The following is an 85085-nucleotide window of genomic DNA, read 5'->3' on the forward strand; positions in this document are numbered from 1 at the left end:
TTAAAGGAAGCTTTTCGCAGGCAGGGGATCGGGAAAGCGGCGATTAAAAAAGATTGAAGCCCTTTACAGGAACAAAGGAAAAACAGATGTGATCGCCGGAACATCCAACTCCAGCATTGAAAACCTCTTGTTTTATCAGAAAGCCGGCTTCCGCTTTCATTCTATAAAAAAAGACTTCTTCCTGTCCTATCCGGAACCGTTCTATGAAAACGGCATCCGCGGGATCGACATGGTCGTCTTTCATAAGAAGCTTTGACAAATCAAAGAACTCCCGGAGACCCGTTCACAAAGAGAGGAGAACAAGCTTCGTCCATCAAAAAACTGCCGGGAACCTTCCCGGCAGTCTTAAGGATCTGTTTATATATATCCGTCTGCTACAGCCACCCGGACTTTCCAATGAGAAGACATGCTTCAAATCCGAATTTCACTCCATAATAAAGGAGAACAAGACCGGCCGTTCTCTGAATCCATTTCAGGAGGGTAAAGGTCATGATGGATCTGCTGAAATGGACAATAAAAGCGAGATTCATGTTCCATAATCCGATTCCAATAAAGACCATGGAGCTGATCAAAAAAGAGTGAAGGACGTCCTCTTTCTGCAGCGCACCGCTTAGCACAGATCCATAAATGCTTACCCAGAAAAGAATATTCATGGGATTGGTGCCGGCGATCAGCACGCCGCGGGCATAGGAAACCAAAGAGGCACCCCTGCTTCTCCTGTTTCCTTCCGCTGCGTCCCATTCCGATACGACAGGTTTACGGAAGCTTGTCCAGCCGGCATGCGTTAAAACCAAACATCCAAGAAGCATTAAAGTAATCTGCACCCAAGACCATGACAGCACAATGCCTGCTCCTAAAAACATCACAAACATCAGCAGTAAGTCGGAAGACATCCCCCCCAGCCCTACACAAAGCGCCGGCCAGAAACCAAAGGTCAGCCCTCTCCGGATAATTTCTATGTTAATGGGTCCGACAGGCGCTGCTATGGACAATCCCAGGACAATGGAACCTGCAAGAAGAGTAACCATCCATTCTCCTCCCTGCAGATTTAATCAACGACAATGTAGGCAATCATAGGTCCGTCGGTATCAATCCCTGCGTGCGTTGTGCAGATCAGCCGGTAGATGCCTTCCTTATCAAATTTCAAATCCACCACCGTTTCCTTGCCCTGCTCCACCATTCCTTTGATGTCTGTACCTTCAATATAGAAAGGATGCTCTTTCCCATTCACTCCATAAATGGATAATTGAACATCCTCTCCCTTTTCAATAAAAATCGTTCCAGGGTCCCATCGGTAGGCTTCAATTTCTGTGCCATCCGCTTTTTCCGCCTTGAATTCCCCTGTTACAAGCTGGACAACCCGTGGTTCTTCACCTGCCGGGGCTGTCGTTGTCGAGACGGCGCCTTTCCAAAAAAATGAACCGATAAAATAAGCGGCCAGTGCAATAACAAGGGCTCCCCCGATCAGACCGATTTTCTTTGCCGACCATATCCACGCTTCCATGTTTATCCCTCCTGTAGATGTTCCTTACATATATATGCAGGTCCACCGGGGGAACTTGTCTCTTTTTTCCCATACAAAAAGAACAGCCGCCCGGCTGTTCTCTCTCATCCGTATTAGAAAAAGAGCTTTGGATCAATCCATTCCGTATAGGACGAAGATTCATCGTCTTCGCTGAGAAGCAGGGACCGGCACCGCTGATCATAATCAAATGGTATAGCCTGCGTATAATCCGCAGGGTACACGTCCGCATTTCTATACTGGGTGAAAGGTCGATCGAGCGGGACACCCCGGACTTGATCCTTCTTCAATTCTTCAACAACGATGCCGCCGATCTGGCGCCCCAGCCGAAGGCCCTGATCGTTGTCGACAGGATAGTGAACACCAGCGAGCAGCCGTGACCGGGCATTTTCCTCCGCGAGCTCCCTGATTTTTTTCCTTTCTGCCGGAAAGAAGTAGCTTAATATGGCTTCTGCGGCTCCGGATATGGTTGCGTGGCCGGACGGATACGAAGGATGGTCCGGTGTGCAGATGACGGTGGCCAGAGATGGATCAAGCTGGTTCGGACGCGGCACAAGCCACTTATACTTCAAAGACCAGCAGACAACGAACGCATCATTCATCCCGCTGAACAAGGCTCCTAACATGCGGGCAGCCCGTGGAGCTTCCACCCCGTAAGTGTCGATCAAACGATCAGCAATCGGAAGCCACTGCTTGGAAGCCGGTCCCTCCCCCCAATATTTTGCTACACGGATGTCATGGTCTGTCAAACCAGCTAGTACGTTCTTCACTTTCTTTAACTCTTCCTGCCAGTGAATCGTTTCCGGGTCCTGGATCATTAAACGGATTGGATGTCCATCGAGCCGTTTGAACCCATGTCGGCGGCTGTGGTGAATAAAATAAGTTTTCCATTCGCCTGCCTCCACTTCAACACCGGAATCGAGCGTCGGAGGATGATCTTCTCCTGCGTAAGGCAGTTCCGTCCAAAGTGGATAGTTGTGATTACGGGACATACGCTTCCCCTCCCTTATGTCATACCATATGACACAGGGACCCGGGTGGTGTATTTTTCACCGAGCTGATGAACGCTGAGTCCCGGACTGAGCATGAATCAATCCCGCATATCTGCCGCCCTGTTTCATTAAGGACGTATGGGTCCCCTGCTCTACAATGGCCCCTTTCTCCATAACAAGAATCACATCCGCCGATCGAATTGTATGCAGACGGTGGGCGATGACAAAACTTGTCCTGTCTCTCATCAATTCCGTCAGTCCCGCATTGATTTTCATTTCCGTCACTGTATCAATACTGCTTGTCGCTTCATCAAGGATCAATAGTGCGGGGTCAGCGATCATGGCCCGAGCGATAGAAAGGAGCTGGCGCTGCCCGTGACTGACCCCTTTCCCATCCGAATCGAGTTTCGTATCATAGCCGTCCGGAAGCCGGACAATAAAATCATGAGCATGCGCAGAAATGGCGGCTTGTTCCACCTCTTCATCCGAAGCACGAAGACGTCCGTACCGGATGTTTTCCCGAATCGTCGTGTTAAACATGACAGCGTCCTGGAGAACGACTCCCATCTGACTGCGCAGACTGTCCCGGCGGATATCGCTCAAAGCTGTACCATCCAGCAGGATGCTTCCTCGATCAGGTTCAAAATAGCGGGATAACAAGGAGATCACAGTGGTCTTTCCTGCCCCCGTCGGTCCTACAAGGGCCACCGTCTGCCCTTGTTTCACCTTAAAGCTGATGTCCTTCAATGTATCCTGACCTTCCTTGTAGGCGAACGAGACATTCTGGAACTCCACTTCCCCTTGCAGGGGAATCGATACAGCCCCGGATTCATCCTCCGTTTCCACCCGTTCGTCCATCACTTGAAAAACCCTTTCCGCTCCTGCAGCAGCCGACAGGATCATATTGAATTGGTTGGCAAGATCATTAAGGGGACGGGTGAACTGACGGGAATAAGTTGTGAAAGTCACAATAATTCCGATGGAGATGAATCCGTTGACCGCCAGAAGACCGCCTGCTCCTACAATAATGGCAAAGCTGACGTTATTCAGCATGTTCATCAGTTTGGGGATAAACCCGGTATACACCTGTGCGTAATAGCCGGACTCTCTCAATGCCTTATTTTTTTCAGCAAAGTCCTCAATGACGTGTTGTTCTCTTGAAAACATTTTTACGATGAACTGACCAGTGAACATTTCCTCCACATACCCATTCACATCACCGAGATTTCGCTGCTGTTTCTTGAAAAAAGGACCTGTCCGATTCGTAATCCATTTCATACCCGCATACATGACCGGAACGATCGTCAATGTCAAAAGAGTCAGCACCGGGCTCAGCCAAAGCATCATTCCGATTGTACCCACAATGGTCAACACGCTCGTAACGAATTGAACAACCGCTGTGTTCAGCGTCCGACTTACATTTTCAATATCGTTGGTCAGACGGCTCATCAACTCCCCCTGCGGCATCGTTTGAAAATAGAGGACAGGCAGCTGCTGGACATGGGCAAATAACTGGTCCCGCATTCCCTGGACGGCCTCCTGGGCAATCCCGATCATCCAGTAATTTTGGAGCCATAAAAAGACAGAGTGCAGCAGATACACACCAAACAGGAGCCCAAGCATGATGAGCAGCTGTCCTCTACCCGGACTCTCAATGACGGTATCTACTGTTCTTCCGAGCAGGTATGGTCCAAGAAGAGAAAGGCCCGCACTTAGTACAATGGCTGTTATAACGAGGAAAAAAGCCCATTTGTGTCCACTCATATAGCTCCAAATCCGTCGTAAAGTCGAACCAAATTGATCCGCCTTCTGTCCTGACATTCCGATCGAGTGATGGCCTCCTCCTGCTTCCCGGCGCTTCATGACATCACCCCTTCCTTTTGTGACTCAAACACCCGCCTGTAGTAGGCATTTGTTTCAAGCAGTTCCTCATGCGTCCCTTTCGCAGCCATCCTCCCCTGATCAAGCAGCAGAATCAGATCCGCCTGCTGGATGGAACTGATCTTCTGCGCTGTAATGAAGACCGTACAGGACTGATCATCCAGACTTTTCAACAGCTGCTTTTCGGTATGGGCATCGAGGGCGCTGGTGCTGTCATCCAGCAGCAGAACAGACGGATTCCGCACTAAGGCCCGGGCAATAGACAACCGTTGTTTCTGCCCGCCGGAAAAAACGACGCCCTTCTGCCCGATTTGTGTATCATAACCACCAGGAAGTGATTCAATGAATTCGGCTATCTGCGCTTGAGCGGCCGCCTCCCTGATTTCTGCTTCGTCCGCCCCCGGTCTGCCCCAGCTGATATTTTCACGAACCGTTCCTGAGAAAAGCTGGACCTCCTGAGGAACAAGACTGACGGACTGCCTTAACACCTTCAGGGAGTAATCCTCCATATCTTTTCCATCCAAAAGAATTTGACCGGATTCTTTTTCGTATAATCGGGGTATTAAATGAAGGAGAGACGTTTTACCTGAGCCTGTTTCTCCTATAATTCCCACGGTGCTTCCGTTCTCAGCTTCAAAGGAAATGTTGTTTAAAATACGATGACCGCCCCGACGGAAAGAAACATCTGAGAAATATATTCCACCTTCGACATGTTCAATAGCAGAAGAACCGGCAGCACGGTCGGTCTCCACAGATGACAAAAGAACCTCTTCCACCCTCGCGGCAGAAGCCTGGCCGCGGGAAACCATCATAATGAGGAAGGTGAACACAGAGAATGTGAAAAGAATTCTAGTCGCATAATTGATAATGGCGACGAGTTCTCCCGGCTGCAGATTTCCGAAGGCCAGGAAACCGGAGCCCGTCCATAACAGAACGAGAATGACCGCGTTCATGCCGAGCATGACCATCGGCATAGCGGTTTCCATCAACCAGAGCGCCTTTTTATTCTCAGCGACGAGCCCCGCATTTGCCGTGCGGAACTGCTCTTCCTCGTAATCTTTGCGATTGAATCCCTTCACAAGGCGGACGGCAGATAAATTCTGTCTGATTACATTATTCAAAGCATCGAGCTTTTCCTGCACTTTTTTAAAGTACCGGACCCCTTTCATTAAAATGAAAAATAAGAATACGAGAAATACGGGAACACCCCCGATTAATATCATTGAAAGCCGGACATCAATGGTCAGCGCCATAATAAGGGCAGAAATAATGAAAAGAGGGGCGCGAAGCCCGATTCTCACAAGCATGAAAAGCAGGGACTGCAGCTGTATGACATCGTTTGTAATTCTTGTGACGAGACTCGGTGTCGAGATCCTTTGAAATTGATCACCTGTAAAATACTGGACCATTTCAAACAAGTCACGACGCAGGTCATGCCCCACCCCTTGACTGAAATCGGCGGCATAAAAGGAATTTGTTATCCCGGCAGCAAAGGCGGTGAACGATAACCCGAGCAGAACAAGTCCCCATATCGTGACCGTCGATAAATCACCCGTGACAATTCCATCATCGATAATCTTCGCCATAAGGATGGGCTGAGTCAGTTCGACGATCAACTCAACCACCATTAGCAGTAAAGCGATAACTACAGATTTCTTATATGGAGTGGCATAAGAAAATATTCGTTTCATATTTCTTCCTTTCCGGCTGTGCCCACTGTACAAGATGTTCCGTATACAGCCCCTATGTTATGTATGGTTCGACGCATGCACTTATACAAAAATCCTGAAATTTATTATATAAGTATAACTTTTGTATAACCTGTACAACCCTTTCCAATAGGCTGTACAAACCAAAAACACGGACTTAGTTGTTGCTTAACCAACTATTTTTAGTTCATAATGGTCTATGTTGAAACTAACCTTTTTGTAACTACTTGTGATGTAAATGAAAAGGAAATAGAATTATAGTAATAGCGTTTTCCGATTTATCAGGAAGGTGATCCATTTGGACAATATAAAGCCTATTTTTCCGGTTACGGAAGAATTGCTCGAACTTGTGGACTTGTTGAATCAAATATCTCCATCAGAGGAAGAAAAAATCATTCCTCAAACAATGACGGTATTAAATAGAGTATATGCCCAGGGCGTCATGGAAGGCTATGAAAAAGCCATGCAGAAGCAGGGGCAGAAAAAATAAATGGAAAAGAGGCGGGACTGATGGGAGGCAGAGTCGGCATTAGTGTCACACTGGAGGTCGTCTGTGGGAAATGGAAGGGGTTGATTCTCTGGAAGCTTCTTAAGGATGAATCAATGCGGTTTAATGCGCTGCGCCGTTCTCTTGATGGTAATATTTCTTCGCGGATTCTGGCACGTGAGCTGAAACAGCTGATGAATGACGGACTTGTGGAAAGAATTGACCATCAGACCGTCCCGCCTCATGTTGAATACCGCTTATCCCCTTACGGCCGCTCAACAGCTTCCTTCCTCCATGCTATGAACCAGTGGGGAATCAAGCATCAGGAGGAATTGGAAGCTGCACAGCCCTATCCTGACCGGGCAGGTGACGAATCCACATCTTAAGAAAAAAGAGGCACGTTCATACACGTGCCTCTTTTTTCTTAATCTCATTCATCAGCGGGATATAGGAGACCGATCTGTCTGCGGGCTTCCTCCATAATCCGGGCAGTGATCAACGTATGCTCGAAGGAGTTTACGGAAGACTGATTCGTGCCCCGTCGAATGACGTCGATAAACTCGGCCACTTCATAATACATAGGAGGAAAATCACTAACGGCGGTCAGTTCTTCCCGTGTTCCGTCCCGGTAAAGGATGTGGATGTTCTCCGGTTCAGAAATGTTCGGAATAATCATGGTCCCTCTTTCCCCCTGAATTTCTGAAGGAGAATGGGAGTCGATAATCTTGGAGTGCATAACGACTCCTTCCATATCACCATAGTCCGCTGTAACCGATCCTTGGCCGTCGACTCCGGATTCCAGAAACAGGCCGCTTGCCTTAATGGAGCGTGGAGCCCCGAATAAAGCCGCCATCGGATAGATGCCGTAAATCCCTAAGTCCATCAATGAGCCATTGGATAATTCAGGCTTGAAGGCGTTCAGGATCTCTCCCTGCTTATACGCGTCATAGCGGGAGCTGTACTTACAAAAGTTCCCTACATACCGGCGGACAGGACCCAGCTTATGCAGATGCTGCTTCACTGCTGAAAATCCAGGCATCAGCGTGGACTTCATCGCTTCCATCAGGACGACCCCCTGATTTTTGGCTGTATTAATCATCCCGGCAATTTCCTGCTGGTTTGACGCCATGGGTTTCTCACAGAGTACATGTTTTCCATGCTTCATAAGAGTGACCGCATGTTCGGCGTGGAGAGCATTTGGACTGGCTATGTAGACGGCCTCGATTTCTTCACTGAGGGCCAGATCTGTCATTTTTGTGAAACGGAGTGGAGCTCCGTACTGATCAGCGAACGCATCGGCCCGCTCCTGGTTTCTTGAATAAACCCCTGTCAATTCAAATTCCGGATGGCTGCGCCCGGCTTCAATCAGCTTTTCGGTAATGGTATTTGTTCCTATGATGGCAAATTTCAAAACGATACACCTCCCCTTCTTTATGGTCATTATACATGAAACCATTGGATACCCCTATATTTACCGCTTGTTTTTCAGTTGATTCCAGCCCAGCTCAGCCAGTTTCTCCTGTCCCTTTTTGTTCGGGTGAACATCCCGTTCAATGATATATTCCGGATGTCCTGCAAAAGCTCCGTACGCATCAATCAGCGTAACAGAGGCAAAATGACGGACCAGTTGGACGAGCGATTGATACTGTTGATTAATGTAGGAGAGGGGTGCACTCAACTGATCAGAGGCTGCCGGATAAGGGTTATATAGATTATAGACAAGGATTTCTCCGTCTGACAGAGCGTCGATTTCCAGGATTGTCGAATACACATTATAAATAAGATCTCTGATGACAGGGGCCGCTTTCTCCAGATCCACCCCTTGAAGGTTATCGTTTTTCTTAAGGAAATTCAGCAGGTCATTCCCTCCAATATAAAGAAGGATATAATCCGAATCAGCGACCGCATCACGGACAACCTTATTTGTTTTCAACTCCTGAAGCAGTTCTCCTGATGTAAGCCCCGGGACACTGAGATTATTGACGACCATGTTCCCTTTTTCCCCAATCAAATATGGAAAAGCATAAGGTGATGGCTGTTTATTAACGGGGGTAAGGTGATACCCGTATGGGATGGAATCACCAAGCGCTGTGATCTGCTTTTCAGAGAAGCTGTAGACATGGACAGATCCCGTCATCCATATGAGCAGAAACAGTAGAAGTCCTGTCTTCTTCATGTGTATCGTCCTTTGCTGGTTTATGTAGAAAGGCGCCGGCAGAGCCGGCCGCTTTCCTTTACTTCGCTATGAACATTTGTACCCAATAGTTCCCATCCTTGGCATAGCCTACACCAATGTGGGTGACACTATTGTTCATGATGTTTTTCCTGTGTCCGGAACTGTTCAGCCATCCATCCACAACGGATTTTGGAGACTGCTGGCCTGCCGCTATGTTTTCAGCCGCTGTAGAATAGTCGACGTCAAAGTCCTTCAGCATATCGAACGGACTGCCGTAGGTTGGAGACGTGTGGGAAAAATAATCATTCTCCGCCATATCCTCTGATTTCACCTGGGCGACCTCTTCCACTTCTGCACTATTCTTCAGTGGCTCCAACCCATTCTTTTTACGGGCTTCATTTGTTAACTCGATGACTTTTTTCTGAAAATCACCGGATGCTGCCTGGCTTTCGCCTGGGCTGGAGTCTTTTTCAGCTTGGTTATTGTTTCGCTCAGCAGACTCCGGCTGTCCTTGGTTATCCCCGGATGGTGCAGCCTGACGTTGGTCATAACGGCCTTCCTGATCGAAAAAGTACGGGCCTTCCATTCTTCCATTTGGACCATTAGGATTGATGCCCTCAAAATAGACGTTGGCATCAAAGCGGCTCTGTTCATTGGAACGGGGATCCACGGCATATCTTTGTTCCTGCTGCATGTTCTCATCTTCCGGATCGAAGGTAACCTGGTTCAAATTGTTGCGCTGACTTTCCCGCGCACGTTCTTCTGTTGTATTACAAGCAGCCAGCAAGCCGAGCAGCATGATGACTGATAAGATCACAAGGGTTTTCTTGCTCATATTCATCCTCCTTAAGGAATAGGTTCATCTATACTATCTGCTCTTTCCGTAACCTTATCCCTGAAAAGAAGTACCAGCATAACCCCTTGCTTTTCCGCATAAAAAAAGGCTGCGGAACCCCGCAGCCTACGTATTTATCAACGATGATTCAATCGGAAACAGACGACCTTCTGCTCGGTCATCGCTTCCATGCTGAAGCGGACACCTTCGCGGCCGATCCCCGATCCCTTGGTTCCACCAAACGGCATCTCATCAATCCGGTAATCGCTGCTGTCGTTGATCATCAGTCCTCCAACATCCATATACTGAATGGCTTCAAACGCTTTTTGGATATTATTTGTAAAAATGCCCGCCTGCAGCCCGTAGTTCACAGAATTTGACAAATCAATCGCTTCATCCAGATTTCTCACCGGGTGTACGAGCACAACAGGTCCGAAAATTTCCTCCTTAGCCACTTTTGCATCGTGCGGAACGCCGGTCAGAATGGTCGGATAGTAGAAGGTTCCGTCTCTTCTTCCACCAAGGACGATTTCCGCCCCTTCGCTGACCGCTTCCTCCACCCAGTTTTCCACCCTGAGCGCCTCTTTTTCCTGAATCATCGGCCCGACATCCGTTCTTTCCTCCATTTTATCACCAACATGGAGAGCAGCTGACGCGGCTGCGAACTCATCAAGAAAAGCTCCATACTGCTGCTCTTCCACATAAATCCGCTGCACACCGATGCAATTCTGCCCGGCCGCTGAAAAAGCCCCTGAAACGCAGGCTTTTACAGCTTCCTCCCGGTCTGCATCGTTCAAGACGATGACAGGGGAATTGGATCCGAGCTCCATACTCAATTTCTTTGTCCCTGCTTTTTTCGTAATGGCATCACCTGCTTCAGGACCACCGGTAAAAGAGATCATCTGAACGGCCGGATGAGTAATTAATGTGTCACCAATATCTTTTCCTGAGCCTGTAATGACGGACAAATACCCTTCTGGAAGCCCTGCGGCTGTAAAAGCCTCAGCAAGCTTCAAAGCACTTAAGGGAGTGACAGAGGCCGGTTTCAGGACAATCGCATTACCCGCAGCGATCGCAGGGCCGATCTTATGCGCCACTAAGTTGAGGGGATCATTAAACGGCGTAATGGCTCCGATGACACCGATCGGGAAGCGCTGATAATAGCCGACTCGGTTTTCTCCGCCTTCATTCTGGTCAAAATTGATGGTTTCCCCTTTCAACCGCCGCGCTTCCTCGGCACTGATTTCAATCGTCTGAACCGCCCGCTTCACTTCCCCCCTGGCTTCGGTAATCGTTTTGCTTCCTTCCAGGGCGATCACTTCAGCAAAGGACTCTTGATTCTCCCGCACGTAAGCGGCGGCTTTTTTCAACACAGTCATTCGTTCATGCGTCGGCCAAGGGCGCCGGGATGTAAAAGCACGATGGGCCCCTTCCACCGCCTCTTCCATATCTGATTTAGAGGCGGAAGGTACTTCGGCAAGTAAACGCCCGTCCTGAGGATTGTAGACCGGGAAGGTGGAATCGGCTTCCACCCACCGCCCCGCGCACAGCATTTTTTCAACAACAGGATTCGTTTTCATGGCTCTGCTCCTTTCCTACACATTTATTTTGGATTGCTGTTTATGGTAATGGATCAAATCAATCAACAAGGCATACCCGGTTTCCTTCAGCCCCGCTCCTGCTCCTGTCATAAAAATGGGGCCGGACATGTCACAGTCATATAAAATGGCGTTCAAGGCTCCTGATACTCCTGCAAGAGGCTCGTGGGCGGAGATGCGTTCCGGCTTGACGATCCCTGTAACGCGGTCACCGTCCAAGGTTAATGTACCGATCAACCGCCATTTCTCTCCCGCCTTTTCCGCTTCCTGTATATCCGATGCGGTCACTCCTGTAATCCCTGTACAAGGAATATCTTCCGGGGACAACGCCACACCAAAGACATGACTGGACAGGATGGCAAGCTTATAGCGGACATCATACCCTTCCACATCACTGGTGGGATCAGCTTCTGCATATCCGAGGCCCTGCGCCTGCTTCAAAGCCTCTCCATACTCCAGTCCTCGTTCCATTTCCGTCAAAATATAATTGGTCGTACCATTAAGGATTCCCTTGATTTTATGGATGGTATTTCCTGCAAGTGTCTGCTCTGGAAGACGCAGCGCCGGTGTTCCGCTCATGACCGTGCCTTCAAAACCGAAAAATGCACCTTTCTCCTCCGCCTTCCGGGTCAACTCATCATAGGCATGGGCGACAGGTCCCTTATTCGTCGTAAGGACACTTTTCCCTTGATCCAGAGCCCGGCGGCAGTGGGTCAATGCCGGTTCACCTGTTTCTACATTCGTATAAGTGACTTCCACGATGACGTCTGCATGAGAGTGATCGATCATCTCCATACTATCCCAGCCTATAACAACACCCGCTTGTTCCGGATAGGCTTCCACAGTCCCATGGTCTTTAAGCCCTTTCAGTAGAACGGGAATATCAAGCCCATCCGGATGATACACCGCCCCTTTCATGACATCACTGACTCCGACAACGACAGCATCCAAGCCATAATCCTCCCTAAGGCGGAATCTTTTCTCTTCAATGATTTCCGCAAGTGCGCGCCCGACTCCTCCAAAACCGATAAACGCGATTTTAACAGGCATTGTCATCCCCCTCGCTCTAATAGTTCATAAGCACTCCCTAAAAGGACTTGAACACCATGGGGCAGTGCTTGTTCGTCCAAATCAAAATCGGATTGATGCAGACTTTTCTCTTTGGTGAGGCCACAGCCTAAGAAAAACATCGCACCGGGAATGGTTTTCGTGTAAAAACTGAAATCCTCACTCCCCATGCCAAAAGGTTCTTCGATAAGCTTCAAAGAACCTGCGGCTGTTTTGATGGCTGTGTTGATATCGCGGTCGTTCACAAGGGCTGGTTCTCCCCTTTGGACAGTAAGATCATAATTTCCGCCAAGGGCTGTCACGATGGTAAGGGTCTGCTTCAATTCTTCCAGCAGCTGTTCTCGGACGGATTCCTTATATGAACGGATGGTACCCTCAAGATAAAGCCGGTCCGGGATAATGTTTCCCGCTTCACCAGCCTGAACCCGGCCGATGCTGAGTGTCCCGACTTCCAATGGGTCCATCCGGCGCCCATTCAGGCTGTATAAAGCTCCCAGCAGCGACGAGGCCATCCAGATTGGATCTTTCACATGCTGGGGATAACCGGCATGGCCGCCGGAGCCATGAATGATAATGGAAAATTCATCGTTGTTTGCCATACTCGGCCCGTCATGCCACTGCACCTCCCCTGGTTTACGCCACGGACACATATGAAGCCCCACCATTTTTTGAATATCATCCAATCTCCCTGTCTGCAGCATTTTCACAGCTCCGGTTTCTCCTTTAGAGTCACAGCATTCTTCGGCCGGTTGAAAGATCAACTTTACTGTGCCATTGAAACGCCCCCGTTCAGCATCTTCATGCAGCAGCTGAGCGGTACCCAGCAGTACAGCCATATGGGCATCATGGCCACAGGCGTGCATCACCCCTGGATTCCTGGATGAAAACGAATGGGTGGTCGTTTCTTGAATCGGGAGGGCATCCATATCCGCCCGCAGCCCGACCACCGGACCTTCTCCATGACGGATGGAAGCAACCACGCCATGGCCGCCTACTTTTTCTTCCACCTTAAAGAGTGGAAGCTTCGTAAGTTCCGCAGCAATCGTTTCACTCGTCCGCTTTTCCTGAAAACTGAGTTCAGGGTGACGGTGGAAATCCCTTCTCCAGCTGACCAGCTGCTCAAACAACTGACGGGATCTCAAGGCCAAGTCCGGGTTTCTGGTTTCCACACCGCTCCCCCCTTAAGGATTCACATAGGTTTTCATCGATTGGAATGCCTGAGCTAAGTCCGCCTTCAAGTCTTCAATGTCTTCGATTCCCGCCGAATAGCGGATCAAGCCTTCAGGAATTCCCATAGCCGCTCGTTCTTCTGGTGTACATTCCACATGACTCGTCGTTCTCGAAGGGCCGACGACGGTTTCTACAGACCCTAAGTTGGCGGCTCTATTGGCGTAATTCAATTTAGGCAGTAATTCACGGACACCTGCCACTCCGCCTTTCACAGAAAAGCTGAGCATGCCACCGAATCCTCTCATCTGCTCTTTCGCTGTCTGGTGATGCGGATGCTCCGGAAGGCCCGGATAGAAGACGGCCTCGACTTCGTCAAAGGACTTCAAGTATTCAGCGATGGCTGCAGCATTTTTGTTTTGTTGATCGACGCGCAGCTTCAACGTCTTCATTCCGCGCAGAAGCAGGTAGGCAGCCATCGGATCAAGGGTGGCTCCGTTGATTTCACGGTAGTGGTATATCGGCTCAATCAATTCTTTTCGGCCACAGACCGCTCCACCAAGAGCATCGGCATGACCACCGAGGAACTTGGTGGCACTGTGGATGACAAGGTCTGCCCCAAGCTCCAGTGGGTTTTGGTTGACCGGTGTCGCAAAAGTATTATCGACGATAACAAGTGCACCGGCAGTCTTTCCGGCCTCAGCCATCCGCTTGATATCCGTAATCTTTACGGTTGGATTGGTCGGACTTTCCAAGTACAAAACCTTGCACCCTTTCGCGATTTCCTCTTCAATCAACTCGTGATCTCCGGTCTCACAAAGGACGACCTCGACCTGCTGCTTGGGAAGGAATTCAGTAAAGATTTTATTCGTTCCGCCGTACGTATCTTTAATGGACACCACCCTGTCGCCCGGGAACAGGTACGTACTGAGCGTATTGCTGATGGCCGCCATGCCGGTGGAAAAGCTTGTGGCCGCCTCCGCTCCTTCTAATATACGGATTTTATCCTCAAAGGCCTGCACCGTCGGATTGGTGTTTCTGCCATAAATATGACCAGGCTTTGCGCCTACCGCAACGTCATACCATTCATCCATGTCGTCATAACCAAAGGATACGCTGTGGACGACAGGTACCTGTGTCGCTCCGAAAGCCAGCTGCTCCTTTTCACCAGCCCAGATGGATTTTGTGCTCATTTTAGCTTCTTTCACGAAGATCATCTCCTTTATTTTTCAAAGCTTTCCAAGCAAACCTTGCTATAGCTGTGTCCTGCACCCCTGTGCCTGTTAAGTCACAGATCGTAATATCCTCATCAGAAGTTCGGGCCTGTTTACGACCGCTGGTGAGTTCTCCGAGTTTAAGAGCTCGTTTTTCCAGATCCGGTACCCCTCTCAGTTCCCCGAGACGTCTGGACTGATGAATAACATCACAGGTGATGCTGTCCGCTTTTTCCAACACCCCGTGATCAAGCTCCTGCTTATGTTCCGCATCCGATCCCATCGCTGTGATGTGAAGGCCGGGTTTTAACCATTCTGCATAAATGAGCGGCTCACGGGATGGTGTGGTCGTTACAACGATGTCGCTTTCATCGACGACCTGCTTCACGCTTGAGCAGATCGTTACCGGCAGTCCCAGTTCGTTTTCCACCTCTTTTTTATACATGGCTGCCTGATCCTTTCTCCTTCCGTACACATACACGTGATCGATAGGACGGACAAGCGTCAGAGCCTTCAATTGAAGCCTTGCCTGGGCACCTGTCCCGATGATACCGGCCTTACCAGCCACTTTCCTGCTGCAGAATGCTGCTGCTACGGCCCCGGCGGCAGCGGTGCGCAGATCTGTTAAAAGACCATCATCAGCCAGCACGGCAAGCGGCTGTCCGGTACGGCTGTCAAGCAGAATCATCATCCCCCCGGATGTCGGAAGTCCTACGGAAGGGTTGTTAAAGAAGCCGGAGGATAATTTAACAGCAAAACTGTCTTCGCCCTCAATATAGGCCGACTTGATGTCAACTTCTCCGTTATGCTCCGGCACATCCATACGCATGATCGGCGGCATCGTCACCTTTTTTGTGACTAATGCCGTAAAGGCTTGTTCGATGACTTTGATTAATGGAGGATCGAGACGTATGAGGCGCTCGATCTCCTCCCTGGTATACAATTGAATCACGGCCACTTCCTTTCAGCTGATTTGTCCGCTCAAATCCAAATGGTCACGAATGACTAATTCCTGAGGATAAGTGGTGAAACGTTCACTGCCTGAGTCCGTCACCCGGAACGTTTCCGATATTTCAATCCCATCTGTATCAAACCAGAGTGCCGGGATGAGGTGAAAGGTCATATTAGGCTGCAGGACAGTCGGGTCCCCTTTTCTAATACTGGCTGTATGCTCGCCCCAGTCCGGAGGGTAATTCATGCCGACAGAATACCCGAGACGGGCTTCTTTTTCGTATCCGTATTTTTTGATCGTGTGTCGCCATACTTCCTCAAGCTCTCCACAGGTGACTCCGGGCTTCGCAAAATCAAGTACCGCCTGAATACCTTCGAGAACCACAGGAGCGACCTGTTTCATCTTCTCATTCGGCTGTCCGATGGCTACGGTTCTTGCAAGTGGAACGTGGTACCGCTTATAACACCCCGCCAGTTCTATAATGACGGCGCTTCCTTCCACAAACGGCCGGTCTGTCCACGTTAAATGAGGGATCGATGTATGATCTCCGGTCGGCAGCAGCGGCACGATGGATGGATAATCCCCTCCGTATTCCGGCGTCCCTTTTACGAGATGGTAATAAATCTCCGCTGCCGTATCACATTCCCTGACACCAGGCCGGACACTTTCCACCCCTTGAGTCATGGCGAGATCCGCAATCCGGGCTGCCCGCCTCATGTATTCAATTTCCTGGTCTGACTTGACCATTCTCACTTGGTTGACCAAAAGTGAACCATCCGCAAAAGAAGCGTCCGGAAGTCCCTGCTTCAGCCGCTCCAGGGCCATACCCGTGAAATAGTAATGATCCATCTCCACACCGATGCGCCGTTTCCCCTGACCGATCTGCCTGATAATTTCCGCTGCAAAATCCATCGGATGGTACACGGATGAGTGGACATAGTAATCCGGATAGGCGATGACATTTTCATCGTAAATCCATGTCGTCACTTTGGCACCCCCGGCATCCTGGTACCGCCCAATCCAGAGCGGCTGAGGTTCATCAATCAAGATCACGAGCATTTGATGGACATAAAAGGACCACGCATCATAACCGGAGAGATAATTCATATTGGCAGGATCCGTTATCAGAAGCACATCAATCCCTCTGTCCGCCATATTTTCTTTGACGGCCTGCAGACGCTTCTGGTACTCCAAAATGTCAAACGGAAGAACCATTCCATCCCCTCCATCCAAGTAGTCGGAATTTTAAATCTTTATTACGTCCATTGTATTCAACAGAAATTTTTTATGTAATGTAAAAATTGTATGAATTTTCAAGGCTGTCCTTGCTACACAATGGACACAGATGTCCCCTTTGATGTTATGCTCTTTATAAATGCTTGTAGGAGGATGATCCATGACGTACAGTTACATCTCTCACCTTTACTGCCCGAAATGCTCGAAAACCTACAACACCTCAGAACCTCACCACTTATGTACATGCGGCTCACCACTGCTTGTAAACTATGATTTGGAAGCGCTGTCTTCATTCTGGTCAAAAGACAGCCTCAGGGACCGTAATCCCGATCTCTGGCGCTATCATGAACTTCTTCCACTACAGAACCCATCTTACCGGGTCTCCCTGGGAGAAGGGATGACACCGCTTCTTTCTCTGCCCGCGCTCGGAAAAGACATGAACATCCCCCATCTGGATATGAAGGATGAAGGCGTCATTCCAACGGGCTCTTTTAAAGCCCGCGGAGCTGCCGTCGGGGTATCCAAAGCCCGTGAACTCGGCGTAAAGGAACTGGCAATGCCGACAAATGGCAATGCAGGAGCGGCATGGTCCCTCTATGCCGCCAGGGCGTCCATCATCCCTACAATTGTTATGCCGGTCGATGCCCCGAAAATCACACGGAACGAGTGCGCGGTCTCGGGAGCACGCCTCTTCCTAGTCAACGGCTTGATCAGCGATGCCGGCCAAATCATTTCCCGGGCCGCGCAGGACCCGGACATCTATGATGTATCCACATTGAAAGAGCCTTATAGAATCGAAGGAAAGAAAACAATGGGGCTTGAAATCGCAGAACAGACCGAATGGAAGCTGCCGGATGTCATTTTGTATCCGACGGGAGGCGGAGTCGGTTTAATCGGTATTTATAAAGCGATTCGGGAGCTCCAGCGACTGGGATGGGTAGAGAACGGGCGGATGCCGCGACTTGTCGCTGTCCAGTCAGAGGGCTGTGCCCCTATTGTGAAGGCCTGGGAAGAGGGACGGACAGAGTCCGATTTCTGGGAGGGTGCAGAAACGATGGCGTTTGGAATCAACGTTCCTAAAGCCATCGGTGATTTCCTTGTATTGGAGGCGATCTATGAGTCCAATGGCTGTGCGGCTGCTGTATCTGAATCATCGATTCAGGAAGAACAGCAGCGGGCGGCACAAATGGAAGGAACATTCGTCTGCCCTGAAGGAGCGGCTGCTTTTTCTGCTGCCCGTCAGCTGCTGCAGAAAAACTGGATCAAGGAAGAAGAGCACGTCGTCGTATTGAATACCGGAGCCGGCATCAAATACCCGGACACCGTAGATCTGGATATTCCAGTCCTTCAACCTGGTGACGCTCTGAAAAGAAAGGTATGATGAAAGTATTCTTAAAGAAAGTTGGGATAGAATGGAACGCATACAAATAGCAGAAGACCTCTCTTATTCACGCATTGTACACGGATTATGGCGTTTAGCCGACTGGAACCAATCGAAGGAAGAGACACTGGACTTGATTGAACATAATCTCGATCAAGGCATAACGACATTTGACCATGCCGATATTTACGGAAGCTATACTTGTGAGAAGCTTTTCGGAGAGGCACTCAGCCTGAAACCATCTCTCAGGGATCAGATGGAGATTGTTACGAAGAGCGGCATCGTACTTCCTTCAGAAAACCGCCCTGAGCATGGGTCTCATCATTACAATACGACGAAAGAACATATCATCAAGTCAGTTGAACAGTCGCTTACCGATCTTCAGACAGAGTATGTAGACACTTTGTTGATCCATCGTCCCGACCCGTTCATGGACCCTGCATCCACAGCTGAGGCCTTCATTCAGCTGCAGAAAGAAGGAAAAGTACGTACCTTTGGTGTGTCCAATTTCAAGGATCATCAATGGCAGATGCTTGAATCCTATCTGCCGTTTTCTCTCGTAACCAACCAGCTGGAGCTTTCCGCCTATCAACTGGAAAACTTTGAAGACGGTACGTTAAACCTTTGTCAGCAGAAGCGCGTCGCACCTATGGCCTGGTCCCCTCTGGCCGGCGGAGAAGTCTTTACATCCAACGATGACAAAGCCGTGCGGCTGCGAGGCACACTCACGAAGATCCAGGAGGAAATCGGTGCCGAGGGCATAGATGAAGTCATGTATGCCTGGCTGTTGAACCATCCGTCCCGGATTATGCCGATCGTCGGATCCGGTAAAAAGAACCGGATTGCCGGGTCCGTAAGAAGCCTGGATTACACCCTCAATCATGATCAATGGTTTGAAATTCTCCAGAGCTCCATGGGCCATGATGTACCGTAATTCATTTACAAGCATTTGATTCTAAAAAAAGGACCGGAACGACGCTTGTCATCGCGTCATTCCGGTCCTTTTCAACATTTATAATTCTCCAACTGCCTTCCGGATATCCTCCGCTTTCGTAATGGCGGATATGACAGCTGTGCCGGAAGCTCCGGCTTCCATAACTCTGTGTGCATTTTCCGTCGTGATGCCGCCGATGCCGACCACAGGCATGTCCGGCTGTCTTTCTTTTAATTCTTTGATCCATTCCGTACCGGAAACCGGGTTGGCATCCTTTTTACTTGTTGTAGGATAGACCGGTCCTGCTCCCAGGTAATCAACGAGATCAACAGGGCTGTTTTCCCATTCATGCAGGTCGGAGACGGACAGGCCGATCACCGCATCAGGATGTGCCTCCCGAATCCCCTTCACATGTTCATCCGACTGACCGACATGAATGCCTTCCGCGTTCAATCGGCGGAAAAGGTCCACATCATCATTTACGATGAACAAAATACCGGCGGTTTTACAGCGCTGCTGCAATGCAGCTGCCAGCTGATATTTTTCATCTCCCTGCAGCGATCCTTCTCCTTTTTCCCGGAATTGGAAAGCCGTAATACCTCCTTCAATCGCTTCGTCCAGGATGGATAATGGGTCTCTGTCACAGTCCTGACTGCCCATGATCAAGTATTTTCTGAGCTGCTGTTCCAATTTCACCGGCCCGCCTCCTCTTCTGCTCCAAGAGCATCGATAAACGCAGGAACAAATGTCCCGGATCCTGACACATGAGGATGAGAAGCGGCCTGTTCTGCTGCTTTGCCAAAATGATAGAGACCGGCCCGGACGTTTCCTACGCGGTCTCCTTCAATGGCAAGAAACGCAGTGAGAACGGCACCAAGCAGACATCCGGATCCTGTGACTTTTGAAAGCCATTGATGTCCTGTATCGTTATTGAAGACTTCTCCTTGATACCCGATCACATCGGTTTTTCCTGTGCAGACGGCCATCGTCTCATAGAGTTCAGAAACTTTGAGAGCAATCTCATCGGTGTTGGAGGCTTCTCCAGAGTCCACCCCTTTTGTTTCGACTTTCTCTCCAGCAAGGAAAGCCAGTTCTCCCGCATTGCCTTTGATCACATCGACATTAACCGTCGACAATATTTTCCGGCAGGCCTCTGCTCTGTAGGAGGTGGCAGCCACTCCCACAGGATCCAGAACGACAGGTACGCCGGCCTCATTCGCCGCTTTTCCTGCCTCCAGCATCGCTTCCACCTGATGCTCGTTCAACGTGCCGATATTCAACAGAAGGCCGTCTGCTAAACGAGCGACATCCCCGGCTTCCTGAACGGCATTCGACATAATCGGAGAAGCGCCGAGAGCAAGCAGGCCGTTGGCTGTATAATTCATGACGACCGCATTGGTAATGTTATGAATCAAAGGGCGTTCACTCCGCAGCTGCTGGATCAACGTTTGTGTCATGGATGAAAAACCTCCCTGCGTACGGCAAAATGATTGGTCGGGCCATCCCCTTTACCAAGATTGAAAGAATGGCGAATGGCCTCTGTAACAAAATGCTTGCCCTTCTCTACCGCCTGCGTGAGCGGATATCCCTGGCTCATATAAGCGGCTATAGCAGCCGAGTACGTGCAGCCTGTGCCATGGGTATTCGCTGAATCAATCCGTTCTTCTTCGAAGGTGTGCAGCTGATATCCGTCATATAAAAAGTCGACCGCTTTCCCTTTTAAATGACCGCCTTTTACAAGCGCAGCACCGGCTCCCAGCTGTTCTACAATTTCCACAGCCGCTTCCTTCATATCTTCTTCATGATCGATCCTGCGATTGAGAAGGGTTTCTGTTTCCGGAATATTAGGGGTCACAAGCGTCGACTCTGGTACAAGATGCCTTTTTAAATAGATCTGTTCTTCCTGCTCGACAAGCGGATCTCCACTTTGAGCAATCATGACAGGATCCATAATGTACGGAGCATCGATGGTCTGCATCCAGTCTTTAATGACCTGCATCATTTCCTTATTGGCAATCATCCCTGTTTTCACAGCATGTACCGGCATATCTTCACTTACCGCAAACAGCTGCTCACGGATGAAGGAGTCAGGGAGGTGATGTACATCTTTAACTCCTGTCGTATTTTGGGCGACAACCGAAGTCACCACACTCATACCATAGCTTTTCAATTCCTGGAATGTTTTCAAATCGGCCTGGATACCAGCTCCACCACTTGGATCCGTACCGGCAATTGTTAATACACATGCGGGGTTCATTGAACCACTTCCTTTCCTATAAATCATCCTTTTCAATTGGATTCCATCAGGACTGCGGGAGCGGGCTTTCCACCTTCACTCTTGATAAAAGGAACACAGCAATGAACGCTCCTGACAGACTACTCACTAGAAACGACGGAAGAAACGCAAAGACCGCTGCTGAGCTTCCCATGAACCAGTTGGCGGCGGGAGCGGCGGCCAGAGCACCAATCACACCTGTGCCCAGCACTTCTCCGACTGCTGCAGAAAGCTTCCGTGCATATACCTTATAAAATACACCGGCAAAAAACGCCCCGAACATACCTCCGGGAAAAGCCAGAATCGTCCCGAGTCCCAGCAGAAAACGCAGCAGGCCGATGACAAAAGCGACAGCCACCGCTGGAATCGGACCGAGCATAACGGCTGCCATGACATTGACAGCGTGCTGGACAGGATAGGCTTTTGCTACTCCAGCGGGAAACCATAAAAACTGCGAGCCAAGTGTCCCTACTGCCACAAGGACGGCCATGAATGTAAGGATTCTGGTTTTATTCATCGGTCAGCTCCTTCCTGTGAATAAAATAAAAAAACCAGGTCCTCCGGGGACCTGGTTTTGATAGAAGAAGTCGATCAATGACAATCATGTGACTACTTCCCTCCGCTGGTATTAACCAGATCAGGTACGTAAGAGTCAGAAAGCGTCCATGCTTTCCTCTCAGCCTCTTCAGGCTCCCCTAGTAGTTTTGAAATCTATTCATTTGCATCAATCATATCAAAACTGGTTGAATCTGTCATCCTCTCCTGCTCCATACAGCCGGCAGAGAGACCTCCAAGCAAAAAGATTTCCGTTCACTGCGGCCCGGACTTTTCTACTTTTTTCAGGAGCCACAGCCTCACACTCAGCTCCAGTAAAAATAAATCATCCGCGTTCAACAGGGACAACCCCGTCAGCTGTTCAATATTCCTAAGCCGGTGCAGAAGGGACTGCCGGTGCAGATTCAGAGCTCTCGATGTCTGGCTGACATTGCTGTTGTACTTGTTATACACCATAAATGTATGGAGAAGCTCCGCCTGCCTTTTCTGATCGTAATCAATAAGCGGCTGGAGAGTATCCTGAACAATTTCCTCGATTTCTTTTTTATGGGATAAGGCCATCAAAAGCCTGTTCATTCTTGTCTCCTTAAAGAATGTCCGTCCCCCTGCCTCGTTCTGCTGCTCTCCCATCTGCAGGGCTGTCCGCGCTTCCTCATAGCTGTGATGGAATACTTGATACCCGTCTTTATGACACGAAATCCCCCATTGGATCGTGACACCGGCCAGCAGCTCGAACAAACGCCTTTCGACAAGGTCCAGAAATTGATTCGCTGCTTCCTCACTGCCTTCTTTGTCCGCCTCCAAAAAGATGATGACTCTCTCTTCATCAAAGGTCGTCATCACCTGCCGCCCCACCATGTGCCCGGCATAAGCAGCCTCCTTTTGGATGTAATAATTGCGGCTCTGTAGAGAAGAAGAAGAGGGAAGCTGTCCGTCGTTTCCTACCGACCGGCTTGCCGGCTGATGGAACAGAACCTCTCCGACAAAACAGACGTAAGGTTTCTCAAGATCATAGCCGAGAAGCCCGGCTTTCGACAACAGCTGCTTGTCCATGCGCTGCTCCTGCTTCGCCAGATCCAAAAGAAAGTTATCCTTGAGACGGATTTCTGTCATTTCGATGGCATTTTCCTTCACGAAATAAAGGGCACAGGCGGTCAGCGTGTGCTCCAGAATTGTCATCATCTCTGTTGTTACCTCTTGATCCTTTTCCGGCTGAAACAACAGATATCCCTGCTTCTTATAGTTGGATAGAATCGTAAGCTGATAACAGCATTCCTCACCGATTTGATAAGCTTCTATAAAATGTGTAAGCGGGTGCTCCAGACGGAAAGGGTGCTCAATTAAGGAAACAACCGCTTCTTTACGTCCGTTCAACGCATCAATCAGGGAAGAATCAAAATGCTGATTGGCCCGGATGTGCTTCAAATGGTCGCTGATGGCATTGGGCAGCCCTGTATATTGATAGAGGATGGTCGTGATTTCCTGAAGTCCCTTCCCATTCAGGACACAATTGATCAATTCCTGACGGATCCCTTCGACATGCCTGTGAACCTTCTGTTTCTCTTCATTGATTAACTGCAGCACGCCTTGAAGAATATCCGCAAACCGTACCTCCCAGGGGATTTCCACAAGCACGAGCTCATGTTGTTCAGCTAGAGCAATGATACGATCAGGGATTTTAAACAAATGACGGCCGGTGGCAAAAGCCAGAATGGAAGCATCTGACCGGATGACATCCTTCACGTAGGCCTCCAGAGCCGGGATATTCTCCCCGCATCCCACCCCGGTGCTGAGAACGAATTCATTGTTTCTCACAAAATTTTCGACAGGCGTCTCTATGACAGAGATCCACTCCACATCACGGTCATAAACAGGTGTCTGCACGTTCGCTTTCTCTAACATCGGCAGCTTCAATACCTCTTCAACAGGTACACCCATCCCCACTCCCCCTTTTTCAGCTGTCCATCCACGTTTTAACCGTATTTGTATCTACATTGTTTCCCGTAATGATCAAGACCACAGGTCCTTCCGAAACCGGCTGATCAAGAAGATAGCCGGCTCCAACAGCAGCTGCACCCTCTACGATGATTTTATGATGATCTAGGAGACTGTATAATCCTTCTTTAATGCGGTTTTCCTGTAAAAGCACCCCTTTATCCATCAACGACATGGTCATAGAAAATGTATAACGATTATCCTCACCAATGCCCCCGAGCAGACTGTCTGCGAGGGTGTATTCTTCTTCCAGCTTAACGACCGCCCCTTTTTTCAGGCTTGCCTGCATGACAGCACTTCGTTCCATCGTCACCCCGGTCACAGAAACAGTGGGATCCATCTTTTTCAAAACGAAACCGATCCCGGATAAAAGGCCGCCCCCGGACAGCGGGATCACCACTTCTTTCAGTTCAGGAAGCTGTTCCATCAATTCAAGACCGATGGTTCCCTGTCCTGCAATCACCTCGGGGTCATCAAAGGGCTGGATGATCGTCATTCCATATTTAGATGCCAGCTCCCTGCAGCGAACAGCAGCTTCATCCTGACTGACCCCCGTTTGTTCGATATCCGCCCCCAGACGTTTCAGACGGCTAAGCTTCGCTTCTGGCACACGGCGGGAAATACAAACCGTACAAGAGATACCCATCTGCCGTGCCGCATAGGCGGTGGCGATCCCATGATTTCCTGTTGAAAATGTTGTCACACCACGCTTTTTTTCTTCTTCTGTTAAAGATAGCAGCTTGTTTGCCGCCCCCCTTATTTTAAAAGACCCTGCTGGGTGGGACTGTTCCATTTTCAAATAAACCGGCTGCCCTGAGCGTTCGGAGAAAAACTCCGAATACACAAGCGGCGTCGGTTTCACGATGCTCTCGATACGTTTTCTCGCTAACCACACATCTCTCAACACCATCTCTCCCAAAGAACTCCTCCCCTTGTAAATAGATAAAAAATTCTGATTATTACTCATTATAGGGGATGGAACGATAGTCGGAAAAGGGGCAGAGTATGGAATCTTTTCAAAATCCTCTACAAAAGAAGCCCTCCCGTGACGGGGAGGGCTTGATGTATTCAAGATGATTTCTTTTTTCCGGACGTCGTTGTTTTCGTTCGTGCTTTTGTCTTGCGCTTTTTCGTGGGTCCTTTTGTCTTTTCAAGGGATTTTTCCAAGGCATCCATCAGACTTGTAACGTTATCCGGAGCCGGTTTATCCTTCGCTGTTGTAATTTCTTCATTATTCTTCTTCGCTTCAATCAGTTCCATCAACGCTGTCCGGTAGTCATCTTTATATTTCCCAGCATCAAATTCGGTGGTCAGCTGGTCAATCAATGTAACGGCTGTACTCAGTTCCTTTTTGCTTAAATCGGATTCTTCAGGGACGTTTGGGACATCCTGGACACTGCGCACTTCGTCAGGATAATGAATGGTCTCCATGACTAAGGTGTTCTCATACACCCTTAAAACAGCCAGCTGCTCCTTCGAGCGGATGATGATTTTGGCAATTCCGATTTTACCGGTATCCCCCAGAGCCTGGCGCAGAAGGCTGTAGGCTTTGGCCCCGCCTTCGTTTGGAGAGATGAAATAGCTCCGTTCAAAGTATATCGGATCGATCTCCTCCAGTTTTACAAAATCGAGGATTTCCACCGCTTTATCGTCTTGTTCCTTTTTCAGCTGCTCTAAATCCTCGTTGTCCAGAACAACAAACTTATTTTTCGCATACTCGTAGGCCTTAACAATTTCTTCCCTCTCGATCTCCCTGTCACAGACAGGACAGCGCTTTTCATATTCCACCGGCGAATGACACTCTTCATGCAGCTGCCTCAGCTTAATGTCCTTATTTTCTGTAGCAGCATGCAGTTTCACAGGAATGTTGACCAGACCGAAACTGATGGTTCCTTTCCACATGGTGTGCATAGTGATGGCTCCTTTTTTCTTAGCTTTTGCGTTCAAAGTGAAAATATGTTCCATCGTGAAAGGACAACCTAAGGGAAAAAGGAGGAAACGTATGAAACGTCCGATGCTGCTCACCCCGTCCGACGATCTACCCGAAGGCGAGGAGTGGATGTATGAACCAAAATATGATGGCTTCCGGGCACTCCTCGAATGTACATCTGAAGGCATCCGCCTGATCAGCCGGAACGGGAAGGATTTAACAGATAAATTCCCTGAAATCAGCGAAGCCGCCCCTCCTCCGGATACAACTCCCTTCGTCTTGGACGGGGAAATTGTCATTTTAAATACAGCTTTCCAAGCCAATTTCGACCTTCTCCAAAAGCGGGGACGTTTAAGAAATACGGAGAACATTCGAAAAGCAGCGGCGGAGCGGCCTGCCTTATTTGCAGCTTTTGATTTCGTTCAGGAACAAATTCCATTAGAAAAAAGAAAACAACGGCTGGCCGAACTCCTTGCCAAGTGGGAACACCCAGGAATTAAAATGGTGGCCGTTTATCAACATGTGGATAAACTGAAAGACATTATCCATCTGCACTTTGGTGAAGGGATCATTGCCAAACGGAGCACCAGCACCTACCAATTCGGAGAAAGGACCCGGCACTGGGTGAAGTGGAAGCAGTGGAAAACAGCTTCTGTATTCCTCACCCACTTCGACCCGGATAATGGATATGTGGATACAGCTGTGTATAACGAGGGGCAGATCCGAAAAGCCGGCCGCTTTAAGCATGGTCTTCCACGTGAAGAAGCTGGCACTCTTCGTCAATTTTTTAAGGAGAAAGGAAAAAAAGAGAAGAACAAGTGGACACTCCCGCCGAGCGTCTGTGCCGACATCCACTGCTTAGAAGCAGAAAACGGAGAGTTCCGAGAGCCGATGTTTCACCGTTTCCGCTTCGATCATACACCAGAACAATGTACATCCAGGAAGATAACGTGGGATTTAAGTTTATTCCCCGACCGTTTTGAGCCGACCAGCCTTGAAAAGGAGCTGTTCCCAGGTGTGACCAAGCGGGATTACCTTCTGTACACCCGTCATATCGCCCCTTATATGCTGCCTTACATGAAAGAAAAGAAATTGACCGTGATCCGCTTTCCTGACGGCATCCATAACGAATCCTTCTTCCAGAAACACCGGCCGGATTATGCGCCGGATGCACTGAAACTGTGGATGGAAAAAGGAGAGCCTTATATGATCTGCGAAGAACTCCAGGGTCTTCTCTGGCTGGCGAATCAGGGAGCCGTAGAATTTCATCTTCCTTTTGAAAAAGCAGGCGGTGGTCACCCGGATGAAATCATTCTTGATCTGGATCCTCCAGAAAAAGATGCTTTCCCTCTCTGCCTCACAGCCGCTCTTCTCTGCCGGAAATGGCTGGATGAGCTGGGCATGATCAGCTTCATTAAACTATCGGGAAGCAAAGGGATGCAGCTTCATCTCCCGTTCCAAGAGGGAGATCTTACTTATGAAGAAACGCGGGTCATCACAGAGACATTAGCCCGGCTCCTCGTTGAGACAAAACCGGATCTTTTCACAGTGGAACGATTCAAAAGCAAGCGGAAAGACAGACTGTACATCGATTACGTCCAGCACGGGGAAGGGAAGACAATCATCGCTCCCTATTCTGTACGGGCGAAGGACGGCGCTCCGATTGCCGCCCCTCTGTACTGGGAGGAAGTACAGGATGAGCTGAACCCTCGGTCATACACGGTGGAGAACATGATGGAAAGGCTCAAAAAAAGAGGGGATCCTTTTCAGGACTATGAAAAAGCCAGAGCCCTACAGCCTATGGATCAGATTCAAGCACTGCTCGACTATTGATGTCGGATATTGCCCGGGAAATAGGAGAAGACGCAATTCCTTCTCCCATGCAGACGGATTTCGAGGTTCAATTTTTTATGTAAAGGTGTTGGAAAAAGGAGCGGCCCAGCGGTCGACCCTCCTTTTTTCCAACCTTCCCGGGCCTCAGCTGCCTCCTATGACTTATGATTCAAGCCTTTAACACCTGTTTCCGGGTTATGACAGCAAGCAGAACAGCGACGAGCATTTCCGCAAGAGGAAGAGACAGCCATACACCCGCAGCTCCAAACCAATTTGGAAGCAGCCATAAAAGCGGAAGGATGAATACAAAGCTCCGCAGAACAATAATCGTTGTCGAAGGGCGGATCTGGCCTACGGACTGGAAATAGGTCATATAAACGAAGTTAAAGCCTAAAAACAAGTACCCGGTAAAGAACAGACGGATGCCGTTCACCGCAAGATCCGTGACATCTTCGGACTCCACTCCAAACAAGGAAACAAGAGGACGGGCAGCTAAAACTCCTATGATAAGCAGCACGATGCCGAGACCTGCAGCTGTCCGTTCACCTATCCTCACTGAATCCTTGATGGCAGCCCTGCTTCCTGCTCCATGGTAATAACTGATCATCGGCTGGAGGGCCGACTCAATGCCGAAAAAGGATAAGAACATAAAGCCGTGCAGGTAATTCACTACTGAAAAAGCGGCGACACCTTCGGTTCCAAGCAATGCACCAATGGCTATATTATAGCCAGCGACAAATACAAGCGTCCCCGCCTCTGCAAGAAAGCTCGGAAAACCGATGGTCATAATTTCCCCGAGAAGCTTCCATGACCATAGAAAAACCGGCTTTCGCAGATGGGTATTTTCCTTGAAAAAGTGAAGCAGCAGCACAACCAGACCTGCCACACTGGCAAGCACGGTCGCCAGTGCCGCTCCAAACACCCCTTTTTCCAATATGAAAATCATGTAATAGTTCAATCCAATATTCACGATGGCGGTTACCCCAAGCGCCACCATCGAGAGGGTCGGACTTCCATCGTTCCGGACGAAGATACTGAGGAGCTGCTGAAGGGCAATCAACCACCCCAGCAGAAATAAAACCGTTAAATAGTCCACGGTAGGAGCGAACGTATCCGCATTGGCCCCGAGCCAATAAGCGATTGGCTCAACGAAGAAGTATCCGGCTGTTCCAATTACAGCCAGTATAACGAGAGATGCCGCAGTGGAAAGTGAAAAGACACTCCGCGCCTTGTCAGGCTCTCCACGGCCGATATGCATGGAATAAATCGTCCCTCCTCCGATTCCGATCCAGAGGGAAATGGAGAAGATCAATGAGAAAACCGGCATAGCAAGATTGACACCAGCCAGCCCTTCTTCACCTACACCGCGGCCTACGAATATGCCATCGATCAGGATGTTGATCGACATCAGCATCATCCCGAACAACGCCGGGAAGAAATATTGAAAGAATACCTGTTTTACAGGTTTGGTTCTCAACGTCTCATGTGTTCCACTCATCTTTATGACCTCCTGCATCTGTTTGCAAGAGAAAGTATAAACCTTAAAGTAACTTTAAGGTCAATCGTTTTTTGTTACAGGAATTTGAATCCAAGTGACATAGGCAGATGAATCGTTCGTTACCGATTCATCAAGAACAGACACTTCCAGAGGTGTCCCTGATATCTGCCTTCCGTCCTCCTTCAAATGATCCAGCATCACGGCATAACTCTCTTTAATCGTCTCATAAGGCCCCCGGTGGGGATAGCAGGCATATGTCCCCTCAGGAAGGCTGGGACTCGCCGCTGTTTCCTTGTCTTTTGAAATAAATATGAACACAGCGAAATATTTAGCAGGCCCTTCTCCATGAAGGCTGTCCATATCGACCATCGTTCCCATATCCCCCGTGAAAAATCCGTCATAACCTCCACCAGCAGAAGCGAGTTCTTCCAGATCCTTCAGAAAAATGGCGTCTGATGCTACAAAAAGATCCACGGGTTGGTCATTATACAAATACGTAATCGGACGTTCTGGAAAATAACGATAGACGAAAGAAGGTGACTGGCGGAGCGTAAGTCCCTCATCAATGGTCTCAATCTTACTTTGAATCATAGCAGAAACCTTCTTCAGCCTTGCCATTTCGTTTTCGATTTCCCTTTGTTTGCTCTCCAGCAGCTCTTTTGTATTTTCAGCTGTCCGGTTTGCCAGCTGGTGGTGGATATCATCGATGGAAAAACCGTTCTTCTTTAGAAATATAATCGTATCCAATACGACAAACTGTTCAAAGTTGTAATAGCGGTATTGTGTTTCCGAATCCACATACCCCGGACGAAACAGCCCGATTTGATCGTAATACCTTAACGTAGAAGCAGAAATCTGAAACAACCGGGCCATTTCCCCGATGCGGAAGCGCCGCTTCATAAGCATCTCTCCTCTCTTCCATCTCTCCCCCTATCCTATATCATATCCTAAACCGATCGCACAGATTTCTGCGTTGGATTTTTCCATTAGAAAAGGGTGCCTTGATCAGGGGCACCCTTTTCTTTCTGCTATTCTGTTACCTTTTCCACGGATTCCCTCAGTTTGAATTTTTGAAGCTTCCCGCTGGCATTCCGCGGCAGTTCGTCCACAAATTCATAGCGTCTCGGCCTCTTATAGCGGGCCAGCTGTCCACTTGAAATACAGAATTCATCGAGCTCCTTCTCCGATAATCCGGGATCTTTTCTGACGATATAAGCGGCCACCCGCTCTCCCCAAAGCTGATCCGGCTCACCGATAACAGCGGCATCCAGGACGCCCGGATGTGCGAATAAGCAGTCCTCCACTTCCCGCGAGTAGATGTTCTCTCCACCGGATAGAATCATATCCTTCACCCGGTCACTCACCCACAAATAGCCGTCTGCATCAAAGGAGCCGATATCCCCGGTGTGGTACCAGCCTTTATACAACGCTTCCTTCGTTGCTTCCGGGTTGTTGTAGTATTCCTTCATCATACTCGGCCCCCTCACGATAATTTCCCCGAGTTCCTGAGGCTTACAAATTTCATTGGGCTCTGCAGGACCGTGTTCATTCGTCCGTACGACCCGTATGTCATGATGGAAAATCGGCCTTCCCGCCGATCCGGCTTTCTCGATCTGCTCGTGGTCGAACAACGCCGTAATCGCCGGTCCCATTTCAGTCATCCCGTACGCCTGGACCAGTTCCACTCCGAGCACTTCATGCAGTCTTAAAGTAAGCGCTGGAGCCATTGGTGCGCCGCCATACAGCCCTTGACGCAGTGTTGAAAAGTCCTCATGGGAGAAGTCTTCCTGCAGCAGCATATTCCACATCGTCGGGGCAGCGAAGAACGTTGTAATCTGTTCCTCTCTTACGGTCTCGATCACTGCCGGGGCATCAAAATGATGGAGAAGAACATTGGATGCGCCGATCATAACTCTTGGGAAAAAGGCACAGTGCAGTTCCGCGCAGTGGAAGATAGGTGCCGCGGTCAGCCCTCTGTCTTCTTCCTGCAGCCGCATGGAAGCCGCTATAATGAGCGCCTGGTCCACCATATCCCTGTGGGTATGAATGACTCCCTTCGGCAGACCGGTCGTTCCTGATGTATACATGATCGCGTAAGGGTCATCCTCCTGGACTTCACAAACAGGCGGACGTTCCAGGACTTGTTCCATACGATCATAATAATGAGAGGCAAAAGAAAAGGCTTCATCGATCGACCAGAATTCCACTTCCGGCATCCCCCCAGCCACTTTCTCCACTTGAGGAGCCGTCGCTTTTTCAAACAGGACAACTTTCGGGCCGGCGTCCTGCAAAATAAAGCGGATCTCTTTTTCTGTGAGTCGGAAGTTGATCGGGTTGAATACAGCACCAATTTTCATACAGGCAAACAAAACCGTGGCAAATTCTGCTGTGTTGTACAGCACGGTTGATACTTTATCCCCCTTCTCCACACCGGAAGCAGAAAGCGCTGCTGCTGTCCTGTCCACTTCATCCTCCCACTGCTTGAACGTCCACCGCACTCCAAGCCGAACATCTACAAGGCCCTCTTTATCCGGATATTTTGCAGCAGTCTGCTCAAACATGCTCTTTAATGTTGGTCCCATTTTCATCGACTCCTTTTCGTTTTTACCCGTGGCTTTTCTGCCGGTTCAACAAGGAAATCAAGGACACGGAAGAATCATTTCGGCTGCATCCGTATGGCTCCGTCCAGGCGGATCACCTCCCCATTCAACATAGAATTTTCTATGATGCTTACAACCAGATTGGCAAATTCATAAGGTTTTCCCAGCCGCTTCGGAAATGGTGTCATTTGACCGAGAGCTTCTCTAGCTTGTTCCGGAAGACGGTCGAACATCGGCGTTTCAAAAAGTCCGGGTGCAATGGCCATCACACGGATACCCCAGCGTGCCAGCTCTCTGGAAACAGGAAGCGTCATCCCGGCAACGCCTCCTTTTGAGGCACTGTAGGCCGCCTGACCGATCTGGCCTTCAAAAGCAGCGACAGAAGAAGTATTGATGATGACGCCCCGTTCACCGTCTTCAACAGCTTCATTTTTCTGCATAACTTCAGCAGACAGGCGGATGACGTTAAAGGTGCCTATCAAATTGACTTGGATGACCCTCTGGAACGAATCCAGAGAGTGGGCCCCCTCTCTGCCTGTTACTTTTTCAGCCGTGACAATACCGGCACAGTTGACCACCGCTTGAATGCCCCCAAACACATCCACCCCGTTCTCCAAAGCCTGTTGGACTTCTGTCTCAGATGTTACATCCGTCTGCATAAAAAGCGACCGGCTTCCAAGTTCACGCGCAAGTGCCTTTCCTTTCTCTTCATTCTGATCAACAATCACTACACAGCCGCCCTGCCGGATGATTTTCCGGGCAACAGCCTCTCCAAGTCCAGAAGCTCCGCCTGTGATGAATGCTGTCATACCTGATACATTCATGACCGCCTCCCCACCCTTTCCACCACTGTGGCATTAGCCATGCCATGTCCTTCACACACAGCGAGCAATCCGTAACGCTTATCCGTTCGTTCTAATTCGTGAACCAAGCTCGTCATCAACTTGGCTCCAGTAGCCCCGAGCGGATGTCCTAAAGCGATCGCTCCACCGTTGACATTCAATTTCTGATGAGATACTCCGGTCTCTTTCATCCAGAACATCGGGACGGGCGCAAAGGCTTCATTCACCTCAAACACATCCACATCCTCTATTCTCAATCCGGCTTTTTTCAACACCTTCCAGGTTGCTGGAACCGGCCCTGTTAACATGAGCGTTGGATCTGATCCCACCACTGCACGGGCAAGGACTTTTGCTTTCGGGGTCAGTCCGAACTGTTCCGCTTTATCTTTCGACATCAGCAGGATAGCTGCCGCGCCGTCACTAATTTGGCTGGCATTCCCTGCTGTAATGCAGCCGCCTTCCTGAAAGGCCGCCGTCAGGGTGGATAAAGTTTCCACAGATGTCCCTTGTCTGGGCCCCTCATCCACTTCAACCCGTCCGGCCTCTGTTTCCACAGCCATGATCTCCTTATGAAAATGCCCTGCCTGGATGGCTGCCAAAGCCCGGTGGTGGCTTTCTGCTGCATAAGCATCCAGCTCTTCCCTCGTAAGCTTCCATTGTTCGGCGATTCTTTCCGCTGATACCCCTTGGTTAATCATGTCAAAGCGCTCCGTCAGCATCTCGTTGAAGGAGATCCCTTTCATGTTTGAAAACATCGGGACACGGGACATGCTTTCAACACCACAGGCAATAACGACATCCATGTCGCCGCATGCAATCGCCTGTGCGCCGAAATGAACAGCCTGCTGGCTGGATCCGCACTGACGGTCAAGGGTTACCCCAGGAACTTCAATAGGAAATCCGGCCGTCAAGGCTGCAATTCTGGCAATGTCACCGGCCTGCTCCCCCACCTGGGACACACAACCCGCAATCACATCCTCCACGGCTCCCTTTGGAATACCGGCTCTTTCTACGACCTCATTTAAAACGCCGGCCAAAAGCATATCCGGGCGGATAGAACTTAACACGCCATTCCTTTTCCCTACAGGCGTTCGAACCGCTTCAACAATTACGACTTCATTCATGCTTTGATCCTCCCAATCCCATCTTCTTCGCAATAATGGTTTTCATGATTTCATTGGACCCTGCATAGACAGCCGTTACAGGGGCATCACGAAACCTCCTGGCAATCTCATACTCTTCCATATATCCATAGCCGCCGTGGAGCTGCATGCACTCCATGGCTGTCTTTTTCACGAGTTCTGTCGTCCACCATTTGGACATCGATACTTCCTTTACAATGTCTTCTCCCTGCATATGAGCTTCAATCGTCCGGTTCAGAAAAGTGCGGCCGATTTCAATTTCTGTATGAAGCTCAGCCAGTTTGAACTGAGTATTTTGAAAAGAAGCGATGGACCTTCCGAAAGCTTGACGCTGAGTGACGTAATCCACGGTTATTTCCAACATCCGTTCGCAGGCCGCAACAGCCCCGATGCCTACAATCAGCCGCTCCTGCTGCAGCTGATTCATCAAATAATAAAATCCCTCTCCCTCTTTTCCCAGCAGCTGGGAGGAAGGGACGATGGCATCCTCAAAAACTAATTCCGCGGTATCCTGACTGTGCAGTCCGACTTTTTCAAGTTTCCTTCCCCTTGAAAAACCGTGCGTCCCCCGTTCGACAACGAACAGGCTGATCCCTTTGTGCGGCGGGGAAGCCTGAGGATCTGTTTTACAGACGACGACAATTAAATCAGCATGAATCCCATTTGTAATAAATGTCTTTTCTCCATTCATGACATACGTATCATTCTTCTTTACTGCTGTTGTACGAATGCCAGCAAGGTCGGATCCCGCTCCCGGTTCCGTCATGGCAACAGCTGTGATCACCTCTCCTGTCACACATTTCGGCAGCCACCTTGTCTTCTGCTCTTCCGTTCCATAGGCTTCCAGATAAGGAACGACAATATCATTGTGAAGGCCGACTCCAATTAAACCGGTTCCTACTTTTTCAAGCTCCTCGTTAATAATGACAGAATAACCGAAATCTGCCTCCATCCCGCCATAGGTTTCACTAAGCCATGGACACAAATAGCCCTGCTCCCCGAGTTTTCTCCAAAAGGCCCGGGGCACTTCCCCCTTTTTCTCCCATTCCTCATAGTATGGGAGTGCCTCCCTTTTCAAAAATTTCCTGAAGGAAGCTCGGAGCATTTCATGTTCTTCTGTTATGTATCCTGCTTTCATGTCCACCCTCCCCGCCTGTACTAAGCACCTATTTCTCCTCTCTCCCTCGTTTTTCCTGCCCTTGTCGGAAAACGCTTACAAAAAATTGTTTTTCTGCTTCGAATGACAAAAAAAACCAGCCCTTGCCGGACTGGTTTTGTTCGTTATTCTATAACTTTTTTAATTGCTGCGGCTACGCCGTCCTCGCTGTTTGATGTCGTTACAAAAGATGCTTCATCTTTGACAATCTGCTGAGCATTGCCCATCGCTACACCCAGACCCGCTTCCCGGATCATGGCTATATCATTCATGCTGTCGCCGACAGCCATGACATTCTTCATATCAAGATCGAGCCACTGGCACACTTTCAACAAGGCCGCTGCCTTGTTGACGCCTACGGGATTCACCTCAATATTGGTAGGACTTGAATTCGTCACTTCCAACGCATCATTGGCCTGAAGCTCATCCAGGATCACTTGACGGACCTCATCATCTTCGATATCGAAACCGAATTTGAGCCAGTCGTAGTCTTCAATTTCATTGTCAAAAGGATTCTGCGTATTATACAGCCCCTGGACCGTTGATGACCAGAAATAAAGGCCATGTTCCTTTTTCAATTCCCACAAACGATTCACATGGCTGTGATCGAGCTTCGTCTGATCCACCAATTCGTAATCATGATTATAAATCTCTCCACCATTAATGGTGACAATGTACGACGAGCGTCCAAGCGCTTCAGAAATATTCCGGCACCGGGAAAGGGAGCGTCCTGTGCTCAGGACCACATGGATCCCCTTCTCCTTCGCCTCTTTCACAGCAGCAGCGTTGGCTTCTGACACCTCTCCTGCGTGATTCACCAACGTACCATCAAGGTCAAGGGCTATTAATTTGATATCTTCTGCCATTCCAGTCACGTCCTCTCTATATCTACACTCCATTTTAATATAAGGCCGGCCTTCTTACAATTCACACCTTTCCGATCGCCCATGATTAACAACATACCGCAATGGGTATGGTAAAGGAGAATTCATAAGGAGGGAGAACATGTTTCATTATACGGTTGAAACAGAAAAAAGCGTAGATCAGGCAGTCGAAAGCCTGGAAGCGAATTTGAAAGAGGAACAGTTCGGTGTCCTTTGGAATTTCGACCTGAAGGGAAAGTTGAACGAGAAAGGCTTGGATTTTGAGGACGATTTCAGGGTTCTTGAAGTGTGCAATCCAAAAGAAGCCCAGCGTGTCCTGGAGCAGAACAAAATGGCTGGATACTTCCTTCCTTGTAAAATGGTTGTTTATAAAGAGCAGCAGCAAACAAGGATCGGGATGCCCAAACCATCCTCTCTTACACAAATGGTGAATGACGACCAAATTCTTGCCATGGCTGAAGATATTGAATCACGTTTGATCCGCTGTATGGACAAATCGATATAAGGGTAAAAAGAACTGCCTCGTGGCAGCTCTCAGCTTGTAGAGAAACCTCTGTTTCTTTACAAGCTTTTTTCTTTCTTCCCGCCAGGAGCGAAATCCCCTTGCCTTTCCGCGGAAGAGCGCCCGAGCTTCCTCGCAAAACCCACGCTCGGCGATCTCGGACCACTCGTTCTTCCGCAGGAGTGGAAGGGGCACCGCTCCCTGGGAGTTCTTTAACATCGCAAAAGACTCTCCTTCACCCCGCTCACCCTTGCTGGATGTCGGATAATCTTTTTCATAGTCCGGCAGGCAGCCGTATCAACGCCTGTTCTTTCCCTTTTTATTCTCCACGCAACCGGCAACAGCGCAGCCCATGCCGTTCTTTTGAATCTGTGAAGCTGCTTCGTGCACAATTTCTCTCCTCTATATTCTAACGTCGACACGAGGAGCATTCATCCACCGATAAGCGGAACTTGACCAGCCACAAATGACAACCCCAGTTCCACTAGAAGAAAAGTACTATTTCTATAATCTGAAGAGCTGCCTTGTGGCAGCTCTTATTTAATGATTCAGCGGAGGAAGGTTGTCTGGAGGACTTCCTTTTAACGAGTAATGAAATTCTCCTTCACTTGTTAAAGCTCCGAAGAAAACATCTGCTACCTGATGATCTCCCAGCGCTGATTCCAGCCACCGACGGTCACGCCCCATTCTCTGGAGGATATCAAGCTGGAGGGTTCCATCAAGAATGATGGGGATATCATACCCCCCTCCCCTTAAAGGCATCTGGAAATCCTCACGTGTGGGCGGTTCTTTTTCAGGCACTAATTTCACGGATAACTGCCCGTTGGCCTCCACGATACCAAGCTCCACCTGAGTGAGATCGAAGACCTGCTGTTCGCGAAGCATCTGAGTAATGTTATCAATAGAATAACGGATCTGCTGGAGGTTTTTCTCCACCATTTTTCCTTCATAAACGACAATGGTCGGTTCAAATGTCAGCAGTCTGCCCAGCTTCCTGTTTTTCAGCTTGACCGTAACAATAAATTTCTGGAGCAGGGCTATTACAATAATGGCAGCAACCGTATGTATATGGTCGATATCCGGATCCGCGATATCTGCGCCAACAACAGAACCTAAAACAAGCACGACGAGAAAATCAAAGACCGGCAGTTCCCCGATCGACCGTTTCCCCATAAAAATCCCAACCCCGAGCATCAGCGGGAGAATCGTAACAATCCGAAGCACGACAATGACCAGGTCTTTCCATAAATCCATGGACCCTCACCTCCTTTCCTAGCTTCACCCTTCCTTCTCGTCCTATCCATTGATTCAGACGAAGGTGTTGACATTATACCTATAGGGGTATATGATGTGTCATGTACTGTTCAACAGCAAACATCTTCACAAGGAGGGAAAAACATGGAGTATAATGACGCCATGAAGAACAGAGTCAAGCGTCTCGAAGGCCAGCTGCGGGGTGTATTGAAGATGATGGAAGAAGATAAAGACTGTAAAGATGTCATTACGCAGCTTTCTGCTTCACGGAGTGCCATTGACCGGACGATTGGGCTTGTTGTAAGTTCCAACCTTGTGGAGTGCATCCAGGAAGCCGATCAACAGGAAGATAAAGAAGCCTCTATCAATGAGGCTGTTCAACTGCTCGTCAAAAGCAGATAATTTTTTAGCATTTCATATACCCTATGGTGTATATAGTATAAGGAGGATATAACATTGTCCGAGACAAAGAAGACGAATATCATTTTATTTAGCGGGGATTATGATAAAGCAATGGCCGCCTACATCATTGCCAACGGGGCTGCGGCCTACGATCATGAAGTCACCATTTTCCACACATTCTGGGGATTGAATGCGTTACGGAAAGACGAACCCATCCAATTAAAGAAAAATTTCCTGGAGAAAATGTTCGGCCGGATGATGCCTAGAGGGGTAAATAAAATGGGGATTTCCAAAATGAATTTTGCCGGATTCGGCCCCAAGATGATCAAGGACGTCATGAAAAAGCATAACGTTATGCCGCTGCCGGATTTGATCGACATGGCCCAGGAACAAGATGTAAACCTTGTGGCCTGCACGATGACCATGGACCTTTTAGGACTGCAGAAAGAAGAACTGATGGATGACATTCAATATGCCGGCGTAGCTGCCTATCTCGCTGATGCTGAAGACGGCGCTGTTAACCTGTTTATATAATCAAGGAGGAATAAAGAATGAAGACATTGACCGCAAAAGAAGTAGAACAAAAGCTGAATGAAGGTAAAACTTTAAACATTGTAGATGTTCGTGAAGACGAAGAAGTCGCAGAAGGTATGATCCCTGGTGCCACGCACATTCCGCTGGGTTCCATTGCAGACCGTGCAGACGAACTTGATCAAGAAAAACCTTATATCATGGTGTGCCGTTCAGGTGGACGCAGCGGCCGTGCCAGCCAGATCCTTGAAGAAAAAGGGTTTGATATAACAAACATGGAAGGCGGCATGATGAGCTGGGAAGGGCCGACAAAATAAAAACACCACCCTTAAGGGTAGAGGAGGAATTGACATGGATATGAAAACAAATGCAACACTGGATGCCAAAGGATTAGCCTGCCCGATGCCGATTGTGAAAACAAAAAAATCGATGAAAGATATGGAACCGGGACAGGTGCTTGAAGTCCAAGCCACAGATAAAGGGTCCACAGCCGACCTGCAGGCTTGGACGAAAAGTGCCGGTCATCAGTACCTGGGAACCATTGAAGAAGACGGAATCCTCAAGCACTACGTGCGTAAATCAAGTGATGAGGAAGCTGTAGAGACGACGCATCCGGATGTCGTAAACAACGAAGAACTGGAAGCTGCCCGCTCAAATCCCGACTCCGTCATTGTGGATGTGCGCGAATCGGCAGAATATGCCTTCCATCATATTCCTGAGGCTGTCTCCATTCCTTTGGGTGAACTTGATGATCGTGCCGATGAACTGGATAAGAATAAGACGCTTTATACGGTCTGCCGGACTGGGAGCAGGAGTGACCTGGCTGCCCAAAACCTCACCTCTAAAGGATTCGGCGCAGTCTATAACGTAGTTCCTGGTATGAGCGGCTGGAACGGAGAAACCAAATCACTGAATCAATAATTTTTTGACAAAATTAATACCCAAGGGGGTAAAAATATGACAGTAAAAAATATGACGATACAAGACATTGCTCATAAAGTCCTGGATAACGAAGAACTGTTCCTTTTGGATGTCCGCACTAAAGATGCCTACCAGGATTGGAAAATTGAAAGCGGGAATTTTTCCTATTTGAATGTTCCCTATTTCGATTTGCTTGATGGTGTCGAAGAGATCATGGAACAACTTCCGAAGAATCAGCCGATTGCTGTCATCTGCGCCAAAGGCGGCTCTTCACAAATGGTTGCGGAGATGTTGGTTGAGGAAGGGCTGACTGACGTTTATTCCGTAGAGGGCGGCATGAAAGCCTGGAGTGAACATTTAGAACCAAGGAAAGTCAGTGACCTTAAAGATGGTGGTGAACTGTATCAGTTTGTCCGCCTTGGGAAAGGGTGCCTTTCCTATATGGTCACATCCGGAGGCGAAGCAGCCATCATTGATGCGGTAAGGATGACCGAAGCCTACACAGAGTTTGCTGAAAAGCTCGGGGTAACGATTACGAATGTTTTCGATACCCATCTCCATGCGGACCATATTTCCGGGGGGCGCCGCCTTGCAGAGACGACGGGAGCAGTTTACTGGCTGCCACCGGAGGATGCCGGCGAAGTTGTCTTCAACTATCAGCCGCTCCGGGATGCGGATCATGTGCAGATCGGTCAGTCCCATATTGATATTCATGCCCTGTATTCACCAGGACACACGATCGGGTCCACATCTTTTGTTGTAGATGATAAATTTCTGATGACAGGAGATATTCTATTCATCGACTCCATCGGACGCCCAGATCTGGCTGGAAAGGCTGAAGACTGGGTAGGCGACCTGAGGGAAACACTATATACCCGTTATAAGGAGCTCTCTGATGAACTCATCGTCCTTCCTGCCCACTTCATGATCATGGATGAATTGAACGAGGACGGCACGGTAGCGGAAAGGCTGGGAACTTTGTTTTCCCGCAACCACGGCTTGAATATAACGAATGAAGAGGAATTCCGCCGTATGGTTACAGAAAACCTTCCTCCACAGCCGAATGCCTATCAACAAATCCGCGAAACGAATATGGGGAAAATCAGCCCCGACCATGAAGAACAGCGGGAAATGGAAATTGGACCAAACCGCTGTGCTGTAAGGTAAACCATTCCACATGCGTCCGTCCACTACGGGCGCATGCAACCAACTACAAATGAGGAGGAAACAATATGAACGCAGCAAAAGTACTTGATGCAAAAGGTCTGGCATGCCCAATGCCAATTGTAAAAACAAAGAAAGCGATGAAAGACGTTGAAGCCGGTGAAGTTCTTGAAATTCACGCTACGGATAAAGGTGCGAAAAGCGATTTGACAGCATGGGCAAAGTCCGGCGGTCATGAACTGCTGAAACATGAAGAAGAAGACGGCTTATTCAAGTTCTGGATTCAAAAAGGCGAGTAAGCACACAGATTCACGTATAAAAAATGCAGAGGGAACCGGTAGAGGTTCCCTTTTTTAAGGAGGTCACCTTCATGGAATTTGGATTTATCCTTACAATTTTCCTTATCGGTTTTGTCGGTTCCTATGTATCAGGCATGCTCGGAATTGGCGGATCGATCATAAAATATCCGATGCTGCTTTATATTCCACCCCTTGTCGGTTTTACAGCCTTCACCTCTCATGAAGTTTCCGGAATCAGTGCCGTCCAGGTGTTCTTTGCCACCATCGGCGGTGTGTGGGCATACCGGAAAGGCGGTTACTTAAATAAGCCGCTGATTATTTATATGGGAATCAGCATTCTGATCGGGAGCTTTATCGGAGGGTACGGGTCGCGCTTCATGCCGGAAGCAGGCATCAACCTTGTCTACGGAATCCTCGCCCTTATTGCTACCGTTATGATGTTTATTCCGAAAAATGGACTGGATGACCAGGAGATGGACGACGTGACATTTAACCGACCGCTGGCCGCCGGGCTTGCGCTGATTGTTGGGATTGGAGCTGGGATCGTCGGTGCGGCCGGAGCTTTCCTGCTTGTACCGATTATGCTTGTCGTATTAAAGATCCCAACAAGAATGACGATTGCTTCTTCTCTGGCGATTACGTTCATTTCTTCCATTGGTGCTACGATTGGGAAGGTTACAACCGGGCAGGTGGAGTACGCGCCTGCTGCTATTATGATTGTGGCTAGTTTGATTGCAGCCCCTCTCGGAGCATCTGCTGGTAAAAAAGTGAATACAAAGATTCTCCAGACGGTCCTTGCTGTCCTGATCCTGGCATCGACGGTTAAGATCTGGATGGACATCTTTTAAAAAGGACCCTCTCCGTTCTTTTCGAACGATCGATAAATGATTTCTTATCCATTGTACTTTTCACATGAACTGGTGACGGTCATGTTCCGCTTATCGGTGGATGCTTGCCGCGGGCACGGCCTCAGCTGATTTGGACAGGAAGATTACCTGCCCAAATGGAACTTCGGCGCATGTTTTCCCCGCAGGTGTCACCACCGATAAGCTCCTCATAACCGAACCAATTATAAGCCTGAAAAAAGGGAGATTTTCTTTTTACAGAAAATCTCCCTTTTTTTGCGTTTTGAAGTCATAGAAGCAGCATAGTATACTTCCTTACAACAACTGGAGAACAAACCAGATACCTCATGACAGCGAAGCCAAAAGGTTTGTATACACATATACCAGCGGCATCTTCTTACTGGTATAGGAAACATGTAACTTGTACCCGGTCAGGAGGAGTGGCCACCTCATTTACCGGTACCTTACCTCCATTTTAAAGACGTTTGTGTAGTGAAAGGGTATAACCCCACCCATATGAAAGTTCTTCGAAGTCATCGCCCTTGATCTATGAGGTGAACATGCCCATCTACTTTAGGAAACCTTTTCTATTGAGTGCAGGGCATAAAAAAATCCCTCTGCTTTCAAGCAGAGGGATTTGGTTTATTCTTCGTTCGATTGAGACTGTTCATCTTCTGTGACCAATTCCGTTTCGTCCAGATAGCGAAGCAGGTCGCCGTATACGATGGAGTCGGACATCTCCAATTCTTCCTGTGCGGCCGTGAAGCCATCTTCACAGGCAGCTCCATCTTCGACTTCTTCTCCTGTTTCACGATCATAGCATGTCCCTTGAATACCAACGTATTCTTCGTTGGCAAAGTTTCCGTCTCGTGTAATCATCAGCTGACGGCGGTCTTCATCCAGCAGGTCATGACCGAATTGGACAGGGTTTTCATCTTCAATCCCTAAAAGGTTCATGAGGGTTGGACGCAGGTCAACTTGTCCACCAACCGTATGATTCTCTTCAGGTTCGATGTCTTTCCCGTAGATAAGGAAAGGAACACGTTGAAGCTGGAACTGTTCATATTCATTTATTTCTTTTCCTAGATACTCACCCATCGCTTCCTGGTGATTCTCGGAAATGCCGAAGTGATCTCCATAAATGACGAGAATTGTATTGTCATACAGCTCTGAATTCTTGAAGTCCTCGACGAATTTTTTCAACGCTTCATCCTGATAACGGATGGTTTGGAAGTAACGGTTCAACGTACCACTGCTCGTTTCGCCTTCTTCAATGAGTTTCAACTCTTCAGGAAGTGTGAACGGGTAGTGGTTGGTCAGCGTAATCATTTTAGAATAGAAAGGCTGATCCAGCTCCTGCATTTTGTTCAAGGAATCTTCAAAGAAGTATTCATCAAGATATCCCCAGCCGTGGGACTTTTCTGTCGTTACCTCATAATCTTCCTTGGAGAAGAATTCATCATACCCCAGCGAATCATACATCACGTTTCTGTTCCAGAACGTCTTATCATTGGCGTGCATGGAATTTGTAAAGTAGCCATTTTCACCAAGTACGCTCGGCATCGCTTTATATTCGTTACCGGAGTGCGTAAAGAACACGGCGCCACGGTTTAGAGGATAAAGGGAGTTTGCCAGTAGAAATTCGGAATCAGACGTCCGCCCTTGTTTAACCTGGTGATAGAAGTTATCAAAGTAGATCCCTTCTTCTTTCAGGTCGTTGAAGTAAGGGGTCAGCTCCTCCCCGTGCAGGGTGTTATCCACCACAAAGGTCTGTGTACTCTCCAGTGAAACAGCAATGACGTTCTTCCCTTCAGCTGCACCTTCCAGCCTGTCACTGTCTTCTGTCTGATTTTCATTCAAATAGTTAATAACCGGAACAAGCTCATTGCTGTCCGCCAGCGTTTTCTTCATTTCGGTCTTCCCTTGAAGAACAATATCATACACATGATAGTTCAATACACCAATGTATTTGACAAGCATGTTGCGGTCAAATGTTCGTTCAAGCAGGTCCGTACGTTCTGTCTCCGCCCATTGAAGGTTTACAATGAACAGGGGAATAGCAACGATGGCCAGAACGATTCCCTCCGGCCGCTTCGGTGTGAACGCTTGGAAACGGGAAGGTTTAAGATAAAACAACAGAAAGCCTGCAGCAATCACATCAACGAACAACCATAAGTCAGCAGGACTCATAATCGTCGTGATACTTCCCCCGAGGTCAGCCAGGTTAGCTACCTGATTTAACATCGGAATAGTGATGAAATCATTGTATTCACGATAAAACAACACATTCACATAAAGCAGGATGGATCCTAGAATGTAGGCACCAAACATCCCTCGCCGGCGTCCAAGCAGAATTCCAACTCCGAACAATAGGAATATACTGCTGAGCGGGTTGAAGGCCAGAATATTCGCCTCATTCGCATTCTCCACACCCAATGTGAAAATGTTTGTTTGAATATAATACATTTTCAACCAGAATAGACCGATCACAAATGCATAGACTAGTAGTTTCAGTCCTGTTTTTTTGTTTATATATTTATTTCCTGTAAACATTGTAAAACCTCCGTTAATTTTACATTACCCTATTTTAACTCATCTTATTTCATTTTTGTACCATTAAGGCGATAGTTTTAAAACTCTGACACATTTACCCTTGTTTTATTACAGGTTTGTCATGGAAAAATGAACCTCTTGGCCTATGACACTTAAAAGTTACTATCTATACATAATTTTTTCATAGTTCGTCATTTTCTCTCCTTTTTATGTTAACCTATTATAAAATAAGTTTACAAAAGGAGGTTGATGTATGTCCTACGAAAGCAGAAAGCTTCGATTTTTGTTAAATAGTGCGATTTTTGCCGCAATAACGGCCATTATGGCTCAAGTTGAAATCCCTCTTCCCGTTGTACCAATCAGCGGCCAGACACTTGCGGTCGGTTTAACCGCCACGATTCTCGGTAGCCGACAGGGCGCAGCAGCTATGGTTGGATATATGGCTTTGGGTGCGGTAGGAATGCCTGTATTTGCAGGGTTCAGCGGAGGACCCCAGGTTCTTGCCGGACCGACGGGAGGATACATTTTTGGATTCATACTCAGTGCATTTATAACTGGATATATCCTCGAAAAAACGTCATTCAACTTAGGATGGGCGTTGGCGGCGAATACGGCCGGGATGGTCATCACTCTTCTATGTGGAATCCTGCAGTTGAAATTCGTCCTGGATATAAGCTGGACCGCAGCACTTGCCACCGGTGCCTATCCTTTTATAGCGGTCGGATTGATCAAGGCTTTTCTTGCCTCCTGGCTGGGCATTACGGTCAGAAAAAGACTGGTGGCCGGGCAGTTCATTAAACAATCCGCACCTAAGGAAGCCTCCTAGTTCTATTGCCCGGGAAATAAGGCGCACTCATAATTACCGGCCTTTCGGGAAGCCTATTCCTGGAGGTGATTGATCTGAAACCTTATTTATGTCCGGGATGCAAAACAAACCGTTCGCGCTTTAACGTCATTGAACAGCAGGCAATGCCGGTCAAGATGGACCCGCAGACTGGAGAGAAACACCCATCTTATACTGCAGAGACCATGGATGCCTTTCATCTCGCTTATCAAGGACCCGCCATTAAGGTCCAGTGCGGGGCCTGTGGTCTGATTGAAGATGAAGCCTCTTTCATAGCATTTGCTGGACACCAGCGTATGAATGGAACCCCCTGAATAGAATCAGAGGGTTCTTTTTCGTCGTATATTCAAACGGAACCCTCCCCGGGTGAGAAAGAAGACTATAAGAAGGAGAACTGAAGGTGGATACACCATAACGGCGGCTGTGAATACATATCCCGCCAATCGATTCCACGAAGCGGGATAAAAGGATTCTTCATTCACTTTCTTCATCTCTTCCAACACGCTCCCTTTCAAGTCATAACCCGTCCAACAAGCAATGGCCAATGCCTGGATACACGAAGAAACCAAAGAAAAACCGAGCATCCCCTGAATAACCATCACCGCACATCCATAAATAACAAGCAGGGGGTTCATCCATTTCACATAAGTAAGGGCGAGCTGTTCATCCTCAACTGGGATAAATCGAAATACCGTCGGCTGTTTAAAAAAGTTGTGAAAGATACTGGTCGACACTTCAACAAAGATAAAAGCAGCCAGCGGCACCGTTAAAAATATCATCCAGTCCACCTGAAGTGGAACTACGACTATAATAAGGACGCCCGCTGTTAGGGAAGAAATCAGATAGTTGTAGGATTCTTTTCCATGGGACAGCCAGATCCGATCATACAAACGCTTAGGATAAAACCAACTGCTTCTCCTTCTCTGAACAGCAGCCGTAAAACGCCTGGGTGGTTTCACAGCGACATTCGTCACTTGATTGACCAGCCACAGGTTCCAAACCTTTGCATCGTTCCGTTCCGCAATCCTGCCCCAGGAAGGTTCATAATAATAAAAGCAGGCACTGGAAGCTGCGGCAGCCCATACCAGTGTTCCAATAACCAGCCCAAGGAAGGATCCTGCAGTATAGCCGGCCGTTATAACCATTCCCCCTGCAGCGGCAAGCACCAGTTTGATATACCACGGTGTGCTGTATAACCTCCATTGAATCCACACCTCAAACAAAAGACTGACTCCATACACGATAAGAAATAAAAGGATAAAGGCTGACGATAGTGGAGTTAAACATCCGGCTGACGATAGCAAAACGGCTGCCAGAAGGAGGGTCTTCCCTGCCTTCTCCCTGTATAAATAAAAAAGAATGTCCCGTCTGGAATGAGGAAGAAGGCTGAGGTGAAGTTCTGATGAAGTAAAAGGCAGCGAGGAGTCCTTGAAAGCTGCCATACAAGCTCTCACCCACACAGCAAGGGGAAGAAAAGGGAGATACATCAAGGCTCGTTTTTCCAATGTTTGAAAAAACGGGGTGAAATCTTTCAACCAGTCAAGACTGATGAAGAATAATATAACAGCCATGACCCCGGCATAAAGAAATACAACAGGATCATACAACGTATGAAACGACTTTCGATACAAAAGCATTTTTTTCTGCCGACGACTTCGTTTCAATACCCGAAAAACCTGCCAGCTCTCCGACCTGTTCATTTGTGCTCCCTCCTTTCCAGTCTCTCAAAAGATTCGACAGGGCCGGAGGAAGACACAGAACCATTTTTCAACATGACGTATGTATCTGCCAGAGCTTTCACTTTGTCCAGCTGGTGAGTGGTCAGAATAATCGTCATGCCCTGTTCTTTTCTGCGAATCAACTCTTCTTCTAAATATTGACCAGCGTATACATCCAGGCCCATAAAAGGTTCGTCAATAAACAAAACAGGAACATCAGGGAGGAGGGCACAAATCGTCTGAACCTTCTGCCTCATCCCTTTAGATAACGCTTCTGGATAGTCATCCTTCTTGTCTGTGATTTCAAAGGCGTCCATATACCTATCAACTCTGGCTGCAAAGATATCTTCATCAATGGAGTAGCTCCGCCTGTATAGATCAAAATGCTGCCGGGTCGTTAGTTCACTGAACAGCAGCGGCTCTTCCGGGATATAACTGAATAAACGCTTATAGTTCTTCAAATGGTCATCCATGCTTTCCTGCTGAATCTTAATCAACCCCGATAGCTTTCCTCTCATACCAATCATCGTTTTCATCAACGTCGATTTGCCTGCTCCATTATGACCGACCAAGGCAAGGATTTCTCCAGGCCAAGCCTGAAGATTCACGTGTTGTAAGATCGGATTTCCGCCAATTTCCACTGAACAGTTCTCTACACGAAGTACCAAGTATATCCCTCCTCGTACAATGGTTTACGTAATTTTCCAATAAAAAGTTTCAAAAAAATAAGCCCTCTCCTGTGTAAAGAGCGGGCTTACGATTATTGATTCATCCTAGAAAGAAAATCTCCGAGCAGGTCATCATCCTCTTCCTCGGTCTCCTCCGACGATTCCGCATCACGGAGGTCGTCCTGGAAATGGCCAAGGTCCAGTCCATCCAAATCATCGTCTCCGGTTGTATCCAACACCGGCTCCTGCACCTCTTCTCCTGCTTCCTCTCCGTCAGGAATAACGGGAACTTGAGGTTCATCAGATGCAGCGATTTCTTCCTGAAGATACAGGGCTTCATCTATATCATAAGCGCGGCTGTTCAGGGAAGCCAGTAGTGTTGTGGCACGAACCGGATCCATGATGAGTTGATGGAGGATACTGCCGATCAACGCTTCGGAATGTTCATGCTTCATCCAGTTTCTCTGCTCTTTCGACAAGGCTTTCGGAAGGGGAACTGTAATCGTTTCTTTATCCTTGGAAAGAGATTCATTCACTCCGTCCATAACGAACTGAGCAATACGGCTGGAAAAATTGCGCCGTTCCGTCTCTTTCAAATGCGACAATTGTTTCAATAAATGATCCGGAGTGTCCGAGGGGACACGAAATGTAATCGACTGCCCCCGTTCGACACTTTTTCTAGATGAACTCATGAATGATCACCTTACTTGGAAGATCCGGCCTGTTGTTCCACTTTTTTATTCGCCGGTTCGGCTGGTTTTTTGTTCGTCTTACGGATAAAGTCGGAAATCAGCTTGTAATAAGCGTTTGCCATCATCCAGATGCTCTCTTCCTCATCCTCGAAGAATTCAATATTAAATCCGTCCAGTTTATTGTTCAACATCTTGATATATTCCTTAAGAACGGCAGAACCTCCACCAACAAAATAGCAGATTTCTGTCTGGGAATTTTTCTGCCACACATTGCGCAGGTAGCGGTATTGTTTCTTAGCCAGTTCAAGGAGAATACGATCAGTTATGTCGTGAACACTTGTACGGCTACCGCGAACCATAATGTGATGACGGTCGTTCTTCCTCGTAATAATATCTACTACGTCCCGGCGGCTGTCGAGTTCCACTCCATGCTTCGTCAAAATTTCATCACGAATCATTTCCAGTGATTCAGATACACCGAGGTTGAAGCCCTGTGCTTTATCATCATCCACATTACGGTTGCGGATAACCGCGATATCTGTGGATAATCCACCAATATCCTGTATAAGAATCTGCTTGTCCACAAGCTCCTTGTTAATAATGTTCAAATCATTATCCATAACAAGATTGACATAGGCGGCGAACCCTTCCGGATAAACTTTCACTTCGTCAAACTTAAGGTTGACTTTCATCCCTTGATATTTAGGGGTTACTAAAAACTCAACCTGGTGGACAGATCCGAGGAGCTGGGAACGGTATCCTACGTCCTTCCCTTCTTTGACTTCACGAAGGGGAAGACCAGTACCGAGAGTATAGTTGGCTTCTACTACATTATTTTTAGCTTGCTGAGATCCTTTGCCAGAAACCGCATCAAGGGCAAGGGATGCAAACAGCATAATCAAAGTCTGATCTTCTTCCGATTTATAGCTGCCTGGATCAAGCTCGGTGGAGTTTGTTGTTTTCGTCGCTAGATTCCCTACGCGGTAAATCGCATTATTTTCCCTAAGGGCAGGGGAATGCACCCGAATATGTAGATTATCGAGTGGATTTTTATCATCAAGATCCTCAATTCCGATAACCGGACGGTCTTCCAAATCTCTCGCTACCACGTTAGGAATATAAAGGGAAGATTCCAGTTTCCCGAAATTTGCTTTCAAAGCATCATTACCGACATCGATCGCTGCAATTCTTGAATGTGTCATAAACAGCTCTCCTTTTTATAAGTTATTAAAATGACCTCTCCTTAGTTAGAATCTATAAAACTATCAGAGAATAGTCAATCCTCCTTTTTTCGTGTTCATTTATGCACACAAGTAATCAAAAACGTATACTTGTAAACAAAATTGCACACATGCCTATATGACAGCTTGTACACGCTTTTGTGTACATGAAAACATAAACGCAAACACTTTGTATTCTTTTTGTATACTTGCAAACAAAATTGTATACATAAGAGCATTTTCATATTTTTTACATTTTTCAACACAAAATCACGGACTGAGTTATATTCGCCGTTTCTATAGAGTGGACTAAGATAAGTAAAAAAAGACGATGCAGAAAGCATCGTCTTTTTTTACTGCTTCATATAAGTGCTGAACAAATCCTCCAATTTCTTCGTTAAAGCTAAAGTCATCAACCCATTGCCTTCAGCTGTTTTTGAGTATCCAAGAGGAGTCGTACGTTTGATAAGCTGGGAGAATATTTCTGATTCCGTCATCGATCGATTGAATTGCTTCTCAACTAATGGAATAAGGAGAGCGAGTCCCCCGGAGACGTGAGGAGTGGCCATTGATGTACCTGAGAGCCTTGCATATTTTCCTTCTAAATAGGTGGAAAGGACATCAACTCCGGGAGCCACAAGGTCAAGCTGGGTGTTCGTATTTGTAAAATCAGCCAGTTCCCGCCGTTCATCTACGGCTCCTACTTGAATGACTTCATTATATGCTCCAGGATATCCGTACTCCATAGTGTCTTCCCTGCCATCTCCCTCGTTGCCAGCAGCACAGACGACGGATACATCATGGCTGACAGCGTTTTTAACAGCTTCTCTTAAGGGTTTTGTATCTTGAGGACCTCCAAGTGACATCGATATCACTCTCACCCGTTCCTGATTAGGGCCTCTCCAGTTAACGGCGTAATGGATGGCATCAATAATCCATTCATACTCCCCTCCCCCATCCTCTGATAGGACCTTTAAGATGAGAAGTTTTGACTTAGGTGCCGTTCCTATGACACCTTCCCCATTCTCTACTGCAGCAATGGTCCCTGCTACATGTGTCCCATGGCCATTGTTGTCTGAGTAATTATCAGGGTCCCCTCCATAATCATCAGTAAAGTTATGTCCATCCACAATGTTCTCTTCGAGATCAGGATGATCAAGCTGACACCCTGTATCAATGATCGCTACAACGCTTCCAGCTCCTTGATCCGAATCTTCCCATAGGCTTTCAGCTTCCACCATCTGTATTCCCTTCGGACGCTCGTTTGTTGTTTCTAAAATTGCTTCCGTTCGGTAAGGAATCAATTTCATCCGACTCATGGACATCCTCCTCCATTATGGTAAAGGGTGTTGATGTACATTCATGGAGTAATTCTTCCTTTCATTATAACATCCAAATATACCCACTTCGGAGGGTTTTTGAAATAAGGACCTTAGAATCATAAATGATATAAAGAACAATTGTATTTTATATTGAATTCCAAGCAGAATTCAGTATAATAAAAGAAAAAAGTTCTTTATAAAGAACAAATCATTAAGGAGTGACCTGCCTTATGTACAGGAAGCTTTGCCATCACTGCCACAGGGCATCCTACAGCTGCCAGAACGACCATTGGACCTGTCCCTTATGCGGCCAAGATTTAAGCCGTCAGGCACACTTACCCGCTCATTTACACACCACAGACCATCGAGGCATTAAACAATATGAAAAGCAGGCAGCGTTGACAGGGACATCAACGTTTTGAAAGTATAAAAAAAAAGCTGCACCGATTCATATCGATGCAGCTCCTTTCCCTTTATGGGAGATATTTTCTAGGGTTTACAGAGTTTGAACGGCTTCCATTCCAGGAACCTTCGTGAATTTCGAAGTGAAGGTGCTGCCCTGTAGAATCACCGGTACTTCCCATATTACCTAGGAATTGGCCTTGAGAGACCGTTTGACCGGCAGATACAGCCGGTGTACTTCTCAAGTGTGCATAAACGGTTGTGAACGTCTGACCGTTCATATAGTGGGAAATCATAACCACGTTTCCATAACTGGATGAATAGTTAGCCCGGATAACTGTACCTGATGCGGACGCATGTATCGGAATCGTGCCTCCGGCAGCTAAATCAATCCCTGAGTGAAGACGAGGTGTCCCATAAATCGGGTGGATTCGGTTGCGGTCATATTCAGATACGGCAGGTGCGTTAGCAGGCCAGATAAATCCTGAACTGTTGCTGCTGGATGATGAACTGGACGTGCTCTCAGACTCGCTTGAATCAGATGAGCTGGATTTATTTGAAGATGAAGAATTGGAGGAGGCACTGCTTACAGTCTCCTCTGCTTTTTCTTCCTCAGCCGCTTTTTCAGCTGCGGCTTTTTCTGCAGCGGCTTTTTCAGCTGCTGCCTTCTTTCTGGCTTCTTCTTCAGCTTTACGCTTCCGTTCAAGTTCCAGCTGGCGCTGGCGCTCGATTTCCTTCTCAATAGCGGCTTCCTGTGCAGCAAGTGTTTCCTGTTCTTCTTCCACGCTGACCATGTGGTTATGAGCATCTTCTTCTTCCTGCTCAAGCGTGGACATCAAGGCTTCTTTTTCTTCTTTCTTACTTTCAAGCTCCTGCTTTAATGTTTCAAGCTCGGACAATTTACTTTCAAGGGAAGACAATTCCTCTTCCACTTGGGCTTTCTTTTCTTCCACAGCCTGCTTATCAGCAAGATGCTCTTCCAGAATTTCCTTATCCTGTGTAGCAATCGTGTTCAGGCTCATGACACGCTCCAGAAAGTTTCCGAAGCTTTCAGCGCCCATGAGAACATCAAGGTAATCCACGCTTCCACCGTTTTGATGCATGGATTTCACACGTTCTTTAAGAAGTTCATCACGCTCTTCAATGCGCTTTTCAAGCTCGGCAATTTCTTCTTTCAGCTGATCAATGTTCTCTCTTGTCTGTGCGATTTCATTTTCTTTCGTCTGGATTTTATCCAGTGTATCCATCGTCTGCTCGTCCAGACGTGCAATCTCAGCATCTACTTCATCCTGATCTTCCTGCAGTTCAGCGATTGTATCTTCTTTTTCCTGAATTTCCTGCTCATTTTCAGACTGCTGTTGTCTATTCTCTTCCAGTTTTTCCTGATTTGTTTCAGCATTAACCGTTGTTGAAACAGGTAAACCGGATAGAATCAGACCGGCAGTAAGAGCGGCTGTAATGATTTTTGATTTCACTCTTCTTCCTCCCCCGATTCCTCACCTGTGTGTATGATTCATCTATTTTTCTAAACCTTCAAATACTTACGGATGGACGTAAAGCTTCCCCAAAGTCCAATGGTGACCCCCATCAGGACAAGCAGGGCAGATACTTCAAAAACAAACGGGTAAACCGGCAGTAAGTCTATAAATAAAGTAGGGTATCTGGTCGTAATCTCATCGTAGAGAGCATCATAACCAAAGATCACAAGGGCGATAGGTAAAATCGACCCAAGAATTCCAATTAGGATACCTTCGAATAAGAAAGGCCAACGTATGAACCAATTGGTCGCCCCTACCATTTTCATAATCTCGATTTCACGTCCCCTGGCTACGATAGTGATCCTGATTGTATTCGCAATCAAAAACATCGCTGTAAATAAAAGCCCTGCGATAATCGCCAGCCCGACGTTTCTGGCTACATCCATAACGCTGAACAAACGTTCTACGGTCTCTTTGGCATACTCGACTTTGTCCACATTATCAAAACTTTCAATCGTTTCAGCTACCTGAATCGTATCCTGTGGATCTGCCGTTTTCACCACGTATACGTCGTTCAATGGATTTTCATCTTTGAGAGATTCAAAGGCTTCCCCTTCATCTCCCATGCTATTGATCAGGTTATCCAGACCTTCATCCTTCGACTGGAAATTCACACTGGAAACACCCGATACGTCTTCCAATTGACCCTGCAGGTTCTCACGGCTTTCCTCATCTGCGGTACGCTCGATGAAAACACGGACTTCGACGTCTTCCTCAATCTGTTCTCCCATATCATTCAAGTTCAGGAGAAGTGTCGCGAAAACTCCGACAAGCAGAAGGGTTACGGTTACCGCTGAGATGGAGGCTACCGACATCCACTTGTTTCTCGTTATGTTTTTGACGCCTTCTTTTCCGTGCCGGCCGAACGTTTTAAATTTCATAATTCCTGTCACCCCGGCACTTCTGATTTATAACGGTTTGAAAGTCCCTCATTCTGCCTGCGTCTTCGGTTATACGGTGATGCGTTTCAAACAATTTCTATCACTTCCTACCAATCTTTCATATTTGTTGATCTATGTTGTAAAAAATTATGTAGTCTCGGTCGTCTCGTTCAATTACCCTACTAATTATATCAAATATATTCGCTAAATAAAGACAAATTATTATTACATTTGTGTTTCATAAGTTTACAGAACCCTGTAATATCAGGGTTTCTTTTCGACATCATCCGTCATATCCAGGAGTCGTTACAGGTAAATATAATCAGGCCTTCAGACCCTGTCTATGCATAAAAAAATAAGCTGTCCTGGTAGAAAGACAGCTTATTTTTTCAGGTGATGGTTCTTTAATTTTTCAATTTCCCTCTTGAGCTGGAGGTTTTCCCATACAACGCAATCGTACGACTTCCTCGTCCGGGCGTCCGGATCCAGGTTTACTTCGTACCATGATTTTCGGAGCACGGCATCCACCGGGCTCGTCTGTTTAATCTCAGCGGAAGGGTAGAGTTTCTTGAGACGGGTCACCTCTTTTTCAGACAAGCGGAGTTCCCTGAAGAAGATACCTTCTTGAAATGACTCGACCAAGAAGCGCTCAAACGCTTTTTTTGCCAATGCCTTTCCCCCTCGAGTAAATCGTCTTAGTTATATATAAGACGAAACGGGAAAGTTCATGACTTCTGGAATACAGATTCTTTTACTACGGCATGGGCTACGACTTCCATAGGATCAAGCAGCGGCACTGGAAGATGGTATGGTTTTAGAACCAGACCGATTTCTGTGCATCCGGAAATGATCACTTCTGCGCCCTGATCGAGCAGTTCCTCAGCAGCAGCTTTTAAAAGGGAAAGCGGTTCTGCATCCGTGTTGCCGCTTTTAATGCCATTGCTTCCATAGATGGATTCCATCACTTTCTCGGTCTGTGTCACCGGGCGGGGTTCAATAACATCAAGGTGACCAAGGTGTTTTTTGAACAATCCGGTCTGCAGTGTGCCGGACGTTGCAAGCACACCGATTTTCCGAACGCCGGGATAATGATCCTCGATATATTTTTTCAACTCTTCAAAAGCGTTCATAAGTGGAAAGGATACGGCTTTTTGAACGTCGTCGATGAAATAATGGGCTGTCATGCATGGAATACAAGCCACATCCACATTCACTTTTTCCAGGTTCTTAGCGGCATCGATCATTTGCGGGACAGGGTTTTCCCCGCGGCCGGAAATGGCCGCAGTACGGTCCGGGATTTTGGCGTTGCTGTCAATAATCACACGGTAATGATCCTGATCCTTTTCGGCCTGTGTAGCGCGGATAATCTTCATATAATATTCAGCCGTTGCCTCAGGTCCCATACCCCCGAGTATGCCGATAATTTTGTCGTTCATCGTCTGCCTCCTTACAAAAGACCCGATACGTGGCTGAGAAGCCATTTACAGAACACCGGCCACCCGGTTTTTCAACGGTTTGAACAGCTGATCTTCGTCGATGTCTGGTCTTTTTGTACTTAACTGTTCTAAAGCAATCTTCGCGCCTGGGTCCATGCCCTGACATCCCGCCAGCAGCAGCACATCATTTTCCTGCACTTCAGATAAAGCATGGTTCACAGCGTCATCAAGCTCTCTATAAAGATGGACTTTAATGCCGGCTTCATCCATCGCTTCTTGGAATACACGGACCTCTTCGTCCGTCACAACATCTTTTTCAGTCACATGAGAATGACTCACCGTAGCAATAATTTCTGTCAAGCCAAGACGCGGAGCCCATTCAGCAATAGCTTTCGCGTTTTCTTTGTTCACTGTGACCCCGCGACTGCCGCGGATAGCATAAACAAGTTTCAAGTCTGAGTAGTCCATCTGCTGCAGCGTACTCAGTGTTACGTTAATATTTCCATAGTTGGCGAAGTGATCATCAAGCATTTTGAAGTCATCTTCAAAGACCATTTCAAAACGGCGCTCCACACCGCCAAAGCCTTTGATACCGGACTGGATGGTCGGAATCGGTACCTCATTCAGAAGCGCCGCTGCGATGGCCACCATAGAATTGTAAACAGAATGATAGCCCGGCGTGGACAATTCTATATCGAATTCCTGTGGAGCGTAATCGGTATTCCCGGCAGAAAACGGCCGGCGGATTTCCACCGTGAACTTAGCTCGTCCCGTGGACAAGTCAAGATTCTTACAAACGAGATCCCCATCGGCAGTTTCCACACTAAATGTAAGGACATTGGCTTTCGTTTCCTCAACTAAGGATGCCGAATAGGAATCATCCAGGTTCAGGACTGCCCAGTTCCCTTCAGAAGCGTTCCGGATCAAGCTGGCTTTACTGTTAAAGTATTCCTCAAAAGATCCGTGAAGATCAATATGTTCTCTACTGATGTTGTTCAATGAGACGATATCAAAATCGACACTGCCCACCCGGCTTAAATCAAGGGCGGAGGATGAAACCTCCATCGTTACGTGGGAAACATCCTGGTTTCTCATTTCTGCAAAGTATCTGTGCAGGTCCAGTGATTCAGGTGTCGTCAGCTTGGTCGGTTCGGAATAGTCGCCGTATTTCACGACCACGGTCCCGATCAATCCTGTTTTCAAGCCGTGCTCTTCCAAAATGGCATCAGTCATAAAGGAAGTGGACGTCTTACCATTCGTAGCTGTAATCCCGATGGTCTTCATAGACTGGGAAGGGTGGTTGTAGTAGGCATCGCTTAACGCAGCCAGAGCCTGACGGCTGTCCGCGACGCGGTATTGAGGAAGGTCTCCCCATCCGTCCTGGTAATCTTCTACAACTATTGCGGCTGCACCACTCTGCACCGCATCTTTCACGTACCGGTGCCCATCCGTCTTAAAGCCTTTAATGCAGACGAAGACGTCTCCTTCGTTTACGTTTTTAGAATTGTAGGCAAGTCCCTGGACATGTATGTCTTTATCATTCCAGGCTTCCAACACTTCAATCGATGATAATAACTGATTAAGCATAGCCATTGTTATCTACCTTCCCTGCTCATTTTTGACTGGTTTCCATTTCGATTATGATCCGTTTATATGCTTCGTACACCGCAGAACTTTTCCCGCTGTCCTCCGGTATCTATTTCCTGTTGTTCTACGCTTTTTTTGTTACACGTCCAGCGACGAGGCGGGCCAGCTTCTTTCCAAAAGCAAAGGCCGGCTTCGGGTCTTTCGGGTCCCAGATCGCATGGGCTTTCGGTCTGAAATAGGATTTCATCACACTTTTCGGGGAAAGCTGACCCGTTTTGATATATTCCCTTACGGCAAGAAGATCCTCATAGGCATACCAGAATACGATGTTTTTATCCTCACGTACAGCTTTCGGCTCAAGTGGACGGCCTGTAAGCTCCCGGTAGGTGATATAAGGAATATTGATTCCTGTCTTCTGCAGCAGGTGGTTTAAGTTTGTAATTCTCACATTGATTTCAATCAAATAATACTGCCCTGTTTCGGCATCTTTTTTAAACTCGATTTCGGCAAATCCTTTGTACTGGATCCCTTCGAGGAATTTCGTTCCAAGCTCGTACAATTCCGGGACATATTTCTGCTGTGTGTAGACAGAAGCCCCATAGTTCACAGGAAACTGCCGAAGCTTCTGGCAGGTCACCCAGTGCGTCACTTTCGAATCCTGATCCAGATAAGCATCAAATGTGTACATATGGTCGTCAAAACCAGGAATGATGCGCTGTACAATCACTTCGATATCTGCCGCTTTCGCCTCGTTGACTTTCTCAAGCAGTTCTTCCTGATTGTGTACGGTGAAGAGCTTTCTTCGGAACTTGGCCACAAATGCCGGTGAATCCACCGGTTTGACAAGGCACGGATACTGAATGTCCTTTTCCACCCGCTCTACGAAATTCTCTTCATCGACATTGACAGTTTCAGGAACCGCCACCCCATGTTCAGAAGCCAGGGTATGAAGCGTTCCTTTGTCCATTATCTTAGTATATAACCCCTGTTCCTTTTGAGGAATAAGGAAATGTTCCCCTAATTCCGGCAGATGTTCATCGACGAACTCCACGTACGGATCGGCTGTCGGAATGAGAACAGGAGGACTGTCCTGTTTCTTAGCATAATCCACGAGAAAAGCAGCAAGTCCAGCCGGATCTTCTTTATAGTGAGGTCCGATCAGAGCTTCCGAACAATATTTAGATTCCAGCCCGTAAGCCCCTTCCCACGCATAATCCACAGCAGCAACATGGACACCATGAATACCCAGACACCGGATTGTACTCAGTCCAATATAATAATTCGCACCTAAAACGACCGCTTTATTCGTCATGAGATATCCCCTTTTACCTTTTTATTAACTATACACGACCCGTTACCTAAGGCGTGAATCTTCCGATATGTAAACATATATATTTTACCACAATCCACAGGGGAACAAAACGCAAACCGGTTCCCGGCATAGAAAAGGCGGCCCGGACACGGGACGCCTTCACTCTTTCTATCTATTTGGCAGATGGCGGCTGAACATCCAATGGATTGGATGGAGCGGCGGCTGTTTCCTGTCCGCTTTTGCGGAAACGGCGCACCCATGTATCAGCTGCATACATCACTAAGAACAGAAGCAGGACGGTCAGTGACAACATCGCGAATGACGTAACCATCGTTTTTCCCCTTTTTTCGTTAAATTTCCTCAAATCACTACAAATCCTTATATATAATACCAAATATACGGCTGTTGTAAATATTTATTTCTATTTTCTCCATTATTCTATGGATTCTTCAAAAAATCCGCCTTCCCTGTAAAGGAAAGGCGGTCCTCTCTGCACGGTTTTCCGGCTGCAGTTTCGGTAAAAGAATTGCCGCCACACCTTCTGTCAATTCCTATTAACCTCCTGCATTCACTTCTGGATAGCGGGGAACTTAAGTCTGGATAAACTCCCCAACCTCTTTTGAAGAACGCTTCCGCTACACGGCAGATAAAGAGCCGTTCATTCAGCACATCCTCCATCTCGCTGCAAAACAAAGCTGACACCCGCGTGGGTGCCAGCTTTGTTTCATGACAACTTCTGAAGATATTGGGCAGCCGTTTCAATCCCTTTTGTGAAATTATCCAAATGGAAGTGTTCATTAGGGGCGTGGAGATTCTCTGTCGGAAGACCAAAACCCATCAATACGACAGGAGCCTCAAGAACACGGCCAAAAACTTCCACGATGGGAATGGACCCGCCTTCTTTCGGAAACAGCGGACGCACCTTGTAGACATCCTCATAAGCTTCTGCCGCAGCCTGGATAAAGGAGTTTTGAGAATCCATGGCGACAGGGTCCGCTTGAATGAATTTCTCCAGACTGACTTTGGCCCCGGCAGGCTTATGCTGCTTCACATGGCGTTCTATTGATTCATAAACCGCCTGCGGATTTTGATCACCGACGAGACGACAGCTGATTTTGGCGGACGCTTCCTTTGGAACAATTGTTTTCAGTCCCTCGCCCTGGAAACCACCTGTAATGCCATTGATCTCGAGCGTCGGGCGGATTCCTGTTCTTTCTTTAAATGAAAACCCGGCTTCTCCGTAAAGATCGTCTATTTCGAGTCCGCGCTTCGTTTCTTCTTCGTCAAAAGGAACGGCAGCGACTTCCCGGCGGAGTTCTTCGGTCGGTTCCGGAACGCCTTGATAAAAGCCCTCTACAGAAACTCTCCCCTGTGAATCATGAAGGGAATCCAACAGGGAAACGAGCGAATGGACCGCATTCGGGACTCCGCCGCCATATGTACCAGAGTGAAGATCGGAGTTCGCCGTCTGGACCGTCATTTCCATTGCGAGCGCCCCTCGCAGGGAGGTGCAGATCGCCGGCTGGTCTTCTGCACTGAAGGAGGTATCACTTATCACGACAGAATCACAGGATAAACGCTCCTGATTCTCTTCAATGAACGGACCTAGATGAGGACTGGCGACTTCTTCCTCCCCTTCGATGATAAACTTCACGTTCACAGGCAGCGCTCCATGCTCTTTCATCAGAAGTTCGGCTGCCTTGATATGAATGAACAGCTGTCCTTTGTCGTCGGTCGCTCCACGGGCATATATCTTGTCGTCTTTGATGACCGGCTCAAAAGGCGGTGTATCCCATAGGTCTACAGGATCTTCCGGCTGGACGTCATAGTGGCCGTACACCAGCACTGTCGGCTTATCCGGGGCATGAAGCCAGTCACCATAAACAAGTGGATGACCATTCGTTTCGATGACTTCCACATGCTCCATCCCGGCTTTTTCCAAAGCTTCGGCGGTCCATTCCGCTGCCCGGCGAACCTCTCCTTTATATTCCGAAAGCGACGAGATACTCGGTATACGCAGATACTGCTTGAGTTCTTCGATAAATTGTTCCTTATGTTGTTCCACAGCTTCTCTCACTTTACTACCTCCCTTTTTCAAACCATATCTTCATTATACATGATGCAGACAGCTGTCCCTCTATCTCCCTTTGTCATCCAGTCAGAAGAAAACGGACGGTGCATGTCGACATGCACCGTCCGGACGTACTTCCTATATAAGAGAGATAATAAAGCTGATTACTACTATTAAGCCGATAATCATCAGGATCGTGCGAATCATGCGATCACCTCATTGTGTTTGGATTTTCTTTTACTATTCCCTTAATCCTGTATTTTTGAAACAACGAAGAAAAAAAAGCTGCCGGAAAAATTCCCCGGCAGCCTGAGAACGGACAGGTCCATCCTCCATTTTATTCCCTTACATGACTTCGCGATCCCAGAAGCGGTGGGCGGCAACAGCTTCACCAAACTGTTTGGCGAACTGCTCTGCATTGTCTCCTGTAATGACGCCGCTTTGCTTGTCCATATCGTTCTGCTGCACATATTCCACACCTTCGTGAGTGGCTCCGATCGGTTTGAAGTGCATGAACGCTTCAGATAGGAAGTTACCGGACTGCTTGGCGAACGTTTGATCCGCTTCAGCTCCTCCGACAGCATAAATCGCATCATAAAGAACGGAATCCACCGTAAGGAACGTATGGTCCACTTTCAGTTCTGAATTGTCATCACCTTTCAGCATCCCTTGGCGGTTACTGATAATGTCTGTCATGATCCCTTGTGATTCCAGCTGCTCCAATGTCTGTCTCACATCCTGACCATTAAAACCGTCAGCAAGAATGACACCGACCGTTCTCGTTGCCGGAGAGTGAACCGTATTAGCCTGGCTGAGCGCCGGGGAAGATTTCGTCACGTTCGATCCACCGGATTCCGGAGGGGTTACACCGATGTTTTTCGCAAAGGACTGGGCGAGCTCAAGACTTACGTTGGAGAACATCTCGACAATTTTCTCACGCACATCCTCACTCTGTACTTTTCCAAGTTCAAAGCTGAATGCATTGATGATGTGATTCTTTTCATGATCACTCATGCTGTTCCAGAACAGGGTCGCCTGGGAGAAGTGATCCTTAAAGCTTTCACTGCGTGCACGGACTTTATGGCCGTCCACTTTTTCCTGATAATGCTCAAAGCCGCCTTCTTCTTTGCTTGCGGGTGCCGGCGTGTTACCAGCCAGACCATTTTTGTGATAAGCCACAGGTCCTTTATTGATCGTCTGACGTCCATAGCCGTCACGCTGATTGTTAAAGAACGGACAAACCGGACGGTTGATCGGCAGTTCGTGGAAGTTCGGCCCGCCGAGACGAATCAGCTGCGTATCCGTATAGGAGTGAAGACGCCCCTGTAGCAGCGGGTCATTCGTAAAGTCGATGCCTGGTACAAGATGGCCAGGGTGGAAGGCCACCTGTTCGTTTTCAGCAAAGACGTTATCGACGTTGCGGTTCATCGTCATTTTACCGACGATTTCGACAGGTACGTCTTCTTCCGGCCAAAGCTTCGTCGGATCAAGAAGGTCGAAGTCAAACTTATATTCATCTTCTTCCGCAATCACCTGGATGCCGAGTTCATATTCCGGATAATCCCCGTTTTCAATAGAGGTCCAAAGGTCACCACGGTGGAAATCCGGGTCTTTCCCATTGATTTTCTGAGCCTCGTCCCAAACGAGGGAATGCGTTCCTAGAACAGGTTTCCAATGGAACTTCACAAAGTGTGCAACGCCTTCTTTGTTCACAAGGCGGAAGGTATGTACACCGAAACCTTCCATCATACGCAGACTGCGTGGAATGGCACGATCGGACATTGTCCACATCACCATATGAGCGGATTCCTGGTTATGGGCAACAAAATCCCAGAACGTATCGTGGGCGGAAGCTCCCTGCGGCATACCATTATGTGGTTCCGGTTTAACCGCGTGAATCAAATCGGGAAATTTGATTGCGTCCTGGATGAAGAAAACAGGAATGTTGTTTCCAACAAGATCAAAGTTCCCTTCCTGTGTATAGAATTTTGTAGCAAAACCTCTGGCGTCACGAACGGTTTCAGCAGAGCCCTTGGACCCCTGCACGGTAGAAAAACGTGTAAATGTCGGGGTTGTCTTCGATGTATCTGTCAAAAATTCAGCACTCGTATATTTTTCAAGTGATTTATATAATTGAAATTCTCCATGAGCAGAAAAGCCTCTGGCGTGCACAATACGCTCAGGGATACGTTCATGGTCAAAGTGAGTCATTTTTTCGCGAAAGTGAAAGTCCTCCATAAGAGTAGGACCGCGTTCACCAGCTTTGAGGGAGAATTCATCCTCGGATACTTTCACTCCCTGGTTGGTGGTCATATGTTTACCAGAATCATCTACTCTGTACTGATCCAGCTGCTCATCCTTTTTTGTACGCTTGTCGCTCATTGTGCTCCTCCTCTGATTATGTTTAGAATGGTGAGTAAAAAATAACCATTACAATCTAAAAGTACCCGAGGGTTCGACAAGTTAAACGACATTATTATTATTTTTAGAAAACAAAAACAATGAATCAGGCATGCCATAAAAAAGAGGGCGGACATTGTTGTCCACCCTCTGGTTATCGTTAAGGCAGCTGTGTCGTACCCATCAAGTAACGATCACATTCACGGGCTGCTTCACGACCTTCATTGATTGCCCACACAATCAAGCTCTGTCCGCGTCGCATGTCGCCCGCAGCAAACACGCCATCTACATTGGTCGTGTATTTGCCATATTGTGCAGCTACATTGGAACGGACGGTCGTTTCTATGCCCAGCTTCTCAATGAGATCCTGCTCCGGCCCACTGAATCCAATCGCAAGCAGGACAAGGTCCGCTTTCCACACTTTTTCCGTTCCTGGAATTTCTGTACGAACTTTGTTCCCTTTTTCATCATAGGAAAGTGCGACATCAATGGTATGCACTTCCTTGATGCGGTTATTCTCATCACCAACGAATTTCTTCGTCATGACCGCATAGGCCTTCGGATCTTTCCCGAATTCAGCTTCCGCTTCTTTCTGCCCATATTCAATACGGTGGATAATTGGATACTGCGGCCACGGGTTTGTTTCATTATCGCGGACGCTGCTCTTCTTATCGTAGATATCAAATTGGGTCAGACTCTTACATTCGTGGCGCATGGATGTGGCCATACAGTCTGTCCCTGTATCTCCCCCGCCGATCACGATGACATTCTTATCCTTGGCACTAATATAGTTGCCGTCTTCATGGTCCGAATCCAAGAGACTCTTCGTATTGGAGTGAAGGAAATCCATGGCATAGTGAACGCCTTTCAGGCTTCTTCCACTTACGTCGATGTTCCTCGGTGTCGTTGCACCGCCGCATAGAATGACAGAATCATATTCTTCATTCAAGCGGGAAACAGGATAGTTACGCCCCACCTCTGTGTTGGTAAGGAATTGAATGCCTTCCTGCTTCAGAATGTTCACACGGCGCTCCACGACGGAGTACGGAAGCTTCATTTCCGGAATGCCGTAGGTCAGCAGTCCGCCGACACGGTCGTTCCGCTCATATACCGTCACCCAGTGCCCGGCTTTGTTCAACTGCGCAGCTGCAGCAAGACCGGCCGGTCCGGAACCGACAACCGCCACTTTTTTACCTGTACGGTAGGCCGGCGGCTGAGGAGTCACCCAGCCTTCCGAAAAACCTTTTTCAATGATCGAGCGCTCTACACTACGGATTGCAACAGGCGGCTCATTTATGCCAAGCACACAGGCGCCTTCACATGGAGCCGGGCAGGCAAATCCGGTAAACTCCGGGAAATTGTTCATTTCATGCTCTTTCTCAAGGGCTTCCTTCCATTTCCCTCGATAGACGAGATCATTCCACTCGGGAATCAAGTGATAGACCGGGCATCCAGTCGTAATGCCATTGATCTCCATACCGGAATGACAGGTCGGAACGCCGCAGTCCATGCAGCGCGCCCCCTGCTTTTGTACTTCTTCATCTGAAAGGGGAAGCGTGTAATCTTCCCAGTCTTTCGTTCGAACTTCAGGATCACGCTCAGGTATGGCCTGGCGTGTATATTCCATAAATCCAGTTGGCTTTCCCATCAGGTCTCCCCCTCCGCTGTTATTTGACGGTTTCTACCGGTTTGTTTCTCTCTTCAAAAGCTGTCATTTCTGCGTCAAATTTGTCCAGTCCGCTCTCTTTCAGGCGCTGGATGCGATCCTGCATGTGCAGGTAATCTCTTGGAATCACTTTGACAAATCTGCTCACGTACTGCGGCCACTCTGCAAGGATCTTCTGACCCAGCGGGCTGTTTGTATACGATACATGACGGTCGATCATGTCATAAAGCTCCTGGATTTCCTGTGAATCCTGCAATTGCTGCAGGAGCACAAGCTCCTTGTTGCACTTCGTTTCAAAACGGTGGGCTGTTTCATCAAGAACGTAGGCGACGCCTCCTGACATACCGGCAGCAAAGTTACGGCCGGTACCACCAAGGACGACGACCCTTCCACCCGTCATATATTCACAGGCGTGGTCCCCGACACCTTCGACGACGACATCCGCCCCGCTGTTCCGCACACAGAAGCGTTCCCCGGCAAGACCGTTGATATAAGCTTCTCCGGCAGACGCTCCATAGAAGGACACGTTTCCGATAATCGTGTTTTCTTCTGGTCGGAACGAAGACTTGGATGAAGGGTGGACGATGATCTTCCCTCCGGACAGTCCTTTACCAACATAGTCATTGGAATCTCCGATCAGGCGCAGTGTCATCCCTTTAGGAATGAAAGCTCCGAAACTCTGACCTGCTGAACCTTTGAATGTCAGGTTGATCGTATCTTCAGGCAGACCTTCTGCGCCGTAACGGCGGGTGATCTCACTGCCTAAAATCGTCCCTGTCACCCGGTGGATGTTCCGGATCGACCCGGTATATTTCATCGGTTTACCCGTTTCAATTGCGTCTTTACATAATGGAAGCAGTTCTTCCATATCGAGGGTTTTATCCAAACCATGATCCTGCTTACGCACAGCAAATAAACCATAGTTGTCCGGTACATTCGGCTGGTAAAGAAGCGCAGACAAGTCCACACCCTTCGCTTTCCAATGATCGATTGCTTCATTTGTTTGAAGCACATCCGTACGTCCGATCATTTCATTGATCGTACGGAAACCGAGTTCTGCCATGATCTCCCTCGCTTCCTGTGCAATGAAGCGCATAAAGTTTTCAAGGTGATCGGCTTCGCCCGTGAATTTCTTCCGAAGTTCAGGATCCTGGGTGGCGACACCAACAGGACATGTGTTCAAATGGCAGACACGCATCATGACACAGCCAAGGACAACAAGAGGGGCTGTGGAAAATCCATACTCCTCCGCTCCAAGAAGAGAAGCGACAACGACATCACGGCCGGTCATCATCTTACCGTCTGTTTCAACGACAATGCGGTCACGAAGCCGGTCGAGCACAAGCGTCTGGTGGGTTTCAGCCAGACCGATTTCCCACGGAAGACCGGTATGCTTAATGCTTGTACGCGGCGCAGCCCCAGTACCACCGTCATACCCACTGATCAGAACGAGATCGGCACGGCCTTTTGCTACACCGGCAGCAATGGTTCCGACACCGACAGCCGATACAAGCTTCACGCTGACACGAGCCTTTGGATTGGCATTTTTCAAGTTGTAGATCAGCTCAGCCAGATCCTCGATGGAATAAATATCATGGTGCGGAGGCGGTGAAATCAATTCAACGCCTGGGGTGGAGCCGCGGACTTCGGCTACCCACGGGTACACTTTCTTACCAGGCAGGTGTCCGCCTTCCCCGGGCTTCGCCCCCTGCGCGACCTTGATCTGGATTTCATCGGCATTCACTAAATAGTGACTGTTTACGCCGAAACGGCCGGAAGCTACCTGTTTAATAGCGCTTCGCTTCAGATCACCATTTTCATCCGGCTCAAAACGGGACGGGTCTTCTCCACCCTCTCCGGAGTTGCTCCGGCCGCCGATCCGGTTCATCGCCACAGCGAGAGCCTCGTGGGCTTCTTTACTGATGGACCCGAAGGACATGGCGCCTGTTTTGAATCGTCGGGTAATGTCCTCCACGGACTCCACTTCATCCAATGGAATGGACGGACGCTGTTTAAAGGATAAAAGTCCACGAAGAGACTGCAGGTTATGCTTTTCATCCGTCAGCATCTTCGAGTACTGCTTGAACAAATCATAATCATTGGCACGGCAGGCGTGCTGCAGTGTCGCGATCGTCTGCGGATTGTACTGATGATCCTCACCATTTCTGCGGTATTGATAATCATCACCCGCATCAAGCGTACGGTTTCCGCCACGGCCTTCACTGAAGGCTGTTTCATGACGCATCAATACTTCTTTTTCAATGATGTCCAGACCGATTCCGCCGAGACGGGAAGCCGTCCGGGTAAAGTATTGATCGATCACATCCATATGAATACCGACCGCTTCAAAAATCTGAGCCCCCCGGTAACTTTGGATAGTTGAAATCCCCATTTTGGAGAGGACTTTAATAATGCCGTCTGTCGCCGCTTTAATGTACGTCTGTACAGCTTCGTTATGGGATACGTCTTCAATCTGACCATTTTCAAGAAGGTCACGCAGAGATTCATAGGCAAGGTAAGGGTTGATCCCTTCTGCCCCGTAGCCTAGAAGTGTTGCAAAATGATGAACTTCACGCGCTTCCCCTGATTCCACAAGCAGACTGACTTTTGTTCTCGTCCCTTCGCGGATCAGATGGTGGTGGAGACCTGAAACAGCAAGCAGCGTCGGTATCGCAGCGTACTCATCATTCACACCGCGGTCAGAAAGGATGATCAGTGTCGCTCCGTTTTCCACGGCATGATCGGCTTCTTCAAATAAACGGTCGAGCGAAGCTTTCATTTCATTTTCTTCCGCTTTAAATAACATCGACAGTGTGACCGGTTTGAATCCTTCCACCGTCTGCTGGCGAAGCTGTTCAAGTTCTGTATTCGTCAGTATCGGTGTTTTCAGACGGATCTGACGGCAGCTGTCCGGTTTTGGATCCACCAGGTTCCCCTCAGCACCAATGGTCGTTTCCACCATCGTAATAAGCTTTTCACGAATCGCATCGATCGGCGGGTTGGTCACCTGGGCAAACAGCTGTTTGAAATAGCTGTAAAGCAGCTGAGGTTTCTTGGAAAGGACAGCCAGCGGGGAATCATACCCCATCGAACCGACTGGATCTTTTTTATCTGTCACCATCGGCATGAGAATCTTATTCAATTCCTCAGTCGTGTATCCGAAAGCGAGCTGCTGATCGATCAAATTGCCGATAGGGCGGTGTTCTGTGGCTGGCTCAGGCAGGTCTTCCAAATCGAATTTATGATCATCAATCCATTCCTGGTACGGATGCTCACGGGCAATCTGAAGCTTGATCTCTTCATCCGGAATGATTTTTCCTTCTTCGAGATCGACAAGCAGCATTTTGCCAGGGTGCAGACGATCTTTGTACAAAATATCATCAGCGAAAATATCAAGCGCACCAACTTCAGACCCAAGCACGATCATACCGTCCTTCGTTACATAGTAACGGGCAGGGCGCAGACCATTACGGTCCAGACAGGCACCAATCTGCTTCCCGTTCGTATAGGCAAGGGCTGCCGGACCGTCCCATGGCTCCATCAGCGTGCTGTGATATTCATAAAAACTCTTCTTATCTTCCTGAATCGTCTCATCATTGGACCACGGCTCAGGGACCATCATCATAGCGGTGTGCGCCAGAGAACGACCGGATAAGTAAAGGAACTCAAACGCATTATCAAACATGGATGAATCACTTCCGTTGGCATCAATGACCGGCAGAAGCTTATCCAGATCTTCTTTGCTGAAGTATTCAGACTCGCAAAGCTCCTGCCTCGCTCTCATCCAGTTCACATTTCCGCGGAGGGTATTAAACTCTCCGTTATGGATGGTATAGCGGTTTGGATGTGATCGTTTCCAACTCGGGAAGGTGTTCGTACTGAATCGAGAGTGCACTAAAGCGAGGGCGGTCTTAAAGTCAGGGTGGTTCAAATCAATATAGAAGGAGTCCAGCTGTTCCGGAATCAGCATACCTTTATAGACAATCGTATTGGAAGACAGGCTGCTGATATAAAAGTCATCATACTGGTCCATGGAAGCAATTTCGCTTTCCGCACGTTTGCGGATAATGTATAAACGACGTTCCAGATCCATCTGTGTCTGGATATTTTCAGAAGGAGCTACAAAAGCCTGACGAATGAATGGTTTCGTCTTTTTCGCATCTTTCCCTACGAAGGAGTCGTTGACGGGTACAGTACGCCAGCCAAGGAACTGCTGTCCCTCTTCCTCAACGATACGTTGAAAACGCTGCATGCAGTCGACTCTTAACGCATGGTCTTCCGGGAAGAACACCATACCGATCCCGTATTTCCCAGCCTCCGGAAGGTATATATCTTCTTTCTCACATTGTTTTTCAAAGAATTTATGAGGAATCTGGGTTAAAATACCGGCACCATCCCCTGTACTGACATCCGCGGACTGACCGCCCCGGTGCTCCAGATTACATAAGATCGTGATGGCATTTTCTACAATACTATGACTCTTTGTCCCATCGATGTTGGCAATAACTCCGATACCACAAGCTTCATGCTCATTTTCCGGATGATACAGCCCCTGCGGAACAGGATATCCGTGTTTTTGCATTATCTTTCCCCCTAGCGGACTTATTCTTGAAGGTTGCAGGCAATAATAGAAAAATTCTGTCTTTTCAGTTTCTTACTAGTATAGCATGAACATATGGAAGAATCACGCCTTCATCAGGCATGACAGCTGAATTTTCATGCAAATACGACAATGACAATCCTTTACAAATCCACTTATAAAAACGATGTAAGCGCAACCAAATATTTTTTGAGATTTTTCAAAAGAAAATTTATTTTATTCACTTTTCCATACAAAAACCCTTTATTCACGAGCGTTTGAACGTATATTAAAACCGATGGATGTATTTTCATACATAAAAAGGAATTCCAGCCCTGCATTTAGAAAGTATTGAGAAGACAGGGAGGGACTATGGATGGGAACAAAAACAAGAACATACGGAATTACAATTGGAGAAATGGAGACGGGGAGACGAAATCAAATCACCGATGTACCCGGTGTCAAAGTCGGTCATCAAACACTGACAGATGGAGATACACACACAGGGGTAACGGTCATCCTTCCGCATGAGGGGAATCTTTTCAAACAAAAGCTGCTGGCCGCCTCCCATGTCATCAATGGCTTCGGGAAAACCACCGGATTAATCCAGGTCGAAGAAATGGGGACGTTGGAAACCCCTGTCGCCTTAACCAATACGTTTGCAGTCGGCCGTGTTTACGATGCCCTCGTTGATTACAGCTTGGAGCGGAACCCTGAAATCGGACGGACGACAGGGACGGTCAACCCCCTCGTCGGCGAGTGCAATGATATGCATTTGAATGATATCCGAAACCGCAGCGTAGCGAAGGAGGATGTATGGCATGCGCTGCGAAGGGCGGAAAATGATTTTGAAGAAGGAAGTGTGGGAGCGGGGACAGGCATGGTATGTTACTCCATGAAGGGCGGCATCGGGTCAGCTTCACGTAAAATCGACCTCGCCTACGGATCGTATACCCTCGGTGTTCTGACATTGACCAACTTCGGGACGCTGAGTGACCTGCGGATCGATGGAAGATCGGTTGGGAAAGAGCTGAGTGAAGCACATCAAACACAGGAGAAGGACCGCGGTTCGGTGATGGTCATCTGCGCGACGGATCTCCCTGTTACAGAGCGGCAGTTGAAGCGGATACTCAAACGGGCAGCAGCCGGATTGTCCAGGACCGGGTCTATTATCGGTAATGGCAGTGGTGAAGTTGTCATCGGTTTTACAACGGCTGGAACCATTCCGCATGACAAACCGGACCACCCCTTGTCTTTAGAAATGCTTCATGAAGAGGATATCGATGCGGCATTCCGAGCTGTACGCGAGTCCTGCGAAGAGGCTGTATTGGAATCACTGCTTCATGCAGAGCCTGGGAAAGGAAGGAACGGACATTACCGACCGACGCTGCCTGAACTTCTTGAGAAATTCAACTTCTCCCTCCAATAAAAAAGGAGGTCTCCTCATAGGACGGGAGACCTCCTTCACATTTACGCCGCTTTTGATTTTCTGCCTCCGTGGCGTCGGTGATAGACGACATTGATTTCCGCACCGACCATTAAGATGATACCGGTCAGGAAAAACCAAAGCATAAGGATGATGACACCACCGAGACTTCCATACGTCGCAGAATAGTTTCCAAAGTTCGTTACGTAAAACGAGAAAGCCAGGGAAATGACCTGCCAGAGAAGCGCAGTAATCACTGCCCCAGGAAGAATATGCTTGAATGGAATGTTCTTATTTGGTGCGAAATGATAAAGGGCCATCAATACGAGGCCGATGACAGATATACTGATCACCCAGCGCAGCACCTGCATAAGTATTTCCGTCTGAGCTGGAAGATTGATGAAGTCAATCAAGACCTGTCCGAACACCGGAAGCGCAAGAGCAACGACAATCGCTACAATCATGCCTGCCGTCAACGCGATCGCCAGCAGTCTCACTTTGATGAACGACCTCGTTTCTTCCACTTCATAAGCTTCATTAGCCGATTGTATGAATGCATTGATCCCACTGGAAGCGGACCAGAGCGTACCCAGAATACCAACTGTAAGGAGCCCCCCGTTCGGCTGTTCCACTACCGCAACGATATTTTCACGGAATACATCAACGGTGCCGCTCGGAAGAACGTTGCCCATGGCCTGGATTGCCGTCTCAGAATCAATATTCAAATAGGGGAGTATAGATAATAGCAGAATCAGCATCGGAACAATGGATAGTAAGTAATAATAAGCCTGGGCGGCCCCAAGCAGAGGGACATTATCTTTTTGGAATTCCTTGATGACCGCTTTCGTATAATCAATGATCTTCTTCAACGTTTCTCTCCTCCTTCACTCCACTTTAATAGTCTATCCCCCATTTAGGAGAATATTAACCTAGGAATGTAGGAGGTGAAGCTTTTTGGATGTGTCCTTCCTGCGTGAGGAGGATGCAATTTTCATAGTCTCCCTGTATTTGGCTACCGTTCTTCTCGATATGTGCAGACCTTCCTGTTGAAGCAGGAGGCGGCTGATGCTTTGGTCGGAGTATGGTTTCCTTTTATCTTCCCCCTCGATCATCCCGGCGATCCTTTCTTTCACATAACCCGATGAATATCCTCTTCCGTCCTCACTTTGATACCCTGTGACGAAAAAGCTCTTCAGGGAATACAGCCCTTTTGGTGTCTGCATGACTTTATTGGCAGCCGCACGACTGATGGTGGATTCATGCACACCGATCTGATCTGCCACGTTCTTAAGCGTCAGCGGCTGCAGTGAACGGCCTTTGAAAAACTCCCGCTGATGGCGGACGACGACTTCAGCCGTCTGCAGGAGGGTGTTCTTCCTGCTTTCCACGCTTTGGATCAGCCATCGTGCCCGTTTATAGTCTTCTTCAAAAAAACCGGCGGCTTCTGCATTCGTATCGTACAACTCAAGGAGTTCATGGTCCCACCCCAGGTATTTCGTCATGGAATAAGGATCGTGAAGCTGATACCCTTCTTCGGTTTCTTCCAATATTAAATCAGGGGGGAGAGATGGAATGGATGGAGATAAAGAAGCAGCCGGCGGTCTCGGATTCAACTGCTTTAACCGCAAAAGTGCTTCCTCTCCTTCCTCCCGCTGTATGCCTGTAGACTTTTCAATCTCCTCCCAGTTTCCAAGGGCCAGATCATCCAAGTGATGCCGGATGATCAGCGGCAGTTTTTCATCCTCAGGAAAGCGCCGGACGGCCTGAAAAACCAAATACTCCCTTATGTTCCGGCAGCCTACACCTTCCGGATCCAGGTTAAACATAGACATGCGTACGTTCCTCGCTGATTCCAACGTCGTATGAAAGGTTTCTGCTGTCTCCTCGTCCGATGCTTCACAAAAACCGTCATCATCCAGATGCCCTGCAAGAAAAATCAGCATCTCTTTCGTCTCTTCAGACACCTGCAGCAGCCGGATCTGGTCCTCTATATTATCCCTCCATGATGCTTGATCAGGAGTCATTTCTTCCATGAAATTCATCGATGCACCTTTCTTGTAGAACATGGATGCAGCGTCGACAGAAAAATGAAGGAGCGGGTTTTCATCAACCTCCCGCTGCACATACTCCCATAACTCACCTGCTGAATATTGAAGCATTTGAACAGCCTGGCGCATTTCCGTTGTCATAAATAACCCTGTCGTTTGTTTCTGAACAAGCTCAAGCTTCATGAGAACACCTCTTTGGTAACGCTTTCATAATAGTGTACTTCCATGATGCTTGAACGGCGGTCATTTTTCAATAGCAAAAGCCTTCTTCCTTTACACGGAAGAAGGCTGCAAAAGTCATAACACATGTTCAGCCAGTGTTTGTTGAACGGATTCAATCGGGCTGTCCTTCTTAAAAAGTTTTCCGATCGGCTCGGATGACCCTGAAATCCAGATCTTCAGCTCAGCATCCATATCGAAGCTTCCAGCTGTTTCTACGCTGAAATGGGTGATGCTTTTATACGGAATGGAGTGGTACTCCACTTTCTTCCCCGTCATGCCCTGCTTATCCACGAGAAGCAGACGTTTGTTTGTAAAGATGAACGAGTCGCGGAGCACCTTATAACCGCTCTCTACCTGCTCTCCACCGGCAAGGATATCTTTCAAATCCTTTTCAAGCTTCGTTACGTCCACTTCGGACGCGTTTCCCATTAATCCATCTAAGAAACCCATTGGTTACGCCTCCTATTTCATTAACCGTAGAATCATATTCTCTGACGGATCCAGTTTGATCGTCAGCCAGTTGTTTTTTGAACTGAATATACTTTTCTTATTCTCCAGCTGCTGCCACTTTCCTTTTTGAATGGGAATATTAATTTCCCGCTTTTCCCGGAGGTTCCGGTTGAACAAAAAGAGAATCCGCTCGTCCGCCGCTTCATTTCCAAAATGGTCGACATTGTTTTCATTCCATCTCTCAAATCCGATAACATCGTCATCCAGTGCAAAGGACTTCCAATGCCCTGTACGGAGGACGTCATGCTCTTTCCGCCACTTCCCAATTTCGGTATACCAGTCAAGCAGTTCCTGGTTTTCTCTTCCCCAAGGATATGGTTTACGATTATCCGGATCCGCTCCCCCTGTCAGCCCGGCTTCATCGCCATAGTACAGGGAAGGTACACCTGGAAAAGCATAGATCCATAGACTGAGAGCCTTGATCTGCTTGAAGATGAGCTGCTCTTTCTGCTCATCTGAAAAATCATCAGGCAGAAAGTCTGCCAGCATTGTATAAATTCTTTCGACATCATGACTCGAGAGCATGTTCATCACGGCATAAAAGTATTCTTTCGGATAGTGCTCACATAAGGTCATCAAACGCCTGTGCACCGTGTAGGCATCCATGTCCCCTTTAATAAAGTCGAGCAGGATCCGCCGCATCGGGTAATTCATCACCGAATCCAGGACGCCCCCGAGAAAATAGTCGCGGCGTTTTCCATAGGCAGATTTGTTGGAGGCATCCTCCCACACTTCCCCCAGCAGCACACTGGATGAATCCTTCTTCTTCAGCTGGGTATAAATCTGCCGGATCAAGTCATCGGTCAACTCGTCCGCTACATCAAGACGCCAGTGCTTCATCCCTGACTTCTGCCACGTTTTAATGACACTGTCTTCATCATGAATCAGGAAATTCTGGTAATCTTCATTTTCCTTCCGGAGTGTTGGGAGAGTCCCTACTCCCCACCAGGCATCATATTCGTTGGGATAGTTGTGGAATGTATACCAGCTGAAATACGGGGAATTTTTGGATTGATAGGCACCAAGGGAGTCGTACTTCCCTTCCCGGTTGAAATAAATACTATTGCTCCCCGTATGACTGAACACCCCGTCGAGCATAACTTCCATGCCTCTTTTTTCCGCTTCTTCGATCAACGCCTCGAAGTCTTCCTTTGTCCCGAGCAGTTTATCAATCTTATGATAATCCCCCGTATCATAACGGTGATTGCTTTCCGCTTCAAAAATTGGATTCAAGTAAAGAACGGTAATGCCCAGTGTCTCGAGGTAATCAAGTTTTTCCGTAATGCCTTTCAGATTGCCGCCGAAAAAGTCCCAGCGGATGACTTCTCCACGCTCATTGCGGATATAAACAGGATCATTCTCCCAATGGGCATGTACGAGGCTCGTTTCCGGTGCTTTTTTCATATCTATGTCGCCGGCAGCATAAAAACGGTCAGGAAATATTTGATACATCGTGGCATTCTTCCACCATTCCGGCGTTTCGTAAACAGGGTCATAAACGGTAATCTGCCAGGAGGGGGGAATATGATCATAAATTCTGCCTTCCCCGCTCTCATTACTCCGCTCCCGTCCGTAAAAAAGGGTGCGGTCTTCGGAGATGATCTCAAAGAAATACCAGATCAGCTGCGGACTTTCCGGCATTTTTATAGTCGTTTCATATGTCGTGCACTGGTGTTCCTCGCTGCATACGTCCATTTCCTTCGTCTTTTCATGATCCGTACGGTCAAGGATATAGTGAAGGATGACATGGGATACACGATGGCGATTGAGCACATCCAGTTTCAGTGTAACAGCAGAACCTTTCGGCGCAGCACCGAAAGGCTCTCTATAGGATTCCTCAAAGCTGTTATGATACATTTCCTTTTGTCTCACAAATCCGTCCCCCTATATAACTACTTCAGCGCCCCAACGCGATTGATTTTCCAAATCTCCTCTGCGTATTCCTGGATTGTGCGATCACTGGAAAACACACCGGACTGGGCGATGTTTACGAGACTCTTCAAGTTCCACTGACGCTTTCTCTGATAATCCTGACTGACTTTCTTCTGAGCCAGCAGATAATCCGGAAAATCTTTCAGTACAAAGTACTCGTCATTATAGGTGACCAAAGCATCGTAAATGGCCTGGAATTCCGTTTCGCCTTTAGAAAAAGGACTGTAGTGAATCAATTCATCGAGAATATGGCGGATCCGCTCGTCGTTGTGATAAATACTGCTGGAGGAATAGGATCCTTGATTGTAATATTCCCAGATTTCTTCAGAAGTGAGTCCGAAGATATAAATGTTATCATCCCCGACGTGGTCATGGATTTCGACGTTCGCCCCATCCATCGTCCCTACCGTCACCGCGCCGTTCATCATGAATTTCATATTCCCTGTACCCGAAGCTTCCTTCGTAGCCATGGATATCTGCTCACTGATATTGGTCGCCGGAATGATTTTCTCTGCCATGGACACGGAATAGTTCGGAAGGAACACCACTTTTATATAATCGTTTACAGCAGGATCATTATTGACCACTTCTGCAATACGGTTGATCAATTGGATGACCGTTTTTGCGAAATGATAACCCGGGGCTGCCTTGGCTCCGAAAAAGAAAGTCCTCGGTACCATTTCCATCGCAGGGTCTGCCTTCAATTCATTGTATAAATGCATAATATGAAGAGCATTAAGCAGTTGACGCTTATAACCGTGGAGCCGTTTAATCTGGACATCGAATATGGAGTGCGGATTGACGGTGATTCCCTGCGTCTGCTGCACCCACTCTGCAAATTCCACTTTATTCTGATGCTTAATATCGTGAAGCTGATCAAGAAAGCTTAAATCATCTTTCCGGCTCATCAGCCGGCTTAACTGCTGCGGCTCGTGGATCCAGGTGTCGCCGATCGTTTCCGTAATGAGTGATGCCAATTTACGGTTGCTGTGCATCAGCCACCTGCGGTGAGTAATTCCGTTGGTTTTATTGTTGAAGCGATCCGGGAAGGTATGGAAGAACCGTTTCATTTCCCGATGTTTTAAAATTTCTGTATGGAGTTTTGCCACACCATTAATGCTGTGACTTCCGACAATGGATAAATGGGCCATTTTCACCTGACCGTCCGCTACGATGGCAAGGTCGGCAATGCGGTCGAAATCTCCTGGGTAAGTGCTCCACAGCTCCTGGCAGAAACGCTCATTGATTTCATTGATGATCATGAAAATCCGCGGCAGCAGCGAGCGGACAAGACCTACAGGCCAGGACTCAAGCGCTTCACTAAGGGTTGTATGATTCGTATAGGAAACCGATGACCGGGTGATCTCCCATGCCTCCTCCCAGCCGATTCCTTTCTCATCCATAAGGATCCGCATCAGTTCAGGAATGACGAGGGCCGGATGGGTATCGTTGATATGGAGGGCTGCTTTTTCAGGGAAGGAGGACCATGGCACTCCGAGTTTTTCAAAATAGCGGACAACCGACTGGACACCGGCGGACACGAGGAAATATTCCTGCTTTAAACGGAGGCGTTTACCGTCTTCTGTAGAATCATCCGGATATAGAAAATCCGAAATAGATTCCAGCGAACGTTTATGGCCGAGAAAATGACCGAACTCCCCTTCTTTTTCAGCACGGGACATTGTGTCGCCGACAGATGGTTCCGCGGACCACAACCGGAGCGTATTCACGGTTTCGTTTTTGTATCCGACAATCGGGACATCGTAAGGCACCGCCTGGATCGGTTCATAGTGCTCATACTTAAAATGCAGCTTTCCTTCTTTGTCACGGGTGGAAGATACCTGTCCGCCAAAACGGACTTCGATCGCTTCATCCGGGCGTCTTACTTCCCAGACGAAGTCTTTGGAAAGCCAGTAATCAGGAAATTCCACTTGTTTCCCGTCGATGATATGCTGATCAAACATGCCGTACTTATAACGGAGACCATAGCCATGACCAGCCATCTCCAAAGAGGCCAGAGAATCCAGAAAACAAGCCGCCAAACGGCCGAGACCGCCGTTGCCGAGGCCTGCATCACTTTCCTTCTCTTCCAATCCGGAAAGGGACAAACCAAGCTCATCCAGTCCTTCTTCTACAAGTGTCAGAACATCCATGTTTAATAGATTGTTCCCAAGCAGACGCCCCATAAGGAATTCCATCGAGAAATAAAACACCTGCTTCGTTTTGTTACGCTTGTAATGCTGCTGGGTGTGAAGCCATTTATTGTTGATTTTCTCCTGAATCAGCGTCCCTAACGCGCGGTACGTATCATACTCCGATGCTGTCTCCAGCGTCCGCCCATACCGGTCCTCCAACTGCTCCTTAAACGCGGCCTTGAATTCCTCTTTACTACTGAACATCACCATAAAGGTTCCTCCTATCAGATCTACCGGAACATCGTTTGATACAAATCCATGTACTGCTCCGCAGAGTTTTTCCAAGTGAACTTACTCTTGCAGATGTTTTTTACAAGATTCTGCCAAGAAGCAGGCTCCTGATAGAATTCGACAGCCCGGCGGATCGTGTACAGCATGTCGTGGGCGTTATAGTTTGTAAATGAAAATCCGTTCCCTTCCCCAGTCTCTTCATTATATGGCTGGACAGTGTCCACAAGTCCCCCTGTTTCCCTGACGATCGGAGCAGACAGATACCTTAAGGCAATCAGCTGACCAATACCGCACGGTTCGAAACGGGAAGGCATGAGGAACATATCACTGGCCGCATAAATCTGACGGGATAATGGTTCTGAAAAACGGATATTCGCTGACATTTTTTCGGGGTGTCTGTGCTGTACCCATTGAAACAGCTGCTCATATTGATATTCACCCGTACCAAGCAGGACGACTTGAACATCATCATGATAGAGCAGCTCGTCAATCACCCTTCCGATCAAGTCGAACCCTTTTTGTTCCACCATTCTGGAAACGATGCCAATCATCGGTACTTCCTTACGTACAGGCAGACCTAATTCAGCCTGCAGCCACATCTTGTTCTGAGCCTTCTTGATCAGGGAGCTGCGATACGGAAAAGCAAGGGCTTCGTCTTTCATAGGATTATAGTTATGCTCGTCGATGCCGTTGACGATTCCGATTAATTCGTCAGTCCGTTTTCTAAGTACTCCGTCTAGGTTTTCCCCATAATAGGGCGTTTGAATCTCTTTTGCATAAGTTTCGCTGACCGTTGTAATAAAATCGGCGTAGTTCAAAGCACCCTTCATGAAGTTGATGTTTCCGAAAAATTCGAATGCATCATCTCTCATCATGCTTTCATCAAAGTCCATGAGATCATGCAGGACGGACTGCGGATAAATCCCCTGATACTTCAAATTATGGATCGTGAAGACCGTTTTCATACCTTGAAGCTTTTCCACATCCTTATAGTGGGTATGTAGGTAGACAGGGATGAGACCGGTCTGCCAGTCATGGCAGTGCAGGATATCCGGAGTCCATTCCAGCGTGCAGATAAAGTCCATGACCGCTTTATTGAAGAAAACGAACCGCTCGGCTTCATCTCCATACCCATAAAGATTGGAACGTTTAAAATAATATTCGTTATCTATGAAATAGACGGGAATGCCCTCATAGTTGATATATTCGATTCCTGCATACTGGCTCCGCCACCCAAGCGTGATATCCAGTTCATCCAGGTGGGTCAGCTGTTCCTTCCAGTGATCATCCATGTTCTCATATTTCGGCAGGACGACACGGACATCGGCGCCCTGTTTTTTCAAGGCATGCGGCAGAGTACCGAGCACATCAGCAAGACCACCGGTTTTTACAAAAGGGGTGCATTCTGAACCAACCATTAAAATATTCACGTATATCCACTCCTTATCTTTGTTCAATCCATCACTTAACCATTGTTAAAGAAAAAGGACTGCCCGAGCGGTAAGGTCCAGACAGTCCCTGACAAAGGGGGTTACATTGATCGCCGCTTCGCTAGTACGTACGGCTTTTCAGGTGCTCCAATCAGCGTCTTGCCACTGGAAATGGTGCAATCCTTATCAAGAATGACATTTTCCAGGACCGCTCCTTCTTCGATTTCGCAGCGCTGCATGATGATGGAGTTTTTAATGACCGCCCCTTCTCCTACTTTGACACCGCGGAACAGGATGCTGTCCTCGACTTCTCCTTCAATGACACACCCGTTGGCCACCATCGTGTTTGTTACATGAGACGATTGGGTATAATTCGATGGAGCTTCGTTTTTCACCTTCGTGTAAATCGGGGCATCCTCTTTGAATAAATCATCATGCTCAGATGCATTCAACAGCTTGGCGCTGTTGCGGTAATAACTTTCCACCGAATTGATCAGCGCATGAGTGCCGTGGTACTCATAAGCATTGATATGAATGTTCGGAAGCTTTCCTTTGATCCCATCCAGGAAGAAGTTGGAGCATCCGTGAGCAATGCACTTTTCAATCAGGTTGTATAAAAATTCCTTGTCAATGATGTACATATCCATATAGACGTTATGGCTGCTTCGATCATTGTGAATATTCGTCACACGGTTATTCCCATCGATATCAAGCTTGTGAGCGCGTTCATGCTCGGAATACATTTCGTCCACTTTTTTATAAATGACCGTTACGTCCGCCCCTGATTCCTTGTGCTCCTGCAGGACATCCTGATAATCGATGTTGCAGATGTGCTGGGATCCGGAGATGACGATATAATCCGCCAGAGTCCGGTTGATGAAATCGATGTTGTTATGGAAATGCTGCAGATCCCCGCGGGAAATATCGGTCGGATCATTCCAGTCAGGGGGCAGGATGAAAAGGCCGCCCCGTTTGCGGTCCAGATCCCAGGCTTTTCCTTGTTCGAGATGGTCCATCAGCGAACGGTATTTTCTTCTCGCAAAGACAGCTACGGATTCAATCCGGGAGTTGGTCATATTAGAAATGGCGAAATCAATCATCCGGTAGCGTCCGGCAAAAGGAACCGCTGCCCCGCAGCGGAAGTACGTAAGTTCATCGAGCATATCCTGCTCATGGTCCAGGTTAATAATTCCAGCGATACGATCCATAATATCCTCCTCAAAAATCAGTTTGTAGCATAGCTTGTTGCCAGAACACTTCCTTCATCTGCCACCAGCGTGATTTCGCTGTCTGGTGAAGGATCACCGATCACGGCTCCATCCTCAATCACCGATCCTTTGGAGATGATGGCACGGTTGATCGTGACATTTCTGCCGATTTTGACATCCGGCATAATGACAGAGTCTTTGACAATAGAAGATTCGCTAACGTGGACACCGTAGAAAATAACCGATGTATCTACTTCACCGTAAATCCGGCATCCTTCATTAATCAGTGCGTTCTTCACCGAAGCTGACGGTGCAATATACTGCGGCGGCTGGTTTGGATTTTTAGAATAGATGCGCCATCTGGAATTACTAAGGTCCAATTCAGGATTCTTCTTGAGCAGGTCCATATTGGCCTCCCAGAGGCTGTGGACCGTTCCGACGTCCTTCCAATAACCCTCGAATGTATAAGCCATCATCTTTTTATAATCATTAAGAAGAGCCGGAATGATATCCTTCCCGAAATCATGGGAGGAATCTTCTTTTTCCGCATCATCAATCAAGTACTGCTTCAGTACATCCCAGCGGAAAATGTAGACACCCATGGAGGCCAGGTTGCTCTTCGGATATTCAGGTTTCTCATCAAATTCTGTAATCTTCCCGTTATCGTCGGCGTTCATAATTCCAAAACGGCTCGCTTCCTCCCACGGAACTTCAATAACAGAAATCGTCACGTCCGCATCCGTTTCCTTATGGTAATCAAGCATCGCGCCGTAATCCATCTTATAAATATGATCCCCGGACAGGACCAGGACGTGCTCCGGATCATACTGATTCAGGAATTTCAGGTTGCGGTAGATGGCATTCGCCGTCCCTGTATACCAGCCGCCGCCTTCCGACTGCATAAATGGAGGGAGCACCGACACACCGCCGAATTTACGGTCCAGGTCCCATGTATCTCCAATGCCGATGTAATCATTTAAAATAAGCGGCTCGTACTGTGTAAGTACGCCTACTGTATCAATGCCTGAATTCGTACAATTGCTCAGCGGAAAATCAATGATCCGGTATTTACCGCCGAAATATACGGCAGGTTTGGCGATCTGTTTCGTCAATGATTTCAATCTGGTCCCCTGCCCACCAGCTAGAAGCATCGCTACACATTCTTTATTTTTCATGATTCTCCTCCTTGATTTACTGATGTTCTTTTCAGGAAGCTCACACCGAGCGGGGGAACCGTCATGGTGACATGCTGGTTCTGGCCCTGCCATGGAGAGGATATCGTGTCCAGGGGCAGTCCGTTTCTCTGACCGGAACCACCAAAGTGCTCCGCGTCACTCGAGAAAATTTCCTCGTATGAGCCTTGTTCAGGCACTCCGACTTTATAATCGTGGTAGACCTCCGGAGTGAAGTTGCATACTATGACTAATTGATCGTTTGATGTCCGGCTGTTCCGTACAAAAGATATAATGCTTTGCTCATAGTTATTCGGATCGATCCATGTGAACCCTTCTGGTTTGTGATCGAGCTCCCACAATGCAGGCATATCCTGATACATCTGGTGAAGCTGTTTCGTGTACTCCAAAATAGAGGCGTGGGAGTCGTAGTCCAGCAGCTCCCAGTCCAGGTCCTCCAAGTCCTTCCACTCGTCGAATTGTCCGAATTCACCTCCCATAAATAGAAGCTTCTTACCGGGATGGGCGTACATATAAGCGAGAAATGCACGCAGGTTGGCGAATTTCTGCCAATAGTCGCCCGGCATTTTATTTAATAACGATTTCTTTCCATGGACGACTTCGTCATGAGAAATCGGTAATACAAAGTTCTCGGAAAAGGCGTAATGAAGAGAAAAGGTAATTAAATTATGATGATACTTCCGGTGGATCGGGTCCATTTCCATATACTTGAGCATGTCATTCATCCAGCCCATGTTCCACTTGTAATTGAACCCGAGTCCACCGATATGTGTCGGTGCACTGACAAGCGGCCAGGACGTCGATTCCTCCGCCATCATCAGCGTATCCGGAACTTCTTCAAAAACGGCTTTATTCATTTTTCTGATGAAATCGATGGCCTCAATATTTTCACGCCCGCCGTATTCATTCAGCTCCCACTCTCCGTCTTCCTTACCGAAGTCGAGGTAGAGCATACTGGCAACAGCGTCCACACGCAGGCCGTCCAGGTGATATTCTTTCAGCCAGTACACAGCATTGGAGATGAGAAAGCTCTGTACTTCGTTTCTGGCGAAGTCGAACGTAAGCGTCCCCCACTGTGTTTTCTCAGCTTTACTAGGGTTGGCATATTCATAAAGCGCTTCCCCGTCAAACCTGCGAAGTCCATGTTCATCCTTGCAGAAGTGGCCCGGTACCCAGTCCAATATGACACCGATTCCAGATTTGTGGCATTGATCGACAAAATACTTGAAGTCATCCGGGGTGCCGTAACGGGAGGTCACGGAAAAGTATCCGGTCGCCTGATAACCCCAGGAGCGGTCAAACGGATGCTCTGTCATAGGTAGAAGTTCGATATGGGTATAGCCGAGTTCTTTCACATAAGGAATCACCATATCTGCATATTCACGGAAATTGTAAAAAACCTCCGACTCTATGTACTTCCAGGACCCTAAATGAAGTTCATAGATCGACATGGGTGATTCATAGGGATTACGTCCTTTCCGCTGGTTCATCCAGTCATGGTCGCCCCATGCATAATCATCCAGCGGATAGACAACCGAAGCGGTATTTGGACGGAGTTCGCTTGAAAATGCATACGGATCAGCTTTCAAGCGGAGATGTCCGTGAGGAGTTAAAATTTCGTATTTATAAATCGTTCCTTTTTCCAAGCCGGGAAGAAAAGCGATCCACACGCCGTTGTCATTGATCTTTTCCATCGGGTGTTCCCGTCCGTCCCAGTTGTTAAATGGACCGACGACACTGACCTTAACGGCGTTCGGAGCCCAGACGGCAAAACGGATGCCCTGCTCTCCGTTCCTCGTATCCGGATGGGCCCCCAGCAGTTTGTGGCTGTACCGGAGATTCCCCTCATGGAATAAATAAATATCATGTTCTAAAGATGTACCCTGGACCACACCATCACTCCTCGTCTCAATAATCAAACTTTATGACTAGACCAGCTGCCTATCAATCAATTCGGAAACGTTTGTTATCTCCTATATTCATCATAAAATCACCTGTATAGATTTACAATTGCAATTGATGAAAATATTCTGAAAAGTTTTGTCGAAAAATGTCGAATAACCATGGCGTCCGTCCATTTGTTAACTTTTCGTTAAGAACCTTTTTAAGTAAGCGTTTACATATTTTGTTCTATTCCCCTGCTTACAAAAATAGAAACCACCGATTCTCTGAGTCTATGGGCCCCCTCCCTTTATCTTCTATCAAGGGCTGGCAGATTTTTTCTTTTCAAGAAGCGTTTCAGCAAAAAAGAATAGTGGTATAGCTTTTACAAACCGAATTTAAGAGAGGTGGAACGAGATGTCATTAGCAGGACTTGGACTACTCATCATCGCAATTGCCTTTGCCTTCATCAGTATCTTTGTTGTGAAAACATTAAAGACAGCATCCCATACGATGTCCAGTGTTTCCCAAACACTGGAGAAAGTGGAAGGCCAGATTCAGGGGATTACCTCCGAATCAGAAAGCCTGTTGAAAAAAACCAATTCAATGGCGGCTGATCTTGAAGAGAAAACCCAGAGCATCAACGGGTTGATGGATGCCGTCAACAATGTGGGATCGACCGTAGGAAATGTGAACAGTTCCCTTCAAGGGGTTTCAGAAAGTGTGGCCCACGCCTCCCACGAGCGTAATGAGAACGTCATTAAAGCCATGCAGTGGGGCGATGCAGCCATTGATTTATATGTAAAATGGAAACGAAAGAAAATAAAGGAGTGAGGTTGGCATGGATTTTCTAGGAATCGGCGTACTCATCATCGGAATCGCTTTTGCCGTGGTCTCTATTTTTCTTATTAAAGCTCTCAATAACCTTGCTGGTGTTTTAAGCGGTGTCCGCGAAACTGTGGATCAGCTCCCGGAACAATTGGACTCCGTCATGAAGGAAACGACCGGCGTTCTGCATAACAGTAATGATACACTGGCCGATGTGAATGAAAAGATTAAAGCATTGAGCCCGTTATTCTATATCGTTGGAGATATTGGAGAATCCTCCAGGAAGCTCACTTCTTCTCTTGTAGATATGACCTCTTCCTTGAAGAATACCACCTTTGAAGGAGAGCAGAAGATTAATGAAGAAGGCTGGCGGGGCATTTATGGAGCGCTTGCCATGACTTATTACCTGTCTCAGAAAAGAAAAGCGCTCAAATCAGCAGCCCAGCTGGATCGTACGACATCATGAAGACTCTTGAATGGGTATCAGGATTGACGGCAGGTGCTCTGACAGGCATACTTATCAACTCCCTCACGCGTGATCCATCCATTGCCAAAATGAAGATGGAGCGTAAAAAGGGTGAGTTTTATCAGACGGGTAAAATTCAGTATGAAGACATTCAGACCGCCAGAGAAACAATGAGGAATGAAGCTCAAAAAAATATAAGGATAGAAAGGTGATTCAATTATGACAACTCAACAGACGACCAAAAAAAGCGGGAGCAAAAAGCTTCCCATCGCTATTGTAACCGGAGCTCTTATCGGAGGAGCGATTGTTCTGGCCAAAGACCCTGAACAACGCCGCCGTTTGAAAGAAGGATCCCGCGCGAAGAAGGATTCTGTAGCGCAATACGCTTCCGAGGTAAAGGAAAATCCATCAGAGAAAAAAGATGACCTTGTTACACGTGTCCGTAATATCGTCAATATCGCATCTGAAGCGGCTGCCACCGTGCAGGAGGTCTTCAACAACCAAGGCAGAGAAATCACCGACAAAGTGAAGGACATCAAAGAAGAGTCTGAAGAAATTGTTTCCACAGCTAAAGATGCCGGCGAAGAACTGCAGGAAGTCGGAGACAAAGCCAGAGAAGCGAAAGAAGAGCTTTCCAGCGATGAGGAAGAGCAGACTACTCCAACAGCAGGAAAAGCCTTCACCCCTTCCAATACACAGGACAACGTCACTGAAATCAATACACGCTCTTAATAGAAAAAGTCCCTGAGACATGAACTATAACCCGAATAATGGACACTTATAAAAAAGTGCCCCGTTATTCGGGTTATTTCTATCTCTAGAAATTTAACCCGTTTATAATGAAAA

At 47.8% G+C, this 85085-nt stretch carries 77 protein-coding genes and 1 riboswitch (1 of these 78 only partly in view); of the genes, 22 read left to right on the top strand and 55 right to left on the bottom strand.

The features are described from left to right. Together H615_RS22750 and H615_RS22755 are read left to right on the top strand one after the other, a co-directional pair. Positions 1-57, top strand: partial view of a GNAT family N-acetyltransferase gene (locus H615_RS22750; protein WP_244877779.1) — the 3' end only. It extends 201 nt beyond the left edge of the window; 57 of the gene's 258 nt are visible here — the last part of the coding sequence; its start codon lies beyond the left edge, outside the window; it ends in the stop codon at positions 55-57. 31 nt (positions 58-88) lie between these two features. After that, positions 89-256, top strand: coding sequence for a hypothetical protein (locus H615_RS22755; protein ID WP_244877780.1), 168 nt, complete (start codon positions 89-91; stop codon positions 254-256). 118 nt (positions 257-374) lie between these two features. On the opposite strand, the gene H615_RS0119505 is transcribed toward H615_RS22755, so the two are convergent. The 5 genes from H615_RS0119505 to H615_RS0119525 all read right to left on the bottom strand — a co-directional run bounded on the left by H615_RS0119505 (position 375) and on the right by H615_RS0119525 (position 6086). Next, positions 375-1028 (bottom strand): LysE family translocator, encoded by a 654-nt coding sequence (locus H615_RS0119505; RefSeq protein WP_027956703.1) that lies wholly within the window; start codon positions 1026-1028, stop codon positions 375-377. Between the two features lie 20 nt (positions 1029-1048). Beyond that, the gene (locus tag H615_RS0119510; RefSeq protein ID WP_027956704.1) at positions 1049-1504 is read right to left on the bottom strand and encodes a cupredoxin domain-containing protein; all 456 of its coding nucleotides are present in this window, start codon (positions 1502-1504) and stop codon (positions 1049-1051) included. 113 nt (positions 1505-1617) lie between these two features. Further along, positions 1618-2514 carry a vanadium-dependent haloperoxidase gene (locus H615_RS0119515; RefSeq protein ID WP_027956705.1) on the bottom strand — a complete coding sequence of 299 codons (897 nt, stop codon included), beginning with the start codon at positions 2512-2514 and terminating at the stop codon, positions 1618-1620. Positions 2515-2571: 57 nt separating this feature from the next. Then, a complete protein-coding gene (locus H615_RS0119520; RefSeq protein WP_027956706.1) occupies positions 2572-4377 on the bottom strand; it encodes an ABC transporter transmembrane domain-containing protein in 1806 nt (601 codons plus the stop codon). Beyond that, entirely contained in the window at positions 4374-6086 is a 1713-nt protein-coding gene (locus H615_RS0119525; RefSeq protein WP_027956707.1) for an ABC transporter ATP-binding protein, read from the bottom strand. Before H615_RS0119525 ends, H615_RS0119520 begins: the two co-directional genes overlap by 4 nt. A gap of 307 nt (positions 6087-6393) precedes the next feature. On the opposite strand from H615_RS0119525, the gene H615_RS0119530 reads away from it, so the two are divergent. Both H615_RS0119530 and H615_RS21700 read left to right on the top strand, forming a co-directional pair. Continuing rightward, complete coding sequence (locus tag H615_RS0119530) at positions 6394-6594, top strand: hypothetical protein (RefSeq protein WP_244877781.1); 201 nt, start codon at positions 6394-6396, stop codon at positions 6592-6594. Between the two features lie 20 nt (positions 6595-6614). Beyond that, a complete protein-coding gene (locus H615_RS21700; protein WP_051254784.1) occupies positions 6615-6977 on the top strand; it encodes a winged helix-turn-helix transcriptional regulator in 363 nt (120 codons plus the stop codon). Between the two features lie 44 nt (positions 6978-7021). On the opposite strand, the gene H615_RS0119540 is transcribed toward H615_RS21700, so the two are convergent. From H615_RS0119540 to H615_RS0119580, 9 genes are all read right to left on the bottom strand, one after another. After that, complete coding sequence (locus H615_RS0119540) at positions 7022-8032, bottom strand: Gfo/Idh/MocA family protein (RefSeq protein ID WP_035532825.1); 1011 nt, start codon at positions 8030-8032, stop codon at positions 7022-7024. A gap of 30 nt (positions 8033-8062) precedes the next feature. Then, positions 8063-8767, bottom strand: coding sequence for a GDSL-type esterase/lipase family protein (locus tag H615_RS0119545; protein ID WP_027956710.1), 705 nt, complete (start codon positions 8765-8767; stop codon positions 8063-8065). A gap of 58 nt (positions 8768-8825) precedes the next feature. Further along, a complete protein-coding gene (locus H615_RS0119550) occupies positions 8826-9602 on the bottom strand; it encodes a CAP domain-containing protein (protein ID WP_027956711.1) in 777 nt (258 codons plus the stop codon). A gap of 137 nt (positions 9603-9739) precedes the next feature. Further along, positions 9740-11182: an aldehyde dehydrogenase family protein gene (locus tag H615_RS0119555; protein ID WP_027956712.1), complete on the bottom strand. Its 1443-nt coding sequence runs from the start codon at positions 11180-11182 to the stop codon at positions 9740-9742. Between the two features lie 15 nt (positions 11183-11197). Then, positions 11198-12250, bottom strand: a complete 1053-nt coding sequence (locus H615_RS0119560) for a homoserine dehydrogenase (RefSeq protein WP_027956713.1) — start codon at positions 12248-12250, stop codon at positions 11198-11200. Between the two features lie 2 nt (positions 12251-12252). Next, the gene (locus H615_RS0119565) at positions 12253-13437 is read right to left on the bottom strand and encodes a M20 metallopeptidase family protein (protein WP_027956714.1); all 1185 of its coding nucleotides are present in this window, start codon (positions 13435-13437) and stop codon (positions 12253-12255) included. 12 nt (positions 13438-13449) lie between these two features. Beyond that, positions 13450-14628, bottom strand: a complete 1179-nt coding sequence (locus tag H615_RS0119570) for a cystathionine gamma-synthase family protein (RefSeq protein ID WP_425307013.1) — start codon at positions 14626-14628, stop codon at positions 13450-13452. A 1-nt stretch (position 14629) separates the two neighbouring features. Beyond that, on the bottom strand, positions 14630-15601 hold the full coding sequence (locus tag H615_RS0119575) for a cyclodeaminase (RefSeq protein ID WP_342341479.1): 972 nt from the start codon (positions 15599-15601) through the stop codon (positions 14630-14632). Between the two features lie 12 nt (positions 15602-15613). Further along, positions 15614-16816 (bottom strand): M24 family metallopeptidase, encoded by a 1203-nt coding sequence (locus H615_RS0119580; RefSeq protein WP_027956717.1) that lies wholly within the window; start codon positions 16814-16816, stop codon positions 15614-15616. Between the two features lie 181 nt (positions 16817-16997). On the opposite strand from H615_RS0119580, the gene H615_RS0119585 reads away from it, so the two are divergent. Both H615_RS0119585 and H615_RS0119590 read left to right on the top strand, forming a co-directional pair. Continuing rightward, complete coding sequence (locus H615_RS0119585; protein ID WP_027956718.1) at positions 16998-18218, top strand: threonine synthase; 1221 nt, start codon at positions 16998-17000, stop codon at positions 18216-18218. 31 nt (positions 18219-18249) lie between these two features. Further along, on the top strand, positions 18250-19152 hold the full coding sequence (locus H615_RS0119590; protein WP_027956719.1) for an aldo/keto reductase: 903 nt from the start codon (positions 18250-18252) through the stop codon (positions 19150-19152). 78 nt (positions 19153-19230) lie between these two features. Here H615_RS0119590 and thiE read toward each other — a convergent pair whose 3' ends face one another. From thiE to ku, 7 genes are all read right to left on the bottom strand, one after another. After that, positions 19231-19848, bottom strand: a complete 618-nt coding sequence (gene thiE / locus H615_RS0119595; RefSeq protein WP_027956720.1) for a thiamine phosphate synthase — start codon at positions 19846-19848, stop codon at positions 19231-19233. After that, positions 19845-20609 (bottom strand): hydroxyethylthiazole kinase, encoded by a 765-nt coding sequence (gene thiM, locus H615_RS0119600; protein WP_027956721.1) that lies wholly within the window; start codon positions 20607-20609, stop codon positions 19845-19847. The genes thiE and thiM overlap by 4 nt, the downstream gene beginning before the upstream one ends. Further along, positions 20606-21409 carry a bifunctional hydroxymethylpyrimidine kinase/phosphomethylpyrimidine kinase gene (gene thiD, locus H615_RS0119605; protein ID WP_027956722.1) on the bottom strand — a complete coding sequence of 268 codons (804 nt, stop codon included), beginning with the start codon at positions 21407-21409 and terminating at the stop codon, positions 20606-20608. The genes thiM and thiD overlap by 4 nt, the downstream gene beginning before the upstream one ends. A 46-nt stretch (positions 21410-21455) precedes the next feature. Beyond that, positions 21456-21944 (bottom strand): energy coupling factor transporter S component ThiW, encoded by a 489-nt coding sequence (thiW, locus tag H615_RS0119610; protein WP_027956723.1) that lies wholly within the window; start codon positions 21942-21944, stop codon positions 21456-21458. Between the two features lie 80 nt (positions 21945-22024). Next, a riboswitch (TPP riboswitch) is annotated at positions 22025-22134 on the bottom strand. 103 nt (positions 22135-22237) lie between these two features. Then, positions 22238-23920 carry a PucR family transcriptional regulator gene (locus tag H615_RS0119615; protein ID WP_027956724.1) on the bottom strand — a complete coding sequence of 561 codons (1683 nt, stop codon included), beginning with the start codon at positions 23918-23920 and terminating at the stop codon, positions 22238-22240. A gap of 16 nt (positions 23921-23936) precedes the next feature. Next, on the bottom strand, positions 23937-24887 hold the full coding sequence (locus tag H615_RS0119620; protein WP_035532832.1) for a pyridoxal-phosphate dependent enzyme: 951 nt from the start codon (positions 24885-24887) through the stop codon (positions 23937-23939). A 158-nt stretch (positions 24888-25045) separates the two neighbouring features. Beyond that, positions 25046-25888 (bottom strand): non-homologous end joining protein Ku, encoded by an 843-nt coding sequence (ku, locus tag H615_RS0119625; protein WP_027956726.1) that lies wholly within the window; start codon positions 25886-25888, stop codon positions 25046-25048. Positions 25889-25979: 91 nt separating this feature from the next. On the opposite strand from ku, the gene ligD reads away from it, so the two are divergent. Beyond that, entirely contained in the window at positions 25980-27740 is a 1761-nt protein-coding gene (gene ligD, locus H615_RS0119630; RefSeq protein ID WP_027956727.1) for a DNA ligase D, read from the top strand. Positions 27741-27909: 169 nt separating this feature from the next. Here the strand turns inward: ligD and H615_RS0119635 are convergent, their stop codons facing one another. The 7 genes from H615_RS0119635 to H615_RS0119665 all read right to left on the bottom strand — a co-directional run bounded on the left by H615_RS0119635 (position 27910) and on the right by H615_RS0119665 (position 35844). Further along, positions 27910-29238: an MATE family efflux transporter gene (locus H615_RS0119635; protein ID WP_027956728.1), complete on the bottom strand. Its 1329-nt coding sequence runs from the start codon at positions 29236-29238 to the stop codon at positions 27910-27912. Between the two features lie 60 nt (positions 29239-29298). After that, positions 29299-30138 carry a MerR family transcriptional regulator gene (locus tag H615_RS0119640; RefSeq protein WP_027956729.1) on the bottom strand — a complete coding sequence of 280 codons (840 nt, stop codon included), beginning with the start codon at positions 30136-30138 and terminating at the stop codon, positions 29299-29301. Positions 30139-30266: 128 nt separating this feature from the next. After that, positions 30267-31820, bottom strand: coding sequence for a fatty acid--CoA ligase (locus H615_RS0119645; RefSeq protein ID WP_027956730.1), 1554 nt, complete (start codon positions 31818-31820; stop codon positions 30267-30269). A 74-nt stretch (positions 31821-31894) separates the two neighbouring features. After that, on the bottom strand, positions 31895-32662 hold the full coding sequence (locus tag H615_RS0119650; RefSeq protein ID WP_027956731.1) for a 3-hydroxyacyl-CoA dehydrogenase: 768 nt from the start codon (positions 32660-32662) through the stop codon (positions 31895-31897). Continuing rightward, complete coding sequence (locus H615_RS0119655) at positions 32659-33804, bottom strand: thiolase family protein (protein ID WP_027956732.1); 1146 nt, start codon at positions 33802-33804, stop codon at positions 32659-32661. Before H615_RS0119655 ends, H615_RS0119650 begins: the two co-directional genes overlap by 4 nt. Next, positions 33797-34960 (bottom strand): acyl-CoA dehydrogenase family protein, encoded by a 1164-nt coding sequence (locus tag H615_RS0119660; protein ID WP_027956733.1) that lies wholly within the window; start codon positions 34958-34960, stop codon positions 33797-33799. Before H615_RS0119660 ends, H615_RS0119655 begins: the two co-directional genes overlap by 8 nt. 143 nt (positions 34961-35103) lie before the next feature. Next, positions 35104-35844 (bottom strand): Cof-type HAD-IIB family hydrolase, encoded by a 741-nt coding sequence (locus tag H615_RS0119665; RefSeq protein ID WP_156896538.1) that lies wholly within the window; start codon positions 35842-35844, stop codon positions 35104-35106. Positions 35845-35983: 139 nt separating this feature from the next. On the opposite strand from H615_RS0119665, the gene H615_RS0119670 reads away from it, so the two are divergent. Then, a complete protein-coding gene (locus H615_RS0119670) occupies positions 35984-36367 on the top strand; it encodes a DUF302 domain-containing protein (protein WP_027956735.1) in 384 nt (127 codons plus the stop codon). A gap of 537 nt (positions 36368-36904) precedes the next feature. Here the strand turns inward: H615_RS0119670 and H615_RS0119685 are convergent. Then, positions 36905-37618: a DUF421 domain-containing protein gene (locus H615_RS0119685; RefSeq protein ID WP_027956737.1), complete on the bottom strand. Its 714-nt coding sequence runs from the start codon at positions 37616-37618 to the stop codon at positions 36905-36907. Positions 37619-37762: 144 nt separating this feature from the next. Here H615_RS0119685 and H615_RS0119690 point away from each other — a divergent pair, with 144 nt between their 5' ends. From H615_RS0119690 to H615_RS0119720, 7 genes are all read left to right on the top strand, one after another. Continuing rightward, positions 37763-38020 carry a metal-sensitive transcriptional regulator gene (locus H615_RS0119690; protein ID WP_027956738.1) on the top strand — a complete coding sequence of 86 codons (258 nt, stop codon included), beginning with the start codon at positions 37763-37765 and terminating at the stop codon, positions 38018-38020. Positions 38021-38074: 54 nt separating this feature from the next. Next, positions 38075-38554, top strand: coding sequence for a DsrE/DsrF/DrsH-like family protein (locus H615_RS0119695; protein WP_027956739.1), 480 nt, complete (start codon positions 38075-38077; stop codon positions 38552-38554). A gap of 17 nt (positions 38555-38571) precedes the next feature. Beyond that, positions 38572-38868, top strand: coding sequence for a rhodanese-like domain-containing protein (locus H615_RS0119700; protein ID WP_027956740.1), 297 nt, complete (start codon positions 38572-38574; stop codon positions 38866-38868). 34 nt (positions 38869-38902) lie between these two features. Next, a complete protein-coding gene (locus H615_RS0119705) occupies positions 38903-39472 on the top strand; it encodes a sulfurtransferase TusA family protein (protein WP_027956741.1) in 570 nt (189 codons plus the stop codon). Positions 39473-39508: 36 nt separating this feature from the next. After that, complete coding sequence (locus H615_RS0119710) at positions 39509-40639, top strand: MBL fold metallo-hydrolase (protein WP_027956742.1); 1131 nt, start codon at positions 39509-39511, stop codon at positions 40637-40639. Between the two features lie 65 nt (positions 40640-40704). Then, the gene (locus tag H615_RS0119715; RefSeq protein WP_027956743.1) at positions 40705-40935 is read left to right on the top strand and encodes a sulfurtransferase TusA family protein; all 231 of its coding nucleotides are present in this window, start codon (positions 40705-40707) and stop codon (positions 40933-40935) included. 71 nt (positions 40936-41006) lie between these two features. After that, positions 41007-41783, top strand: coding sequence for a sulfite exporter TauE/SafE family protein (locus H615_RS0119720; RefSeq protein ID WP_027956744.1), 777 nt, complete (start codon positions 41007-41009; stop codon positions 41781-41783). Positions 41784-42422: 639 nt separating this feature from the next. Here H615_RS0119720 and H615_RS0119725 read toward each other — a convergent pair. Continuing rightward, a complete protein-coding gene (locus tag H615_RS0119725) occupies positions 42423-44333 on the bottom strand; it encodes an LTA synthase family protein (RefSeq protein ID WP_027956745.1) in 1911 nt (636 codons plus the stop codon). Positions 44334-44586: 253 nt separating this feature from the next. Here H615_RS0119725 and H615_RS0119730 point away from each other — a divergent pair, with 253 nt between their 5' ends. Continuing rightward, the gene (locus H615_RS0119730; protein ID WP_027956746.1) at positions 44587-45159 is read left to right on the top strand and encodes a biotin transporter BioY; all 573 of its coding nucleotides are present in this window, start codon (positions 44587-44589) and stop codon (positions 45157-45159) included. A gap of 74 nt (positions 45160-45233) precedes the next feature. After that, on the top strand, positions 45234-45491 hold the full coding sequence (locus tag H615_RS0119735) for a hypothetical protein (protein WP_027956747.1): 258 nt from the start codon (positions 45234-45236) through the stop codon (positions 45489-45491). Positions 45492-45497: 6 nt separating this feature from the next. On the opposite strand, the gene H615_RS0119740 is transcribed toward H615_RS0119735, so the two are convergent. The 16 genes from H615_RS0119740 to gltB form a co-directional block, all read right to left on the bottom strand. Then, the gene (locus tag H615_RS0119740) at positions 45498-46877 is read right to left on the bottom strand and encodes a hypothetical protein (protein ID WP_027956748.1); all 1380 of its coding nucleotides are present in this window, start codon (positions 46875-46877) and stop codon (positions 45498-45500) included. After that, positions 46874-47563, bottom strand: coding sequence for an ABC transporter ATP-binding protein (locus H615_RS0119745; RefSeq protein WP_035532813.1), 690 nt, complete (start codon positions 47561-47563; stop codon positions 46874-46876). Before H615_RS0119745 ends, H615_RS0119740 begins: the two co-directional genes overlap by 4 nt. Positions 47564-47655: 92 nt before the next feature. Next, complete coding sequence (locus H615_RS0119750; protein ID WP_027956750.1) at positions 47656-48255, bottom strand: hypothetical protein; 600 nt, start codon at positions 48253-48255, stop codon at positions 47656-47658. 11 nt (positions 48256-48266) lie between these two features. Beyond that, complete coding sequence (locus H615_RS0119755; protein WP_027956751.1) at positions 48267-49457, bottom strand: ParM/StbA family protein; 1191 nt, start codon at positions 49455-49457, stop codon at positions 48267-48269. 371 nt (positions 49458-49828) lie between these two features. Further along, positions 49829-50794, bottom strand: a complete 966-nt coding sequence (locus H615_RS0119760) for a S8 family peptidase (RefSeq protein ID WP_027956752.1) — start codon at positions 50792-50794, stop codon at positions 49829-49831. Positions 50795-51270: 476 nt separating this feature from the next. Continuing rightward, positions 51271-52674 (bottom strand): murein hydrolase activator EnvC family protein, encoded by a 1404-nt coding sequence (locus H615_RS0119765; RefSeq protein WP_027956753.1) that lies wholly within the window; start codon positions 52672-52674, stop codon positions 51271-51273. A gap of 50 nt (positions 52675-52724) precedes the next feature. Next, a complete protein-coding gene (gene ftsX / locus H615_RS0119770; protein ID WP_027956754.1) occupies positions 52725-53618 on the bottom strand; it encodes a permease-like cell division protein FtsX in 894 nt (297 codons plus the stop codon). A 381-nt stretch (positions 53619-53999) separates the two neighbouring features. Then, positions 54000-54287, bottom strand: coding sequence for a hypothetical protein (locus tag H615_RS0119775; protein WP_027956755.1), 288 nt, complete (start codon positions 54285-54287; stop codon positions 54000-54002). A gap of 56 nt (positions 54288-54343) precedes the next feature. Further along, positions 54344-55054 (bottom strand): cysteate racemase, encoded by a 711-nt coding sequence (cuyB, locus tag H615_RS0119780; protein ID WP_027956756.1) that lies wholly within the window; start codon positions 55052-55054, stop codon positions 54344-54346. 45 nt (positions 55055-55099) lie between these two features. Further along, complete coding sequence (locus H615_RS0119785) at positions 55100-56647, bottom strand: Mur ligase family protein (RefSeq protein WP_027956757.1); 1548 nt, start codon at positions 56645-56647, stop codon at positions 55100-55102. A 118-nt stretch (positions 56648-56765) separates the two neighbouring features. Continuing rightward, positions 56766-57953 carry a carboxylate--amine ligase gene (locus H615_RS0119790; RefSeq protein WP_027956758.1) on the bottom strand — a complete coding sequence of 396 codons (1188 nt, stop codon included), beginning with the start codon at positions 57951-57953 and terminating at the stop codon, positions 56766-56768. Between the two features lie 172 nt (positions 57954-58125). Further along, positions 58126-58284, bottom strand: coding sequence for a hypothetical protein (locus H615_RS22460; protein WP_156896539.1), 159 nt, complete (start codon positions 58282-58284; stop codon positions 58126-58128). Between the two features lie 393 nt (positions 58285-58677). Continuing rightward, complete coding sequence (locus tag H615_RS0119805) at positions 58678-60030, bottom strand: dipeptidase (protein ID WP_027956759.1); 1353 nt, start codon at positions 60028-60030, stop codon at positions 58678-58680. A gap of 339 nt (positions 60031-60369) precedes the next feature. Next, positions 60370-62406, bottom strand: a complete 2037-nt coding sequence (locus tag H615_RS0119815; RefSeq protein WP_027956760.1) for a catalase — start codon at positions 62404-62406, stop codon at positions 60370-60372. A 178-nt stretch (positions 62407-62584) separates the two neighbouring features. Continuing rightward, complete coding sequence (locus H615_RS0119820) at positions 62585-64072, bottom strand: glutamate synthase subunit beta (RefSeq protein WP_027956761.1); 1488 nt, start codon at positions 64070-64072, stop codon at positions 62585-62587. Positions 64073-64091: 19 nt separating this feature from the next. Beyond that, entirely contained in the window at positions 64092-68672 is a 4581-nt protein-coding gene (gltB, locus tag H615_RS0119825; protein ID WP_027956762.1) for a glutamate synthase large subunit, read from the bottom strand. 373 nt (positions 68673-69045) lie between these two features. Between gltB and H615_RS0119830 the strand changes: the two genes are divergently transcribed. Continuing rightward, positions 69046-70098: a DmpA family aminopeptidase gene (locus H615_RS0119830; RefSeq protein ID WP_027956763.1), complete on the top strand. Its 1053-nt coding sequence runs from the start codon at positions 69046-69048 to the stop codon at positions 70096-70098. Positions 70099-70139: 41 nt separating this feature from the next. Here H615_RS0119830 and H615_RS0119835 read toward each other — a convergent pair whose 3' ends face one another. The 9 genes from H615_RS0119835 to glgB form a co-directional block, all read right to left on the bottom strand. Beyond that, positions 70140-70964: a YihY/virulence factor BrkB family protein gene (locus H615_RS0119835; RefSeq protein WP_027956764.1), complete on the bottom strand. Its 825-nt coding sequence runs from the start codon at positions 70962-70964 to the stop codon at positions 70140-70142. Positions 70965-71024: 60 nt separating this feature from the next. Next, complete coding sequence (gene rpoN / locus H615_RS0119840) at positions 71025-72326, bottom strand: RNA polymerase factor sigma-54 (protein WP_027956765.1); 1302 nt, start codon at positions 72324-72326, stop codon at positions 71025-71027. A gap of 114 nt (positions 72327-72440) precedes the next feature. After that, positions 72441-72815 carry a PH domain-containing protein gene (locus tag H615_RS0119845; protein ID WP_027956766.1) on the bottom strand — a complete coding sequence of 125 codons (375 nt, stop codon included), beginning with the start codon at positions 72813-72815 and terminating at the stop codon, positions 72441-72443. 12 nt (positions 72816-72827) lie between these two features. Further along, on the bottom strand, positions 72828-74747 hold the full coding sequence (locus H615_RS0119850) for a glycoside hydrolase family 13 protein (RefSeq protein ID WP_027956767.1): 1920 nt from the start codon (positions 74745-74747) through the stop codon (positions 72828-72830). 20 nt (positions 74748-74767) lie between these two features. Continuing rightward, positions 74768-77206 carry a glycogen/starch/alpha-glucan phosphorylase gene (locus H615_RS0119855; protein WP_027956768.1) on the bottom strand — a complete coding sequence of 813 codons (2439 nt, stop codon included), beginning with the start codon at positions 77204-77206 and terminating at the stop codon, positions 74768-74770. 26 nt (positions 77207-77232) lie between these two features. After that, positions 77233-78663 (bottom strand): glycogen synthase GlgA, encoded by a 1431-nt coding sequence (gene glgA / locus H615_RS0119860; protein ID WP_027956769.1) that lies wholly within the window; start codon positions 78661-78663, stop codon positions 77233-77235. 101 nt (positions 78664-78764) lie between these two features. Further along, positions 78765-79871: a glucose-1-phosphate adenylyltransferase subunit GlgD gene (gene glgD, locus H615_RS0119865; protein WP_027956770.1), complete on the bottom strand. Its 1107-nt coding sequence runs from the start codon at positions 79869-79871 to the stop codon at positions 78765-78767. Positions 79872-79888: 17 nt separating this feature from the next. Further along, positions 79889-81046: a glucose-1-phosphate adenylyltransferase gene (locus H615_RS0119870; protein WP_027956771.1), complete on the bottom strand. Its 1158-nt coding sequence runs from the start codon at positions 81044-81046 to the stop codon at positions 79889-79891. Next, positions 81043-82956, bottom strand: coding sequence for a 1,4-alpha-glucan branching protein GlgB (gene glgB, locus H615_RS0119875; protein WP_027956772.1), 1914 nt, complete (start codon positions 82954-82956; stop codon positions 81043-81045). Before glgB ends, H615_RS0119870 begins: the two co-directional genes overlap by 4 nt. A gap of 406 nt (positions 82957-83362) precedes the next feature. Between glgB and H615_RS0119880 the strand changes: the two genes are divergently transcribed. The 4 genes from H615_RS0119880 to H615_RS21705 are packed head-to-tail and all read left to right on the top strand — an operon-like array spanning position 83363 to position 84971. Beyond that, positions 83363-83779 carry a DUF948 domain-containing protein gene (locus H615_RS0119880; RefSeq protein WP_027956773.1) on the top strand — a complete coding sequence of 139 codons (417 nt, stop codon included), beginning with the start codon at positions 83363-83365 and terminating at the stop codon, positions 83777-83779. Between the two features lie 7 nt (positions 83780-83786). Next, positions 83787-84239 (top strand): DUF948 domain-containing protein, encoded by a 453-nt coding sequence (locus tag H615_RS0119885; protein ID WP_027956774.1) that lies wholly within the window; start codon positions 83787-83789, stop codon positions 84237-84239. Continuing rightward, complete coding sequence (locus H615_RS22610) at positions 84236-84451, top strand: hypothetical protein (RefSeq protein ID WP_169516227.1); 216 nt, start codon at positions 84236-84238, stop codon at positions 84449-84451. The genes H615_RS0119885 and H615_RS22610 overlap by 4 nt, the downstream gene beginning before the upstream one ends. Before the next feature lie 7 nt (positions 84452-84458). Further along, a complete protein-coding gene (locus H615_RS21705) occupies positions 84459-84971 on the top strand; it encodes a hypothetical protein (protein ID WP_156896540.1) in 513 nt (170 codons plus the stop codon). Positions 84972-85085 lie beyond the last annotated feature (114 nt).

Source organism: Halobacillus kuroshimensis DSM 18393 (genome assembly GCF_000425705.1).
Lineage (GTDB): Bacteria > Bacillota > Bacilli > Bacillales > Halobacillaceae > Halobacillus > Halobacillus kuroshimensis.

What these genes read in the sequence shown, in the direction of transcription:
- H615_RS0119690 (WP_027956738.1), top strand. Translation starts at nt 37,763, where the DNA reads ATGGAGTATAATGACGCCATGAAGAACAGAGTCAAGCGTCTCGAAGGC.
- thiW (WP_027956723.1), bottom strand. Translation starts at nt 21,944, where the DNA reads ATGAATAAAACCAGAATCCTTACATTCATGGCCGTCCTTGTGGCAGTA.
- H615_RS0119730 (WP_027956746.1), top strand. Translation starts at nt 44,587, where the DNA reads ATGTCCTACGAAAGCAGAAAGCTTCGATTTTTGTTAAATAGTGCGATT.
- H615_RS0119700 (WP_027956740.1), top strand. Translation starts at nt 38,572, where the DNA reads ATGAAGACATTGACCGCAAAAGAAGTAGAACAAAAGCTGAATGAAGGT.
- H615_RS0119820 (WP_027956761.1), bottom strand. Translation starts at nt 64,072, where the DNA reads ATGGGAAAGCCAACTGGATTTATGGAATATACACGCCAGGCCATACCT.
- H615_RS0119590 (WP_027956719.1), top strand. Translation starts at nt 18,250, where the DNA reads ATGGAACGCATACAAATAGCAGAAGACCTCTCTTATTCACGCATTGTA.
- H615_RS0119845 (WP_027956766.1), bottom strand. Translation starts at nt 72,815, where the DNA reads ATGGGTTTCTTAGATGGATTAATGGGAAACGCGTCCGAAGTGGACGTA.
- H615_RS0119740 (WP_027956748.1), bottom strand. Translation starts at nt 46,877, where the DNA reads ATGAACAGGTCGGAGAGCTGGCAGGTTTTTCGGGTATTGAAACGAAGT.
- H615_RS0119620 (WP_035532832.1), bottom strand. Translation starts at nt 24,887, where the DNA reads ATGGTGTTGAGAGATGTGTGGTTAGCGAGAAAACGTATCGAGAGCATC.
- H615_RS0119790 (WP_027956758.1), bottom strand. Translation starts at nt 57,953, where the DNA reads ATGACGAATAAAGCGGTCGTTTTAGGTGCGAATTATTATATTGGACTG.
- H615_RS0119715 (WP_027956743.1), top strand. Translation starts at nt 40,705, where the DNA reads ATGAACGCAGCAAAAGTACTTGATGCAAAAGGTCTGGCATGCCCAATG.
- H615_RS0119885 (WP_027956774.1), top strand. Translation starts at nt 83,787, where the DNA reads ATGGATTTTCTAGGAATCGGCGTACTCATCATCGGAATCGCTTTTGCC.
- H615_RS0119580 (WP_027956717.1), bottom strand. Translation starts at nt 16,816, where the DNA reads ATGGTTCTTCCGTTTGACATTTTGGAGTACCAGAAGCGTCTGCAGGCC.
- H615_RS0119585 (WP_027956718.1), top strand. Translation starts at nt 16,998, where the DNA reads ATGACGTACAGTTACATCTCTCACCTTTACTGCCCGAAATGCTCGAAA.
- rpoN (WP_027956765.1), bottom strand. Translation starts at nt 72,326, where the DNA reads ATGAAGCTTGAGCTTGTTCAGAAACAAACGACAGGGTTATTTATGACA.
- H615_RS0119505 (WP_027956703.1), bottom strand. Translation starts at nt 1,028, where the DNA reads ATGGTTACTCTTCTTGCAGGTTCCATTGTCCTGGGATTGTCCATAGCA.
- H615_RS21700 (WP_051254784.1), top strand. Translation starts at nt 6,615, where the DNA reads ATGGGAGGCAGAGTCGGCATTAGTGTCACACTGGAGGTCGTCTGTGGG.
- H615_RS0119785 (WP_027956757.1), bottom strand. Translation starts at nt 56,647, where the DNA reads ATGGCTATGCTTAATCAGTTATTATCATCGATTGAAGTGTTGGAAGCC.
- H615_RS0119555 (WP_027956712.1), bottom strand. Translation starts at nt 11,182, where the DNA reads ATGAAAACGAATCCTGTTGTTGAAAAAATGCTGTGCGCGGGGCGGTGG.
- H615_RS0119660 (WP_027956733.1), bottom strand. Translation starts at nt 34,960, where the DNA reads ATGAAAGCAGGATACATAACAGAAGAACATGAAATGCTCCGAGCTTCC.
- H615_RS0119645 (WP_027956730.1), bottom strand. Translation starts at nt 31,820, where the DNA reads ATGGGACCAACATTAAAGAGCATGTTTGAGCAGACTGCTGCAAAATAT.
- ftsX (WP_027956754.1), bottom strand. Translation starts at nt 53,618, where the DNA reads ATGAAATTTAAAACGTTCGGCCGGCACGGAAAAGAAGGCGTCAAAAAC.
- H615_RS0119725 (WP_027956745.1), bottom strand. Translation starts at nt 44,333, where the DNA reads ATGTTTACAGGAAATAAATATATAAACAAAAAAACAGGACTGAAACTA.
- H615_RS0119755 (WP_027956751.1), bottom strand. Translation starts at nt 49,457, where the DNA reads ATGACACATTCAAGAATTGCAGCGATCGATGTCGGTAATGATGCTTTG.
- H615_RS0119705 (WP_027956741.1), top strand. Translation starts at nt 38,903, where the DNA reads ATGGATATGAAAACAAATGCAACACTGGATGCCAAAGGATTAGCCTGC.
- H615_RS0119545 (WP_027956710.1), bottom strand. Translation starts at nt 8,767, where the DNA reads ATGAAGAAGACAGGACTTCTACTGTTTCTGCTCATATGGATGACGGGA.
- ku (WP_027956726.1), bottom strand. Translation starts at nt 25,888, where the DNA reads ATGCACACCATGTGGAAAGGAACCATCAGTTTCGGTCTGGTCAACATT.
- H615_RS0119650 (WP_027956731.1), bottom strand. Translation starts at nt 32,662, where the DNA reads ATGAATGTATCAGGTATGACAGCATTCATCACAGGCGGAGCTTCTGGA.
- H615_RS0119520 (WP_027956706.1), bottom strand. Translation starts at nt 4,377, where the DNA reads ATGAAGCGCCGGGAAGCAGGAGGAGGCCATCACTCGATCGGAATGTCA.
- ligD (WP_027956727.1), top strand. Translation starts at nt 25,980, where the DNA reads ATGAAACGTCCGATGCTGCTCACCCCGTCCGACGATCTACCCGAAGGC.
- H615_RS0119815 (WP_027956760.1), bottom strand. Translation starts at nt 62,406, where the DNA reads ATGAGCGACAAGCGTACAAAAAAGGATGAGCAGCTGGATCAGTACAGA.
- H615_RS0119685 (WP_027956737.1), bottom strand. Translation starts at nt 37,618, where the DNA reads ATGGATTTATGGAAAGACCTGGTCATTGTCGTGCTTCGGATTGTTACG.
- H615_RS0119655 (WP_027956732.1), bottom strand. Translation starts at nt 33,804, where the DNA reads ATGAATGAAGTCGTAATTGTTGAAGCGGTTCGAACGCCTGTAGGGAAA.
- H615_RS0119750 (WP_027956750.1), bottom strand. Translation starts at nt 48,255, where the DNA reads ATGAGTTCATCTAGAAAAAGTGTCGAACGGGGGCAGTCGATTACATTT.
- H615_RS0119640 (WP_027956729.1), bottom strand. Translation starts at nt 30,138, where the DNA reads ATGAAGCGGCGCTTCCGCATCGGGGAAATGGCCCGGTTGTTTCAGATT.
- H615_RS0119880 (WP_027956773.1), top strand. Translation starts at nt 83,363, where the DNA reads ATGTCATTAGCAGGACTTGGACTACTCATCATCGCAATTGCCTTTGCC.
- H615_RS0119870 (WP_027956771.1), bottom strand. Translation starts at nt 81,046, where the DNA reads ATGAAAAATAAAGAATGTGTAGCGATGCTTCTAGCTGGTGGGCAGGGG.
- thiM (WP_027956721.1), bottom strand. Translation starts at nt 20,609, where the DNA reads ATGACACAAACGTTGATCCAGCAGCTGCGGAGTGAACGCCCTTTGATT.
- thiD (WP_027956722.1), bottom strand. Translation starts at nt 21,409, where the DNA reads ATGAACCCCGCATGTGTATTAACAATTGCCGGTACGGATCCAAGTGGT.
- H615_RS0119720 (WP_027956744.1), top strand. Translation starts at nt 41,007, where the DNA reads ATGGAATTTGGATTTATCCTTACAATTTTCCTTATCGGTTTTGTCGGT.
- H615_RS0119515 (WP_027956705.1), bottom strand. Translation starts at nt 2,514, where the DNA reads ATGTCCCGTAATCACAACTATCCACTTTGGACGGAACTGCCTTACGCA.
- H615_RS0119570 (WP_425307013.1), bottom strand. Translation starts at nt 14,628, where the DNA reads ATGAGCACAAAATCCATCTGGGCTGGTGAAAAGGAGCAGCTGGCTTTC.
- H615_RS0119560 (WP_027956713.1), bottom strand. Translation starts at nt 12,250, where the DNA reads ATGCCTGTTAAAATCGCGTTTATCGGTTTTGGAGGAGTCGGGCGCGCA.
- H615_RS0119855 (WP_027956768.1), bottom strand. Translation starts at nt 77,206, where the DNA reads ATGTTCAGTAGTAAAGAGGAATTCAAGGCCGCGTTTAAGGAGCAGTTG.
- H615_RS0119760 (WP_027956752.1), bottom strand. Translation starts at nt 50,794, where the DNA reads ATGAGTCGGATGAAATTGATTCCTTACCGAACGGAAGCAATTTTAGAA.
- glgD (WP_027956770.1), bottom strand. Translation starts at nt 79,871, where the DNA reads ATGGATCGTATCGCTGGAATTATTAACCTGGACCATGAGCAGGATATG.
- H615_RS0119550 (WP_027956711.1), bottom strand. Translation starts at nt 9,602, where the DNA reads ATGAGCAAGAAAACCCTTGTGATCTTATCAGTCATCATGCTGCTCGGC.
- H615_RS0119830 (WP_027956763.1), top strand. Translation starts at nt 69,046, where the DNA reads ATGGGAACAAAAACAAGAACATACGGAATTACAATTGGAGAAATGGAG.
- H615_RS0119615 (WP_027956724.1), bottom strand. Translation starts at nt 23,920, where the DNA reads ATGGGTGTACCTGTTGAAGAGGTATTGAAGCTGCCGATGTTAGAGAAA.
- H615_RS0119710 (WP_027956742.1), top strand. Translation starts at nt 39,509, where the DNA reads ATGACAGTAAAAAATATGACGATACAAGACATTGCTCATAAAGTCCTG.
- H615_RS0119525 (WP_027956707.1), bottom strand. Translation starts at nt 6,086, where the DNA reads ATGAAACGAATATTTTCTTATGCCACTCCATATAAGAAATCTGTAGTT.
- H615_RS0119540 (WP_035532825.1), bottom strand. Translation starts at nt 8,032, where the DNA reads ATGACCATAAAGAAGGGGAGGTGTATCGTTTTGAAATTTGCCATCATA.
- gltB (WP_027956762.1), bottom strand. Translation starts at nt 68,672, where the DNA reads ATGCAAAAACACGGATATCCTGTTCCGCAGGGGCTGTATCATCCGGAA.
- H615_RS22610 (WP_169516227.1), top strand. Translation starts at nt 84,236, where the DNA reads ATGAAGACTCTTGAATGGGTATCAGGATTGACGGCAGGTGCTCTGACA.
- H615_RS21705 (WP_156896540.1), top strand. Translation starts at nt 84,459, where the DNA reads ATGACAACTCAACAGACGACCAAAAAAAGCGGGAGCAAAAAGCTTCCC.
- cuyB (WP_027956756.1), bottom strand. Translation starts at nt 55,054, where the DNA reads ATGAACGACAAAATTATCGGCATACTCGGGGGTATGGGACCTGAGGCA.
- H615_RS0119510 (WP_027956704.1), bottom strand. Translation starts at nt 1,504, where the DNA reads ATGGAAGCGTGGATATGGTCGGCAAAGAAAATCGGTCTGATCGGGGGA.
- H615_RS0119670 (WP_027956735.1), top strand. Translation starts at nt 35,984, where the DNA reads ATGTTTCATTATACGGTTGAAACAGAAAAAAGCGTAGATCAGGCAGTC.
- H615_RS0119635 (WP_027956728.1), bottom strand. Translation starts at nt 29,238, where the DNA reads ATGAGTGGAACACATGAGACGTTGAGAACCAAACCTGTAAAACAGGTA.
- H615_RS0119665 (WP_156896538.1), bottom strand. Translation starts at nt 35,844, where the DNA reads ATGGCAGAAGATATCAAATTAATAGCCCTTGACCTTGATGGTACGTTG.
- H615_RS22460 (WP_156896539.1), bottom strand. Translation starts at nt 58,284, where the DNA reads ATGGTTACGTCATTCGCGATGTTGTCACTGACCGTCCTGCTTCTGTTC.